This is a genomic window from Microbulbifer pacificus (genome assembly GCF_033723955.1).
GTDB lineage: Bacteria > Pseudomonadota > Gammaproteobacteria > Pseudomonadales > Cellvibrionaceae > Microbulbifer > Microbulbifer pacificus.
Genome location: NZ_CP137555.1, coordinates 975687 through 1091029 on the forward strand (window position 1 = coordinate 975687; position 115343 = coordinate 1091029).

General features: G+C 59.2%; 106 protein-coding genes and 1 other RNA gene (1 of these 107 only partly in view). 37 read left to right on the forward strand and 70 right to left on the reverse strand.

The window, feature by feature from the left end; genetic code table 11:
- Positions 1-381 precede the first annotated feature (381 nt).
- On the forward strand, positions 382-654 hold the full coding sequence (locus tag R5R33_RS04415) for a hypothetical protein (RefSeq protein WP_318954835.1): 273 nt from the start codon (positions 382-384) through the stop codon (positions 652-654).
- A gap of 42 nt (positions 655-696) precedes the next feature.
- Here the strand turns inward: R5R33_RS04415 and R5R33_RS04420 are convergent, their stop codons facing one another.
- Positions 697-960, reverse strand: a complete 264-nt coding sequence (locus tag R5R33_RS04420; RefSeq protein ID WP_404810382.1) for a DUF3820 family protein — start codon at positions 958-960, stop codon at positions 697-699.
- Between the two features lie 167 nt (positions 961-1127).
- Between R5R33_RS04420 and R5R33_RS04425 the strand changes: the two genes are divergently transcribed.
- Positions 1128-3428 (forward strand): S46 family peptidase, encoded by a 2301-nt coding sequence (locus R5R33_RS04425; protein WP_318954836.1) that lies wholly within the window; start codon positions 1128-1130, stop codon positions 3426-3428.
- 73 nt (positions 3429-3501) lie between these two features.
- Here the strand turns inward: R5R33_RS04425 and R5R33_RS04430 are convergent, their stop codons facing one another.
- From R5R33_RS04430 to dcd, 3 genes are read right to left on the reverse strand one after another with little or no spacing between them, the layout of a single operon-like run.
- On the reverse strand, positions 3502-3687 hold the full coding sequence (locus tag R5R33_RS04430) for a hypothetical protein (RefSeq protein ID WP_318954837.1): 186 nt from the start codon (positions 3685-3687) through the stop codon (positions 3502-3504).
- Positions 3688-3696: 9 nt separating this feature from the next.
- Positions 3697-4905: a BaiN/RdsA family NAD(P)/FAD-dependent oxidoreductase gene (locus R5R33_RS04435; RefSeq protein WP_318954838.1), complete on the reverse strand. Its 1209-nt coding sequence runs from the start codon at positions 4903-4905 to the stop codon at positions 3697-3699.
- Between the two features lie 13 nt (positions 4906-4918).
- Positions 4919-5488: a dCTP deaminase gene (gene dcd / locus R5R33_RS04440; RefSeq protein ID WP_318954839.1), complete on the reverse strand. Its 570-nt coding sequence runs from the start codon at positions 5486-5488 to the stop codon at positions 4919-4921.
- Positions 5489-5720: 232 nt separating this feature from the next.
- On the opposite strand from dcd, the gene imuA reads away from it, so the two are divergent.
- The 4 genes from imuA to R5R33_RS04460 all read left to right on the forward strand — a co-directional run bounded on the left by imuA (position 5721) and on the right by R5R33_RS04460 (position 11528).
- Positions 5721-6437 (forward strand): translesion DNA synthesis-associated protein ImuA, encoded by a 717-nt coding sequence (gene imuA / locus R5R33_RS04445; RefSeq protein ID WP_318954840.1) that lies wholly within the window; start codon positions 5721-5723, stop codon positions 6435-6437.
- A gap of 18 nt (positions 6438-6455) precedes the next feature.
- The gene (locus R5R33_RS04450) at positions 6456-7961 is read left to right on the forward strand and encodes a Y-family DNA polymerase (RefSeq protein WP_318954841.1); all 1506 of its coding nucleotides are present in this window, start codon (positions 6456-6458) and stop codon (positions 7959-7961) included.
- Positions 7945-8253 carry a GIY-YIG nuclease family protein gene (locus R5R33_RS04455; protein ID WP_318954842.1) on the forward strand — a complete coding sequence of 103 codons (309 nt, stop codon included), beginning with the start codon at positions 7945-7947 and terminating at the stop codon, positions 8251-8253. The genes R5R33_RS04450 and R5R33_RS04455 overlap by 17 nt, the downstream gene beginning before the upstream one ends.
- A gap of 125 nt (positions 8254-8378) precedes the next feature.
- Positions 8379-11528, forward strand: a complete 3150-nt coding sequence (locus R5R33_RS04460) for an error-prone DNA polymerase (RefSeq protein ID WP_318954843.1) — start codon at positions 8379-8381, stop codon at positions 11526-11528.
- 52 nt (positions 11529-11580) lie between these two features.
- On the opposite strand, the gene R5R33_RS04465 is transcribed toward R5R33_RS04460, so the two are convergent.
- The 6 genes from R5R33_RS04465 to R5R33_RS04490 all read right to left on the reverse strand — a co-directional run bounded on the left by R5R33_RS04465 (position 11581) and on the right by R5R33_RS04490 (position 17391).
- Positions 11581-13437: a cation:proton antiporter gene (locus R5R33_RS04465; protein ID WP_318954844.1), complete on the reverse strand. Its 1857-nt coding sequence runs from the start codon at positions 13435-13437 to the stop codon at positions 11581-11583.
- 97 nt (positions 13438-13534) lie between these two features.
- Positions 13535-13780 (reverse strand): YdcH family protein, encoded by a 246-nt coding sequence (locus tag R5R33_RS04470; protein WP_318954845.1) that lies wholly within the window; start codon positions 13778-13780, stop codon positions 13535-13537.
- A 172-nt stretch (positions 13781-13952) separates the two neighbouring features.
- Positions 13953-14417: a pilin gene (locus R5R33_RS04475; RefSeq protein ID WP_318954846.1), complete on the reverse strand. Its 465-nt coding sequence runs from the start codon at positions 14415-14417 to the stop codon at positions 13953-13955.
- A gap of 262 nt (positions 14418-14679) precedes the next feature.
- Positions 14680-14826 carry a hypothetical protein gene (locus R5R33_RS04480; protein WP_318954847.1) on the reverse strand — a complete coding sequence of 49 codons (147 nt, stop codon included), beginning with the start codon at positions 14824-14826 and terminating at the stop codon, positions 14680-14682.
- A 295-nt stretch (positions 14827-15121) separates the two neighbouring features.
- Positions 15122-16852 (reverse strand): PglL family O-oligosaccharyltransferase, encoded by a 1731-nt coding sequence (locus tag R5R33_RS04485; protein WP_318954848.1) that lies wholly within the window; start codon positions 16850-16852, stop codon positions 15122-15124.
- Between the two features lie 65 nt (positions 16853-16917).
- Entirely contained in the window at positions 16918-17391 is a 474-nt protein-coding gene (locus tag R5R33_RS04490) for a pilin (RefSeq protein WP_318954849.1), read from the reverse strand.
- A gap of 490 nt (positions 17392-17881) precedes the next feature.
- Here R5R33_RS04490 and pilB point away from each other — a divergent pair, with 490 nt between their 5' ends.
- The 5 genes from pilB to yacG all read left to right on the forward strand — a co-directional run bounded on the left by pilB (position 17882) and on the right by yacG (position 22635).
- Positions 17882-19591 (forward strand): type IV-A pilus assembly ATPase PilB, encoded by a 1710-nt coding sequence (gene pilB / locus R5R33_RS04495; RefSeq protein WP_318954850.1) that lies wholly within the window; start codon positions 17882-17884, stop codon positions 19589-19591.
- A 77-nt stretch (positions 19592-19668) separates the two neighbouring features.
- On the forward strand, positions 19669-20883 hold the full coding sequence (locus R5R33_RS04500; RefSeq protein WP_318954851.1) for a type II secretion system F family protein: 1215 nt from the start codon (positions 19669-19671) through the stop codon (positions 20881-20883).
- A 15-nt stretch (positions 20884-20898) separates the two neighbouring features.
- Positions 20899-21783 (forward strand): prepilin peptidase, encoded by an 885-nt coding sequence (locus R5R33_RS04505; RefSeq protein WP_318954852.1) that lies wholly within the window; start codon positions 20899-20901, stop codon positions 21781-21783.
- A 13-nt stretch (positions 21784-21796) separates the two neighbouring features.
- The gene (gene coaE, locus R5R33_RS04510; RefSeq protein ID WP_318954853.1) at positions 21797-22399 is read left to right on the forward strand and encodes a dephospho-CoA kinase; all 603 of its coding nucleotides are present in this window, start codon (positions 21797-21799) and stop codon (positions 22397-22399) included.
- Between the two features lie 14 nt (positions 22400-22413).
- A complete protein-coding gene (gene yacG, locus R5R33_RS04515; protein ID WP_318954854.1) occupies positions 22414-22635 on the forward strand; it encodes a DNA gyrase inhibitor YacG in 222 nt (73 codons plus the stop codon).
- Between the two features lie 78 nt (positions 22636-22713).
- On the opposite strand, the gene R5R33_RS04520 is transcribed toward yacG, so the two are convergent.
- From R5R33_RS04520 to trmJ, 21 genes are all read right to left on the reverse strand, one after another.
- Positions 22714-23202 (reverse strand): protein disulfide oxidoreductase, encoded by a 489-nt coding sequence (locus tag R5R33_RS04520; RefSeq protein WP_318954855.1) that lies wholly within the window; start codon positions 23200-23202, stop codon positions 22714-22716.
- A complete protein-coding gene (tsaA, locus tag R5R33_RS04525; RefSeq protein ID WP_318954856.1) occupies positions 23199-23906 on the reverse strand; it encodes a tRNA (N6-threonylcarbamoyladenosine(37)-N6)-methyltransferase TrmO in 708 nt (235 codons plus the stop codon). Before tsaA ends, R5R33_RS04520 begins: the two co-directional genes overlap by 4 nt.
- Before the next feature lie 103 nt (positions 23907-24009).
- Entirely contained in the window at positions 24010-25467 is a 1458-nt protein-coding gene (locus R5R33_RS04530) for an NAD-dependent succinate-semialdehyde dehydrogenase (protein ID WP_318954857.1), read from the reverse strand.
- A 260-nt stretch (positions 25468-25727) separates the two neighbouring features.
- Entirely contained in the window at positions 25728-27122 is a 1395-nt protein-coding gene (der, locus tag R5R33_RS04535) for a ribosome biogenesis GTPase Der (protein ID WP_318954858.1), read from the reverse strand.
- Between the two features lie 192 nt (positions 27123-27314).
- Positions 27315-28475 (reverse strand): outer membrane protein assembly factor BamB, encoded by a 1161-nt coding sequence (gene bamB, locus R5R33_RS04540; protein WP_318954859.1) that lies wholly within the window; start codon positions 28473-28475, stop codon positions 27315-27317.
- On the reverse strand, positions 28472-29233 hold the full coding sequence (locus R5R33_RS04545) for a YfgM family protein (RefSeq protein ID WP_318954860.1): 762 nt from the start codon (positions 29231-29233) through the stop codon (positions 28472-28474). The genes bamB and R5R33_RS04545 overlap by 4 nt, the downstream gene beginning before the upstream one ends.
- Positions 29234-29280: 47 nt before the next feature.
- Complete coding sequence (gene hisS / locus R5R33_RS04550) at positions 29281-30543, reverse strand: histidine--tRNA ligase (RefSeq protein WP_318954861.1); 1263 nt, start codon at positions 30541-30543, stop codon at positions 29281-29283.
- A 100-nt stretch (positions 30544-30643) separates the two neighbouring features.
- Positions 30644-31765: a flavodoxin-dependent (E)-4-hydroxy-3-methylbut-2-enyl-diphosphate synthase gene (gene ispG / locus R5R33_RS04555; RefSeq protein WP_318954862.1), complete on the reverse strand. Its 1122-nt coding sequence runs from the start codon at positions 31763-31765 to the stop codon at positions 30644-30646.
- A 124-nt stretch (positions 31766-31889) separates the two neighbouring features.
- A complete protein-coding gene (locus tag R5R33_RS04560) occupies positions 31890-33032 on the reverse strand; it encodes a RodZ domain-containing protein (RefSeq protein ID WP_318954863.1) in 1143 nt (380 codons plus the stop codon).
- Positions 33019-33804, reverse strand: coding sequence for a type IV pilus biogenesis/stability protein PilW (gene pilW / locus R5R33_RS04565; RefSeq protein ID WP_318954864.1), 786 nt, complete (start codon positions 33802-33804; stop codon positions 33019-33021). The genes R5R33_RS04560 and pilW overlap by 14 nt, the downstream gene beginning before the upstream one ends.
- A gap of 69 nt (positions 33805-33873) precedes the next feature.
- A complete protein-coding gene (gene rlmN, locus R5R33_RS04570) occupies positions 33874-35031 on the reverse strand; it encodes a 23S rRNA (adenine(2503)-C(2))-methyltransferase RlmN (RefSeq protein WP_318954865.1) in 1158 nt (385 codons plus the stop codon).
- Between the two features lie 102 nt (positions 35032-35133).
- A complete protein-coding gene (ndk, locus tag R5R33_RS04575) occupies positions 35134-35559 on the reverse strand; it encodes a nucleoside-diphosphate kinase (protein ID WP_318954866.1) in 426 nt (141 codons plus the stop codon).
- Between the two features lie 177 nt (positions 35560-35736).
- Entirely contained in the window at positions 35737-35931 is a 195-nt protein-coding gene (iscX, locus tag R5R33_RS04580) for a Fe-S cluster assembly protein IscX (RefSeq protein ID WP_404810383.1), read from the reverse strand.
- Positions 35932-35966: 35 nt separating this feature from the next.
- A complete protein-coding gene (gene fdx / locus R5R33_RS04585; protein ID WP_318954868.1) occupies positions 35967-36305 on the reverse strand; it encodes an ISC system 2Fe-2S type ferredoxin in 339 nt (112 codons plus the stop codon).
- Positions 36306-36356: 51 nt separating this feature from the next.
- Entirely contained in the window at positions 36357-38237 is a 1881-nt protein-coding gene (gene hscA / locus R5R33_RS04590; RefSeq protein ID WP_318954869.1) for a Fe-S protein assembly chaperone HscA, read from the reverse strand.
- Between the two features lie 55 nt (positions 38238-38292).
- Positions 38293-38817, reverse strand: coding sequence for a Fe-S protein assembly co-chaperone HscB (gene hscB / locus R5R33_RS04595; RefSeq protein ID WP_318954870.1), 525 nt, complete (start codon positions 38815-38817; stop codon positions 38293-38295).
- A 97-nt stretch (positions 38818-38914) separates the two neighbouring features.
- The gene (gene iscA, locus R5R33_RS04600) at positions 38915-39238 is read right to left on the reverse strand and encodes an iron-sulfur cluster assembly protein IscA (protein ID WP_318954871.1); all 324 of its coding nucleotides are present in this window, start codon (positions 39236-39238) and stop codon (positions 38915-38917) included.
- A 47-nt stretch (positions 39239-39285) separates the two neighbouring features.
- Entirely contained in the window at positions 39286-39690 is a 405-nt protein-coding gene (gene iscU, locus R5R33_RS04605) for a Fe-S cluster assembly scaffold IscU (protein WP_318954872.1), read from the reverse strand.
- A gap of 45 nt (positions 39691-39735) precedes the next feature.
- Complete coding sequence (locus R5R33_RS04610) at positions 39736-40950, reverse strand: IscS subfamily cysteine desulfurase (RefSeq protein ID WP_318954873.1); 1215 nt, start codon at positions 40948-40950, stop codon at positions 39736-39738.
- A gap of 114 nt (positions 40951-41064) precedes the next feature.
- The gene (gene iscR / locus R5R33_RS04615) at positions 41065-41556 is read right to left on the reverse strand and encodes a Fe-S cluster assembly transcriptional regulator IscR (protein WP_318954874.1); all 492 of its coding nucleotides are present in this window, start codon (positions 41554-41556) and stop codon (positions 41065-41067) included.
- A 239-nt stretch (positions 41557-41795) separates the two neighbouring features.
- Positions 41796-42608: a tRNA (cytosine(32)/uridine(32)-2'-O)-methyltransferase TrmJ gene (gene trmJ, locus R5R33_RS04620; protein WP_318954875.1), complete on the reverse strand. Its 813-nt coding sequence runs from the start codon at positions 42606-42608 to the stop codon at positions 41796-41798.
- 196 nt (positions 42609-42804) lie between these two features.
- Between trmJ and R5R33_RS04625 the strand changes: the two genes are divergently transcribed.
- The gene (locus R5R33_RS04625) at positions 42805-43608 is read left to right on the forward strand and encodes an inositol monophosphatase family protein (RefSeq protein WP_318954876.1); all 804 of its coding nucleotides are present in this window, start codon (positions 42805-42807) and stop codon (positions 43606-43608) included.
- A 45-nt stretch (positions 43609-43653) separates the two neighbouring features.
- On the opposite strand, the gene R5R33_RS04630 is transcribed toward R5R33_RS04625, so the two are convergent.
- The 3 genes from R5R33_RS04630 to R5R33_RS04640 form a co-directional block, all read right to left on the reverse strand.
- Positions 43654-47133: an EAL domain-containing protein gene (locus R5R33_RS04630; protein ID WP_318954877.1), complete on the reverse strand. Its 3480-nt coding sequence runs from the start codon at positions 47131-47133 to the stop codon at positions 43654-43656.
- A gap of 114 nt (positions 47134-47247) precedes the next feature.
- Positions 47248-49266 (reverse strand): hybrid sensor histidine kinase/response regulator, encoded by a 2019-nt coding sequence (locus R5R33_RS04635; RefSeq protein WP_318954878.1) that lies wholly within the window; start codon positions 49264-49266, stop codon positions 47248-47250.
- Between the two features lie 206 nt (positions 49267-49472).
- On the reverse strand, positions 49473-49649 hold the full coding sequence (locus tag R5R33_RS04640) for a hypothetical protein (protein ID WP_318954879.1): 177 nt from the start codon (positions 49647-49649) through the stop codon (positions 49473-49475).
- A 156-nt stretch (positions 49650-49805) separates the two neighbouring features.
- On the opposite strand from R5R33_RS04640, the gene R5R33_RS04645 reads away from it, so the two are divergent.
- From R5R33_RS04645 to nagX, 5 genes are all read left to right on the forward strand, one after another.
- Positions 49806-50948 (forward strand): fatty acid desaturase, encoded by a 1143-nt coding sequence (locus R5R33_RS04645; RefSeq protein WP_318954880.1) that lies wholly within the window; start codon positions 49806-49808, stop codon positions 50946-50948.
- A 244-nt stretch (positions 50949-51192) separates the two neighbouring features.
- Positions 51193-51651: a hypothetical protein gene (locus R5R33_RS04650; RefSeq protein WP_318954881.1), complete on the forward strand. Its 459-nt coding sequence runs from the start codon at positions 51193-51195 to the stop codon at positions 51649-51651.
- A 263-nt stretch (positions 51652-51914) separates the two neighbouring features.
- The gene (locus R5R33_RS04655; protein WP_318954882.1) at positions 51915-55031 is read left to right on the forward strand and encodes a chitinase C-terminal domain-containing protein; all 3117 of its coding nucleotides are present in this window, start codon (positions 51915-51917) and stop codon (positions 55029-55031) included.
- A gap of 208 nt (positions 55032-55239) precedes the next feature.
- Complete coding sequence (locus tag R5R33_RS04660) at positions 55240-56220, forward strand: glycoside hydrolase family 16 protein (RefSeq protein WP_318954883.1); 981 nt, start codon at positions 55240-55242, stop codon at positions 56218-56220.
- A 93-nt stretch (positions 56221-56313) separates the two neighbouring features.
- The gene (gene nagX, locus R5R33_RS04665) at positions 56314-57411 is read left to right on the forward strand and encodes a transmembrane glucosamine N-acetyltransferase NagX (protein WP_318954884.1); all 1098 of its coding nucleotides are present in this window, start codon (positions 56314-56316) and stop codon (positions 57409-57411) included.
- Positions 57412-57787: 376 nt separating this feature from the next.
- On the opposite strand, the gene mutT is transcribed toward nagX, so the two are convergent.
- The 19 genes from mutT to mraZ all read right to left on the reverse strand — a co-directional run bounded on the left by mutT (position 57788) and on the right by mraZ (position 81457).
- On the reverse strand, positions 57788-58216 hold the full coding sequence (mutT, locus tag R5R33_RS04670) for an 8-oxo-dGTP diphosphatase MutT (RefSeq protein ID WP_318954885.1): 429 nt from the start codon (positions 58214-58216) through the stop codon (positions 57788-57790).
- Positions 58216-59415, reverse strand: a complete 1200-nt coding sequence (gene argJ, locus R5R33_RS04675; RefSeq protein ID WP_318954886.1) for a bifunctional glutamate N-acetyltransferase/amino-acid acetyltransferase ArgJ — start codon at positions 59413-59415, stop codon at positions 58216-58218. Before argJ ends, mutT begins: the two co-directional genes overlap by 1 nt.
- A 232-nt stretch (positions 59416-59647) precedes the next feature.
- Complete coding sequence (gene secA, locus R5R33_RS04680; protein WP_318954887.1) at positions 59648-62383, reverse strand: preprotein translocase subunit SecA; 2736 nt, start codon at positions 62381-62383, stop codon at positions 59648-59650.
- A 170-nt stretch (positions 62384-62553) separates the two neighbouring features.
- Positions 62554-63492, reverse strand: coding sequence for a M23 family metallopeptidase (locus tag R5R33_RS04685; protein WP_318954888.1), 939 nt, complete (start codon positions 63490-63492; stop codon positions 62554-62556).
- A 278-nt stretch (positions 63493-63770) separates the two neighbouring features.
- On the reverse strand, positions 63771-64682 hold the full coding sequence (gene lpxC, locus R5R33_RS04690) for a UDP-3-O-acyl-N-acetylglucosamine deacetylase (protein ID WP_318954889.1): 912 nt from the start codon (positions 64680-64682) through the stop codon (positions 63771-63773).
- Positions 64683-65149: 467 nt separating this feature from the next.
- Positions 65150-66361 (reverse strand): cell division protein FtsZ, encoded by a 1212-nt coding sequence (gene ftsZ, locus R5R33_RS04695; protein ID WP_318954890.1) that lies wholly within the window; start codon positions 66359-66361, stop codon positions 65150-65152.
- Positions 66362-66424: 63 nt separating this feature from the next.
- The gene (gene ftsA, locus R5R33_RS04700) at positions 66425-67663 is read right to left on the reverse strand and encodes a cell division protein FtsA (protein WP_318954891.1); all 1239 of its coding nucleotides are present in this window, start codon (positions 67661-67663) and stop codon (positions 66425-66427) included.
- Positions 67664-67755: 92 nt separating this feature from the next.
- Positions 67756-68586, reverse strand: a complete 831-nt coding sequence (locus R5R33_RS04705; protein WP_318954892.1) for a cell division protein FtsQ/DivIB — start codon at positions 68584-68586, stop codon at positions 67756-67758.
- Between the two features lie 18 nt (positions 68587-68604).
- Positions 68605-70062, reverse strand: coding sequence for a UDP-N-acetylmuramate--L-alanine ligase (gene murC / locus R5R33_RS04710; protein WP_318954893.1), 1458 nt, complete (start codon positions 70060-70062; stop codon positions 68605-68607).
- Between the two features lie 43 nt (positions 70063-70105).
- Complete coding sequence (gene murG / locus R5R33_RS04715; protein ID WP_318954894.1) at positions 70106-71203, reverse strand: undecaprenyldiphospho-muramoylpentapeptide beta-N-acetylglucosaminyltransferase; 1098 nt, start codon at positions 71201-71203, stop codon at positions 70106-70108.
- Positions 71203-72432, reverse strand: coding sequence for a putative lipid II flippase FtsW (gene ftsW / locus R5R33_RS04720; RefSeq protein ID WP_318954895.1), 1230 nt, complete (start codon positions 72430-72432; stop codon positions 71203-71205). The genes murG and ftsW overlap by 1 nt, the downstream gene beginning before the upstream one ends.
- The gene (gene murD, locus R5R33_RS04725) at positions 72425-73831 is read right to left on the reverse strand and encodes a UDP-N-acetylmuramoyl-L-alanine--D-glutamate ligase (RefSeq protein WP_318954896.1); all 1407 of its coding nucleotides are present in this window, start codon (positions 73829-73831) and stop codon (positions 72425-72427) included. The genes ftsW and murD overlap by 8 nt, the downstream gene beginning before the upstream one ends.
- 41 nt (positions 73832-73872) lie before the next feature.
- Positions 73873-74958, reverse strand: a complete 1086-nt coding sequence (gene mraY, locus R5R33_RS04730) for a phospho-N-acetylmuramoyl-pentapeptide-transferase (RefSeq protein ID WP_318954897.1) — start codon at positions 74956-74958, stop codon at positions 73873-73875.
- Between the two features lie 11 nt (positions 74959-74969).
- Entirely contained in the window at positions 74970-76340 is a 1371-nt protein-coding gene (locus R5R33_RS04735; protein ID WP_318954898.1) for a UDP-N-acetylmuramoyl-tripeptide--D-alanyl-D-alanine ligase, read from the reverse strand.
- Positions 76337-77863 (reverse strand): UDP-N-acetylmuramoyl-L-alanyl-D-glutamate--2,6-diaminopimelate ligase, encoded by a 1527-nt coding sequence (locus R5R33_RS04740; RefSeq protein WP_318954899.1) that lies wholly within the window; start codon positions 77861-77863, stop codon positions 76337-76339. Before R5R33_RS04740 ends, R5R33_RS04735 begins: the two co-directional genes overlap by 4 nt.
- A gap of 14 nt (positions 77864-77877) precedes the next feature.
- The gene (locus R5R33_RS04745) at positions 77878-79638 is read right to left on the reverse strand and encodes a peptidoglycan D,D-transpeptidase FtsI family protein (protein WP_318954900.1); all 1761 of its coding nucleotides are present in this window, start codon (positions 79636-79638) and stop codon (positions 77878-77880) included.
- Between the two features lie 107 nt (positions 79639-79745).
- A complete protein-coding gene (gene ftsL, locus R5R33_RS04750) occupies positions 79746-80021 on the reverse strand; it encodes a cell division protein FtsL (protein ID WP_318954901.1) in 276 nt (91 codons plus the stop codon).
- Between the two features lie 6 nt (positions 80022-80027).
- On the reverse strand, positions 80028-80954 hold the full coding sequence (gene rsmH, locus R5R33_RS04755) for a 16S rRNA (cytosine(1402)-N(4))-methyltransferase RsmH (RefSeq protein WP_318954902.1): 927 nt from the start codon (positions 80952-80954) through the stop codon (positions 80028-80030).
- Positions 80955-81013: 59 nt separating this feature from the next.
- Positions 81014-81457, reverse strand: a complete 444-nt coding sequence (mraZ, locus tag R5R33_RS04760; protein ID WP_318954903.1) for a division/cell wall cluster transcriptional repressor MraZ — start codon at positions 81455-81457, stop codon at positions 81014-81016.
- 555 nt (positions 81458-82012) lie between these two features.
- On the opposite strand from mraZ, the gene R5R33_RS04765 reads away from it, so the two are divergent.
- Positions 82013-82690, forward strand: a complete 678-nt coding sequence (locus R5R33_RS04765) for a phosphoadenosine phosphosulfate reductase domain-containing protein (protein ID WP_318954904.1) — start codon at positions 82013-82015, stop codon at positions 82688-82690.
- Between the two features lie 73 nt (positions 82691-82763).
- Here the strand turns inward: R5R33_RS04765 and rnpB are convergent.
- Positions 82764-83126, reverse strand: an RNA gene (rnpB, locus tag R5R33_RS04770) — RNase P RNA component class A.
- A gap of 55 nt (positions 83127-83181) precedes the next feature.
- Complete coding sequence (rsmI, locus tag R5R33_RS04775; RefSeq protein ID WP_318954905.1) at positions 83182-84024, reverse strand: 16S rRNA (cytidine(1402)-2'-O)-methyltransferase; 843 nt, start codon at positions 84022-84024, stop codon at positions 83182-83184.
- Positions 84025-84059: 35 nt separating this feature from the next.
- Here rsmI and R5R33_RS04780 point away from each other — a divergent pair, with 35 nt between their 5' ends.
- The 4 genes from R5R33_RS04780 (at position 84060) to R5R33_RS04795 (ending at position 87625) form a co-directional block, all read left to right on the forward strand.
- A complete protein-coding gene (locus R5R33_RS04780; RefSeq protein ID WP_318954906.1) occupies positions 84060-85964 on the forward strand; it encodes a penicillin-binding protein activator in 1905 nt (634 codons plus the stop codon).
- 77 nt (positions 85965-86041) lie between these two features.
- The gene (locus tag R5R33_RS04785; protein WP_318954907.1) at positions 86042-86401 is read left to right on the forward strand and encodes a YraN family protein; all 360 of its coding nucleotides are present in this window, start codon (positions 86042-86044) and stop codon (positions 86399-86401) included.
- Between the two features lie 27 nt (positions 86402-86428).
- Positions 86429-87022 (forward strand): SIS domain-containing protein, encoded by a 594-nt coding sequence (locus R5R33_RS04790; RefSeq protein ID WP_105101674.1) that lies wholly within the window; start codon positions 86429-86431, stop codon positions 87020-87022.
- Between the two features lie 3 nt (positions 87023-87025).
- On the forward strand, positions 87026-87625 hold the full coding sequence (locus R5R33_RS04795; protein ID WP_318954908.1) for a BON domain-containing protein: 600 nt from the start codon (positions 87026-87028) through the stop codon (positions 87623-87625).
- Positions 87626-87696: 71 nt separating this feature from the next.
- Here R5R33_RS04795 and R5R33_RS04800 read toward each other — a convergent pair whose 3' ends face one another.
- Positions 87697-88887 carry an acetyl-CoA C-acyltransferase gene (locus R5R33_RS04800; RefSeq protein WP_318954909.1) on the reverse strand — a complete coding sequence of 397 codons (1191 nt, stop codon included), beginning with the start codon at positions 88885-88887 and terminating at the stop codon, positions 87697-87699.
- A gap of 310 nt (positions 88888-89197) precedes the next feature.
- Here R5R33_RS04800 and R5R33_RS04805 point away from each other — a divergent pair, with 310 nt between their 5' ends.
- Entirely contained in the window at positions 89198-89794 is a 597-nt protein-coding gene (locus R5R33_RS04805; RefSeq protein ID WP_318954910.1) for a LemA family protein, read from the forward strand.
- 9 nt (positions 89795-89803) lie between these two features.
- The gene (locus tag R5R33_RS04810) at positions 89804-91789 is read left to right on the forward strand and encodes a M48 family metallopeptidase (protein ID WP_318954911.1); all 1986 of its coding nucleotides are present in this window, start codon (positions 89804-89806) and stop codon (positions 91787-91789) included.
- 126 nt (positions 91790-91915) lie between these two features.
- On the opposite strand, the gene R5R33_RS04815 is transcribed toward R5R33_RS04810, so the two are convergent.
- The 8 genes from R5R33_RS04815 to zapE all read right to left on the reverse strand — a co-directional run bounded on the left by R5R33_RS04815 (position 91916) and on the right by zapE (position 99284).
- Positions 91916-92527, reverse strand: coding sequence for a Yip1 family protein (locus R5R33_RS04815; RefSeq protein ID WP_318954912.1), 612 nt, complete (start codon positions 92525-92527; stop codon positions 91916-91918).
- A gap of 192 nt (positions 92528-92719) precedes the next feature.
- Entirely contained in the window at positions 92720-93112 is a 393-nt protein-coding gene (locus R5R33_RS04820) for a ClpXP protease specificity-enhancing factor (protein WP_318954913.1), read from the reverse strand.
- A 23-nt stretch (positions 93113-93135) separates the two neighbouring features.
- Complete coding sequence (locus tag R5R33_RS04825) at positions 93136-93765, reverse strand: glutathione S-transferase N-terminal domain-containing protein (protein WP_318954914.1); 630 nt, start codon at positions 93763-93765, stop codon at positions 93136-93138.
- 122 nt (positions 93766-93887) lie between these two features.
- Positions 93888-96089: a ubiquinol-cytochrome c reductase gene (locus tag R5R33_RS04830; RefSeq protein WP_318954915.1), complete on the reverse strand. Its 2202-nt coding sequence runs from the start codon at positions 96087-96089 to the stop codon at positions 93888-93890.
- On the reverse strand, positions 96086-96685 hold the full coding sequence (gene petA / locus R5R33_RS04835; RefSeq protein ID WP_318954916.1) for a ubiquinol-cytochrome c reductase iron-sulfur subunit: 600 nt from the start codon (positions 96683-96685) through the stop codon (positions 96086-96088). Before petA ends, R5R33_RS04830 begins: the two co-directional genes overlap by 4 nt.
- A 488-nt stretch (positions 96686-97173) precedes the next feature.
- A complete protein-coding gene (rpsI, locus tag R5R33_RS04840) occupies positions 97174-97566 on the reverse strand; it encodes a 30S ribosomal protein S9 (protein WP_318954917.1) in 393 nt (130 codons plus the stop codon).
- A gap of 15 nt (positions 97567-97581) precedes the next feature.
- The gene (gene rplM, locus R5R33_RS04845) at positions 97582-98010 is read right to left on the reverse strand and encodes a 50S ribosomal protein L13 (protein ID WP_105101685.1); all 429 of its coding nucleotides are present in this window, start codon (positions 98008-98010) and stop codon (positions 97582-97584) included.
- A 134-nt stretch (positions 98011-98144) separates the two neighbouring features.
- On the reverse strand, positions 98145-99284 hold the full coding sequence (gene zapE, locus R5R33_RS04850) for a cell division protein ZapE (protein ID WP_318954918.1): 1140 nt from the start codon (positions 99282-99284) through the stop codon (positions 98145-98147).
- A 251-nt stretch (positions 99285-99535) separates the two neighbouring features.
- Between zapE and R5R33_RS04855 the strand changes: the two genes are divergently transcribed.
- Complete coding sequence (locus R5R33_RS04855) at positions 99536-99988, forward strand: YhcB family protein (protein ID WP_318954919.1); 453 nt, start codon at positions 99536-99538, stop codon at positions 99986-99988.
- Positions 99989-100095: 107 nt separating this feature from the next.
- Here the strand turns inward: R5R33_RS04855 and sat are convergent, their stop codons facing one another.
- Positions 100096-101286 carry a sulfate adenylyltransferase gene (gene sat, locus R5R33_RS04860; protein ID WP_318954920.1) on the reverse strand — a complete coding sequence of 397 codons (1191 nt, stop codon included), beginning with the start codon at positions 101284-101286 and terminating at the stop codon, positions 100096-100098.
- Positions 101287-101457: 171 nt separating this feature from the next.
- Here sat and R5R33_RS04865 point away from each other — a divergent pair, with 171 nt between their 5' ends.
- Positions 101458-102597, forward strand: coding sequence for a S1C family serine protease (locus R5R33_RS04865; RefSeq protein ID WP_318954921.1), 1140 nt, complete (start codon positions 101458-101460; stop codon positions 102595-102597).
- 88 nt (positions 102598-102685) lie between these two features.
- On the opposite strand, the gene hisD is transcribed toward R5R33_RS04865, so the two are convergent.
- The 5 genes from hisD to R5R33_RS04890 form a co-directional block, all read right to left on the reverse strand.
- Entirely contained in the window at positions 102686-104011 is a 1326-nt protein-coding gene (hisD, locus tag R5R33_RS04870) for a histidinol dehydrogenase (protein WP_318954922.1), read from the reverse strand.
- 73 nt (positions 104012-104084) lie between these two features.
- Complete coding sequence (hisG, locus tag R5R33_RS04875; protein ID WP_318954923.1) at positions 104085-104723, reverse strand: ATP phosphoribosyltransferase; 639 nt, start codon at positions 104721-104723, stop codon at positions 104085-104087.
- 135 nt (positions 104724-104858) lie between these two features.
- A complete protein-coding gene (gene murA / locus R5R33_RS04880; RefSeq protein WP_318954924.1) occupies positions 104859-106121 on the reverse strand; it encodes a UDP-N-acetylglucosamine 1-carboxyvinyltransferase in 1263 nt (420 codons plus the stop codon).
- 64 nt (positions 106122-106185) lie between these two features.
- Entirely contained in the window at positions 106186-106422 is a 237-nt protein-coding gene (locus R5R33_RS04885) for a BolA family protein (protein ID WP_318954925.1), read from the reverse strand.
- Between the two features lie 117 nt (positions 106423-106539).
- A complete protein-coding gene (locus R5R33_RS04890; RefSeq protein ID WP_318954926.1) occupies positions 106540-107211 on the reverse strand; it encodes an MlaC/ttg2D family ABC transporter substrate-binding protein in 672 nt (223 codons plus the stop codon).
- Between the two features lie 458 nt (positions 107212-107669).
- Here R5R33_RS04890 and R5R33_RS04895 point away from each other — a divergent pair, with 458 nt between their 5' ends.
- The 11 genes from R5R33_RS04895 to mgtE form a co-directional block, all read left to right on the forward strand.
- A complete protein-coding gene (locus R5R33_RS04895; protein ID WP_318954927.1) occupies positions 107670-108641 on the forward strand; it encodes a KpsF/GutQ family sugar-phosphate isomerase in 972 nt (323 codons plus the stop codon).
- A gap of 31 nt (positions 108642-108672) precedes the next feature.
- Positions 108673-109251: a KdsC family phosphatase gene (locus tag R5R33_RS04900; protein ID WP_404810384.1), complete on the forward strand. Its 579-nt coding sequence runs from the start codon at positions 108673-108675 to the stop codon at positions 109249-109251.
- 57 nt (positions 109252-109308) lie between these two features.
- Entirely contained in the window at positions 109309-109872 is a 564-nt protein-coding gene (gene lptC, locus R5R33_RS04905) for an LPS export ABC transporter periplasmic protein LptC (RefSeq protein WP_318954928.1), read from the forward strand.
- A complete protein-coding gene (gene lptA / locus R5R33_RS04910) occupies positions 109859-110422 on the forward strand; it encodes a lipopolysaccharide transport periplasmic protein LptA (protein WP_318954929.1) in 564 nt (187 codons plus the stop codon). Before lptC ends, lptA begins: the two co-directional genes overlap by 14 nt.
- A 71-nt stretch (positions 110423-110493) precedes the next feature.
- A complete protein-coding gene (gene lptB / locus R5R33_RS04915; RefSeq protein WP_318954930.1) occupies positions 110494-111219 on the forward strand; it encodes an LPS export ABC transporter ATP-binding protein in 726 nt (241 codons plus the stop codon).
- A 243-nt stretch (positions 111220-111462) separates the two neighbouring features.
- Positions 111463-112947 carry an RNA polymerase factor sigma-54 gene (locus R5R33_RS04920; protein ID WP_318954931.1) on the forward strand — a complete coding sequence of 495 codons (1485 nt, stop codon included), beginning with the start codon at positions 111463-111465 and terminating at the stop codon, positions 112945-112947.
- 180 nt (positions 112948-113127) lie between these two features.
- Complete coding sequence (gene hpf, locus R5R33_RS04925; protein WP_078085758.1) at positions 113128-113418, forward strand: ribosome hibernation-promoting factor, HPF/YfiA family; 291 nt, start codon at positions 113128-113130, stop codon at positions 113416-113418.
- Positions 113419-113469: 51 nt separating this feature from the next.
- Positions 113470-113931, forward strand: a complete 462-nt coding sequence (gene ptsN / locus R5R33_RS04930; RefSeq protein WP_318954932.1) for a PTS IIA-like nitrogen regulatory protein PtsN — start codon at positions 113470-113472, stop codon at positions 113929-113931.
- A gap of 123 nt (positions 113932-114054) precedes the next feature.
- The gene (gene rapZ / locus R5R33_RS04935; RefSeq protein ID WP_318954933.1) at positions 114055-114915 is read left to right on the forward strand and encodes an RNase adapter RapZ; all 861 of its coding nucleotides are present in this window, start codon (positions 114055-114057) and stop codon (positions 114913-114915) included.
- 68 nt (positions 114916-114983) lie between these two features.
- Positions 114984-115253 (forward strand): HPr family phosphocarrier protein, encoded by a 270-nt coding sequence (locus tag R5R33_RS04940; protein ID WP_318954934.1) that lies wholly within the window; start codon positions 114984-114986, stop codon positions 115251-115253.
- A 73-nt stretch (positions 115254-115326) separates the two neighbouring features.
- Positions 115327-115343, forward strand: the 5' portion of a protein-coding gene (gene mgtE, locus R5R33_RS04945) for a magnesium transporter (protein ID WP_318954935.1). The gene runs 1351 nt beyond the window's last position; 17 of the gene's 1368 nt are visible here — the first part of the coding sequence; it begins with the start codon at positions 115327-115329; its stop codon lies beyond the right edge, outside the window.

The following is a 115343-nucleotide window of genomic DNA, read 5'->3' on the forward strand; positions in this document are numbered from 1 at the left end:
GATAAATATCGACCGCTCGCCCCTTTTACCCAATCAAGCTGACTGAAACTTCCCGCTTTTTCACTCGCTGAAGTCAACACTCCGACCAGTGGTCACCCGCTGTGGGCCTATTTACGGGCATGTCCAGCCTCCGTTACGGACCGCTTCTTCTTGGCACTCCACCTCGTCCTGCGATGGGGGAGTCTTCCCGGGACACTACGAGTATAGGGTCGACAGGGTCCACTCCAAATATTTTGCACAGTTACCACAAAGAAAATGTGCTCGCTGAACGCTTGGGATGCTTGGGGATTGCGAATGGGAAACAGCGTCGTTGGGATGTAGCCAGGCCCACCATACACTCCTCTGGCAACGTCAGTGCAAACCTATTGGGATGGAGTTTTTATGCAGTTTCAGACTCTCAAACGTACCGGCATGACATCCATGCTGGTTCTGACCCTGGCGAGCGCCGGCTGCGCCAGCATGAGCGATACCGACCGCCGTGTGGGTACCGGCATCGGTGTCGGCGCGGTAACCGGAGCACTGATCTCCGGTGGTAGGCCTGGCGGTACCGCCGTGGGGGCCGTTCTCGGTGGTGTCGGCGGTTGGATCTACGACCGCGAGAAGAAAAAACGCTACTACTACGACAGTCGCGGCCGCCGCGTTTACGAGCGCTAACGGTCAGGAAATTTATTCGGCAGTGGGCCCGCTATCGCGGGCTCACTGTGCTTTAAGCGGTTTGATCAACCCGTCCAGCCCCTCAATCTTTATTTCCAGTGTCATTGCCATCAGATGACCCAGCCTGCCGTTGGGAAAGCCCTTTTTGGCAAACCACAACAGATATTCTTCCGGCAGGTCAATCAGAGGCTTGCCAGCATATTTTCCGAATGGCATGGGCGTGCGGGCGATATCCAGTAAATCCTGTTTTTCAAACATCACCGTCTCCCCGCTTTTCATCACAACATCAACTACTTGGTTCGCCACACATTCTACACTGTGGGCTGACTTATCCCGATGGATGCGCCAACGATCTCAGCAAGGATTCTTACTTCCCTGATTCTGTGGCAGCATCTGGGCCACGTGGCCGCAGATAGTGGCCGTATGATTTTTAAACTCTGCATTTAAATCCTGCGTACAGTCAAGGAATCACAGTGATCGACAACAAGTTCATACATAAAGCGGGGCTGGCGCTCACCATTGCCCTGCTGACCGCCTGCGGCAAGCCCGCAGATAACAGCAATACGCCCACCAGCAGTGCACCTGCCACGGCGACGGAAAGCACCACCGTCAGCATGTCGGACAATGTATCCACCGAGGGTATGTGGATGCCGCGCCAGTTGCCCGAGCTTGGCGACAAACTGAAAAGCCTGGGCCTGGAGCTGGACCCGAAGACCATGACGGATCTCACCCAGTTCCCGATGAATGCGGTGGTAAGCCTCGGCGGCTGCTCTGCGTCCTTCGTGTCACCACAGGGTCTGGTGGCCACCAACCACCACTGCGCCTACGGTTCTATCTCGTACAACTCCACCGAAGACAACGACCTGCTGACCAACGGCTTCCTCGCCAAAACCCTGGACGAAGAACTGCCTGCGGCCCCCGGCTCACGTATCTATGTCACCGTGGGCATGAACGAAGTCACCGACAAGATCAACAGCAAGCTCAGCGACGACATGGACGGCGCCACTCGCTTCAAGGCCATTGAAGATGCGGAGAAAGCACTGGTCGCAGACTGTGAATCCGATCCCGGCCACCGCTGTGAGGTGTACAGCTACTACGGCGGCGCCAGCTATTACCTGATCAAGCAGCTGGCAATCCGCGACGTGCGCCTGGTGCACGCACCGGCCGCCTCCATCGGCAAATTCGGTGGCGACATCGACAACTGGATGTGGCCCCGCCACACCGGCGACTACTCCTTCCTGCGCGCCTATGTGAGCCCGGAAGGCAAGCCCGCCGACTTTTCCAAAGACAACGTGCCCTACAAGCCCAAGCACTTCCTGAAGGTTGCCACCAAGGGACCGGAAGAAGGTGATTTTGTAATGGTCGCCGGCTACCCCGGCAGCACCAACCGCTACCGCACCGCGGAAGAAGTCAGCAACAACTTCAGCTGGTACTACCCCACCATGCAGAAGGTACTGGCGGAATGGTCCGAGGTAATTGGCAAGGCCACCGAAAACAACAAGGACGCCGCGCTCAAATACGCGAGCCTGGTTGCAGGCCTCAACAATTACTCGAAAAACTTTACCGGCATGATGGAGGGCTACAACCGCAGCGATCTGCTCGCCCGCAAACAGCAGCTGGAAAAGGACCTGCAGGCGTGGATTGAGGCCAATCCGGAAGCCAGCAAGAAATACGCTTCCGTGATCAGTGATCTGCAGAAACTGGTCAGTGAGCAACAGTCCACCCAGGAACGCGACCTGCTGCTCGGCTACATGAACCGCTCTGCCATGTTGAGCACCGCACAGCGCCTGTACCGCCTCAGCCTGGAAAAGCAGAAACCGAACATGGAGCGCGAGCCCGGCTATCAAGAGCGCGACATGACCCGCTTTACCGAGAGCCTGCAGCGCATCGAGCGCAACTTCGAGCCGACGGTGGACCAGTCCATCTGGACCTACTTTATCGAGCGCTACAACGCGCTGCCGCAGGATCAGCACCTGGAGAGTTTCGACAGTTATTTCGCTGGCGACCTGAGCGGTGATGCACTACAGCAGAAGCTCGCGGCCATGTATGAAAAAACCGGCCTCACCGATACCAAAACCCGCCTGGCGTGGATGGAAAAGTCACCGGAAGAATTCCGCGCGAGCGACGATCCGTTCATCAAACTGGCGGTAGCCACCTATGACGACCGCTTTGCGATCGAGCAGAAAGACAAGGCAATGGATGGCAAGTTCGCGGAAGTGCGGCCGAAATACATGGACCTGCTGATCGCGTACTACAACGAGCAGGGCAAACCGGTTTACCCGGATGCCAACAGCTCCCTGCGCCTCACTTACGGCCTGGTGAAAGGTTACACCCCACCCGCCGGCACCATCAAAGGCCCCGCCGATGGCAACGATGGTAAAGACAGCTTTGTGCCCTTCACCACGCTGCGCGGTATTGAAGCCAAATACACAGGTGAAGATCCCTTCGATGCACCCCAGGCCCTGCTGGATGCCATCAAGAACAAGGACTACGGCCGTTTCTACAAGGAGAGCCTGAGCTCGGTGCCGGTAAACTTCCTGAGTACCGTAGACATCACCGGCGGCAACTCCGGCTCCGCCACCATGAACGGCAAGGGTGAGCTGATCGGCCTGGTGTTCGATGGCACCTACGATAGCATCAATGCCGACTGGGACTTCAACGACAACACCCGCGCGATCCATGTGGATGTGGCCTACATGTTGTGGGTGATGGAGAAGGTGGACCACGCGGATAACCTGCTGGAAGAGATGGGAGTTGCGGCGCCGAAGCAATAATTCAGCGCACCGCTCAAATCACATCCTGAAATAAAAAAGCCGGCAATTCTGCCGGCTTTTTTACATCTGCTTTTTACAACAGTTCTGTCTTGGTTTTTCCACACCGCTGACAACAATACTCCGTTACCAGCCTTCCCTGCTTCACATCAAACTTGCGCTCGGTCACTACTTTCCATTTATGGAAACCGTCGCGACAAAGGCTGCTGCCCTTGTGTTTTTCCCAGGCCGTCTTGCGTTTGAAAGGCAGTATGTCACCCATGTTTTTTCCTCACACCTCGCCGCCGGCCGCATGGGCGGAAGCCCAGGCCCACTGAAAATTGAAACCGCCGAGCCAGCCGGTCACGTCGAGCACCTCGCCGACAAAATACAGTCCCGGCTGCTTCATACTTTCCATACTGCGCGATGAAACCTCATCGGTATTCACCCCGCCGAGTGTCACTTCCGCGGTGCGGTAGCCTTCGGTGCCCTCGGGAATCAGGCTCCAGGTCTGCAGTTTTTTGCCCACTTCACGCAGTTCGCTGTCACCGTACTGCTTCAGCGGTTTGCTCTGCAGGCCGTTTCTGTGCAGGAAAAACTGCACCAGTTTTTTGCTCCAGAACTCGGTCAACAGCGTGTGCAGGAAACTCTCCTGCTTTTTACCGCGCTGCTCCATAAGCCACTCGGGCAAATCCAGTCCAGGAACCAGATCGAACTCCACCGGCATGCCCTTTTTCCAGTGGCTGGAAATCTGTAGTACCGAAGGGCCGGAGAGCCCCTTGTGGGTAAACAGCATCTGCTCGTGGAAACTGCCTTCACCGCAACTGGCGGTGACCGCCAGTGAGGTTCCCGGCAATTCCTGCTGCCGCTCCAGCGCGCGCTGGTTCAGGGTAAAGGGCACCAGCGCGGCGCGGGTCGGCACGATACTGTGGCCGAACTGTCGCGCAACGTCGTAGCCAAAACCGGTCGCACCCATGGTGGGGATCGACAAGCCGCCGGTGGCGATCACCAGGGATTCGCACACTACCTTTCCCAACGACGTGTGCACTTCAAATCCCTTCGCCTTACTCTCATCAGCAACAGGCTCGATACGCTGGATCTCACAGCGGGTTCGGATCTGGGCTTTCGCCTCGCGGCACTCCGCCAGCAGCAGATCGACGATATCCCGGGACTTGTTGTCGCAGAACAGCTGGCCGAGGGTCTTCTCGTGGTAGGGGATCCCGTGCTTTTCCACCAGGGCGATGAAGTCCCACTGGGTATAGCGGGCCAGGGCGGATTTACAGAAGTGGGGATTTTCGCTGTAGAAGTTGTCCGGCGCCGTGTACAGATTGGTGAAATTGCAGCGGCCGCCGCCGGACATCAGGATTTTTTTGCCGACCTTGTTGGCGTGGTCCAGCACCAGCACACTGCGGCCGCGCTTCCCCGCCACCGAAGCACACATCAGGCCGGCGGCGCCGGCGCCGATGATGAGCACATCGGCCTGGGAGGGGAAGTCTGTCATAGGTTTTTTTGCATCAGGTCCGCGGCAGGGTCACGCCGCGCTGGCCCTGGTACTTGCCGCCGCGATCCTTGTAAGACACTTCACAGATCTCATCGGACTCGAAAAACAGCATCTGAGCCACACCTTCATTGGCGTAGATCTTCGCCGGCAGGTTGGTGGTGTTGGAAAATTCCAGGGTCACATGCCCTTCCCACTCCGGTTCCAGCGGGGTCACGTTCACGATGATGCCGCAGCGCGCGTAGGTGGACTTGCCCAGGCAGATGGTCAGCACCGAACGCGGGATACGGAAGTACTCCACGGTGCGGGCGAGCGCGAAGGAGTTCGGCGGAATAATGCAGTAGTCGCCTTCCACATCCACAAAGCTGTCCTGGTCGAACGCCTTGGGGTCAACGGTGGCGGAGTGCACGTTGGTGAAAATCTTGAACTCGTTGGCGCAGCGCACATCGTAGCCGTAGCTGGAGGTGCCGTAGGAGATCAATCGGTCACCGGACGCCCCGTGGCGTACCTGACCCGGCTCGAAGGGCTCGATCATGCCCTCATTTTCAGCCATGCGGCGAATCCACTTGTCGGATTTGATACTCACCCCTGCCCCCTCGGTTTACACAAAAGTCTGGTCATAAAAAAGAGGCGGAATCATAGCCGTTTTGCCCTGTGCAAAAAAGTGGCAGCCATTGCGACCGCCCCTATCACTTGCCTTCCCATATCACCCGACCCGCGCTTGCCGCCCCTGGATAAGTACTGTATAAATTACCAGTAGATACTGTATAGGTAACCAGTCAAACCCGTTTGAACAGCCCATGCGGAGCGAGCAGATCGTGAACAACGCCGAAAACTTCATGCAAAACAAGCAGTTAAGTGAACAGGCCGCCAATCAACCCGTGCAGCCGTTGCAACAGCTGCTGACCCGGCCGGATATCTGGCAACTGGCCAGCCGCCAGCAACAGCCTCGCACCGGTATCAGTACCGGCTATCGCGGTCTCGACGCGCTGCTCGCCAACCACGGCTGGCCCCGCGGCGCCAGTACCGAGCTGCTGGTCGACAAGGCCGGCATCGGCGAAATCACCCTGATCCTCCCGGCCCTCGCGGAGATGACCCGGCAGAACCGCATGGTGATCCTGATCAACCCACCGCATATTCCCTACGCGCCGGCACTGGCACAGGCCGGGGTACAGCTGGAGAAACTGCTGCTGCTCCACCCCCGCGGTCAGCGGGATCAGCTGTGGGCAGCAGAGCAGGCCCTGCAGTCCGGCGCCTGCGGCGCCCTGGTCAGCTGGCAGGGCAAGGACGTGCTGGCAGACAAGGACTTGCGGCGCCTGCAACTGGCCGCCCGCGAGGGCGACTGCCTGCACTTCCATTTCCGCCCGGGTTCCAGTGCCAACACCCCCTCCCCCGCTGCCCTGCGCCTGCAGTTGCACAGTGACGGCGAGCAACTGGCTCTGCAGCTGCTGAAGCAACTGAACGGCAAGTCTGGCCAGCGCCTGCACCTGGCCCGCAACCCGGATCTGACCCGCCGGGATCAGCCACTGCACTGAATCAGGAAGGAATCCACCATGCTCTGGCTCTGTATCCAACTGCCCAAGCTCTCACTGGAAGCCCTCACCCGCGCCCACCGCGCCGGTGATACGGCGCCCCTGGCGGTATCCCAGAGCAACCTGATCATCGAAGCCAATTCCGCCGCCAATAGTCACAACATCGAGCCCGGCATCAGTATCGCCACGGCCTGCGCTTACTGCCCGGGCCTGCAGCTACTGGAGCGCGATAGCGAGCGGGAAGCGCAGCTGCTGCAACAGCTGGCCCACTGGGCCTACGGCTTTACTCCGGTGGTCTCCCCCCGCGCCAGCAGCCCCGAGAACAAGGCCCTGAGCGAGGGCCCCGCCTGCCTGTTTCTCGAACTCGGCGGCAGCCTCAAGGCCCAGGGCGGTCTCGCCCCCTTGCTGCAACAGCTCGGCAAGGAGCTGCACAAGATGCGTATCAGCCACCAGATGGGCCTGGGCCACAGCCCCAGCGCCGCGCACCTGCTCTGCCAGCTACCGGAGCACCGCCAGTGGCTGGAGCAGACCAAAGTCCCGCCCAGCCCCCAGCAGTGGAAACAGTGGATCAGTTTCGCCCCCAGCAAACTGCTCGACTGCAACAACAAGGCCATCGCCAAACTCTATGCCTGCGGGATTAAACGAGTCAGCCAGCTGCTCGCCATTCCGCTGTCGGAAGTGGGCAGCCGCTTCGGGCGCGACTTCATCGACTACCTCGCCCGCCTCAACGGCTCGCGCCCGGACCCGGTACCCAGCTACCAGCCGCCACCGGAATTTCACAGCGAACTTTTTTTCCCGAGTCCACTGGATAACAGCGAACAACTGCTGTTCCCCGCCGGTCGCCTGGTGCGGGAGCTGTGCCGCCAGCTGCAGCGGCGCCAGCTGTACAGCCCGGCGCTGTACTGGGTGCTGGACTACGGCAGTCGCGGAACCGAGGAAGTCAAAGTGGAGCTGTCGCGCCCGCTGTTTGATCCCCAGCGGCTGATTGCACTGACAAAATTGCAGCTGGAGCGGGTGGAACTGAAAGAGCCGGTACAGGCGCTGGCACTCAAATGCAAACAGCTGCGCCCGCTGGAAACAAAAGCACTGCGCGAAGATTTTTTCGAAGAGGGCAGCGGCCAGCACGAGAGTTATCAACTGATCGACAAGCTCAAGGCCCGACTCGGCCACCAGGCACTCTCCGGAATCACCCTCAAGGAGAGCTACCTGCCGGAACAGGCCTGGTCCAGCGCCGACAGTCTCACACTGCAAAGCAAACCACGCGGGCACCAGCTACACCCGATCAACGCCCCCCGCCCCAGCTGGCTGTTGCCGCGGCCGGACAGAATCCAGCAGCGCGAGCACAAGCTGTTTTACGACGGCGAGCTGCAGTTACTGCAGGGCCCCGAGCGCGTCGACGGCTACTGGTGGCAACACCACCGCCACGCCCGCGACTACTACATCGCCCGCGGCTCCCAGGGCAGCCTCTACTGGGTGTTTCAGGATCTGACGTCGGAGGACTGGTTTCTGCATGGGGTTTATTCATAACCAAGCCAAGCAACCCTGTGTCTACCTCCTTGCTAGCCAGCGCAATGGCACGCTCTATACGGGTGTTACATCGAATTTGATACAGCGTATCTGGCAACACAAAGAAGGCTTTGTAGAGGGATTTACCCTGAAATATGGGATCAAGACTCTAGTCTGGTTTGAGCTGCACAGTTCTATGGAGCACGCCATTCGGAGAGAGAAGGCCATTAAGAATTGGCGCCGAAGCTGGAAGTTAAACCTGATAGAGAATCAAAACCCCGATTGGAAAGACCTCTACCACGACCTTATTTAATTACATTTCTCATTTCCGTCATCCCGGGCTCGACCCGGGATCCAGCAACGGAACCCAAAGTAACCACTGTGCCCTTTACTGGATACCGGCATTCGCCGGTATGACGATTCAGATATTCAACGGTAATGCTGTACGCCGAACTCTTTTGCCAAAGTAATTTCTCCTTTCTCCAGGGCGCTTCCCACCCGCAGGAGCTGATCAGTACCGCCCACCGACTCGGCTACCGCGCGCTCGCCATTACCGATGAGTGCTCCATGGCCGGCGTGGTGCGCGCCTACTCCGAGCTGGAAAAATTGAAGGCGGAAGGCAGCCAGCTCAAGCTCATCTGCGGTAGCTTCTTCCGTCTCGCGGACAGCACCCAACAGCTGGTCTTATTGGCCCCGAGCAAAGCGGCCTACAGTGAAATCTGCCGCTTGATTTCCACCGCGCGCCTGCGCACAGAGAAAGGCCTGTATCACGCAAGCCTCGAAGATATTCTCAACCACAGCCAGCACACGTTCTGCCTGTGGCTGCCTGCCGCCACACCCCTGGAAATTCCGCAGGCGCTAAAAGAGCATTTCCGCCAGCGGCTCTACATCGCCCTCAACAACCGTCTGCAACCGGCACAGAACCTGCGGCAGCAGCAGCTGATCGAATTCGCCCGCGCCCAGAATCTGCCACTGGTCGCCACCAATGCAGCGCTGATGCACAGCCGCAGTCGCAAGCCGCTGCAGGATGTGCTCAATGCCAGTTACCACAACTGCACGCTGGAAGAACTGGGTTATCGCCTGGAACAGAACGCCGAACGCTATCTCCGTTCAATCGGTGAGATCGCCAGCCTGTACCCGCGGGATGCCATCGAAAACACCCTCGCCATTGCCGAGCGCTGCAGTTTCTGCCTCTCCGAGCTGCGCTATCAATACCCCGCGGAGGTACTGCCGGCCGGCAAAAATGCCAGTGCATACCTGCGAGAACTGGTGGAACAAGGCATCCAGATTCGCTGGCCCAACGGGCCCGCACCACATATCCAGGAGCAGATAGTCACCGAGCTGGCACTGATTGCGGAGCTGGAATACGAGCACTACTTCCTCACCATTCACGACATCGTCCTGTACGCCCGCAGCCAGCACATTCTCTACCAGGGGCGCGGTTCCGCTGCCAACTCAGTGGTGTGCTACTGCCTGTTCATTACCGAAATCGACCCGCACAAGATCGGCCTGCTGTTCGAGCGCTTTATTTCCCGCGAGCGCAACGAACCGCCGGATATCGACGTGGATTTCGAACACGAGCGGCGCGAGGAAATCATCCAGTACATTTACCGGAAATACGGCCGCGAGCGCGCCGGCCTCGCCGCCACCAAAATCACCTACCGCTTCAAAAGCGCGCTGCGGGATATCGGCAAAGCGCTGGGGCTGAACGCTGCCACCATCGAGCGGCTGCAGGCGGAGCGCACCTGGTGGGACACACTGGAAGACTTCCCCGCGCAGATACAGAAAGCCGGCATCGACCCCAGCGGCACCGCGGGCAAGATGCTGCCGATCCTGCTGCAACAGATTTACGGATTTCCGCGGCACCTGTCCCAGCACGTGGGCGGCTTCGTCATCACCCAGCAGCCACTCAGCGAACTGGTGCCGCTGGAAAATGCCGCCATGGAAGACCGCACCATCATCCAGTGGGACAAGGAAGATATCGAAGACCTGAAATTGATGAAGGTGGATATCCTCGCCCTGGGCATGCTCACAGCCCTGCGCAAGTCACTCACCTATATGGCCCTGTACGGCAGGAAAATGCGCCTGCAGGACATACCCCCGGACTGCAAGGACACCTACGAAATGATGTGCCGCGCCGACACCGTCGGCGTATTCCAGATCGAGTCCCGCGCGCAGATGAGTATGTTGCCGCGCCTGCAGCCGCGCACCTTTTACGAACTCACCATCGAAATCGCCATCGTGCGCCCCGGCCCCATTCAGGGCGGCATGGTGCACCCCTACCTGCGACGCAAACAGAAACAGGAACCGGTGCGCTACCCGCACCAAAATCTGAAGCCGGTGCTGGAGCGCACCCTCGGGGTGCCAATTTTCCAGGAGCAGGTCATCAAGCTATCGATGGTGGCCGCGGGTTTCAGTGGCGGCGAAGCGGATGAACTGCGCCGCGCCATGGCCAGCTGGGGCAAGAACGGCAACCTGCTGGTGTTCCGCGAGAAGCTGGTCAACGGCATGCTCGCCAACGGCTACGAGCGCAGCCTGGCGGAACAGCTGTTCGAACAGATGAAAGGCTTCGGTGCCTACGGCTTCCCGGAATCCCACTCCGCCAGCTTCGCCCTGCTCGCCTACTTCTCCGCGTGGATCAAACAGCACCACCCGGCCGCCTTCTACTGCGGGCTGCTGAACAGCCAGCCCATGGGTTTCTACGCGCCCGCGCAGCTGGTGTACGACGCCCAGCGCCATCACGTCAAAGTGCTGCCCATCGACGTGCGCTACAGCCACTGGCACCACAACCTGGAGTTCTCGTCCTCGTCATCCCGGCGAACGCCGGGATCCAGTCTCCAAACCCCAGACCACCCTCTGGATACCGGCATGCGCCGGTATGACGAAAGAGGCACACCCAATCTGCGCCTCGGCATGCGCCTGATCCCCTCGCTACAGGAAGCCACCGTAGACAGCATCGTCGGCGCCCGCCAGCAGTCTCCTTTTATCCACATGCCGGACTTCCACCAGCGCGTGCCCATTTCCGCAGAACAGCGCAGCGCCCTCGCCAGCGCCAACAGTTTTCAGGGCCTATCACAAAGCCGCCAGCACACCACTTGGGACACTCTCAGCCAACAGCTGGACCGGCTGGCAAGCCACAGCCATCCCGCAGAAGGCAGCCTGGAGGACAACACCTACAACGACTACCAGAGCACCGGGCTGACCCTCAACGAACACCCCATCGCCCTGCTGCGCAAACAGCAGCGGTACCGCAATCTGTTGAGAGCCTGCGACCTGGCCAACTGCCGGGATGGCCAGCCGGTAAAAATCCTCGGCCTCACCACCTGCCGGCAGCGGCCGGGCAGCGCCGCCGGCGTGATGTTTTTAACCCTGGAGGATGAAACCGGCGTGGTGAATGTGGTGCTGTGGGAACAGGTGCAGAAACGCTACCGGGCGGAAATAAAGGGCGGAAATATCCTGCTGATCGAGGGGCTGCTGCAGATCAGCACCAGCCCCGGGGAACAACAGTATTCGGTAATCCATCTTGTGGGGCAGAGGTTACGCTGCCTGGAATGGGGAGAAATTCAGAGTGTCCGCAGTTTTCATTAACTTAAACGCACTCAAACACGCCCCACACTCCCCAACCGTAGTGCAACAAGTGTCACCCCGCCGAAGCCTCACCGAGCCCCTGTGGCTCGCGGCCTTCCACCGACTCTGGCGCTTCCTCCGGCGCGATCAGGCTGACAATCTGCCAGTCCGCCTTGAGTTCAAATTCCTGTGAGGTGGTACAGATATGGATCTTCCCCTGTGGGTCCACCGCATAAAGTCGCGTGGCGCGGCTGCCATAGGTTTGCCGGTAGTCCTCGATGGTGAAGGATTCCGTTAGGCCCGTGGTCCTGATACCTGCCCCTTTCGCCACCAGGCTGGCGAGGCGGCCGTAGGTCGCATTTTCCGAAAAAAGCTCGAGCTTTTTCGCGTATTCCTCCGATACCCGGTGGCTGGCCCGCCCCTCCTGTGCACCCTGGCTGAGCCCCAGTACCGAGCCATTGCCCAGTACATGCTCAAAATGGTAGGTCACCAGTGGGTTGAGCTGCTTGTAGGGAGACAGCACCAGAACCTTGCCCACGGTGGCGAGATCCATGGTCAGGCTAGCGTGTTCGGAGATCGGGTTACCGTAGTAGGTGGGGATATTTTCCATGCGCGCCTGGCGAATGGCGTCCCAGTTCGTATCAGCGATCCTGACCGAAACGCCCTTATCCAGCAGGTCTTTTGCCAGCATCCGCGCGAACGCACCACCACCAAAAATAAGGAAGCCACTGGGAAACGGAGCGCGAACACCCAGCAGCTTTGCGACCCCTTTGGAAGTCAGGCTTTGCAGGACCACTGTGGCGATAATCACCAGAAACACCATCGGCACCAGCAGTTCGGATTTAGCCAAACCGAGCGCATCGAGCTTCAGCGCAAACAGCGCTGATACCGCCGCAGCCACGATGCCCCGGGGTGCAATCCAGCTGAGCATCCCCAGCTCGCGCCAGCTCAAACCGGAACCGGGCGACGACAGGAAAACACCCACAGGCCGGGCAACAAACATGATCGCCGCCAGCACCAACAGCGCGCCCCAACCCAATTGCGCAAGCGCGGAAAACTCCACCCGTGCAGCCAGCAGGATAAACAGTGCTGAAATCAGCAGCACACTGAGGGTTTCCTTGAACTCCAGGATGTCGTCGACATCCAGGTTTTTCATGTTGGCCATCCAGATCCCCATCACGGTTACCGTGAGGAGGCCCGATTCGTGTGTCATCAGGTTGGAAACGGCGAAGGCGCCGAGCATCAGGGTCAGCACGGCCGTATTGCGCAGGTAGTGAGGTACCCAGTTCTTCCTGAGCAGCGAGCCCAGGAAATACCCCATCAGCGAGCCAACCCCAAAACCGATCGCCACCACCTTCAGGAAGGTGACCAGCGTATGCTCAAACGCGCCGTGGGAGGCAACAATGTACTCGTACACCAGCACCGCCAACAGCGCACCGACGGGGTCGATAACGATCCCCTCCCAGCGGAGGATATTGGAGATACGCGCATTGGGGCGCACCGACCGCAGCATCGGCACAATCACCGTAGGCCCGGTAACGGTGACAATGGCACCGAACAACGCGGCCAAATAGAATGGCATACCGAGCGCATAATGGGCCACCGGCGTGGCAATCAGCCAGGTCACCAACACACCCACGGAACACAAGTTGCGCACCATGGTGCCATGCCCGGCGATATCGGAAAGCTTGAGTGTCAGCGCCCCTTCAAAAAGGATGATCGCCACCGCCAGCGACACCAGCGGGAAAAGCAGATCCCCGAACAACACATCCGGGTCGAGCACGCCGGCAACCGGCCCAAGTACGAGACCGGTCAGCAATAGAGGAAGGATCGCCGGCAGCTTGAGCATATACGCCAGGTACTGACAGGCGATCGAAGCGAGACCCACCATCACCAGCAGTGCCATGGGGTCCGAGAAAATGTGTTCCATAGAGTCAGCTGGCCAGTTGCGGTAGAAAATGGCCTAGCAGGTTATAGACTGACAAGTCGCCCGGCAAGCCGCGCCAGACTCCGTCAACTAATGCCAATCAGTGCTTATGATGCTTGGCCTGCATATACAACTGATCTTTCAATCGCGCACGCTGGAATTTCAGTTCATTGAAATGATCATCATCGGTGGCAACACCCCGCTCCTCAAGGCCACGGATAACCTTGTCCAGCTTGTGGTAATTGTCGCGGTCATTCTTGAACTGGATACTGTCCTGAATCAGGTGGCGGATACTGTCGGCTAGATCGGGAAACTCGGTTTCCAGGGTACGGGAGGGAATGGCCATCAATTGCTACTCCTCGTGATTAGTATTCCATTCGACAAGATTAGTCTCAGTGTAATTCAATTCCGAGCCAACTAATCGCACTTGAAAGCCACCGACCAGCACCAAGTAGAATAATTGTCAGAAACCAACCACCCGCAACGAGATATCAATGAGTATCGGCGCATGAAAATAATTAACCACGACAAGAGTTGGGCAGGAAATTGCGGGCTATAGTGGTGCCATCGCCCTCACTACCGCAGCGCCAGCTATGAATAGAAACGCCAACATCGGAACTGGCAAGAGGCTGGCCATCGGACTTCACGGGCGCCATAGACAACCTGCCGGAAATCCCGGGAATATTTTGCACAGTGACCAGGACCGTCCCCTCGGCAGTGGTTTCGATTGCAGCGACGTATTTCGTCGTAGCGACTGAGGACTCGCATCCCCAGTTGCCCGCGGCCGGAAGACTGATTCCCGCCGGAGACTGCACCGCTTCGGTTATCGAATCTCGACAGACACTGGCCGCCAACACAACCTCAGACATTTTCGCACGCCTGGCGTAGTTCTCGTAAGCGGGAATGGCGATGGCCGCCAATATGGCGATTATAGCAACCACGATCATCAGCTCGATAAGAGTGAACCCCTGCCTAGACTTCATAAGCACATCCCTGTTTCCATGGCGAGAGACGCCTAAAAATAAATATCACGTCGCAAAGCAAATATCACGGCATGAAGAAGCCACATAAGCGTAGCTTATATTTTTAAACATTCACCAAAGCCAAGAATTTTGCGTGTCTTTAAACGCCGCAACGAAAGCACTCTAACCATTGCCTAATGCCGGTGATACTAGGCCAGAAGATACAGCTGATTTTTCAAGTACATTCGCTGGATTTTCAATGCTTTGAAAGGGTTCTACCCAGTTATCCCCTTAGACCGCGGAAAGCCTTTTTCAGCTTGTGGTAATTGTCGTCGTCATTCCTGAACAGGATAAAAGCTTGAATCTGGTGACGAACACTGCCGGCGAGATCGAAAAATTCGGCCTCCAGGGTCCGAGAGGTAATAGCCATTGACTGAAACTCCTAGTGATTGATACTTCATCTATGCGCTGCAATCTCCAAGCAACCAACAATCACAAGTACACATCCAAAGATAGAAACAGATTTCCCTCACTTCCATATCCGCACACCAAAAGCGTCGACGTGTTAATACGTCGAAGAATATCGAAAAAATGGCAAAAATGTTTCGCTAAAAAATTTCCCACCGGGATATGGGACTACCCCTTACGCTACGACCGGACCCTGAGCTTCCCTACCACACTGATCTGTCTTTACGATATAAATCAAGGATGTATGATTTCAAAATTTATGCGCCAACCGATTCAACTCGAACCATATTTTTATCACATATTTCAGACTCGAATTTTACTACCACCAACTCGGAAAATGCGGGTTCATTTTCAGCCTTACCGGCAAAAAAATCGACCACTTGGCAATATATATCGGACGACTGCGTCCGTTGGAGCACACGCAATTGTCGATTTGCCTCAGTGTAATTCCCCTGATAGACGAGAGCCTCGGCATAATTAACGATTACCCCGGGGTACGGATAACGCGCCGCAACGGCCGACATTCTCTCAACGGTTCTATCACTTACAGTACTGGGATTTTTTTGTCGCGAAAACCACAAAAAGGCGCCCAACTGGTCAAACAGTACCGAGCCTGAAACCACCTCTTGTGAGACAGGCAAAGCGATTTTTTTTCCTTCGAAACGAATTTGCCTGTAACCCATCTCAACGCGCTGATACTCCGTCCCTATCCAGCCCAGGAAAACAGCCATAACTACAATCAAAGGCACCGTCAGGATACGGGAAACGCGAACTGACCAACCGGACATCTGCGCCTCTACAAGTCCTGCAAAAACACAGACCGGCAGCAGCAAATAAGCGTACTCTGCTGGAAACTCTAACATGCTATGCACAAATAGACAGCCCACTGCAGCCATCCCCAGGAAACTCTCCGCATCCTGAACTTTATAGGCGCGACTCGCCCCCCAATAAATCACCAGGCCAATCGTCGCTGTACCGATGACCCACCCATTCCAGAGCAGCAGGTCTAGAAACAAATTATGCGCATGTAAAGTCATGGGGGCATGAAGCGTCTCCCCCCCAGCCACAACAGTTTGTGCGACCCCTACCTGCCCCCATCCATACCCCCACAAAGGCATTTCAAACAGCGCCAAAAACAGCTGCTGCCAGATATCCAGTCGGGCGTTAGAGTCTAGGGACATCACCCTAAACTCCCCACCTATCAACAACAGAGCAAGAATTTCCCGAAGCAAGACAAACAGTAAAAGGTAGCAGACAGGAATAAAAATAATAAATACAACGGCGCGCCACCGGGACGTAAAGCAGATCGGTCGAACCAATACCCAGAATGCGATGAGGCCATAAATGACCCATGCGGTTCTGGACTGTGTCAACACAATGCCCATAAGAAGAAATACGGTAACGCCAGTAAACCCAGCAACAGAAATTAGCTTCCTGTTCCACAAATAGAAGCTGCAAACAAAGGAAAGCGAAAGGAATGTCGACAAGTTATTGGGCTGACTCAGATTGGCAACAACTCGCCCCCCCTGCGTTCCAGGTAGAGCCCATATACCAAGTGTTTCCAGTCCCAACCACTGATGCAGTGATATACCCGCACTGAGAATACCACCCAAGATAAATAAACAGGACAGAGCTACCGCCACATTGAGCAAACGAACTTTTGCGATGGAAAACCCTATGCTTAGCGCGACAGCCCCCCCAATTAAATATAATGAAGCCAACCAAGCATCAGACAGAAAAAAGACTTGACCGAAAAGCCCCTGCATCAAGGGCACTATTGCCAGCAACAGGATAACCACAACTGGAGCCGGAGCCTCGAGGCTACCCTTTTCCCAGAACACTACCCCAAGGAAAAAAACCAATAAGGCACAAGCAATCAGATAATCATGGTAGAAGGAAGTCCATGGGTAATAATGATCGCTAATCAGCCAGCCACACAGCGCAATCAGAAAAGAAAGAGCAAAGGAATATCTGCTTACTAAAGCCATACCCGAATCCATAAATAAAAAAGGCGGCCCAAAGGGGCCGCCCTTAAAACTACTTCGCTACTTGATCAGGAGCGGCAAGATCCCGGCAGGTACTTCGAAGGAACTGGGTTAGTTACACCCGGGCCACACTTCCAGTTGAAAATCTGCTCAGGCATCATGCTAACAGTAATCGCGTTACCGGCGCTATTAACAGGGGTGAGCTCAACGGTCTTGCCGTCGATCGCAGTATCACCGAAGCCCTGTGTAGTAACGGTAACCTTGCCATCTGCAGAGGTTGTAACAGCTGCGACATACTTCGTAGGTGCAGTGCCCGACACTTCACAGCCCCAGTTATCGGCCCCAGGCGCAGCGCTGGCATCACCGGACTGATATACCTCAGTAATAGTGGTGCGACACTGGCTCGCAGCCAGTACGACCTCAGACATTTTTGCGCGAATTGTGTAATCCTGATACGCCGGCAGCGCAACCGCCGCCAGAATACCGATGATCGCAACCACGATCATCAATTCAATAAGAGTAAAGCCCTGTTGCTTTTTCATTGTAACCGTCTCCATACAGACTGTTGTTTTTGGATGAATCCCGTGAGGAAATCGGGATTTACGATACTCGTAATGAGGCAAATCGCGCAAGTGTGAAAAGTTTCCACTTGTTGCAGTTTGAGAGGAAAGTCATACCAGACGTGAACAATTTTAGATCATAGTGACCATTTATCGATCAAACCACCAGGTGACTGACACAAATTGTCAGAAAGTGCACACCTCAATCAAAATGACATCCTTATGTAGGGCAGCAGTCGGAGTAATTTGCCTCCAAGCCCCCTCTTTCTAGCCACCTAAACAATCTGTTAACCAGATTTCCCCCTGTTCACAGCATTACATCGCCTTTATTGGGAATATTGGCGGGTACAAATATATTCGCTATATTGACTACCTTGCTGGTGGCACCGATTTTTATAGTTCTGCCGGCTACTTAAGGTCGGGACTTAAACAAAAAAGTTAAATTCAACTGGGCACGGTAACAACGAACTCCATGAGCAGCTCCCCTCTCAGTGGCCTGGCCAAACGGCTGGTTCAAGATAAAGCCTTCGATGAGGCAACAGCCCAATCCGCCATCAAAGCTGCCAAGCGTGAGGGACACAGCTTTGCTCAACATGTAGTAGAAGCTAAGTTGATCAAAAGCCGTGAGCTCGCCAATATTGCCTCGGTGGCCTTTGGCACCCCCCTGTTTGATCTTTCTAGTTACAATTTTGACCTGCTACCCAAAGGTATAGTTGATGAAAAACTGATCACAAAGCATTTCGCTCTTCCGCTATATAGACGTGGCAATCGGCTGTTTGTAGCGGTAGCAGATCCCACCAATCTGGCGGGGCTGGATGAGATCAATTTCAATACCGGCCTCAATACCGACGCGGTGCTGGTGGAAGCGGACAAGCTGGCGAAGGCCATTGAAAACTACCTGAACAACAGCGATGTAGGTGGTGGCCTTGAAGGACTGGATGACGAAGATTTAGACAGCCTGGATGTAGAGTCTGGGGATACCCGCCGCGAGGACGACAATGAACCGGGCGGAGATGAAGCCCCGGTTGTCCGTTTTGTGAACAAGGTACTATTGGACGCCATCAGAACTGGCGCTTCGGATATTCACTTCGAACCCTACGAGAAAATTTATCGGGTGCGGTTGCGTACCGACGGCATTCTGCACGAGGTAGCCCGCCCGCCGATTCAGCTGGCCACCCGTATCTCCGCGCGCCTAAAAGTGATGTCCAAGATGGATATTTCCGAGCGCCGTGTGCCACAGGATGGCCGGATCAAGATGAAGCTGTCCAAGACAAAAGCCATCGACTTCCGGGTAAACAGCTTGCCTACTCTCTGGGGGGAGAAGATCGTACTGCGGATTCTGGACCCCTCCTCTGCCAAACTGGGCATCGACGCCTTGGGTTATGAGGAATTCCAGAAAAAGATCTATATGGATGCCCTGGCACAACCCCAGGGTATGATTCTGGTCACTGGGCCTACGGGTTCCGGTAAAACAGTATCCCTTTATACCGGCCTGAATATTCTCAATACTCCGGAGCGCAATATTTCCACTGCGGAAGATCCAGTGGAGATCAACCTAGAGGGTGTCAACCAGGTCAACGTTTCCAATAAGGTGGGGCTGAACTTTGCGGAGGCCCTGCGCTCCTTCCTGCGGCAAGACCCGGATATCGTTATGGTGGGGGAGATCCGGGACCTTGAAACCGCAGAAATCGCGATCAAGGCGGCGCAAACCGGGCACTTGGTGCTGTCTACGCTACACACAAACTCAGCGCCCGAAACGCTCACTCGCTTGATGAACATGGGGGTACCCACCTTCAATATCGCGACTTCTGTCAGTGTGATTATTGCCCAGCGTCTGGCCCGACGACTGTGCGGTGAATGTAAAAAGCCTGCAGATCTGCCGGAAGAAATATTGAAAGAGGAAGGTTTCGATACCGTCACCATCCCCAAATCTGAATGGAAGATATACCAGCCGGTGGGTTGTGAACATTGCTCCAAAGGCTACAAAGGCCGCGTTGGTGTGTATGAAGTGGTTCGCATCACTGACGGAATTTCGCGCATTATAATGGAGGGCGGTAATTCCATTCAGATTGCTGACCAAGCCAAGAAAGAAGGCTTCAATAACCTGCGTATATCGGCCCTTCGCAAGGTGGTGATGGGCGTTACCAGCTTGGAAGAAGCCAACCGGGTAACAAAAGACTAACGGAATTTTCCAGAAGTACCTGCTTTCAGGTACCAATGCAGCCATATTCAGACAGATAAGAATTCGGGAATAACACCATGGCAAATGCCGCCGTCGCAACTGCTTATGTATTCAAGGGTGTGGATGCCAAAGGCAACCGGGTAGAAGGTGAAGTCACCGGAACAAACCCTACTCTAATCAAGGCTCAATTGCGCCGCCAGGGCATAATTGCCAACAAGGTACAGAAAAAGCCCAAACCGCTTTTTGGTGGCAAGAAAAAAATCAAACCCGGCGATATCGCGGTTTTTACGCGGCAGATGGCCACTATGATGAGAGCAGGGGTGCCGCTGGTACAGAGCTTTGAGATCGTGGCCGACGGCCTGGACAACGCCGGATTGAAAGATCTGATTTTCAAGGTTCGCGATGATGTCGCATCAGGTACTGCTTTCGCCGATGCTCTGCGCAGGCACCCGCTCTACTTTGACGATCTATTCTGTAACTTGGTGGCATCCGGTGAACAATCCGGTGCATTGGAAACCATGTTGGATCGGATCGCTACTTACAAGGAAAAAACCGAGTCACTCAAGGCCAAGATCAAGAAGGCCATGACTTATCCAATTGCGGTAGTAGTAGTCGCTGTTGTTGTAACCGCTATCTTGTTGGTAAAAGTAGTGCCCCAATTTGCGGAAACCTTCTCGAGTTTCGGCGCAGATCTTCCCGCCTTTACCCTATTCGTATTGAGTATTTCCGAATGGATGCAGGCCAACTGGTTTTTCGCACTCCTCGCTTTAGTTGTTGGTATCGGCGGCACACTAGAAGTCAAAAAACGCAATAAAAAGGTAGCCAATTTTTTCGACAAATTGATGCTTAAGCTTCCGATTCTCGGGCAGATCACCTACAACTCCATCGCCGCGCGCTATGCACGCACCCTCTCTACAACTTTTGCTGCAGGTGTACCACTAATCGATGCACTCAAATCTGTCGCTGGCGCTACCGGCAATGTGGTTTATGAACAGGCCACATTGAGAATCCGCGACGCAGTAGCTACCGGTATCCCATTGAACGGCGCCATGCGCAGCTCCGGCCTCTACCCTTCCATGCTTGTACAGATGGCAGCTATCGGTGAGGAATCCGGTGCGCTGGACGAAATGCTCGCTAAAGCCGCAGACTTCTACGAGGAGGCTGTAGACAACATGGTCGATAACCTGACTACATTACTGGAACCCATGATTATGGCGGTTTTGGGGGTTCTCGTTGGCGGACTGATGATTGCCATGTACCTCCCCATCTTCCAGCTCGGCAACGTGGTATAAAAGCCAGACAATACAATGCTTGAACATTTTTCTTCTCACCCAGCGCTGCTTTTATGCAGCGCTTTTGTTTTAGGCCTGCTAATCGGCAGCTTCCTCAACGTGGTCATTCACCGCCTCCCTATCATGATGGAGCGGGAATACCAGCGGGATTTCTACAGCTATTTTGAAAAGACGCCCTCCTTGGAGGAGCAGAAGCAGCTTTCCGAAACTTACAATTTGGTGTTGCCCCACTCCCACTGCCCCAAGTGCGAAAAGGTGATCAAACCGTGGGAAAACATCCCCATCATCAGTTACCTGCTGTTGCGCGGCCAATGCGGCCACTGTGGTACGCCGATTTCCAAGCGCTACCCGCTTGTGGAGCTGGTTACGGGGATTCTGACGGCGGTAGTTGTGTGGCAGCTGGGCTTTACCTGGCAAGCGCTGGCGGGGGTGTTTTTTACCTGGGCACTGGTGGCGCTGACGGGGATTGATTTCGACAAGCAGCTGCTGCCAGACAATATCACCCTGCCGCTGTTGTGGGCGGGGCTATTGATCAATATCTGGGGTGTGTTTGTTCCACTGAAGGATGCGGTGATAGGGGCAATTGTCGGCTACCTGTCCCTGTGGGCGGTGTTCCACCTGTTCAAGCTGGTGACCGGCAAGGAAGGCATGGGCGCGGGGGATTTCAAGATTCTGGCGGCGATCGGCGCTTGGTTTGGCTGGCAGTCGGTGCTGCTGGTGATTCCGCTGTCTGCAGCCGTTGGTGCCTTGGTGGGTATTACGTGGACGTTAATCTCCGGGCGCGACAAGAACCTCCCGATCGCTTTTGGGCCCTATCTGGCCGGTGCGGCATGGATCTCCATGCTGTGGGGCGAGCAGATTGTGGGCTGGTACTTCCGCATCTCCGGCCTGGGTGCCTGATACCGTGTTTATCGTGGGGCTGACAGGCGGTATCGGCAGTGGCAAGTCTGCTGCTGCCGCGCGTTTTCGGTCTCACGGGGTGAACGTGGTGGATGCGGACCGGGCGGCACGGGTGGTGGTTGAGCCCGGGCGGCCGGCGTTGGCCGCCATTGCGGAGCACTTTGGCCCCACCGTGATCCAGGCGGATGGCTCGCTCGACCGCGCGGCGCTGCGCAAGCTGGTATTCGATGATCCCACGGAGCGGCGTTGGCTGGAGCAGCTGACGCACCCACTGATCCGTGAAGAAATCGTTACCTCGCTGGCGGCCAGCCCGAAGACACACCCTGCCCCCTATTCGATTCTCGAGTCTCCGCTGCTGATCGAGTCCGGCCAGTCAGAACTGGTTCAGCGAGTCTGTGTGGTCGATCTGCCGGAGGCGATGCAGCTGGCGCGGGCCAGTGCGCGGGATAGCAACACCCTGGAGCAGATCCGCAAGATCATGGCCGCGCAATTAGCGCGAGCGGCGCGGTGTGCAAAGGCGGACGATATTCTGGATAATAGCGGCTCGCTTGAATCCCTTAATGCAAAGGTGGATGTACTTCACGCGAAGTATGTTCAGCTGGCTACGCAAACCTGATTGTTGTTATCCCCATGTCCGACGAATCCAACTCCGACCTCCCGACCGTCAACTGCCCTACCTGCAAGAAACCCATCGAGTGGAGTGACAAATATCCGCACCGCCCGTTCTGCAGCGAGCGCTGCAAGTTGATTGACCTGGGGGAGTGGGCCAGTGAAGGGCACAAGATTCCGGGGCAGCCGGTGTATGACGATGTGTTGAGTGACGATCTGGATCCTTCCAAGACTCGGCATTGAGAATCCCGGATTGCGCATTGCTTCATCCGGGCTTCGATGCTGGATACCGGCGTTCGCCGGTATGACGGACTTAGGGAGTTAATTTGCCAGCCACAAGCGGGCCTTCAGCCCCCACTTTGACGTCATACCAGAGGTCACCGAGCTTATCCTGCCCTCGCGGTCCACAATGGCCATGGTCGGTGTTACCCGCAAACCCCAGCTATTACTAAGTGCGCCGGTGGGGTCGTTGATGGTGCGGAATTTCAGCTGGTGCTTTTGCTGGTAAGCGGCCACTTCCTCCGCACTGCCCGATTGCAGGGCGATGGTGATGATCAGGTGCTGTTCGGACAGCTCGGATACCGCGGGGGAAACCGCGCGGCAGTAGCCGCACCAGGTGGCCCAGAAGTAGATCAGTACCGGGCCGCCTGCGGCCATGGCCTGCAGGTTTAGCGGCTGGCCGCTGATATCCGTCGCCGCCAGTTCTGGAGCTGCTCCCTTCGGCATATTGCGGCTGTGGTACCAGGACACGGCACTGACGACCACGGCGGCGAGCAGCAAAAATTTCGCCAGCGACCACAGCCACTTCACCCTACCACCTCGCCATTCAGCAACTGCAGGCCCATCACCTCGATCTCGCCGTTTACATAGCGCCACTGCAGGTTGAAACCGCACAGTGCCATACCGTAAATCCGCTCCGGGTCCGGTTGCTGGTAGGCGGGCTTGGGGTCCTGGGCCAGTACCTGTTGGATAAGTGCCGGCAGGTCGGTGCCCCAGTCGTCGCGGTAGTTTTGCGCGCGCTGCAGGATTTCTCCTGGGATGTTTACCGCGATGGATTCCGGTGCAGCTTCGGCGAGTTCGCTGCGGGCCCCGGCCACCGCATCCGCGTAGGGAATGTAGGGTTTGATATCGAGGATCGGTGTGCCGTCGAGCAGGTCGGCGCCGGCGACGATCAGTTCCACCTTGGGGGTCGTGCGCACTTCGATCAGGCGCACCACCGACAGGCCGATATTGTTGGGACGAAACGGCGAGCGGGTGGCGAAGACGCCGAGTTTTTTATTGCCGCCAAGGCGTGGGGGACGCACTTTGGCGGACCACTGGCCGGCCACTTCGTGAAATACCCAGGTGAGCCACAGGTGGCTGTGTTGCTCCAGGCCCACCACCGCTTCCGGGTCATTGAACGGCGGCAGCAGCTCGATGGATGCGCGACTGGCATCCGCCAGCAAGGGCTGGCGGGGGATGCCGAATTTCTCCTTGAAGCAGGAGTGGGTGATGGCGATGGGAACTATGGTCATCTATGCGTCATCCCGGGCTTGACCCGGGATCCAGTTGCGGGGTTAACGGATGGCTCTGTGCCAGTTTACTGGATGCCGGCATACGCCGGCATGACGACTGCAGTTAGATGCCACCCATGCACAGATATTTGATTTCCAGGTAGTCGTCGATGCCGTACTTGGAACCCTCGCGGCCGCTGCCGGATTCCTTGATGCCGCCAAAGGGTGCCATCTCGTTGGAGATGATGCCCTCGTTGATACCTACCATGCCGTATTCCAGCCCTTCCGCCACCCGCCAGATACGGCCGATATCGCGGGCATAGAAATAGGAGGCGAGGCCGAATTCGGTATCGTTGGCCATGCGGATGGCTTCTTCCTCGGTGTCGAATTTGAACAGGGGTGCCACCGGACCAAAGATCTCTTCCTTGAACAGGCGCATAGTGTCGTTTACGTCTGCCAGTACCGTGGGGGTAAAGAAGCACTCACCAAGGTCGCTGGGGCCGCCCTCGCTCAATGCTTTGGCGCCCTTGCCCATCGCATCTTCCACCAGTGCTTTTACATCGGCGACTGCGCCGGTATTGATCATGGGGCCGACTTCGGTGCCCGCATCAAAACCGTTGCCGACTTTCAGCGCTTTTACCGCGGCGGTGAATTTTTGCGAGAACTCCTCAAAGACGCCCGCCTGCACCAGGATGCGGTTGGCACACACACAGGTCTGACCGGCATTGCGGTATTTGCAGATGATGGCACCTTTTACGGCCGCGTCGATGTCCGCATCGTCGAACACGATAAACGGCGCGTTGCCGCCGAGTTCCATGGAAGTTTTCTTTACCGTGCCGGCACACTGGGCCTGCAGCTGTTTGCCCACTGCGGTGGAGCCGGTGAAGGTGAATTTACGTACCAGCGGGTTGGTGGTCATCTCGGTGCCGATTTCCCGCGAGCTTTTGCCCACCACCACGTTGAATACGCCCTTGGGCACACCGGCCTTTTCCGCCAACACAGCCATGGCCAGAGCGGAGAGCGGGGTTTCCGACGCGGGTTTGGAGATGAAGGTGCAGCCGGCGGCCAGTGCCGGGGCGACCTTGCGCGCGATCATGGCGCTGGGGAAATTCCACGGCGTGATGGAGGCGGTGACGCCCACAGGCTGCTTGATGACCACAAGGCGTTTGTCTTTGGAAGGCGGTGCAATCACGTCGCCGTAGGCACGCTTGGCTTCTTCCGCAAACCACTCGAGATAGTTGGCGCCGTAGACGATTTCGGTTTTGGCCTCACTGAGGGGTTTGCCCTGTTCTGCAGTGAGGATGGCAGCAAGGTCGTCGACGTTGTCGATGATGAGGTTGTACCAGTCCCGCAGGATTTTCGCGCGTTCCTTTACGGTGCGATCGCGCCAGGCGGGCCAGGCTTTGTCTGCGGACTCAATGGCGCGGCGGGTCTCAGTGGCGCCGCAGCTTGCAATGGTGGCGATGACTTCGCCGGTGGCGGGGTTGGTAACGTCGAGGGTGTTGCCGTTGTCGGCATCCACCCACTCGCCGTCTATGTAGGACTGTTTGCGCAGCAGGTCGGGGCTATTGAGGTTCAGCATAGTTCTGTCCTTATCGTTACCAGCAATTTCCGTGGCGGTACCGCTAGCCGGTGGTCTCTTGCAAGACACGGGCTAGGCGCCCCCCCTTTACCCATCCATGGGGGCTCGGCTGCGGCCGTCCAGGCCGCAGACGGCCTCGCAAGAGACCACCGGCTATCGGCACCTTCGCTTCAAATTTCGCAGTGCAAGAAGTCTAGCCGTGCGTGATATTGATCGCCTTTACTTCACGGGTATTGCACCGCCCTGCGCAAATCCGTTGCCTACTTTTTCTTTTTCACAAACTTCATCAGGCGGCGCTTGCGGGCTTTCTGGCGCTCGGTGAGTTTGTTTTTCTTGCCCTCATAGGGGTTTTTACCGGTGCGAAATTCGATCTTCACCGGGGTACCGTGCAGCTCCAGTGCCTGGCGGAAGGTTTTTTCCAGGTAGCGCACATAGTGGCCCGGCACTTCGTCGGTCTGGTTGCCGTGGATGACGATGATCGGTGGGTTCTTGCCGCCGGCGTGGGCGTAGCGCAGTTTGATGCGGTTGCCGTTGACCAGCGGTGGTTGGTGCTCACTGACCGCCCACTGCAGAATCCGCGTGAGGTGGTTGGTGGAGAGCTTGTCTGTCGCCGACTGATACGCAGCCTCGATGGACTGGTACAGGTTGCCGACGCCGGTGCCGTGCAGTGCGGAGATAAAGTGGATATCCGCAAAGTCCACAAAGCGCAGGCGGCGCTCCAGTTCGATCTTGATGAAGTCGCGGTGGTCCTGGTCGAGCCCGTCCCATTTGTTCAGCGCAACCACCAGCGCGCGGCCGGCCTGGATCACGCTGCCCATCAGGTGCAGGTCCTGGTCGACGAGGCCTTCACTGGCGTCGATCACCAATACCACTACGTTGGAATCTTCCACCGCCTGCAGGGTTTTGACGATGGAGAATTTTTCCACCGATTCCTTGACGTTCTTGCGGCGGCGAATGCCCGCGGTATCGATGATGGTGTACGGCTTGTCGTCGCGGGTGTAGTTGATGTACACACTGTCGCGGGTGGTACCGGGCTGGTCGAAGACCACCACGCGGTCTTCACCGAGCAGGCGGTTCACCAGGGTGGACTTGCCCACGTTGGGGCGGCCGACGATACCGATCTTGATACCCTTGGCTTCTTCCTGTTCTTCCTCTTCCTCCGGTGCCGGCAGGCCTTCGATCAGGCGCTCCATCAGGGTACGCACGCCGCGACCGTGGGTGGCGGTGGTGGGGAAGAGTTCGCCGATGCCGAGTTCATAAAACGGCGACAGCGCAATATCCGGATTAACCCCATCCACCTTGTTGGCGACGAGGATGGTGGGCTTGGAGCGCACGCGCAGGCGCTCGGCGATCATTTGATCCGCCGGGGTAAGGCCCGCGCGACAGTCCACCATGAACAGGACATAGTCCGCCTCTTCGATGGCCTGCATGGATTGCTGGGCCATGGCTGCGTCGATGCCCTCTTCCCCGCCACTGATACCACCGGTATCGACGAGGATCATTTTGCGGCCTTCAAACTCCGCTTCGCCGTATTTGCGGTCGCGGGTGAGGCCCGCGTAGTTGGCCACCAGCGCGTCGCGGGTTTTGGTGAGGCGGTTAAACAGGGTGGATTTGCCCACATTGGGGCGCCCGACCAGGGCGATTACAGGCAACATACTCGAAAATACTCAAAAACTGGCCTTTCGCCAGAAATACAAACGCCCGCGGAATGCGGGCGATGGTTTAAAACCAGTTCGGTTTTAATTACGTCATCCCGGTACCGGATCTAGTCCGGCATGACACAGCGACCCGGGATCCAGCTTCGAAGCCGGACACTGGATACCGGCATGCGCCGGGATGACGTAGTGTTAGCGCTCCAGGCGCAGTGCGACCAGTTCGCCGTCGTCAGACAGCGCAAACAGCAGGTCGCCATCCGCCAGCAGCGGAATACGCACCGGGTCGCGGTCGATCCGGGTACGGCCCACAAAGTGACCGGTGTTCGGGTCCAGCGCGTGGAGGTAACCGTCCAGGTCGCCAACCACCACCACATCACCGAAGTAGGCCGGGCCACTCAGCTCGCGGCGCAACAGTTCATTGTTGCTCCACTGGATCTGCCCATTACCCACATTGTAGGCGTGGACGCTGCCGTCGGCGCCGCTCAGGAATACCTGGCCGGCGCCTACGGTCACGCTGTGGTTGGTTGACGCGTCGCGCGCCCACAGGCCGCGGCCATCTTCACGGGACAGCGCAACCACGCGGCCCTGATAGCTGGCAGCAAACACCAGTTCACCGCGCACCAGCGGCGCGCCGTCGATATCCACTACCCGCTCGAGTTCCGCGGAACCCTGGGGAATGGCTACACGCTGTTCCCAGCGCTCAAGGCCATCGCTGGCGCTGAGCGCAACCAGCTTGCCGTTGTCGAGGCCGGCGAAGACCACACCGGCGGAAATCACCGGGCTGGCAGTGCCGCGCAGGGTCAGTACCGGCAGCGCGGTGTTGTGACGCCAGCGCTGTTCACCGGTGCTGGCATCCAGTCCCAGCAGTTTGCCGTCGACGGTCTGCACCACCACTACACCGGAACCCACCGCAGGAGTGGAAACCACCTCGCCGCTCAGCTGGGTGGCCCAGCGCTGGCTGCCATCGTTCAGATCAAGCGCCACCACACGACCGCGGTAATCCGCGACTACCGCCAGGCCGATGCCGACCCCAACGCCGCCACTGATGGACTGGTCGATATCCGTGCGCCACACCCGTTTGCCGGTAGCGCGGTCAAACGCGTAGACGTCGCCGTCGCTGTTGGCGGCGATCACCTTGCCGTCGATGATGCCGGGTTTCAGCATCGCGTAACGCAGGGCGTCAATATCGCCGATATTGTTCGACCACACTTCACGCAGCCGGACGCTCTCGTGAATTTCCGTCAGTTCAACGGGATCTGTGTCTTCCTTCTCATCGTTGGAAGCACAGGCTCCGAGTACCGCGGCCATGGCCACGGCAATTATCCGGTTAAGCGCCTTGTGAGTGCCGATCATTGCGCATCCTTCTCCATGTCTGCTTCGGTTGCCTTATTTGTCTCAGAGTCTGAGTCAGACTCTGACACCGGCTGCTCTTCCTGAGTTTCATTGGTTACTTCAGCGGCGCCACCCAGACTCTCGATCTTCAGGTCGAGCAGACGGGTGCTTGCAGCCTGCTCCGGCAGCATTGCTGCGCGGGCCTGGATATACGCGGCACGAGCTGCGTCGTTATCGCCCTGCTGTACCAGGATGTCACCGCGGGTTTCCGCGAACAGTGCAGTGAAGGCGGCGGGCACATCGCCCTCCAGCAGTTTCAGCGCCTCATTGGTTTCACCGCGAGCGGCCTTCACCGCCGCCAGACGGCGCTTGGCCAAATACTTCAGTGCATCATCGCCAGTGTTATCCAGCGCCCACTGCAGTTGCTTGGACGCTTCTTCCAAGTCATTTTTCTCGACCGCCAGTGCCGCCAGCTGCAGGGCAGCCTGGGAGGCATAAATGCGATTGGCAAAATCGTCTTTCAGTTCGCGCGCCAGGGACTGGGCGGTGGTCAGCTGTTTGTTGTCAGGCTGGCCATTGTTTGCGCTCACCGCTTCCACAAAACCCTGGTAAACATCGGAGGCCGCTTCCGCTTCCGCGCGCTGCTTGCCCTGCCACCACTGATAGCCAAAGTAGGCTGCCAGCGCCAGCACCACACCGGTGACGATGCCGGTGCCGTTTTCTTTCCACCAGCGCTTGATCGATTCGATCTGTTCTTCTTCGGTTAAATGGTCAGCCATTTCTTATTCGCCTTATTTTGAACGTCTAAATAGGGTAATTATTTGCATCAGGCCTGCAGAAGCTTCGGCAGATCTGCCAGCGCGACGGTCTGCTGCTCGGCATCCGCGCGCAGGGATTTAACGGTGACCTGCCCCGCTGCCGCTTCGTCTTCGCCAATGATCAACGCGTACTCCGCATTGCTCTTGTCGGCCTTTTTCATCTGGCTCTTGAAGCTGCCACCACCGCAGTGGGTCTGCAGCCGCAGCCACGGCAACTCGGTGCGAAGCCTCTCCGCCGCCGCCAGGGCTGCGGATTGTACATCACCTACCGCCACCAGATAGGCGTCTATCTGCTGGTCCAGGGTGTCGGGAAGCACCTGGAGGGTTTCCAACAACAGCACCAGGCGCTCGACACCGAGGCCGAAGCCCACTGCCGGGGTGGGCTTGCCGCCCATCTGCTCAACAAGACCATCGTAACGGCCGCCGGCACACACGGTACCCTGGGCGCCGAGGCTGTCGGTAACCCACTCGAACACGGTCTTGCCGTAGTAATCGAGGCCGCGCACCAGGCGCGGATTGACCTCGTAGGCCACGCCGGCGGCGTCGAGGAAGGCGCGCAGCTGGTAGAAATGCGCACGGGATTCGTCGTCGAGGAAGTCCAGCAGGCAGGGGGCATCCGCCAGCAGCGCCTGGGTATCCTGGTTTTTACTGTCGAGAATCCGCAGCGGGTTCTTGTCGAGGCGACGCTGGCTGTCTTCGTCCAGTTGGTCCTTGCGCGCAGACAGGTATTCCACCAGCGCGTCGCGGAACGCGGCGCGGCTCTCGCTGTTGCCGAGGGAATTAAGCTGCAGGGAGACGTGACCCGCCACGCCCAGCTGCTTCCACAGGCGCGCGGTCATCATCAGGATCTCGGCGTCGATATCCGGACCTTCGATGCCGAACACTTCCACCCCAAACTGGTGGAACTGGCGCAGGCGGCCCTTCTGCGGGCGCTCGTAACGGAACATGGGGCCGAAGTACCACAGACGCTGGGGCTGGATCAGCAGGCCGTTCTGGATCGCGGCGCGCACGGTGCCGGCGGTGCCTTCCGGGCGCAGGGTAACGCTGTCGCCGCCCTTGTCATCGAAGGTGTACATTTCCTTCTCGACGATGTCGGTGGCCTCGCCCACGGCGCGGGCAAACAGCTGCGTCGCTTCCAGGATCGGGGTGCGGATCTCGCTGTAGCCGTAGCGGGCAAACAGCTCGCTCAGGGTACTTTCCACGTACTGCCACACCGGCGATTGGGTGGGCTGCAGGTCGTTCATGCCGCGGATGGCGCGAAGTTCTTTCAACGGTAGTCCTTAACGTTTTGCAATCGTCATACCGGCGCAGGCCGGTTTCCAGTTCCGAGGCTGGATCCCGGATCAAGTCCGGGATGACGGGATATCTAAATTACTCGGTGGTTTCGCGGGCGATGATGCTCGCTTCCTGGGCCGCCTTGGCCGCCGCCTTTTCGCGGATCAGTTTTTCCAGGTCATCCACCAGGTTGTCGTTCTTGAATTTGCGGTCCGGCTGGCCATCGACATAGATCGCGTGGCTCGGGGTGCCGCCGGCGAGGCCGATATCCGCCTCTTTCGCTTCACCCGGGCCGTTGACGATACAACCGATCACCGCAACATCCAGCGGCGTGGTGATATCTTCCAGGCGGGTCTCCAGCTCGTTCATGGTTTTCACCACGTCGAAGTTCTGGCGCGAGCAGCTGGGGCAGGCAATAAAGTTGATGCCCTTGGTGCGCAGGCGCAGGCTTTTCAGCAGATCCCAGCCGACCTTCACTTCTTCCACCGGATCGGCCGCCAGGGATACCCGCAGGGTATCGCCAATGCCGTCCAGCAGTAGCGCGCCGAGGCCGATGGCGGATTTCACCGTACCCGCGCGCAGGCCGCCGGCCTCGGTGATGCCGAGGTGCAGCGGCTGATCGATCTGGGCGGCGAGTTTGCGGTAAGCGGCAGTGGCCATGAAGATGTCGGAGGCCTTCACGCTTACCTTGAAGTTCTGGAAATCCAGGCTGTCGAGGATGTCCACGTGGCGCAGGGCGGATTCCACCAGCGCGTCCGGGGTGGGCTCGCCGTATTTCTTCTGCAGATCCTTTTCCAGGGAACCGGCGTTGACGCCGATACGGATCGGAATATTCAGATCCCGCGCCTTGTCCACCACCGCGCGGATGCGGTGTTCGCGGCCGATGTTGCCCGGATTGATACGCAGGCAGTCCACACCCAGGTCCGCGACCCGCAGCGCGATGCGGTAGTCAAAGTGGATGTCCGCCACCAGCGGCACGTTTACCAGCTTCTTGATCTCGCCGAAGGCCTCGGCGGCATCCATGGAGGGCACGGAAACCCGCACGATATCCGCACCGGCCTTCTCCAGCCGCTGGATCTGGTCCACGGTGGCGGCCACATCGCAGGTTTCGGTGTTGGTCATGCTCTGCACGGAGATGGGGGCACCGCCACCGACCGGCACATTGCCCACCATGATCTGGCGTGACACGCGGCGAACTATGGGTGACTCGAACTGCATAACAGAACCTGCGTTGGCTATTGAGCGGGTAATACGAATGACAAAAAACGGGGAGGATTATAGAGAGAATGGGCGCAAACCTACAGAGGCTGCGCCCTTACAGGCAGATCACGGCAAATTGCGATCAACCACCCACGCTGAGCTTGCGGGTGCGGCGATTGCCCTGGGGGGCGCTGTCGACCACCTCACCATTGAATGTAACCGTCGCGGCCGCAGCGTTACCCAGCATCAGACTGAACGGTCCGCGACCATCCAGCTCCACCCGGGAGCCCGCAGGCTGCAGCTTGGAGATCATCTTGTAACCGGTGGCATCGGACACCTCGAGCCAGGATTCCTCGTCAAAGGAAATTACCAGCTGCGGCGCCGCAACGGCGCTTGCAGTCGGATTGCCGGCTGACTGGCCTTGTGGCTGAGTTTCTGGCTGAGCAGGGCGAGCCTGAACAGCTGCCGCGGGCGCTGCCACCGACGGCGCCGCAACCTGCTCCTCAACGGGAGTTTCTTCAGTAACGGCAACAGCGGCGCTCGCGACTGAAGAGTCCGCACCAGAGCCCTCACCGAGGTCATCCCCATAGCCAGCGACCAGGTCACCGGTTTCGGCAATTTCGGCATCGGTTTCCAGCGCATCATTTAAGCCCGCATCTTCACCGGTCAAAACTGAGCCCGCATCGCCCGCCTCTAAGGAAGCCGCGTCGGACGCTGCCAGGGAAACATCGGCTTCAGCGGTATCGGCCTGCGCACCGTAACTCGACGTTGCCCCCTGTAATTCACTGGTGTCAGCGCCCTGCGTGTCGATACGCACCAACTGGCTGGCACCACCGGACTGCTGATCCATCCACCAGTAACCGCCGGCGGCGGCAACGGCGAGCATCAGCACCATCGGCATGAACAATGAACCGCCCTGCTTTTCCCCGCGACTGGCCATCACGGTACCCACGGGGGCGCGATCGAAAACCTTGGAGGCCTCTGCCGGCACCTGCTGCACGAAGGCTTCCATCACTGCCGCGTTATCCAGCCCCAGCTCCTTGCACAGGTTGCGGATATAACCGCGCACGTAAGTGACGCCGGCAAAGCGCTCGAAGGCATCCTGCTCCAGGGCCTCGAGTTTGTCCGGGGTCATGCACAGGCGGCGCGCCAGTTCGTCACTGGTGAGACCCGCTTTTTCGCGGGCCGCCCTGAGGATGGCACCAACGGTGTTCGCGGACGCTTCGGGAGAAATGGAAACCACTTGGTCTGAAACCTGGTGTGAGATCTGGTTACTGCTGCTCATTTTCGGCCGTCATCTGCTGGTATTTCAGCGTTTCCGCTGAATAGGGAAAGAGATTTTTCAGCGCCAGGGCGTAGCTCCTTTCCTTGTCCCGATTGCCGAAGATTTTTTCAATGCGAATCCCCAACCATAGGGATTGCGGGATCTGCCGGTTCTTTTCATTGAAACGGTCGAGATACTGTTTTGCCTGGGCGTACTCGCCCTTCTCGAATTTGAGTTCCGCCAGCTCCAGCTGGGCCATGGGCATATTCGGGCTGAGCGCGAGCGCCTTCTTGAAGGCCTCCTCGGCGGCGTCGTTCTCGTGCAACCGCAGCTCGGCGCGGCCGAGGTTGGCGAGCGCGTAGGAACGGCGGTTGTAGGTCAGGTCCTCGGATGCCACCAGGAACTGCTCCTTCGCCTCGCGGTAGCGTTCCTGCTGATACAGGAAGGCCCCGTAATTCACCCGTGCCATGGAAAACTTGCTGTCGTAGCGCAGCGCTTTTTTGAAATGGGACTCCGCCACCGCCTTTTCATTGTCGGCCTGATACAGCAGTGCCAGACCATGGTGGGCTTGCGGATCCTTCGGCCCCAGCTTCAGCGCTTCCTGGAAATGATGCCGGGCCAATTCCCGGTTATCACTGCCGCTCTGCAGATAGCGCAGACCGAGCTGGATATGGGTTTCCCGCGCCTTGTCGAGATCCACCGACTTGCTGGGCCCGGAGGAAACACAGCCGCCCAACAGCAGAGTCAGGAAGAGACCGGCGAACACCGCCGGACTGGAAATTCTTGCAAACACGAGCTTCACCTTGTCGTTATCGGGGTGCGTTTGTACAGCCAGTTGCACCAACCGAGACGTCGGTGAGGATCAGGCCTGTCCGACGATCCGCACCGGGCGTTCCGCGTTGCGGTAGCGCTCCGAGCGACGGGTGCGATCGTTTACCTGACCGGCCAGCTGACCACAGGCCGCGGCGATATCATCGCCCCGGGTGGTACGCACGGTTACGGTATAGCCTTTGTCCAACAAAATCTGCTGAAAACGTCGCAAAGCGTTATTGCTGACCCGCTGATAGTCGGACAGTTCGAACGGATTGAAGGGTATCAGATTTATCTTTACCGGCACATCACGCAACAGCTCGCCCAATTGTTCGGCGTGCTCCGGGCGATCGTTCACGTCCCGGATCATGGTGTACTCGATGGTCATCTTGCGATGATTGTCCGGCATGCTCTCGATATAGCGCTTGGCGCTGTCGAGCAACATGGCGATGGGGTACTTCTTGTTGATCGGCACCAGCTCGTTGCGCAGCTCATCGTTGGGCGCGTGCAGCGAAATGGCCAGGCTGACATCGGTCACTTCTGCCAGACGATCCAGTGCCGGCACTACACCGGAGGTGCTCAGGGTTACCCGACGCTTGGAGATGCCATAGGCATTGTCTTCCATCATCAGGTTCATCGCGTCGACCACGTTGTCGAAGTTGAGCAGGGGCTCGCCCATACCCATCATCACCACGTTGGTCACCTTGCGCGGCCCTTTCGGCTGCAACTGGCCGAAGGACTTACACGCGATCCACACCTGGCCGATGATCTCGGCCGCGGTCAGGTCGCGGTTGAACCCCTGTTTGCCGGTGGCGCAGAAGCTGCAGTCGAGGGAACAACCCACCTGGGAGGACACGCACAGGGTGCCGCGCTCGCCATCGGGGATAAATACGGTCTCGATCACATTGCCGCCGGTGACTTCGATCAGCCACTTGCGGGTGCCGTCGGCGGAGTCCATCTGTTTCAGGACTTTGGGGGCACGGATCTCGGCCACTTCCGCCAGCTTCGCGCGCAGCGCCTTGCTGACGTTGGTCATCTGCTCGAAATCGTCCGCGCCGTTCTGGTGAATCCACTTCAGCACCTGTACCGCGCGAAAACGCTTCTCGCCGAGACCGTCAAAGAAATCCGCGAGCTTGTCCACGGACAGCCCCAGCAGGTTCACTTTTTCGGTTTGTTCGGTAGCAGCTTGCACTACTTGTACGTCGCTCATGGATTCACCTTGCATCGACATCGATGCGGAATAAGTGGGGTTTCACCGCGCAGGCACCCTTAGCCAGGGCCTGCGCGGTGAGCACGCAGCTAAATCGGGGGATTAGCGCGCGCAGATTTCTTCTGCAGAGAAGAAGTAGCTCACTTCGCGCTCGGCGGAAGTGGTGGAGTCGGAACCATGTACCGCGTTGGCGTCGATGCTGTCAGCAAAGTCCGCGCGGATGGTGCCGGCTTCGGCTTCTTTCGGGTTGGTTGCGCCCATCAGGTCGCGGTTAGCCTTAACAGCGTTCTCACCTTCCAGAACCTGTACAACAACCGGGCCGGAAGTCATGAAATCTACCAGATCCTTGAAGAAAGGACGCTCTTTGTGCTCGGCGTAGAAGCCTTCGGCTTTCTCGCGGGACAGCTGAACCATTTTCATGGCAACAATGCTCAGACCGGCTTTCTCAAAGCGGCTCTCGATTTCGCCGATTACGTTCTTGGCTACTGCATCTGGCTTGATGATGGACAGAGTACGTTCCAGGGCCATGGTTTTCTCCAATTTCAGGTTTTATGACAATTGCGTTTGCTATAGATACGAAAAGAGCAACCGGAGTTGCTCTTCCCTGAATTCTCTTCGCGGCGAATTGATGATTATTTAACCAATCTCGATTCGCGGAGCGCGGATTATACGCGTAGTGGGGTGAAGTTTGTACTGCAGATGTGACTATTCGTTTTCTTCGATCCAGGCCGCCTGAATGGCCTCCAGGATCTTCTCGCCACAGCGCTCGGGGTCGTCGTTGAAGTCCGGCAGGTCCATCACCCATTTGCGCAGGTCGACGAAGTTGACCGCAAGCGGGTCTACGTCCGGGTAGTTGTCGGCAAGTTCGATGGCAATATCGTGAATATCCGTCCACTTCATGGTCAAACCCTCGTGCTAATTCCGTTTAGTGGCGCTTAATGGCGCTCGGAAACCTGGTTGATGGTGTATTTGGGAATCTCCACCACCAGATCCTCGTCCTCCACCACCGCCTGACAGGACAGACGGGACTCCGGCTCCAGGCCCCAGGCCTTGTCCAGCAGGTCCTCTTCCAGCTCGTCCGGCTCAGCCAGCGAGTCAAAGCCCTCGCGCACGATCACGTGACAGGTAGTGCAGGCACAGGACTTCTCGCAGGCGTGCTCGATTTCGACACCGTTTTGCAGCGCCGCGTCACACACCGTGATGCCCGGCTCCACTTCAATGACCTTGCCTTCCGGGCACAGCTCCGGATGCGGCAGGAAAACAATCTTCGGCATAACTCAAACTCTCACTCAGTGACCGCCCTCAGGGCTTGTCGAATGGCCCTCTCAGGGCTTATCAAATTCATCCAGGCTGTGGCCCTGCATGGCGCGCTTGATGGACTTGTCCATACGGCGGGCGGCATAGGGCTCGGACAGCGTATTCAGTTCTTCGATACGGCTGCGGATCTCTTCCGGGGTACCGCCGTTGTGCGCCAGGCGCAGCGCCTCCATGGCCCGCTCCAGCTCGCCGAGCTCGCTCTCGTCCAGCAGTTCCGCGCCGTCCTCCCGCAGTGCCACCAGCATTGCCTCCAGGGTGCGCTCCGCCTCCACCTGGGCCTCGCGCAGGGCGCGCGCGGCAATGTCTTCCGCGGCGTTGGCGTAGGAGTCCTGCAACATGCGGGTGATATCGGTATCCTCAAGGCCGTAGGACGGCTTGACGGTGATTTCCGCAGCGACACCGCTGCTTTTCTCCACTGCACTGACCGCCAGCAGGCCATCCGCATCCACCTGGAAGGTCACGCGGATATGCGCCGCACCCGCCACCATCGGCGGGATACCGCGCAGCTCAAAGCGCGCCAGCGAACGGCAGTCTTTTACCAGCTCCCGCTCGCCCTGCACCACGTGGATCGCCATGGCGGTCTGGCCGTCCTTGAAGGTAGTGAATTCCTGGGCCTTGGCCACGGGAATGGTGGTATTGCGGTGGATCAGTTTTTCCGTGAGCCCACCCATGGTTTCGATACCGAGGGACAGGGGTATCACGTCCAGCAACAGCAGGTCCTCGCGGGACTTGTTGCCCACCAGCACGTCCGCCTGGATCGCGGCACCGATGGCGACCACCTGGTCGGGATCGATATCCGCGTGGGGCTCGCGCCCGAAAAACTCCTGCACCGTCTCGCGCACCCGCAGGGTTCTGGTAGAGCCACCCACCAGCACCACCTCTTCAACGTGTTGCGCGTCGAGGTCGGCATCCCGCAGTGCGCGCTTGCACGCGCGCAGGGTTTTGCTGATCAGCGGATCGATCAGCTCGGCGAGCTTATCGCGGGTCAGCGTGCCGGACCAGTTGCCAAAGGCCAGCGGCACCGAAGTCTCGCCAGCCAGCGCCTCTTTTGCCGCGCAGGCAAGGTTCAGCAGCTGGCGCTGGGTAGCCGCATCCAGATCGGTTCCGAGGCCAGCTTCCAAAGCCACCCACTCCGCCACCGCGCGGTCGAAGTCATCGCCTCCGAGGGCGCTGTCACCACCGGTAGAGAGAACCTCAAACACACCCTTGGACAGGCGCAGGATGGAAATATCGAAGGTACCGCCACCGAGGTCGTACACCGCGATGGTCTTGTCCGCCACATCGCCACCCTGGTCAGACTTGTCGAGGCCGTAGGCCACCGCCGCGGCGGTGGGCTCGTTCAGCAGGCGCAGCACCTTGAGACCCGCCAGCCTGGCGGCGTCCTTGGTGGCCTGGCGTTGGGCTTCGTCGAAATAGGCGGGCACGGTGATCACCGCGCCGTCGAGCGGTCCGCCGAGGGAGTCCGCCCCGCGCTCGGCCAGCACCTTGAGAATCTCCGCGGAAACCTGCACCGGGTTGACCGCACCGGCCACGGTCTCGATCGCCGGCATGCCCCCATTGTCAGTGGCGAATTTGTAGGGCAACTGGTCGCCGAAATTTTTGATATCGGCGAGACCGCGCCCCATAAAGCGCTTGATGGAAATCAGGGTGTTGTAGGGGTCGTCACCGGCAGCGGCGCGCGCGCCGTAGCCCACTTCCACGCCGCCTTCGCTGTAGCGAACCGCGGAGGGCAGGATCACGCGACCGTCTGCAGCCGGCAGGGCTTCCGCGGTGCCACTGCGCACCGTGGCCACCAGGGAGTTGGTGGTGCCGAGGTCGATACCTACTGCGCGCTTGCGCTGGTGCGGTTCGGGGGTCTGGCCGGGTTCGGAAATCTGCAGTAGTGCCATAGTTCTATAAAAATGTTTTCGATAACTTGAGTGCGTTCAGTCGCGAGGAATTCGTTCAGTCCAGAAGCTCTTCTTCGAGCACGTCGATCTGCCGGCGCAGCTTGGCGAGAAACTGCATCTTGAGTAGCGCGGACTTCGCGTGCTCCAACTCCTGGCTTTTCAGGCCTGTGGAAAACGCCTGCTCCTGAATGCGGAACAGGTCTGCAGCATCGCTGCCCAGCTCATCCAGCTCCAGTTCCGGGTTGGCGGCATCGCGCACTTCTTCCAAACGCTCGCGCAGAATCATCTGCTGCATCAGGAATTCGCCGTCGGCAGTGGTCTGCTCGGGATGGATCTCGACACCGGCCAACTGCAGCAGGTATTGCGCGCGGGCCACCGGGTCCTTGAGGGTATTGTTGGCCTCGTTGATCTGCGCCGCGTACTGCATGGACAGCATCTGCTCGCGATCGGATTTGGCGGCGAAGCGGTCCGGGTGAAACTCCTGCTGCAACTCGCGGTAGCGCCTGGTCAGCAACTGTCGGTCCACCTCGTAGGCCACCGGCAGACCGAAAATTTCAAAGTGGTTCTGCTGCAGTTTCATAAAGAAAGCTTCATGTGAGTTCGCCGAAGGCTTTATAACAAAAAGGCCGGCATGCACTCGGGCATCCGGCCTTCTGCTGCCAGAAAAATCTCCCCGTTTACACGTGGAAACTTTCGCCGCAGCCGCACTCGTTCTTCACGTTCGGGTTTTTGAAGGCAAAGCCCTCGTTCAACCCTTCCTTGACGAAATCCAGCTCGGTGCCGTCGAGGTAAGCGAGGCTTTTCGGGTCTACCACCAGCTTTACACCGCCGGCTTCAAACACTTCATCTTCCGCCTCGGCGTGGTCGACAAACTCCAGTACATAAGCCATACCGGAGCAGCCGGCGGTCTTCACACCGACGCGAATTCCGATGCCCTTGCCGCGACTGGCCAGTTGTTTGGCAACGTGTGCCTGGGCCGCTTCGGTCATGGTAATGGCCATGTGCTCTGCTACTCCTTACCGCCTGATAACTTTGGATGGGTCCGCGCTTAACCCGCGGACTCTTCCACCTGCTCACCGCGTTTTTCGCGGATATTGCGCACCGCCGCCTTGATGGCGTCTTCCGCCAGAACGGAACAGTGGATTTTCACCGGCGGAAGCGCCAGTTCTTCGGCGATCTGGGTGTTCTTGATCTGCACCGCCTCGTCCAGGGTCTTGCCCTTCACCCACTCGGTAAGCAGGGAGCTGGAGGCGATGGCGGAACCGCAGCCGTAGGTTTTGAACTTGGCATCTTCGATGATGCCGGCATCGTTCACCTGGATCTGCAGACGCATCACGTCACCACAAGCCGGTGCACCGACCATGCCGGTACCCACGTTATCCGCTTTGTCGTCCATGCGGCCGACATTGCGGGGGTGTTCATAGTGGTCAATTACTTTATCGCTATAGGCCATGACTGTACCCTCTCAATTCGTTTCCAATGCCGCCCCGGGCAGCGATTAGTGTGCTGCCCATTCGATGGTGCTGAGATCAACACCATCCTTGTACATGTCCCAGAGCGGGGACAGCTCGCGCAGTTTTTCCACCGCCTTCCTTACTTCTTGGGCCGCAGTATCCACGTCCTGTTCCGTGGTAAAACGACCAAAACTGAAGCGCAGGGAGCTGTGAGCCAGCTCGTCGTTCACACCCAGCGCGCGCAGCACATAGCTGGGCTCGAGGCTGGCGGAAGTACAGGCGGAACCGGAGGAGATCGCGAGATCCTTCAGGGACATGATCAGGCTCTCACCCTCAACAAACGCGAAGCTCACGTTCAGGTTGCCCGGTACACGATGCTCCATCGAGCCGTTGATGTGCACCTCTTCCATATCGCTGATCTGACTCCAGAAGCGCTCGCGCAGGGCGATCAGGCGCTTGGCCTCTTCCGCCATCTCTTCCTTGGCGATACGGAAGGCTTCGCCCATGCCCACAATCTGGTGGGTGGGCAGGGTACCGGAACGCATGCCGCGCTCGTGACCACCGCCGTGCATCTGGGCTTCAATACGTACGCGCGGCTTGCGGCGCACATACAGGGCACCAATACCCTTGGGGCCGTAAATCTTGTGCGCGGAGAAGGACATCAGGTCGACCTTGGTGTTTTCCAGGTCAATGTCGATCTTGCCGGCGCTCTGGGCCGCGTCCACATGGAAAATGACTTTGTTCGCGCGGCACAGCTCGCCGATCGCTGCGATGTCATTGATCACGCCAATCTCGTTGTTGACGTGCATCAGGCTGACCAGGATGGTGTCTTCACGCAGCGCTTCCGCCACCTGCTCCGGGTAGACGATGCCGTCTTCCTTCGGGTTCAGGTAGGTGACCTCAAAGCCTTCACGCTCCAGCTGGCGGCAGGTGTCGAGCACCGCTTTGTGCTCGATCTTGGAGGTGATGATGTGCTTGCCCTTGCCCTGGTAGAAGTGGGCGGCACCCTTGATGGCGAGGTTGTCGGACTCGGTGGCACCGCTGGTCCACACGATTTCACGCGGATCGGCGTTGACCAGTTCCGCTACCTGGCGGCGCGCATCTTCCACCGCTTCCTCGGCCTTCCAGCCGAACAGGTGAGAGCGGGATGCCGGGTTGCCGAAGTTGCCGTCCATGGTCAACTGCTCCGCCATTTTACTGGCGACGCGCGGGTCTACCGGGCAGGTTGCCGAATAATCCAGGTAAATGGGAAGCTTCATAGTCTCTGGTCTCCACTCGCCGGTTACTGCCGGCGCCATACTGCTGTCACTTGCTGCTTTTACTGTCTGAAAAGCGCCTATCAGTGCCCAAGGCCTGATCGGGCGGCCGGCACATTACTGCAAGCCACCAATAATCGCTACTTTCTGTTCAATCATTCCGTCCGCGCCGCTGCGGCAATCCTGACGGCGGGCTACCTCCTGCACCTCGGAACGCTCAACCAGGTCTGCTAGGCTGATGCCGTTCAGGAAGCTGTGAATCTGGCGACTGAGATCCGTCCACAAATAATGGGTGAGGCACTGTTCGCCCCCGGAACAGTCGCTGTTGCCGCCACAGCTGGTGGCGTCGACGGATTCGTTGACCGCATCGATGATTTCCGCCACACAGATTTCAGCACCGGGCCGCGCCAGGCGGTAACCACCACCGGGGCCGCGCACACTGGAAACCAGGCCGGACTGGCGCAAACGGGAGAACAGCTGCTCTAGATAAGACAGGGAAATATCCTGGCGCTTGGAAATATCCGCCAGGCTGATGGGGCCGCGCTCCGCGTGCAACGCCAGGTCGAGCATGGCTGTGACCGCATACCGCCCTTTAGTTGTCAAACGCATATCCCCTCCTGTCGCTCCGGCTCGCGGGTCGTTTAACGACCTCTCGCGGACTATAGACCCGAGCCAGCACCACTGAATCGGGGCGCGAGTATGAAATAACCCACTACCGTGGTCAAGTATATAGCCGAGCAAACTGGTCGGGTATTTGACGGGAGGTTATACCGATTGGTTATCCAAGCCCTGTTCGAGGGCATATAACCCTCGAACGCCGCCCCTACCCGTGAAACTTGCCCCGGATATCAGTCCGGGCGCCCCTGGCCGCCGGAGCGGTGAATATGGTTCTGGATCGCGGTCAGCATGCCGCGCAGGATCCCCAGTTCCATATCGTCCGGACGCACTCGACTGAACAGTCGACGCAGGCGGGTCATGGTCTGACGGGGATTATCGGGGTCGATAAAGCCGAGCTCGCCCAGCGCTACCTGCAGATGCTCGTAGTAGAGCTCCATATCTGACGCTTTGGCCGGCGGGCGGTCCCAGTCGGAGTAGCTGAGCGGCTCACCGCGCTCTGCATCCAGCGCGGCCATGCGCGCCTCGTACACCAGCACCTGCACCGCGGTGGCGAGGTTCAGCGAGCTGTACTCGGGGTTCGACGGGATATGCACATGGAAATTGCACGCCTGCAGCTCTTCATTGGTAAGCCCGCGGTCCTCGCGGCCGAACACCAGCGCCACCGGATGGGTTTTCGCCTCCGCCACCGCGCGCACGCCACACTCCCGCGGGGTCAGCAGTGGCCAGGGGATACGGCGCTCGCGGGCGCTGGTGGCCACCACCAGGCCGCAATCCGCCACCGCCTCTTCCAGGGTCTCCACGACCACCGCGCTGTCGAGCAACTCGGCGGCACCGGCGGCCCGCCACACCGCATTGGCGGCGGGGAACTCCCGCGGCTGCACCAGATAGAGCTGGCTCAGGCCCATATTCTTGAGTGCGCGCGCAGCGCCGCCGATATTGCCCGGGTGGGCGCTGTTCACCAGCACCACGCGGATATTGCCCAGCGCGTCGAGCGCAGACTGGGAGGCGGTGGAAGTTGCGGTTTCTGAGGGAGAGGTCGCCATGGAGATCACCGGGTACTGGGTAGGACTATCGAATGTCGGGATTTGATACAGGAAGTGCCGAACACCGAGCCTACACTTGCGTGTTACAAAACGGGCGCGGAGTGTAGCAAAATTGCACAGGAATCCCTACAATCGCGCCCGCCCGGCCAGCCCGGTGCTGCTTTTTTAGAATCCACTAACTGATCGCGGAATTCCTATGGAACCCATGCTGAATATTGCCCTGCGCGCGGCGCGCAAGGCCGGTGAACTGATTGAACGTGCCTGGGAGCGCGGCGACCTGATGAAGTTTGAAGAGAAGGGTCGCAACGATTACGTGACAGAAGTGGATCGCGCCAGCGAGCAGGAGATCATCTATCACCTGCGCAAGGCATTCCCCAAACACAGTATTCGCGGTGAGGAGAGCGGCCTGCAGGAAGGCGCCGAGCCGGAATACGAGTGGATCATCGACCCGCTGGACGGCACCACCAACTTTATCCACGGCTGCCCGCATTTCGCCATTTCCATCGCCTGCCGCTACCGCGGCCAGATCGAACACGCGGTCGTACTCGACCCGATCAAACGCGAGGAATTCACCGCGAGCCGCGGCCGCGGCGCCGCGCTCAATGGCCGTCGCATCCGCGTATCCAACCGCCAGGGCCTCAATGGCGCACTGATCGGTACCGGCATCCCGTTTAACGGTCACTCGTTGGAAAACATCGACCCCTATCTCGCGGCGCTGAAAGAAATCGCCGGCCAGACCGCCGGTATCCGCCGCCCCGGCGCCGCTGCGCTGGACCTGGCCTATGTGGCCGCAGGCCGCTTCGACGGTTTCTGGGAAATGTATCTGAACACCTGGGACATCGCCGCGGGATCCCTGCTGGTGAAGGAAGCCGGCGGCCTGATCAGCGACTTCCGCGGTGGCAACGACTATCTGGACACCGGCAACCTGGTGTGCGCCACACCGAAGACCTTCAAGCCGCTGCTGCAGATCGTGGGCAAGCACCTCGGCAAGATCCGCTGAGCCATACGCTCCGCTTGCTCGCAGTGAACCGGCCGCAGGGCCGGTTCAGCTCTCCAGTTCAAGCTGGGACAGTTCAGACCTATTGAGGTCCCGACGCGCCAGCCCGGCCTTTTCCGCCAACCGCTCTCTTCTTTTTTCACCGGCTTCTGCCAACAAATCCTCAAGCGGTTGCGGCCGCCCAATGTAGTACCCCTGCACCAGATCCACACCGATTCTGTTCAGCCTGTCCGCGGTGGCTGCGTCCTCCACGTATTCGGCAATGGTGCGCGCCTTCAGGCGATGGGCCACCTGGTTGATGGACTCTACGATCATCAGGTCGACAAAGTTCGACTCCACCTGCCGCACAAAACTGCCATCGATCTTGATGTAGTCGATGGCAAACGCCTTCAGGTAATTGAAGGAACTGAGGCCGTTGCCGAAATCGTCCAGCGCCACCTTGCAGCCCATTTCCCGCAGCGTCTCCACGAACTGGCTGGCGCTCTCCATCTGGTTGACCATGGCAGTTTCGGTAATTTCGATACCCAGGCGATCGACAGGCAGCGCCGAATTTTCCAGTAATGCGAACAGTCGCTGCTGGAAGGCACTGTCACCAATGGCTTCCGCAGACAGGTTCATGGCAAAGCTCAGGCCACTCTGCGCCACCGCCCGCACCTGCTCGCGCAGGAATTCATTCATCACCCAGTTGTCCACCTGCAGCATCAATCCGTAGCGCTCGGCGGCGGGAATAAAGGCACCGGGTGGAATCAGGGTGCCGTCCGCATCCACCATGCGCACCAGCAACTCGTAATGGCTGATATTTTTCGGAGCATCGGCACTGGCGATGGGCTGTGCGAACAGGCGCAGACGGTTTTCATCCAGCGCCTCGCGAATGCGCGATGCCATATGGATTTCCCGATGCTGCTCGGCGGCGGCACTACTGTCGGCCTCGTAAAGCATCACCACACCGCGCCCGGCGTGCTTCGCGGAATAACAGGCCACGTCCGCCTGGCTCATCAGGTCCGCAATCTGGTTGTTGTCACGGCGGACCTCCGTCACCCCCACACTGGCCCCTACATCGAAAATACGTCCGCCCCAGGGAAAACGCAGCGCGGCAATTTTCCGCACCAGTTGCTCGCAGCGTCGCCGCCCCTGCTCCTTGTTACAATCCCGCAGCAGAATGCCGAATTCGTCGCCACCGAGGCGCGCCACGCTGTCGCTCTCGCGCAGCTCGCCGCGCAGAAACCGCGCCACATTGCGCAGCAGCGCGTCGCCGGCCTGGTGCCCGGCGCTGTCGTTGATGACCTTGAAGCGATCGAGGTCCATATAGGCGAGCACGTGCACGGTGTCGTTGTTGCGCACACTGGCGACGGCGTCCAGCAGATCCCGCTTGAACGACTCGCGATTGGGAAGATGGGTGAGGTCGTCGTGGCTCGCCTTGTAGCGCAACTGCCGGATCAGTTCACGGGTTTCGGTAACGTCCTGGAATACCAGCACCGCACCGAGCAATTGGCCACTACCGGTACGCAGCGGCGACGCGGAACACTTCACGTCGTAACTGTTGCCGTGGCGGTTGTGTAGCACCGTACCCTCGGCGGAAAACACCGGTTTCCCACTACTGAGGCACTCGTTCACAGGACAGGTAATGAGGTCGCCTTCGCGGCCGCTGGCCATCTGCAGAACCGTTCTCACCACCCTGCCTTTTACCTCCTCCAGAGTCCAGCCGGTGAGCTGTTCGGCCACCGGATTCATGAACGTTATCCGCTGCAACAGATCGGTGGCGATCACCGCGTCGGCGATGGCATTCAGGGTGACCTGGAGATGTTCCTTTTCCTCCTCCAGTGAGCGCGCCATGTTTTTGTTTTCGGTGATATCCCGCAACACACCGATCAGGCGCAGTGGCTCGCCGCGATCACCAGATTCCATCACCCTGGCGACCTCGTGAATCCAGCGCGTGGCCCCGGAATCGGTGCGCACGCGGTACTGGCGGTCAATATTCGGCGCGAGTCCGGAAAAATGCCTGCGCTGCGCCAACAGCAGGCGCTGGCGGTCTTCAAGACAGACGCGGTCGAGCCAATCCTGGCGGCTGGCAAGGTACGCGGCATCGATGCCCACACCGCTGTTGAGCCACTCGGAAAAAAAGGTTTTTCCGGTAATGAGATCCCAGTCGTACACCACCTGGCCAGTTACCGTGAGAGAAAACTTCCAGCGTTCCTCGGCTCTCGCCAGCTGGGTCTCGCTGCGCTTTCGCCAGTCGATATCCTCCACCTGTACCACCGCGTACAGCGGCTCGTTGCGCATGCCGCGTGCGAGGCTGCAGGACCAGTGGCCCCACACCTGCTCGCCACTTTTGCGCAGGAAGCGCCACTCCGCGTCCTGGACAAAACCCAGCTCAAAGTCAATCTGCGGTGTCGGTGAACCAGCCCCATTCAGGCTTCCAGCACAATCGGAAAGGCACACCACTTCGCGAATATTGAGCCCGCGCAGTTCCACTTCGGAATACCCGATAAAACGGCAGAAACTGGGGTTGGCCTGGATAATGCGATTGTCCAGCGATACCAGCAGCATGCCGATACGGGAAGACCCCATGGCGGTGCGGAAGCTGCTCTCCACCTCGATGATTCGCTGGCTGCGCTTGCGCTCGATACCGGAGGTAACTGCCATTACGTAGGCCGGCACCATGCCCACATACAGTGGCAGAACATCCAGGATGTTGCGCGCGTTCTGCAAGTCTTCCGGTAACCACTGACCGCCATGGACCAGCAGCATCGCCAACATCAGTACCGCGGAGAAAATCACCAACAGCGCCTGTGGCAACTCCAGCCGGGATGCTGCCCAGATCAACGGCAAGGTGATGAATACGAACGGATCAGGAAACACCTCCAGCAGCAACAGACTGCTGACCAGCGCCGCCACCCCCACGGACAACAGGCGCAGATAGGAGCGCACAAACAGTATCCGCGGCGCGGTTTCGCTGGTAAGCAGGTGAATCAGCGGCAGAAACATGCAGATGCCGATGGCATCCGCCAGATACCAGAGCAGGAATACTTCGCCGAATGGGATGCCGCGAAAATAGGCTGCAATGCCGGCGCCGACACTGGCCCCCGCCAGGGTCGAAAGAAAAGCACCGAAGAAAATGAACCTGATCCAGCGCCACATGCTGCCAAAGAAATCGCCGTCGGCGCAGAACAGTCGCAGCATGCCGGCAGCGACGATGACTTCCACTACGCCGGCAAGGGAATAGAGTGGCGCGATGAACAGCTCCAGTCCACTGGCCAGCGCAGCCAGCAAGTTGCCGACAAAGGAACCGCCGAGCAGCAACGGCCAGGCGCGCAGTTTATGGCGATAGAGCACGGCGATGGCGAGGGCATCCGGTAGCCAGATGATGGCGACACCGTTGCTGAGAGCGAGGAAATTCTTACAGAAGTACGCCAGGCAAAAGCTGCCCACCAGCAGTATCAGGGCATCGTGCAGCGGGCGTTCCCGCTGTATCTGCGCCGCGGCTGCCGGGCCGGCCTTGGAATATCCACCTGTGTCGTGAACGGGCATCGAGCACAACTTCCTGTTGCAATCTTGTTGTTATCGTCTGGCGGACGCAGCCAAATACCTCCAGCTTTGGTCGCTGGCGCCGCGTATGTTTTTATTCCCGACAGATATTCAGGATCACCTGTCCGCCTGCTTGACCGCACCACTGAAGTCCACGGAGGTCAGGCTGTTACGCAAGCCCTCCGCCAGCGACGCGAGATCATAGGAGGTGGGCACACACACATCCACATGCGGACTGCGCTGGTCGACAATTCCCAGCAGCGGTATATGTGCGGTGGCGCTGTCACCGCGGACGATGGCCGCAAAGTCCTGCAGGGACACCCCCGGCAACTCACCATCCAGCAAAATCACATCCGGTCGCCCGGTACGTGCGGCAAAGATCCCACGCATGGCATCCGTGGCGATCTGGATTTCCACTTGCGGCACGGCCGCCAATACTGACTTCATGCGGCTGGCGGAGGACGTCCTGCCGGTGACATACAGTACCCGACAACCCGGCAGCATGCGCGTGTAATCCGGGCGCGCCGCCATCTGCAGGACTTCGTCCGGGGCGTCGTTCATCATGAATTCAATCCAGAAGACCGAGCCCTGCCCCTCTTCGCTATCAAAGCCAATACGGCCACCCATGGCTTCCGTCAACTGCCTGGCGATAGCGAGCCCCACCCCGGTGCCTTCGATTTTTCCGCGCTCGGCGCCGAGGCGATTGAAGGGTTCGAACACGTGGGCCTGTTTGCCGGCGGCGATACCGCAACCGGTATCCAGCACACTGAGCCGCAACCACCCCTCAGCCTGGGGGGCAAAGGTGATCACCACCCGGCCACCCTCGCGATTGTACTTGATGGCATTACCCACCAGATTCAGAACCACCTGTTTGAAGCGCACCCGGTCCGCGAGGATGTAGGCACGCTCCCAGCCCAGCGGTTCAAAAGTGAGACTGACCTTGCGGGTTTCCGCCAGCGGCTCCAGCAGCTGGCGGCAATCCGCCACCAGTGCAGCGGGCTGTATCGGCTCGATGGTCGGTGCCAGGCGATTGCTGTCGATACGCGCCAGATCGAGCACATCCCCCACCAGGTGCAGCAGGTGCTGACCGGCCTTGCGGATTTCCGCCAGGCGCAGGCGCTGGTCCGGGTTCAGGCTCTGATCCAGCTCCACCATCTGGCTGTATCCGAGAATGGCGTTCAGCGGTGTACGCAGTTCGTGGCTGAGGCTGGAGATGAGTGCACTGCGATCCTGGCTCTCCTGCTTCAGCCGCCGCAGTTCCTCCTCCATGCGCAGCTGCTTTTTCTTGCTCGCGGTGATGTCCTGCAACGTGCCCAGCACCCGTATCGGCTGCCCGGCACTGCTGCACTGTACATTGCCGCGACAGCGTACCCAGATGATGCCGCCCTCACGATGGCGCAGGCGGAACTCCACATCCAGCGGCAGTTGCTCACGCACATTGTCTTCCATCGCCTGCTTTACATCCGGGTAGTCATCCGCCTGCATATGGGTCTTCCAGCGCGCCAGCGCCGCGCGGGCATCCGAGTCGCCGGGGCCGCGGGTGTAGCCCAGTATCCGCCAGCAGGTGGCATCGAGCACCACTTCGTCCACACGCAGGTCCCACTCCCACAGACCATCGCCCACCGCGTCCAGCGCGTAGTGAAAGCGCTCGCCGGAGAAATACGAGAGGGAGCGGGGAGAAATGGATTCGCTGTAATCGGTACAGCCGCCGAGGAAAAAACGCTCGCCGCTGGGATCGCTGAAGGCGCGCGCCCACAGCCGCAACCACACCGGTTGGCCGTCGCGAGCGTAAGCGCGAATGGTGGTATCCATGAATTTGCCCTGCTGGCACAGGCGATTGCGCAGTGACAGCAGACTGTCGCGATCGTCCGAGTGCACCAGCGCCAGGTCCCCGGTCCAGACACCAGCGAGCGCAGTTTCCGGGTCCCGGTGCAGCTGCCCCCACAGATTTCCGGTAGCCCGCTGCACACCGCTGGCCGGGTGCCATTCCCACAGGCCGCGGTTAGCGCTCAACAGCAGGCTGTGCAGATACTGCACCTGTGTCAGCGCCTGGGCGGGGGGCAACCCTTCAAGCTCGCCGGGAGTGGCGAGATTCAGGCCGACCACTGTAGATGAGGGGGATGCAGAGTTCGACACCGTCTTGCCGTCGGGCTCGTCCAGGCATTTGCCGGAGGCCTCACAATTTGCGGGATAATCTCGGGCTAGTGAATCACTTATCGGTGGATAAAAAAAGGCCCCGCAATGCGGGGCCCAAAATAGCGATGATGAGAGAAAACGGGAAGTCACGCATTATTTCAATTGCCATAACCCGTGAAGGATTCCCGGAGCGCAGGCCATGTGGCCTACACACTAGGTATAGCAATCGCTGTGCCAACTTTTAAAAAACCACTAAAAACTTGTTCTTCCAGTTGTTTCCGAACAAAATTCATCCAATCGAGAACGGAGCGAATCACCTGCATTCCGCCGAGGAGCGCCACATTAAGCAAAAATGACAGCGCTTGACCCAATTCGGAACGCAAAATTCCTCTTCCGCACCAAAATGGCGCACCCAACCATTCGTTTCAGGATTAACTGACTAACCGTTCTCAAAATTACCGTGCAGGTCCTCCCTGGAAGATGTTCGCCGGGGGTATCTGGGTTAGCATCTGCCTGTTGGCTCTAACAAGGTTGTAAATATGAAAGCTGTTCCCGAAGCTCCCCGTATCTGGCTGACCACCATCCTGTTTGCCAGTACCGCACTGGCTGCCCTGGTGCTGGTTCCGCTGTATGGCGTGATGGTGGGCTATCACTGGTACCAGTGGCTGGCATTTGCCGTGCTCGGTGCCTTCTGCGGATTCTCCATTACCGCGGGCTATCACCGCCTGTGGTCCCACCGCACCTATGAAGCGCACTGGTCGCTGCGCCTGTTCTTCGCCCTGTTCGGCGCCGCCGCGCTGCAGAACAGTGCGCTGATCTGGTGTTCCGGTCACCGCCGCCATCACCGCCACTGCGACGACAACGACCAGGACCCCTACTCCGCCAAGCGTGGATTCTGGTTTTCCCATATTGGCTGGATGCTGCATGAATATCCCAGCGGCGCGGTGGATTTCGACAACGCCAAGGACCTGCAGCGCGACAAGATCGTGATGTGGCAACACAACCACTATATCGCCATCACCGTGGCGATGAACGTAGGCGTGCCTCTGGTTCTGGGCCTGTTGACCGGTGATGTACTCGGTATGCTGCTGCTCGCCGGCGTGCTGCGCATCGTGGTCAATCACCACACCACGTTCTTCATCAACTCCCTGGCGCATATCTGGGGCCGCCGCCCCTACACCGATGAAAACACCGCGCGCGACAACGACCTGTTGGCGTTTTTCACCTTTGGTGAGGGTTACCACAACTACCACCATATTTTTCAGACCGACTACCGCAACGGCATCCGCTGGTATCAGTGGGATCCGACCAAGTGGCTGATCAAGACCGCCAGCTGGCTGGGCCTCGCGCACAACCTGAAGACGGTGCCGGCGATGCGCATCCAGCGCGCCATGCTGTCCATGCAGTTCAAACGTGCCGAGCAGAAACTGGCAAGCTCCAAACACAAGGAGAGCTGGAAAGAACTGCTGGAGCGCGAGGCGCAGGACTTTTCCGCGGCCCTCGCCGAGTGGAAGGAGCTGCAGCAGCAGCGCTACGAAAACGCCCGCGAGCGCCTGGTGAGCAAATGGGAAAACGCCACCATCCGCACCCGCGTAAAAGAACTGGAATACAGCCTCAAGATGCAGCGCAAGCGCCTGCAGATCATGATGGAGCAGTTCCATCTGGCACCGGTGGCGGCGTAAGCGTTACCAGCCATGAAAAAGCGGCCCTCGGGTCGCTTTTTTTATGCGTGAAAGAATGTCGGGGCCGTGGAAGCGGGTCCATTGCGCGGGTAAAACTGTGGTGACCAAATAGTACTCACGGGCCGGTGAAGAGTTGAACGCCGCGGGAAATGCACTATAACCATAGAAGAGGCATCGCACTTGCTTCCGCCGGTGCCTCTCCCGCTAAAACCATAATGAAATCAATCATCGAGAAGGCGCAGAGATGAAGACGTTCAAACAGGCCCACGAGATTCTCAAGAACGCCCAGAAGTTTCATCTGGATATGGCCGGCGTTTACCAGCAGCTGCTGGAGAGCGCCCAAGACAAGCGCACAGAGCTTCTGCTGAAACACCTGCACGAGCACGAGCTGCGCATGGCCAATAACCTCAAGAACTACGGCGCGGTGGCACAGCAGAAGGTGATGCAGACCTGGCTCCAGTACACCCACGAAGAGAGTGCCGGCGATCTGGTGAAAAATCAGTACCTGAGCGACAAGCCCAGCATTGAGGAAATAAACCAGCTCGGACAAGAGGTAGATCGCTATTTTTCCGAGCTGTACCTCGCCGTATACGGCGCCATCGAGTCCGCGGAAGTGAAGGAAGTGTTTGAAAACCTCAAACATATCCAGGACAAAGAGCGGATCACCCTGTCCATGGCCACCAATTCACTGTGGGATATGTAATCCCCGCCAATTTACCTCTGTCTTCCCACCTGTGGCGCCCGCTCCCCCCGCCTGCGGGGGAGCGGGCGATGTGACTGAACTCCCAATGTCAGATTGAATTTGGCGAAACTGGCGCGCAAAGTCTCAAATATGACCGATTTGTGAAAAGCCGGTATTGCCTTCCGACAGCTGCCATTGCTATTTTGACAGCGATGTCATTTCGTGGCGCCGAGGTTCTAGCGTCGAATTCCTATAAAAATAATCTGCCGCAAGGTGAACATTTCATGAACAATTACAAGCTCAGCCTCGGTCTGATGACCGCGGCCATGCTGACGGCAGGGCACGGCTACGCCGCCGTCGACTGCACATCGCTTCCAATATGGAGCACCAACCAGTCCTATTCCGGAGGCGCCCAGGTCCAGCACAATGGCAATGCCTACCAGGCGAACTGGTGGACCAGCAATCACAACCCGGAACAGTTTTCTGGCCAGTATCAGGAGTGGAGCCTGCTCGGTGCCTGCGAGGGCGACGTGGATCCCCTGCTGCCTCCCGAGGGCGCCATCACCGCCCCCACCGCGGGTTCTTCATTCAGCAAAAATGACAACGTTGTCATATCGGTTTCCGCCAGCGATGCGGATGGTCAGGTCGCCGCGGTTGAGTTTTTCGTCGACGATACATTGATCGCGACCGACACCGCGGCTCCCTGGCAGGCCACCTGGACTGCAGCCACTGTGGGCAGTCCGTCGCTTACCGCGCGCATCGTCGACAACGACGATCTGTCAGTGACCACCGCTCCGGTGTCGATCACCGTGGAAGACGTGGTCGTGGGTCCGGTGCCACCGTCCGTCAGCCTCAGCGCACCGGCAGACGGTTCCAGCCATGTTACCGGTGCCAGCCTGACCATTACTGCCAGCGCCTCCGACAGCGATGGCAGCGTCAGCCAGGTGGCGTTCGTCGTCGACGGCAACCTGATCGCCACCGATACCAGTGCACCCTATAGCACCTCCTGGACCGCCACTCTCGGCAGCCATACCATCTCCGCCATCGCCACCGACAATGACGACCTCAGCGCCAGTGCCGAGGCGACCATCAGTGTTGCCGACGAGCAGGTCGTCGTCGGCGATCATCCCTGCCGCCCGGACGGCCTCTACACCACCCCGGGTACCGCGCCCAACTACTGCGACATCTACGACGCAGAGGGCCGCGAGGATATGGGGACCGATCACCCGCGCCGCATCATCGGCTATTTCACCAGCTGGCGTAATGGCGCCAACGGCCAGCCCAGCTACCTGGTGAAGGACATTCCCTGGGGCAAGATCACCCATATCAACTACGCCTTCGCCCATGTCGGCAGCGACTACTCCGTATCCGTCGGCAACACCGACAATCCAGACAACCCCGCCACCGGCATGGAATGGCCCGGTATCACCGGCGCGGAAACCGATCCGGATTACGCCTACAAGGGCCACTTCAACCAGCTGTCCAAATTCAAGGAACAGTACCCGGAGGTAAAAACCCTGGTGTCCGTAGGCGGCTGGGCCGAGACCGGCGGGCATTTCAATGACAACGGCGACCGCGTGGCCGACGGCGGCTTCTACAGCATGACCACCAATGCGGACGGCAGTATCAACCACAACGGGATCGAGACCTTTGCCGATTCCGCGGTGAGCTTTATCCGCAAGTACGGCTTCGAAGGGGTGGATATCGATTACGAATACCCCACCTCCATGAACGACGCCGGCAACCCGCTGGACTTCGGCATCTCCAACCCGCTGCGCGGCGGTTTGATGGACTCCTACGTAGAGCTGATGCGGGTGCTTCGGGAAAAACTGGACCAGGCGGGACAGGCGGACGGCACCCACTACATGCTGACCATTGCCTCGCCGTCCTCCGGCTACCTGCTGCGCGGTATGGAAACCATGCAGATCACCCAGTACCTGGATTACGTCAACATCATGACCTACGACCTGCACGGGGCGTGGAATGAATACGTTGGCCACAATTCTGCGCTGTTCGACAACGGCAACGACCCGGAACTGGCGGCGGCGAGTGTGTACACCACCTCCCAGTACGGCGGCATCGGCTACCTGAACATCGACTGGGCAGTGAAATACTTCCGCGGCTCCATGCCCGCGGGCCGTATCAACGTGGGTATTCCCTACTACACCCGCGGCTGGCAGGGCGTGACCGGCGGCAACAGTGGTCTCGGTGGCTCCGCGGCACTGCCGGCACAGTCCCAGTGCCCCGAGGGTACCGGCGGCGCGTCCGACTGCGGCAACGGCGCCATCGGTATCGACAACATGTGGCACGACCTGGACTCGGCCGGCAACGAGATGGGCGCCGGCTCCAACCCCATGTGGCACGCCAAGAACCTGGAAAATGGCATCCTCGGCAGCTACGTGACCGACTACGGCCTGGATCCCGCCAACGACGCGGCCGACGCGCTGACCGGCACCTATGTGCGCAACTACGACAGTGTCTCTGAGGCACCGTGGCTGTGGAATGCGCAGAAGAACGTGTTCATCTCCACCGAAGATGAAGAGTCCATGGACGCCAAGGTCCAGTACGTCATCGACCAGGGCGTGGGCGGCATCATGTTCTGGGAGCTGGCCGGCGACTACGACTGGAATGCAACGAAGGGCGAGTACTACATGGGTGACACTCTCACCACCCTCGCCTACGACAAGTTCGCCAGCGCCGCCAAGTACCGCCATCTGCGTAGCGACCGTGTCATTCCGCAGGAGGCGCTGGACATCGGCATCGAGATCACCGGCTTCAAACTGGGCGACCAGAACTATCCGCTGAACCCGAAGCTGTACATCACCAACAACACCGGCGGCACCCTGCCCGGTGGCACCGTGTTCGAGTTCGACATGCCGACCTCCACCTCCAACATCATCACCGACCAGAGCGGTGCCGGTCTGGAAGTGATTGAAGACGGCGCCAATGCCGGCGGCGGTAACGTGGGCGGCCTGGAAAACGAATTCCACCGCGTGCGCTTCAGTCTCCCCGCCTGGCAGAACCTGGCAGACGGTGAAACCTGGGATATGACCCTGAACTACTACCTGCCCGTCTCCGGCCCACAGGCCTACACCGCTACCGTAAACGGCAGCACCTACGCCCTGGCCTTCGAGTATCCCGACCTGCCGCTCGGTGAGCTCAGCAGCAGTGGCGGCGGCAGTTCCAGTGGCGGTAGCTCCAGCGGCAGTGGCGGCCAAACCTGCGCCAGTGCCGGTGTCAGCACTGCGGGCCTCGTGACCTATCCCGAGTGGCCGCATGGCAGCTACGCCGTCGGCGGTGAGCAGATGATCCACGACGGCAGCGTGCTCAAGGCCAACTGGTGGACCAATTCGGTACCGGGCACCGCCGATGGCAGCTGGTCTTTCGTCTGCTCAATCTGACACCAGAAAATGGAATTCATCGGCCGGCGACGCAGCGCCGGCCCCCTCTCACAGGATGGGTAGCAGTAACGTGTAAATCTCTCTCTGCGTTGTGACCAATAGGAAACTCCTGTACAGGAAATACTCCTATCTTCGCCCCGGTTTCGGCCGGGGCTTTTTTCGTTTAGTGATGTGGCAAAAAAACGTAAAAAAACATAAGGAAATCTCCATGAAATATTTTTCTTCCCTTCGCACCCGGCACCTCGCCACAGCGATCGGTGCACTCGTACTCGCCAGTTGCGGCGCCAGCGACGACGGCAGCGAACAGATCACTGCCGTACCCTCGGCGGCAATGACGGTCGCAGAAAAAGGCAGCAAGATATTTTTTGACGATTTCTCTTATCAATCGCTGGAGGAGATGGGGAAAAACCAGTGGAAGGCCCGCAGTGAAACCGGTCACCCAGGTGTCACCGGTGCGCGCTGGTCGGGCGATGGCATCAGCTTTCTGGCGGATACGGAAAACCCGCACAACACCCTGCTGCGCATGACCTCATCTACCGATGGCAGTGGTGAGAACTCCCAGCACACCCAGTTCTGCCACCAGCGTAAATATCTCGCCGGCACCTACGCCGCGCGGGTTTTCTTCCGCGACGAACCGACCTCCGGTCCGGATGGTGACCAGATTATCGAGACTTTCTACACCATCAGTCCGCTGAAAGCCGACATGGACCCGGGCTACAGCGAGATGGATTTTGAATATCTCGCCAACGGCGGTTGGGGCGAACCGGACAACGCCCTGTTTGCCACCAGTTGGGAAACCTTCAAACTCAATCCGTTTGAAAAAGACAATGAGTACACCACCAAGCCCGGCAGCTTCGCCGGCTGGCACACCCTGGTTCTGCAGGCGGCGGACAATCAACTCCGCTATTTTGTTGACGGGGTACAGTTCGCCGAGCACAGTGAACATGTATTTCCGGAGGAACCCATGTCGATCAACTTCAACCTTTGGTTTACCCAGGAGGGGCTGATCGACTCTGAGGAACCCCGTACCTATCAGCAGGAGGTGGACTGGGTTTACCACATCGCCGACCGGGTACTGAGCACGGAGCAGGTTGAGCAGGAAGTGCAGCGCCTGCGCGCGGCGCAGATTACCTTCACCGACACCGTGCCGGACTGGAGCCCGAAACTGGAGTCTCCCTGCGGCCTCTGATCAATCGCGATCAATACCCCTGTATGCGGGAGCGGTCTACAACCATCCCGCATTTTTATAAATACAAAATTGACTCATTTATAAGTAGTAATCATGGTCAGTAAAAAACAACGACTCGCGTCAGTAGACGCCCTGCGCGGCTTCGACATGTTCTGGATCATCGGTGGTGAGGCACTGTTCCTGCCATTGTTCGCACTCACCGGCTGGTCCATCTTCCACTTCGGCCACGGGCAGATGCAGCACACCCAGTGGCACGGCTTCAGTTTTTACGACCTGATTTTTCCGCTGTTTATTTTCCTCTCCGGCGTCACCCTTGGGCTCGCCAACAAATCCTTGCGCGGCCTGCCACTCGCACAGCGAAGTCCGGTTTATCGCAAGGCAATAAAGCGTCTGTTGTTGCTGATTTTGCTGGGGATTGTCTACAACCACGGCTGGGGCACCGGTATTCCGGCAGATCTCGGTGAAATACGCTACGCAAGTGTGCTGGCGCGTATCGGTTTTGCCTGGTTCTTTGCGGCGATGATCGTGTGGCATTTTGGCGTGCGCACCCAGTACGGCATCGCCGCGGGTATTCTCGCGGCTTACTGGCTTCTTCAGGCCAGCGCCGGCGATTTCACACCGAACGGCTCGGTCAACGCTTGGGTAGACCAGCACTTTTTGCCGGGCATTACCTACCAGAACCGCGCCTACGACCCGGAAGGCCTGCTCTCCACCATCCCTGCCGTCGTTAACGCGCTGTTCGGTGTGTTTGCCGGCCGCTGGCTGGCCAAACACGCGGGCAATCATGTAGCAATTCTCAAGGGCCTGTTTATCGGTGCGGCGATCTGTCTGGTGGCGGGCTTCTTGTGGCACTGGGTGTATCCGGTAAACAAGGAGCTGTGGACAAGTTCGTTTGTACTGATTACCTGCGGCTGCTGTCTGTTGCTGCTAGGTATTTTTTACCTGGTGGTGGATATGTGGCACTGGAAAACCTTCACCTATTTTTTCTCGGTGATCGGCTGCAATGCGATTCTGGTGTACCTCGGCACCAGCCTGGTGAACTGGCAGTACAGCAGTAAGAGTCTGTTTGGCGGGATTGCGGCTGCCCTTTCTGAGCCGGCAGGCGCTCTGGTAATTGCTGTCGGAGTAATTCTGCTTCAGTGGCTGGTGTTGAGGTTTCTATACAAGCGCGGGATTTTTATCAGTCCCTGAAAGTTTTGGAGGTCCTGTGGACCCACTTAGCGGGCTGGTGGCGGCGGAGCACCGAGTAAACGTTTTCGAAACCGCTGTGAATACGTCCCTGTACGCTGCGTCGGCAACATCCCTGTTGCCGACGCTTTCGAAAACGTTTACCCGCCACTCCGCCTTAGCTTCACGTTCAGAGCTTTGATCAAACGATACATTCAAGCTGCAGCTTTTCTTACGAAGCGCAAATTTTTACGCGAAAGCAAAGTACTGGGTACGGGTTTTCAGGAGCGTCGCAAACAGGAAGTTTGCGCCGCAGCGCCCAGGGATGGGTTCACAGCGGTCCTGAAAACCCGTACCCAGTGCTTTGCCGCCACCGAACCAGCTTAAGAAAGATTAATACCTACGAAGTGCAGGAGTTTCCAAGCCAACGTTGCACCGCGACAACGATCGGCTGATTCGCATCCGGAAATTCATAGTCGGTGAGATCAGAAACGGAAACCCAGGCTAATGCCTGCCCTTCAATACCCCGCGCCTCACCAGAAAACTCCGTCACGCACCAGGTATCAAGAAACACCTGCTTTTCACCGTAGTCATGGCGCACCTCGATGAGTTTCTCCATCGCCAGCACGCCAATATCCAGCTCCTCGTGCAACTCCCGCGCCATCGCCTGCTGGATCGACTCACCGTCTTCCACCTTGCCACCGGGAAACTCCCAGCGCCCGCCCATATGCAAATGATCCGGGCGTTTGGCCAGCAGGATACGCCCGTCGCCGCCGATGATCACACCCACCGCGACGTGCACACACTTCTTCGGCCCCGACTCCGCCATCAGGTGCGGTACTCCGCATTGATGGTGACGTAATCGTGGGAGAAATCGCAGGTCCAGATGTGCTCGGATACATCACCGCGCTGCAGGTCCACAGTAATGGTGAAGTCAGACTGCTGGAACACCTTCTTGCCCTGCTCCTCGGTGTAGCCTTCCGCACGGCCGCCGGCGTCCACAATCTGCACATCGTCCAGGAACACGTTGACCTTGCCGGTATCCAGGTTATCCACACCCGCATTGCCGATCGCCATGATCAGGCGGCCCCAGTTGGGGTCGGAGGCGTACATGGCGGTTTTCACCAGCGGTGACTCGCCGATTTCAAACGCCACCCGCAGCGCCTCCTCGGAGCTTGCGGCGTTGTTCACCTGCACGGTGACAAACTTGGTTGCGCCCTCACCGTCGCGGACGATGGCCTGGGCCAGTTCGATGTGCACCTCCACGATGGCCGCCTTCAGGTGCGCGTAGGCATCGCTGTGGGTATCTGCGATCACTTCGCCGGTGGCGCCACTGGCGATCAGTACGCAGGCATCGTTGGTGGAGGTATCGCCATCGATACTGATGCGGTTGAAGGATTGTCCGACCGCGTCTTTCACCAGCTGATCCAGCATCGGCTGCGGAATGGCCGCATCGGTGGCCACATAGGCCAGCATCGTGGCCATGTTCGGCTGGATCATGCCGGCGCCCTTGGCAATGCCCACGACGGAAATCGTTGCGCCGGCAATTTCCACGGTGCGGCTCGCGGTTTTCGGGCGGGTGTCGGTGGTCATGATGGCGCGCGAGGCCATCTCCCAGCCGTCGGCGCGCAGACCGCTGGCGGCCGCCGGCAGCGCGTCGAGAATTTTCTGTACCGGCAAATGCTCGCCGATCACACCTGTACTGAACGGCAGCACCTGCGCGGCGTCGATACCTAGCACCGCGGCCAAACCTTCACAGCACTGCTGCGCGTTCTGCAGGCCGCGCTCGCCGGTGGCGGCGTTGGCATTGCCGGCGTTGATCAGCAGCGCGCGGATATTGCCGCGGCGGATATGCTCTTTCGCCACCAGTACCGGCGCCGCACAGAAGGCGTTCTTGGTGAAGGTCGCGGAGACGCTGGCGCCCTCGGCAATTTCGATCAACAGAACGTCGTCGCGCTGCCAGTTTTTGATTTTGGCGGGGACGGCGGAAAGACGGACACCGGGAATCTGCGGAAGTGGCTGCGCCATGGTCATTGGCCTTATGAATTGAACAATCGGGGCGGAATTATATAAACGGGATACGCCAAACAAAAAGGCCCGCGGAATTCTCCGCGGGCCTTTTTGGATGAAAAAGAACTTCTGAAAACGCTACGAGCGGGTGGCTGGTGGTGGCCGCCGGCGCGCAGCAACCGGAGCGTACTTGTAGTACGTGAGGATTGTGAGCACCGCCGGACGCCGCCAGGCGCCCGCGCAGTAGTTTTCAGGTAGTGGAAGAAGTCAGCTTGCCGTGGCACTGCTTGTACTTCTTGCCGGAACCGCAGGGACAAGGGTCATTGCGTCCCACGCGCGGGCCGCGACGCGCCGGCTCGGCTTCGGTGGATTCCTCTGCCTGCGGCATGGCCGAGGCCTGGGCGTGTTGCAGCTCCAGCTGCTGGCGGTGTTGGGACTCCAGGCGGCGCTGCTCCATCTCTTCCATCTGCTCGCGGGTCATTGGCTCCACATGGGCCAGTACCCGCACCACTTCGTGCTTGAGACTGTCGAGCAGCCCCTGGAACAGGTGGAAGGACTCGCGCTTGAACTCCTGCTTGGGGTTCTTGTTGGCATAGGCGCGCAGGCCGATACCGGCACGCAGGTGATCCATGCTGGCGAGGTGATCCTTCCACAGCTGGTCCAGTACCTGCAGCATGACCTGGCGCTCGATGGTGGGCATCAGGTTGGCATCGCCGGTGCTTTCCGCAATGCGCGCCAGCTTCCGCTGGTACGCCTGCTCGGCCTCGGCGACGATTTTCTCACGCAGACTCTCTTCGTGCAGGGTGCGGTCTTCGTCCAGCCACTGCTTCACCGGCAGTTGCAGGCCCAATTCGGATGCCAGCTGCTGTTCCAGCGCGGGAATATCCCACTGCTCTTCCACACTCTGCGGCGGCATGTGCGTAGTGATCAGGTCGTTTACCACATCCTCACGGATGGCGGTGATGGTATCGCTGATGGTGTCCGCTTCCAGCAGCTCGTTGCGCTGCGAGTAGATGACCTGGCGCTGATCGTTGGCGACATCGTCGTATTCCAGCAGCTGTTTGCGGATATCGAAGTTGCGGCCTTCTACCCTACGCTGCGCCTTTTCAATGGCATTGGAAACCATGCGATGCTCGATGGCTTCGCCGCGCTCCATACCCAGCATCTGCATGAAGTTCTTCACCCGGTCGGAGGCGAAGATGCGCATCAGGTTGTCTTCAAGCGACAGGTAGAAACGGGTCATACCCGGGTCGCCCTGGCGACCGGCGCGCCCGCGCAGCTGGTTGTCGATACGGCGGGATTCGTGGCGCTCGGTACCGATGATGTGCAGGCCGCCGGCTTCAATGACCATCTCGTGGCGCTTCTGCCAATCGGCCTTGATCGCGGTAATCTCTTCCGCGGTGGCCTCGCGACCTTCACGCTGCTGGAGGTCTTCCACATCCGCTTCCCAGTTGCCGCCGAGCACGATGTCGGTACCACGGCCGGCCATGTTGGTGGCGATGGTGACGGTGCCCGGACGCCCGGCCTGGGCAATGATATGGGCCTCGCGCTCGTGGTACTTGGCGTTCAGAACCTGGTGCTCGATCTTGGCCTTTTGCAGCAAGCGCGACATTTCCTCGGACGTTTCAATGGACGCGGTGCCCACCAGGATCGGCGCGTTTTTCTCGCGGCAGTACTTGATGTCCTCGATGATCGCTTCGAGCTTTTCTTCCTTGGTCAGATACACCAGGTCGTTGAGGTCCTGGCGCTGTTTTTCGCGGTTGGTGGGAATAACCACCACGTCGAGGCCGTAGATCTGGTGGAATTCGAAGGCCTCGGTATCCGCGGTACCGGTCATACCGGACAGCTTCGGATAGAAACGGAACAGGTTCTGGAATGTGGTGGAAGCCAGGGTCTGGCTTTCGCTCTGGATCTGTACGCTTTCCTTCGCCTCCAGCGCCTGGTGCAGGCCCTCGGAGAGACGGCGGCCGGGCATGGTGCGGCCGGTGTGTTCGTCGATCAGCACCACCTGGCCGTTCTGGACGATGTAATCCACATCCTTGTTGAACAGCACATGGGCGCGCAGTGCAGCGTTGACGTGGTGCATCAAACCCAGATTGCCCGGTGCGTAGAGGGACTCGCCCTCCCGCAGCAGGCCATTGCGCACCAGCAGGTCTTCGATCAGCTGGTGGCCGTCTTCAGACATTTCTACCTGGCGGGTCTTCTCGTCCACGGTGTAGTGGCCTTCGCCACCCTCTTCCGCGCGCTGCAGCTGCGGGACCAGCTTGTTCATCGCCATGTAAAGGTGGGAGGAATCTTCCGCCTGACCAGAAATGATGAGGGGCGTGCGCGCTTCGTCGATCAGGATTGAGTCCACCTCGTCGACGATGGCGAAATTCTGCGGGCGCTGCACCCGGTCTTCCTTGCGCAGCACCATGTTGTCGCGCAGGTAGTCGAAACCGAACTCGTTGTTGGTGCCGTAGGTGATGTCCGATTCGTAGGCCGCTCGCTTCTCCAGCGGGTGCTGCTGGGACACCACGATACCCACACTGAGGCCGAGGAACTCGTACACCGGACGCATCCAGTTGGCGTCGCGGCTGGCGAGGTAATCGTTCACGGTAACGATGTGGACACCCTTGCCTTCCAGCGCATTCAGGTAGGCCGGCAGGGTCGCAACCAGGGTTTTACCCTCACCGGTTCGCATCTCCGCAATGCGGCCCTCGTGCAGGGTCATGCCGCCAATAAACTGCACATCAAAGTGGCGCATTCCCAGGGTACGGGAGCTGGCCTCGCGCACAGCGGCAAAGGCCTCTGGCAGTATCTGATCCAGCGTTTCGCCCTGTTGCAGGCGCTGCTTGAACTCGTCGGTCTTGGCTTTCAGCGCGGCATCATCGAGTGCCTTGTATTCTTCTTCCAGCGCGTTGATTTTCGCCACTGCCTTGCGCATGCGCTTGAGTTCGCGGTCATTTTTTGAGCCAAAGACCGTCTTTATCAGTTTGCCAATCATTATTCAGAAACCACATTAAAGCTGAGTGTGCCCGCGTTCCCAGCGCTTTGGGGCCCGCGTGAAAGGGTGCAAGTAAACAGGAAGGCGCCAGGCGCCGCAACCGAATAGGGAACTGCGGGCGCCAATGCAGGATTACAAGTCTCCTGCCGCGCAATCATAGAGGATAGTTGTTATCTACCGGTGCGGCGGATATAGGTGGCGGGGTCTACCGGGCGGTTGTCTTTGTAGACTTCGAAGTGGACGTGCGGGCCGGTGGAGCGGCCACTGGAGCCCATCTGGGCAATTATCTGGCCTTTTTTGACCACATCGCCCAGTTTGACCTTGATTTCGCTGTTGTGACCGTAGCGGGTTTTATAGCCATTGCCGTGGTTGATTTCCACCAGCTGGCCGTAGCCACTGCGGTCTTCTGCCCAGGTCACTACACCGGCCGCGACCGAGACCACATCCGAGCCGCTCTTGCCGGCGAAGTCCACACCCTTGTGCCAGGAACGGCGACCACTGAAGGGATCTGTGCGATAGCCGTAGCGGGAAGACATCCAGCCACGGGAAATTGGGCGGCCGGCGATGAACTGCTCGTCCTGCAGCTGGCGGCTGGCCAGCAGGGTGTCGAGGGTGGAGAGCTGCATCTGGCGGTCTTCGATCTGATCCGACAGCTCGCTGATCGCCGCGATAAATTCCGGCGGCTGATAGGGCATGTCACTAGCACCGGCGATACCCGGATCTTCCGGTCCGCCAACCGCAGGTGTACTACCGAACTGGAATTCACCCTCGTCCAGCTTGGCCAGGGTGGTAAGACGCTCACCGAGCGCATCGAGACGGGTAAGGCGCGCCTGCATTTCCGCCAGTTTGACGGTCAGCGCGGTAAGCTGTTCGCGGGCCTGACGGTCCGCTTCAGTGATCTCTTCCTGCTGTTTGCGCAGGGCCTTGTTCCAGGCCTTTACCGCGCGGGAATCGAAAACATCGGACTCCGCCGCGGGCAGATTTGCACCAACCCAAAGCGCTCCGACAGGCAGGCCAAGCAGGCAGAGGCTGAGCAGGGCTTTGCTCAGTCCACCAAAATTGAAGCTGCGGGAGATGCCTCCGCGCTCACTGACCAGAATTACTTTCATATCAGGCGTGCTAGATCTGCGACATTTTGTTGTTGTATTGCTTGCTCACCGGAGGCAGACACGGACTTGCCCTGCACGGTGTCGGGACTGTCGCATCCTGCTGCGCCCCAGGCCATCCCACTGGCCGGATGCCGCCAATGTAACAGCAATTGGCAACACAAAAAGTTTACAAACGCACAAATCCACACAGGGTCCAAACTGCGCGGCAGGTACGCAAAGCGGTTACGTAAGTTGATTACGTAAAAAAGCCGGTATTTGGGTACCGGCTTTACGAGTAGTTACACTGCCAGGATCGGCTTGACGTAAGAGATCGGCGCCTCTTGTTCGTCTTCGAAAGTCACCATTTCCCAGGCATCTTCCTGCGCCATCAGGGTGCGCAGGGACTTGTTGTTCAGTGCGTGGCCGGACTTGAAGGCCTTGAACTCGCCAATGACGCTGGTACCCAGCAGGTACAGGTCGCCGATGGCGTCGAGAATCTTGTGTTTGACGAACTCGTCTTCGTAACGCAGACCGCCCTCGTTGAGAATACGGTACTGATCGATCACGATCGCGTTGTCCACGCTGCCACCCTGCACCAAGCCCTTGGAGCGCAGGTACTCGATTTCATGCATGAAACCGAAGGTGCGCGCGCGGCTCACTTCCTTCACGAAGGAGGTGCTGGAAAAATCCACCGAGGACGTCAGATTGCGACCCTGGAATACCGGGTGGTCGAAATCGATGGTGAAGGACACCTTGAAGCCATTGAACGGCAGGAAGCTGGCAACCTTGTCGCCCTCTTCCACGGTCACCGGCTTCTTGATCCGCAGGAATTTCTTCGGAGCCGCTTGCTCCTGAATGCCTGCAGACTGAATAAGGAACACGAATGGGCCGGCACTGCCGTCCATGATTGGAACTTCCTGGGCGGACAGTTCGACAATCGCATTGTCGATACCCAGACCCGCCATGGCGGACAGCAGGTGCTCAACGGTGGCGATGCGCACGTCGCCCTTCACCAGGGTGGTGGAAAGCAGAGTGTCGCCCACGTTTTCGGCACGCGCTTCAATCTCAACTACCGGGTCGAGGTCAACCCGACGGAAGACGATACCGCTGTTGACCGGCGCCGGCTTCAGGGTCAGAACGACCTTCTTACCGGTGTGCAGACCAACGCCAGTGGCTCGAATGGCATTTTTGAGAGTGCGCTGTTTGATCATCTATATCCAGGTTCCCAAGTCGGTAGGCTGCGCACGTGTCGCAGCGAGCCGGCGATAATAACAGAAAATAAACGCCAAAACTACAGATACCGCTTTAGTCATATCCGGGTTTCAGGCAAGGCCCATCGTTCAATGAATAGGCCTCTGACTTTTCAAGCATAGCCTAGCGCGAAGACTGCAACGCCAAACCAGCGCACAGGACCGTCACATATTGTACGCTCTTACCAGTTCCACGACGGTAAACAAGTGTTAACCCCCGCCGAAAAACCTCCCAGTCACCGAATATTTTCCACAATTTCCCTGAATTAAGCCTGAACACTGAGCGTCCCTGCCCGCATAACCTCTTCCTGACCCTGCGGCACCGATCACCTCGGCGAACGGTACCGCACCCGAAAAGGGGGCGGAGGCCCGGCCTCACGGCCGGGCGAAGACATGAGCAGATGTTCCGCCCCGCTCCCCGGGGCGGATCAGTCGGCCTGACGGCGCAGGAATGCAGGAATATCCAGGTATTCCATATCCTGATCCGGGTTCAGCGGCGGCATGGAGCGCGGCTTGCGCTCGCTGTCCATACGGCCTCCACGCAGATCCTGCTGAACCTCGCGGGTCGGTTCCGCGCTGGCCACCGGGCGTACGCTTTCACGGGGCTCCGGACGGCGAGCACTGGTGTTATCCACAACCTTGGTCGGGCGTGCCACCTGTGCGGTTGCCTCACCGAGACCGGCGGCCACGACGGTTACACGCATCTCGTCGCCCAGCTTGTCGTCCACTGCAGTACCGATAACCACGGTAGCATCGTCAGAGGCAATCTCCTGTACGATCTGGCCAACTTCGGAGTATTCACCCAAGGTCAGTTCCTGACACCCGCCCTCTTCACTGCCGGTGATGATATTTACCAGGATGCCGCGGGCGCCCTGCAGGTTGACGTTGTCCAGCAGCGGGCTGCGCACGGCTTTCTCTGCGGCTTCGCGCGCGCGGTTCTCACCCACGGCGGCGCCGGAGCCCATCATCGCCATACCCATCTCGGACATGACTGTGCGCACATCGGCGAAGTCCACGTTCATGATTCCGGGGCGAATCATCAGGTCGGCGATACCCTGTACCGCCCCCAACAGCACGTTGTCCGCTTCCTTGTAAGCGGCCTTCATGGTGATCTTGTTGCCGAGTACTTCCAGCAGGCGATCGTTGGGGATGGTGATCAGGGAATCCACCTTGTCGCGCAGCTCGAGGATCCCCTCTTCCGCCACGGTCGCACGCTTGCGGCCCTCAATCATGAACGGACGGGTAACCACCGCAACAGTGAGGATACCCAGATCCTTGGCGATTTCCGCCACGATCGGTGCACCGCCGGTTCCGGTACCACCACCCATACCGGCGGTGATAAACACCATATCCGCACCGGTCAGCACCTCAGCGATGCGCTCGCGGTCTTCCAGCGCGGACTGGCGACCCACTTCCGGATTGGCGCCGGCACCCAGGCCGCGGGTAATGGTGTTACCCAACTGCAGAATGGTGTGAGCCTGCACATCTTTCAGCGCCTGCGCATCGGTGTTGGCACAGATGAAATCCACACCGTCGACATCGCACGCGATCATGTGCTTGACGGCATTACCGCCACCGCCACCAACACCGATCACTTTAATGACAGGCTTGTCCTGTACGCTATCTACGAGTTCGAACATTGCTGTTCCCCTTTTTTGCTCATGTCTAAATTTAATTATCGATCCCGGTAATTATTTTCCGGCTCAGAGATTGCCTCTGAACCAGTGTTTGACCTTGTCCCACCACTGGTTTTCGTTGCGCTGCACGCTGCGCGGGCGACTGCGTTTGTTTTCTTCCGATTTCAGCGCGTACATCAGCAGACCGACGCCGGTGGAATAAATCGGATTGCTAACGATATCCGTCAGGCCTGCAATGCCCTGGGGTACCGCGAGGCGCACCGGCATGTGGAAAATTTCCTCCGCCAGTTCCACCGCCCCTTCCATTTTTGAAGAGCCGCCAGTGAGCACGATGCCCGCCGCGCACAGATCTTCAAAACCACTGCGGCGCAGTTCCGCCTGGACCAGTGTAAACAGTTCGTCGTAGCGGGGTTCCACCACTTCTGCCAGCGCCTGACGGGAGAGATCCCGCGGTGCACGGTCGCCCACGCTCGGCACCTTGATGGTTTCCCCTTCGCGCGCCAGCTTTGCCAACGCACACGCGTATTTGATTTTCAGCTCTTCTGCATGCGGCGTCGGTGTACGCAGCGCCATGGCAATGTCGTTGGTGACCTGGTCGCCGGCGATAGGGATGACGCCGGTATGGCGGATCGAACCGCCGGTAAACACCGCGATATCAGTGGTGCCGCCACCGATATCCACCATGCACACACCCAGCTCTTTTTCATCGTCGGTCAACACCGCATAACTGGAAGCCAGCTGCTCGAGGATGATGTCTTCTACTTCCAGCCCACAGCGTCGGATGCACTTCTCGATGTTCTGTGCCGCGTTCACCGCACCACTAACCAGATGCACTTTGGCTTCCAGGCGCACGCCGGACATACCCAGCGGCTCCTTCACACCCTCCTGACTGTCAATCAGGTACTCCTGCGGCAGGGTGTGCAGGATTTTCTGGTCAGCGGGAATCGCCACCGCGCGCGCCGCATCGATTACCCGGTCCAGATCCTGCTGGGTCACTTCGCGATCCTTGATCGCCACAATTCCGTGACTGTTCAAACTGCGGATATGACTGCCGGCGATGCCCGCATACACAGAGTGAATCTCACAGCCCGCCATCAGCTCCGCTTCCTCGACCGCGCGCTGGATCGACTGCACCGTGGATTCGATATTCACCACCACGCCCCGTTTCATACCGGTGGAGCGATGAGAGCCGATACCGACGATATTCAGATCGCCATTTGCGGCCAACTCACCGACAATCGCCACGACCTTGGATGTACCGATATCCAGACCGACGATCATGCGTGGTTCAGTTGATTGTGTCATTGAATTTTCAACCTCGCTGGGCAGTCACGCCGACCCACATGTGACATGTCGGATCAGGGGAGCACCCACCTTTTTATCTGCCTGTTTTGTTGTCAGTTATCTGTTTTGTCTTTTTCTTTCCACTGCACCGCAACTGCATTGTTATAGCGGGTATCCACCCCCGCGATTTTCTGCAGATGCGGCGCCAGTACGCCGCGGGTCAGACGCAGGAAACGGCCCACCCGCTCCAGCAGTTCGTCATGTCCCAGTTGCAAGCGGATACCGCTTACCAACTCCAGTTGCCAGCCCGACAGGTCGTCAAATGACAGGCGGCGTACTTCCATATCCTTGGTGGTCAACAGCCCGGCCAGCGCTTGGTACTGGGCCATGATCCGCTCCACCAGCTCCGCGTCGCCGGCGAGTTCCGGCAAGCGCAGATCCGTTAAATTTTCCGGTCGCGGCAACAGTTCACCGTTCGCGATCAACAAGCGGTCGCCGCCCCAGATGGCGAGAGGCTCCGCCTCATCCACCACCACATCCACACCGTTCGGCCAACGGCGGCTCACCGAGGCATTAACGATCCACGGATTGCTCATCAGTGCCGCACGCATACCGTCGATATCCAGGGAGAAGAAACCGCGCCTCAGATAAGGCAGCAGAATTTCTTCCACCTCCCGTTCGGTCACCGCGCGAAACGGCGCTTTGACCCGCACATCTTCCAGCGCATCCACCCGGCTCAATTCCGCCGTCGGCACCTGTTGCCAGAGCCAGCGCGCGCCGTAACCGATACCCGCGGCCACTGCCAGTAACAACACACTCAACAGCACCACACGCAGCGGTCGCACAGGCGGCTCCGCATTCGGGTCCGGCAGTGCACGGGCACCACGCAGTGCCCGTTTACCCTTTGCCTGTTTCTGTCGCTGCGTCGAGGTCTCTCTGGCCACAATCTTATTTCTGTGCAGTTACTGTCCGGAGCCGGCTTTATCGCCCAGCTGTGCTTCCGCCAGTTGTTGCGCCAGCCCTCCAACATTGCCGGCACCCTGGGTCAGCACGATGTCACCAGGCTCCAGCAGGTCCGTGAGAATCGGCGGAACCTCTTCCACTTTTTCCACAAAAATCGGATCAATCTGACCGCGATTGCGAATACTGCGTGCCAGCGTACGGCCATCCGCACCGGGGATTACCGCTTCGCCCGCGCTATATACATCCAGCAATACCAGTTTGTCGACCTGCGAAAGCACCTGGACAAAATCCTCGAACAGATCGCGTGTGCGCGTGTAGCGATGGGGCTGGTATACCATCACCAGGCGACGCTCCGGCCAACCGTCGCGCACGGTTTTGATGGTTGCAGCCACTTCCCGCGGGTGATGGCCGTAGTCGTCCACCAGCATGACCTTTTCCGCGGCGGCATCCTCGCTTACCGGATACTCTCCGTAAATCTGGAAACGGCGACCGACGCCCTGGAAACCTTTCAATCCCTCGCAGATTGCCGCATCGCTGATCCCTTCTTCCGTGGCCACCGCAATCGCCGCGGTGGCATTCAGCACATTGTGAGTGCCAGGCACGTTGACGCAAACATCCAGGGTGCTGCCATCTGGACGGTGCACAGTAAAGAAACTGCGCAGGGGTTCCTGGCGCACTCCGCTGATGCGGAAGTCGTTGCCTTCGTCAAAACCGTATGTGGTCACCGGGCGCGCCAGTTTCGGGATGACCGACTGCACATTGGCATCGTCGCCACAGACCACCGCCAGACCGTAAAACGGCAGGTTCTGGATAAAGTCGATAAAGATCTGCTTTACCTTTTCAAAATCGCCACCGTAGGTTTCCATGTGGTCGGCGTCGATATTGGTCACAACCGTGACCATCGGTTGCAGATGCAGGAAAGAGGCATCGCTCTCGTCCGCTTCCGCGATAAGGTAACGCCCCGCGCCCAGCGCAGCATTGGCGCCCGCACTGTTCACCAGACCACCGATCACGAATGTCGGATCCTTGTCATCGGCGGCAAAAATTGACGCGATGAGGCTGGTGGTCGTGGTCTTGCCGTGGGTGCCCGCTACCGCAATGCCATAGCGGTAGCGCATCAGCTCGCCGAGCATTTCCGCGCGGCGCACGACCGGAATACGTTTTTCCCGCGCTGCGGTCAGCTCCGGGTTATCGCCATAAATCGCGGAGGAGTTCACCACCACATCCACATCATTGATGTTCTCGGCACTGTGACCGATCAGCACCTTGATACCGAGGCCGCGCAGGCGCTCGGTGACCTTGCTCTCGCGCAGGTCTGAGCCGGAAACCTCATACCCCTGATTCTGCAGGACTTCGGCAATACCACTCATACCCGCGCCGCCGACGCCGATAAAGTGTATCCGGCGGATGCGGCGCATGGCCGGTACCTGATAATTGCTCGCGCCGCCGTCACTCATACTTTTTCCAACACTCGTTTGATTCTGATTTTCGCGAGACATTTCAACACCCCATCTCTTCGCGACATACCGCCAACACGCGGTCGGTGGCATCAGGCCGGGCGACGCCGCGCGCGGCCTCCGCCATGGCCAATAATTTTTCCGGAGCGGCGAACAGCTCCTCGAGCAATGCCGCCAGCTGATCCGCGTCCAGCGCGTCCTGCTGGATTACGGTTGCCGCGCCGGCCTGCTGCAGCCATTCGCCATTTTTTGTCTGGTGATCGTCGATGGCGAACGGGAACGGCACCATGATGGCCCCCACACCCGCCGCCGCAATTTCCGAGACCGTGAGGGCGCCGGAGCGGCAGATCACCAAATCCGCCTGGCCGTAGGCCGCGGCCATATCCGCAATAAACGGCACAACTTCGGCGTCCACCCCTGCGCGCTCATAGGCTTCCTTCGCCACATCCAAGTGGCGCTGGCCCGCCTGGTGCAACACCTGCGGTCTCCTGGACTCATCCATTTTCGCCAGCGCCTGCGGCACCAGCTCGTTGATGGCCACGGCGCCGAGGCTGCCACCCAGTACCAGCAGCCGCAGCGGCCGCTGTTTGCCGACCCGTTCAACGGGCGCAGGCAGCGCGGCAATTTCCGCACGCACCGGATTTCCCACCAGCTGTGCAGAAGGCAATCCACTGGGGAAAGCCTCCAGCACCCGGCTGGCAATCTTCGCCAGCAGACGATTGGTAGTACCAGCCACCGCATTCTGTTCGTGAATAATCAGCGGAACGCCGCTGAGTCGTGCCGCCACGCCACCGGGACCTGTGGCAAAGCCACCGAAACCCAGTACTGCATCCGGCTGTACTGCCTTCACCACACTGCGCGCCTGCCAGATAGCGCGGCTGATCTGCAGCGGCGCCTTCAACAGGGCTGCTGAACCCTTGCCACGCACACCTTCCACGGTAATGAAGTGCAGTGGAATATCAGCCGCTGGAATCAGCTGTGATTCGATACCGCGCATGGTACCCAGCCATTCCACGGCGGCGCCCTGCGCCTGCAGCGCTTTCGCCACCGCGAGCGCCGGGAATACGTGACCACCGGTACCGCCGGCCATCACCAGAAATTTCTTGCCCGCGAAAGGCGTGGCGTTTGTGGATTGCTCCATCACGCAGCCTCCCCGGTTTTTCTGTCGCCCAGTTGCAGCGGATTGAAAATCGGCAACTGGCGGATTTTGGCGAGGCTGTCTTCCCCCGACTCCGCCTCGCTGTTCAGTTCATTCTGTGCACGCCAGGCGAGCGCGAACAGCGCAAAACACACCACCAGACTGGAGCCGCCGGAACTGACGAACGGCAGGGTCAGTCCCTTGGTGGGCAGCAGACCAGATGCCACACCCATGTTCACAAACGCCTGACCGGCGAACAGCACGGCAATGCCGAACACCAGCAGTGCAGTAAAAAATGCCTGTTTTGCCAGGGCCTTGCGCACCAGTCGCAGCAGCGACCAGGTCAGCGCAGCGTACAGGCCGATCACCACCACTCCGCCGAACATACCCCACTCTTCGGCCAGGATCGCAAACACGAAATCGGTGTGCGCCTCCGGCAGGTAAAACAACTTCTGCACACTATTGCCGAGACCAACCCCAAACCACTCACCACGCCCAAAGGCAATCAGCGACTGGGTCAGCTGGTACCCGCCGGCAAACTGCTCGCCCCAGGGGTCGAGAAATGTGGTCAAACGCTGCAGTCGGTAGGGACTGACCAGCGCCATCGCCACCAGGCCGCAGGCGGCGACGCCCACCAGCATAAACGTGTGCGGCAGACGCGCGCCGGCGAGAAAAACCATCGCCAGAGCGGTACCGGAAATCACAACCACCGAACCGAAATCCGGCTCCAGCAACAACAGCAGCGCCACAATGCCCAGTACGGAAATGGGGATCATGAAACTGCTCCAGTGCCGCAGTTTTTCATTGCGCCGGGTCAGGAAGCTCGCGAAAAACACCAGACAGCAGAACTTGGCGATCTCCGCCGGCTGAATGGTGATCGACCCCAGCGCAATCCAGCGCATACTGCCATTCACCGAGCGCCCGACACCGGGAATCAGTACCGCCAGCAACATACCCAACGCAAAAAACAGCAGCGTCCAGGACAGGTTGGACCAGGTGGCGAGCGAAATACGACTCACCAGCAGCGCACCGAATACGCCAGCGGCGAGAAACACCAGGTGGCGCTTGAGAAAATACCAGGGGTCGTTATACACATCCGCGGCAAACGCGATCGATGCGGATGCCACCATCACCACACCAATACTCGCCAGCGCCAGTACACAGAACGGGAGTACCCAGGCAAATTCATCTATCGGCTCGTTAGCCGCCTGCTTCAGTTCCGCTTTACTCATTCATCCCTCCCGCGCACTGCGCGCCGCTGGAGGACTGCACCAGTTCAGCGACTTCGCGCCGAAACACTTCACCGCGGTGCTCGAAGTTGCGGAACATATCAAAGCTGGCACAGGCGGGAGACAGCAGTACATAGTCGCCGTCACAGGCCAGCGCCTTTGCCTTGGCGATGGCATCACGCATATCAGTAGCCCCCTCCTGCGCCACCAGTGCGCCAAACGCCGCGGCGATTTTGGGGCCGTCGACACCGATGGTGACCAGACCGCGCAACACGCCGGCGGCCTCCGCCAGAGGTGAAAAATCCGCGCCCTTGCCGTCGCCACCTGCGATCAGCACGATCTTGCGTTCACCATCCGCCAGGCCATCCAGTGCCGCGCGGGTAGCGCCCACATTGGTGCCCTTGGAGTCATTTACAAAAGTAACCCCATCGAGATCTGCCACCCGCTCGCAGCGGTGCGCGAGACCGGCGAAGCTGCGCAGCACCTGCAGCATCGGCGCCATGGGCAGCCCCACCGCATTGCCGAGCGCCAGCGCCGCCAGCGCGTTGGCCACGTTATGGCTGCCCACCATAGCCATTTCGCTCGCGGGCATCAGCTTCTCGTGCCCCTGGGCCAACCACTGCTGGCCGTTTTCGGTGATCACCCCAAACTGTTTCAGATCCGGGCGATCCAGACCGAAACTCCACTCGCGACGGTCGCGGGACAGCGGGCCGCGGGTGAGCGAATCCGCACGGTTGATCACCATCTGGTGCGCGTGGCGGTAGACCCGCTGCTTGGCGCGGTGATATGCACCCAGATCCGGGTAGCGGTCCATATGGTCCGCGCTGATATTCAGGATCGTGGCCACTTCCGGTGCCAGCGAGTAGGTGGTTTCAAGCTGGAAGCTGGAAAGTTCCAACACGAACAGTTGCGGCAGCTCTGCACCCGGCGCGACAAAATCCAGTACCGGCACACCGATATTGCCGCCCACCCTGACGCTTACACCGGCAGCCTCAGCCATCAGCCCCACCACGGTGGTGACGGTGGTCTTACCGTTGGAGCCGGTAATGGCGATGACCTTGGGCGCGGGCTCAGCGTTTACCAGCGCGCGCGCGAACAGTTCGATATCACCCACTACCGGGATACCTGCGGCCACCGCCGCAGCAATCGCGGGCTCTGCCACACCGATACCGGGACTCGCGATGATCTCGCTCGCTGCCAGCAGGGTTTCCGGATTCAGCGGGCCGCACTCTACGGATACTTGCGGGAATTCCTTGCGGAAGGCCTCCAGTGCCGGCGGCGTATCGCGGCTGTCCACCACAACCGGAGAGAAACCCTGGCTCAGCAGAAAGCGCACCACCGACTGCCCGGTAGCGCCCATTCCGATCACCACTTTTTTCTCTGAGGTTGCGATGAGGTTCATTCGTTCTTTTCTGTTCTTTAACTATCTATTTCTATTTCTTCTTAGCGAATCTTCAGGGTCGCCAGGCCAGCCAGCACCAGGACCACGGTAATGATCCAGAAGCGCACAATCACCCGCGGCTCCGGCCAGCCTTTCAGTTCAAAATGGTGGTGCAGTGGCGCCATACGGAAAATACGTTTGCCCGTCAGTTTGAATGATGCCACTTGCAGGATTACGGACACGGTTTCCATCACGAACACCCCGCCCATGATGAACAGCACGATTTCGTGACGGGTGATCACCGCGATAATGCCCAGTGCCGCACCCAGCGCCAGTGCACCCACATCCCCCATAAATACCTGCGCGGGATAGGTGTTGAACCACAGGAACCCGAGCCCGGCCCCACCCAGGGCGGCACAGAACACCGCCAGCTCGCCGGCACCGGAAATGGACGGAATATGCAAGTAGGTAGCGAACTCCACATGTCCCACCAGATAGGCGATCACGCCGAGCGCACCGCCGACCATGACAGACGGCATGATGGCGAGACCGTCTAGGCCATCAGTAAGGTTGACGGCGTTACTGGAGCCCACCACCACGAAATAAGTCAGCAGAATGAAGGAAACCGGTCCCAGATTGATCGCCACATCCTTGAAGAAAGGCACGAACAATTGGGTCTCTGCCGGCGAAGTGGCCGTCATAAAGAGGTAAATCGCCGCACCAAGGCCGGCGACCGACTGCCAGAAATATTTCCAGCGTGCGATCAGGCCACGAGAGTTTTTCTCCACCACTTTCTTGTAGTCGTCCACGAAACCCACGGCGCCGAACACGAAAGTTACCAGCAGAGTCACCCACACCAGCCGGTTACTGAGATCGGACCACAGCAGCGACGAGGAAAAGATCGCGGCGAGAATCAGCGTACCACCCATAGTGGGTGTACCTGATTTACTCAGATGGGATTGGGGGCCATCGTCGCGCACCGCCTGTCCCACCTGCAGCCGATTGAGCCAGGTGATCATGCGCGGGCCTACCAGCAGGGAAATACCCAGCGCCGTCAGCGCGCTCAGAATCGCGCGTACGGTAAGGTAGTTGAACAGCGAAAAGCCCTTCACATAGTTCTGTAAGAGTTCAGCCAGCCAAAGCAGCATTTTTTTACCTTTTAATGATTCCCGTTGGTGAGTGCCTGCACTACCAGTTCCATGCGCGCACTGCGGGAACCTTTCACCAGCACAGTGGTGTTTCCATCCAGTTCCGGCGCCAGCGCCTGTATCAGGGCTTCGCGCTCGGAAAAATTCCGTTGTACATGTTGCCGACCAGCGGCAAATTCGATACTCGCGGCGGCACTCAGGGTGCCGAGGGTAAACAGCTGATCAATACCGCGCTCCCGCGCCAGCTTGCCCATATCGCGGTGGGCCTTATCCGCCTCCGGACCCAGCTCCGCCATATCTCCCAACACCAGAATTTTCTTGCCAGTGCGCTGCGCCAGCAGCTCTATGGCGGCGCTGACAGAACCCGGATTGGCGTTGTAGCTGTCGTCGATCACCACCGCGCCGTCTTTTCCGCTGAGCGACTGCATACGACCGCCGACACCGGCCAGCGCACTGAGGCCCGTGGCAATTTCGACAACCGGCAGACCGGCGGCGTAGGCGCAACCGGCGGCAACCAACGCGTTGTGAACATTGTGTTCACCAAGCAGTTGCAGCTGCACCGGATGGGTCACACCTTCCACCACCAGATCGAAGGACGCACAACCGCGCGCATCGAGTTCAATATTGTCCGCGTGCACCGCGCACTGGTGACCAAAGCCAACTTCCAGCGTGCGCACACCTTCCGGCATTTCGCCGCGCCAGTAGTCCGCGTAGTTGTCGTCCGCGTTCAGTACCGCCACCGCGCCCGGTTCGAGACTGGTGTAGATCTGGCCCTTGGCGGTGGCGATGCCATCGACGGAGCCAAACCCTTCCACATGCGCGGGCATTACGTTGTTGACCGCGGTAATCCCCGGTTTGGCAATGCCACACAGATAACCGATTTCATTCGGACCGCTCGCGCCCATTTCCACGATCAGCACCTGGTGCTGCGGCGCGAGGGAAAACAGGGTCATGGGTACGCCGAAGTGATTGTTCAGGTTGCCGCGGGTGACGCACACGCGGTGATGCTGACCAAAGATCGACGCCAGCATTTCCTTTACCGTGGTTTTGCCACAGGAACCGGTGATGCCGATCACCGGGCCATCAAACTGTTCGCGACACAGACGCCCGATCTGCCCCAGGGCAATCGTGGTGTCCGCCACCAGCCACTGCGGCAGTGATGAATCCACGATGGCCTTTTCGGTAACCACGCCCAGCACCTTGCCGTCGATGTCCGCGAGAAAATCGTGCGCGTCGAAGGTCTCTCCCCGCAGTGCAACAAACAGCGCACCCGCGCCCAGCTTGCGGGTATCGGTACATACGGCATCAAAGGTTACCGAGCCGTTGATCAGCTCGCCGCCGAAACGCTGTTGCAGTTGTTGCAGGGAAATGGGGGCGATCATTGGCGACTGGCCTCCACTTCTCCGGTGGCCCGCCGTGCGAGCGCGGCTGCAGCCTGTTCACGATCGCAGAAATGCAGTTTCTGGCCGGCGATCAGCTGGTAGTCCTCGTGGCCCTTGCCGGCGATCAGCACGGTGTCGCCAGCGGCAGCATGGGTAATCGCATGGCGGATGGCCTCGGCGCGATCCACTTTTACCGTGCAGCCCTCGCCGCTGGCACCGCCGTCGATACCTTCGAGAATGCCGTCGATGATCGACTGCGGATCCTCACTGCGCGGATTGTCGCTGGTGACGACGGTGAAATCTGCAAGTTCCGAAGCAATCCGCCCCATGGGAGCGCGCTTGCCGGTATCGCGATCGCCGCCGCAGCCGAACACACACCAGAGCTTGCCGCGGCAGTAGGGACGCGCCGCTTCCAGAGCCGCGCGCAGTGCATCCGGCGTGTGGGCGTAGTCCACCAGCACGCTGACATCTTCGGCGCCATCTTCACGGATAGAGACCCGCTCCATGCGACCGGGCACCGGCAGGATGTGCGGAAACGCCGCGAGAATATCCGCAAGCGGCATACCCGCAGCGGCCGCCGCAGCGACAACCGCCAGTGCATTGTGAATATTGAAGTCGCCGATCAATGGCGCGTGCAGCTCGCCCTCGCCCCAGGGGGTAATCAGGTGTACCGAGAAGCCGCTGTCGAGGCGCTTCAGGTTGCGTACCTGCACGTCGCCCGCCTGCAGGCCATAGGTAATGACCTTCACTCCGCGCAACTTGCAGCGCTCCACCATCTGCGCGCCAAAGGGATCGTCGATATTGATGATGCCGCGCTTCAGTTTCGGCAGTCCGAAGAGCTTTTCCTTGGCAGCACCGTAGGCGGCCATGTTGCCGTGGTAATCCAGATGATCGCGGGTGAGGTTGGTAAATACTGCGGTATCGAATACCAGTCCGTGCACCCGTCCCTGCGACAGGGAATGGGACGAAACCTCCATCGCCGCCGCGCGTGCGCCCTGCGCGTAGAACGCGGCGTAATCCGCCTGCAGGCGCACGGGATCGGGCGTGGTCAGCCCGGTTTCTTCCAGGCTGATTGTTCCGTCTTTCCACACCCCATTGCCGATGGTGCCCATCACCGCGGCGCTGCCGAAATGGCGCGCCAGCAGTTGCGAGGTCAGGAAAGCACAGGTGGACTTACCATTGGTACCGGTCACACCCACCAGATACATGGACTCGGTCGGGTGGCCGTAAAAACGCGCGGCGATTTCGCCCACCCGCGCGGCGAGACCAGGCACGGTAATTACCTGAACGCCGTTGCGTTCTTCGCTGCCGAGAGTTTCCCCATCGGCCAGCACTGCGGCGGCGCCCCGTGCGATGGCGGCATCGATGTACTGGCGGCCGTCCACCTGGGTGCCGCGCAGCGCCATAAATACGTCGCCGGTTTTGACCTGGCGGCTGTCCAGGGCCACACCGGTGACCTGAATATCGGGTATGCCCGCGTACCCCGGTACCAGGGCGGACAGGGTGGCGGTGCGATCTTGCATTGGGTTGCGCTGGGTCACGACGCTGTACCTCTCTCGTCGAGCTGCTTCGCCAGCTGTTGCTCAGCGGGCGCAATTTCTTCCGGCGGCACCTGCAAAAGTCGCATGGCGCCGGTCATGACTTTTCCAAATACCGGTGCGGCGACTTCGCCACCGGAGTATTTGACCGTGCTGGGCTCTTCGATTACGACCACAGCCGCAAGCCGCGGGTTCTCTGCAGGCGCAAAACCGGCAAATACCGAGCGATAGCGACTATCGGCATAGCCTTCACTGCCCACCTTGTGCACAGTGCCGGTCTTGCCGGCCACACGGTATCCCTCCACCGCGGCGCGCTTGCCGGTGCCGACGGAGCTGATCACTGTTTCCAGCATCGCGGTTACTTCCCGCGCCAGTTTCGGCTCGACAACCCGCTCCGCCTCGGCCGCCTGTTTACCCGGTTCCATAATGAGGGAAACCGGGCGCTTGAGCCCGGCGTTGGCGACCACACTGTAGGCCTGGGCCAACTGCACGGCGTTCACTGTTAAACCGTAGCCGAAGGCAAAGTTGGCCAGCTCAATGGGGTGCCAGCGTGTGCGGCTGGGTAGTATCCCCGGAGCCTCCCCCGGGAACCCGGTGCCGACCGCTTCTCCGAGCCCCATCCGGTAAAAAAGTTCACGCAGGGTTTCCGGCTCCAGATCCATCGCCACCTTGGTGATTCCCACCTGACTGGACTTGGTAATCACCTTGGTCAGGTCGATCAGGCCGTAGTTCACCGGGTCCAGCAGGGTTTTCCCCGGCAGGCGGATATAGCCCGGGCTGGTGTTGATCGGTGTATGCGGCTGGTAGCGGCCACTCTCCAGTGCCGCCAGTGCGGTCAGCGGTTTAACCGTGGAGCCCGGTTCGAACTGGTCGATCAGCGCGCGATTGCGCATTGCCGCAGCCTTCACGCCCTGGCGATTGTTCGGGTTGAACGAGGGCTGATTGGCCATCGCCAACACATCGCCGCTGCGAGTATCCAGAATGACCATATAGCCAGCAGCGGCGCCGTTGTCCGCCACTGCCTTCTTTAATTCCCGATAGGCGAGGTATTGCAGGCGCATATCGATGGTGAGCTGCATGTCGCGCCCCGGACGCGCCTCCTGCTTCACCGCCAGATCCTGCACCGTACGCCCTTTCAGATCCTTTACTACCTGGCGCTTGCCGGGCTCGCCGGCAAGGGACTGCTCATAGGCGAGCTCAAGCCCTTCCTGACCGCGATCGTCAATATTAGTAAAGCCCAGCAACTGGGCGGTGACCTCACCGGCGGGGTAAAAACGGCGGTATTCCTTCTTGCTGTATACCCCGGCCAGATCCAGAGCCAGCACCTTTTGCGCCTGCTCCGGCGTCATATGGCGCTGCAGGTACATGAACCCCTTGTTGCGGTACTTTTCCAGACGCTTGGCAAATTGCGCTGCGGGCGTTCCCAAGGCGGACGCCAGTGCGCGCAGCTCCTGCTCGGAAGCTTCTTTCAGCAGTTGCGGGTTGGCCCAGATGGTCTGAACCGGTGTGCTGACCGCCAGCAGTTCACCGTTGCGGTCGACGATGGAGCCGCGATAGGCGGCAATTTCTTCGGTGCGGATGGTGCGGGCGCGCCCCTGATCCTGCAGGAAGCGGTAACCCTTATCCTGCTCCGGCAGCACCTGCAGACCAGCGAGGTGCACCACCAGAGCCACGGCGAGCAGGCACAGCATGCCGGCCACCAGCGCGAAGCGCCAGCGGGCAATACCCGGCTGTGGTTGCTGTTTTTTCACTGCGCCCATGGCAGATCCCTGTCCCTACCCTGTTTTTATCGATTCGGCACCCCTTCCTGCGGCCGTGCCTTTTTGCTTTTTTCGTATTCCGGTTGCCTAACGGAGCTAAAGCGGCGTCAACGCCCGGAGGGCACCAGCACCCGCTCCGCCGGTGTCGGAGCACGCATATCCAGCTCCTCCCGGGCCACCTGCTCGATACGGCTGTAGGCCGACCAGGCCCCGCGCTCCAGCAGCAGTCGCTCCTGCTCGTAGCGCAGCTCATCGCGATGACGCTGCGCCTGCCCCAGCTGCGCGGTTAACGCCCGGCTCTGCTGGGTGGTGTGCACTACCCCGAGGGCCGACATCATCACCAACCCCCACAGGCACACCAGCAATAATCTGTTTCCGCTCACCGTGCGCTATCCCAGGCGCTCGGCAATGCGCATTACCGCGCTGCGTGAGCGCACGTTTTCACCTACTTCCTGCGCCTCGGCCTTGACCGCCTTGCCCACGGAACGCAGGGTCTTGTGAATCTGGCTGTCCATCACCGGCAGCCCGCGAGGCAGCTGTGGCCCCTTCTCCTGTTCGCGAATAAACCGCTTTACCATGCGGTCTTCCAGTGAGTGGAAGCTGATCACCACCAGGCGACCACCCGGCTTCAGCAGTGCCAGCGACTTTTCCAGCGCCTGCTGCAGATCGTCCAGCTCGCCGTTCACATGAATACGGATCGCCTGGAACACACGAGTGGACGGGTGCTTGCCCTTCTCCCAGGCGGGATTGGCCGCCTTGACCACTTCCGCCAGATCCAGGGTGCGCTCAAATGGCCTCTCCACCCGGCGGCGCACGATGGCGGCAGCCATGCGGCGCGCAAAACGCTCTTCGCCGTACTCCTTGAAGACCCGCGCCAGCTCGGCCTCGGATTCACTGTTGACCCAGTCGGCCGCACTGATACCGCGACTGGTGTCCATGCGCATATCCAGCGGGCCGTCCTGCATAAAGCTGAAGCCGCGTTCGGGCTGGTCCAGCTGCGGCGAGGACACTCCCAGGTCCAGAAGGATTCCGGTTACCTGACCAGCCATGCCTGCGGCGGCCTGATCCATATCCGCGAAAGACCCGTGCCAGATCTCGAAGCGCGGCTCGCCGCCAAAGCGGCTGTGGGCAAATTCGATGGCTTGTGGGTCCTTGTCCACCGCCAGCAGCCGACCGGCTTCGCCGAGCCGCTCCAGCACCAGCGCACTGTGACCACCGCGACCGAAAGTCCCATCGATATAAAAGCCGTCCGGGTCCACCACCAGGGCGTCCACAGCCTCGCGCAACAACACACTGCGATGCAGTTCCTGGGACACCCGATGCTCTCCTGTGATTGTCAAAAATTCGTTTGTGCGGCCACTTGTTCACCCGCCACTTACAGGGAAAGGGAGGCCATTTCCTCCGGCATGTCGCCGTCCCCCTCGCTGTCGTCGAGCCACGACATCCAGCGATCCTCACTCCAGAGTTCCAGCTTCTTGCCCTGCCCCACCAGCATCAGCTTCTTCTCCAGCCCCGCGTACTCGCGCAGGGTCGGCGGAATCAGCACGCGGCCGTTGGCATCCACCTGCAATTCACAGGCGTAGCCGATCAGCAGCCGCTGAGCGCGACGCGCCACCTTGTTGAAACTGGACAGCGCCTCAATCTTAGGCAAAATTTCGCGCCACTGTGGTTCAGGATAGACGAGCAGGCAGCGCTCTTCCGTATGCGCAGTAACGACCAGGCGTCCACCACAATCTTCCAGCAGCGAGTCCCTAACTCGCGCCGGAATTGCCAGACGCCCTTTGGCGTCCATGTTGATTGCGTGACTTCCCAGATACATGGATCGGGTTCTTTGTTTGCTCTGGCTGCGTGTTATTTGTGCAAAGTGAAATCCGTGTGATTTGCCCCGATGAAGCGTGATTAACCACTCACAACCACTTCAACCCCACCGAGACCCACAATTTTCCACTTTTCTCCACTTGGGACACTATAAATCTGGGTGGCGTAAAGTCAAGGAAATACACAGCACGTAAAGGTAAAAAACCCAGTAATTTCGCGGCCTACAGGCGAAGTGTTCACATTTCACCCAGAGGCGCCGGCGAGCAAATGCACAACAGAGCAAGTACTTACTTTGGCAAGCTGACAAGTTACTTTAACTTTGTACGGGAGCTCGCTGATGGGCAAAGAATTGGCATAAAGTGAGCGGGCGCTTACGGACTGCCGCCACCCTGGCACACCCCGTGGGAGCCGGAATGGAATGCAGCGGCAACACGAAACCAGCCGTCAGGCGGGCTGCATAGAACGAGGAAGCATATAAAAATCAGCTTTTATTATTTTTAATGGAATTCAAGTCCCTGTAGCTTTGCGCTATCCGACAACCAGCAGGAATCCGGCCATGGGCTTTTCAGCAGGACTGAGCACACAGACATCCCCCTCCCGCACCTTTCATCACGGTGCGGATCTGGACGCGCTCAACCAGCGTTTCAAATCCAGCAAGCCCAGCGAAATCATGGCATTCACCATCGCCGAGGCGGAAAACCCGGTGGTATTCACCAACTTCCGCCCGCTGGCCATTGCCTTCCTGCATCTGGTCACGCGCGCCAAACCGGACATCCCGGTGATCTGGGTGGACCACGGCTACAACACCCCGGAAACCTACCGTCACATCGAGAAGGTCATCAAGCTGCTGAATCTGAACCTGCACACCTTTTCGCCAAAAATGTCGGCCGCTCACTACAACGCGGTTTACGGCGGCATCCCTCCGCTGGATACCCCGGAACACGACTTCTTTTCGCGCACCGTCAAACTGGAACCCTTCAACCGCGCCATGCAGGAGCTGAAGCCCGATGTGTGGCTGAACGGCATCCGCCACGACCAGAATGCCCATCGCCAGGGACTGGATATTTTCACCAAAGGCAACCACGGCACCATCCGCGTAGCACCGATGTTTCACCTCAAGGAAATTGACGTCGAAGAGTATGTGTACGACAACGACCTGCCGGACAACGACGTGTACTTTGATCCAACCAAAGGGGAAGAGCACAGAGAATGCGGGCTACTGCTGCAGAAATAATCCGCAAGCCCGCTGCGACACTGAAACCAGCCAACCAGCGGCGTGAGCGCCGCGGTTGCCAGGCATCTGGAATTAGGTGAGTCAACCGATAAGCCGGGTTCTGTCGAGGACAATCATTCATCTGGGATGTGTGTCACCACACACCTCAAGCGACCTACCCGCCCTCAGTGCGGGTCACACCTATAGAGGGCCTATTTGGTCTTGCTCCGAACGGGGTTTACCGTGCCACGAACTGTTACCAGTCGCGCGGTGCGCTCTTACCGCACCCTTTCACCCTTACCTGTGCCTCGAAAGGCCATCGGCGGTCTACTCTCTGCTGCACTTTCCGTAGGCTCGCGCCCCCCAGGCGTTACCTGGCGTCCCACCCTATGGAGCCCGGACTTTCCTCCACCGCACCACCCGAAAGCGGCGCAACAGCGATTGTCTGGCTGACTCGGCGCGAAGGTTAATAACCACTGACGCCAGATGCAAGCGCTAAACGGTGCCCGCAGCTACTTCTGCTCCAGCGACCAGTTGTACAGCAGCTTTTTGTTCACCCCGGTGATCTCCGCCGCTACCGCCGCCGCGCGCTTGGGCGGCAGCTCGGCCAACAACAGATTCATCACCCGCTCCGACTCCGCGTCCAGCTCGGAGGCCCTGGCCTCGTCCGCCCCCCGCACCAACAGCACTATCTCACCCCGCTGCTGGTTGCTGTCGGCGCGCACCCACTCCACCAGCTCCGCCAGCGGCAGCAGATGGATGGTTTCGAATGCCTTGGTGAGTTCGCGGGCGATCACCGCTTCGCGGGTATCACCAAAGCTCTGGCGCATGGCCTCCAGGGTGTCCAGCACCCGGTGCGGCGCCTCGTAAAACACCATGGTGCGGGTTTCCCCCACCAGCGCCTGCAGGGCTTTCTCCCGAGCCAGCGATTTGGCGGGCAGAAAACCCTCGAAGGTAAAGCGGTCGCTGGGCAGACCGGCGGCGGACAGCGCCGCGACAAATGCACAGGGGCCGGGAATAGGTACCACCGCAAAGCCGCGCTCGCGAGCTTCCCGCACCAGCCGGTAGCCGGGATCGGAAATCAACGGGGTACCCGCATCGGAGATAAGTGCCACGGTCTGTCCCTGCTGTAAGCGCTCGAGAATCTTCTCGGTGCGCTGGTCGTCCGAATGGTCGTGGTAGGCCACCAGCGGTGAATCGATGGAAAAGTGCGAAAAAAGTCTCTGACTGTGACGAGTGTCCTCCGCAGCCACCAGATCCGCGGATTGTAGAACTTCGACGGCTCGCGGTACCATATCCGCCAAATTGCCAATGGGCGTCGCGACGATATAAAGCACCGCTTTATCCAGCCCCATAGTTCACTCCAGAATAAGTTTTGTGGGAGAAGAATATGTCCGCCCTGTACCGGCGCATCCCCTTCATCATTCATAGTCTCGCTGCCGGCGCCCTGGCGCTGTCCGTGGCCGGATGCCAGACCCCGAGCAGCGAGCCAAACGCGCAGATCCCTGCAGATAGCGGCAATTTCGCTACTGCTAGCCGGCAAAATGCTATCCGCCTGCTCAACAGTGCACGCCAACTGCCATCGCCGGCAAAGGATCAGGCACAGCTGCAGGCGGCCGCCATTCTATACACTCTGGGCGATAACGCGACGGCCCGGCAAGCGGCCAGCACTATCGACGCCGAGCAGCTGACGGACCCCGAGTACGCCCGCTACGCCCAGGTCTACGGTGGTGCACTGGCCGCGGAGGATGACTTTTTCACCGCCCTCGATCTGGTCAGCGCCCCGCGACTGGAACAGGCCTGGTACCAGATTCCCGCCGAAACCGCACTGCCGCTGCGTGTGCTGCGCGCGGATCTGTGGAACCTGATGGGCGACATCGACAGCGGTATCGCCGAGCGCCAGCGCATCGCCACCCTGGCGCGGGAAGATGACGCCATCTCCCGCAACAACGACGGCCTGTGGCAACTGCTTACCCAGCTGCCCTCCAGCGAGCTGCGTCAGCGCGCGGAAGAAACCCTGGATCCGAAAATGCGTGCCTGGTACCAACTGGCGCTGCTCGGTCGCGATACCCAGGCGGACATAAGCACCCAGCTCACCGCACTGAGCCGCTGGCGCCAGCAGTGGCCGGGCCACACCGCGGTCAGCCATCCGCCCCAGGCACTGCAATTGCTGGAGCGCGTGGCATCCCAACGCGCGCAGAATGTCGCTCTACTGCTGCCGCTATCCGGCCCCCTGGGCTCCGCTGGTCGCGCCATCCGCGACGGATTCATGGCGGCCTACTACAGCGCGTTGGATGCGGGCGTCCCCACACCGCAGGTACAGGTGTACGACACCGGCACAGCACAGGCGTTTGACGAAATCTACCAGACCGCTGTCAACAACGGCGCCCAGGCCATTGTCGGCCCGCTGGATAAGGACAAAGTGGCCAACCTGCTGGCCACAGAAAAACTGCCCGTCCCTACCCTGGCGCTGAATTATGGCGATGAGGGCCGCCTTACCGACGACCTGGTACAGTTCGGCCTCGCGATTGAGGATGAAGCCCGCCAGGTCGCCCAGCAGGCCTATCGCCAGGGCCACCGCCAGGCGATGATCCTGGCCCCGGAGTCCAGCTGGGGACAACGCGGCCTTGAGGCCTTTACCGCAGAGTGGAACAATCTCGGCGGTACCATCAGTATCAGCCGCAATTACACCGACAGCAGCAATTTCTCCCAGCTGGTAAGCGAAGCGCTGCTGATTTCCGAAAGCAAGAGCCGTGAGGCGGAGCTGCGCCGCAAACTGGCATCCCCGCTCAAGTTCACCCCGCGTCGCCGCGGCGACGTGGATATGCTGTTCGTGCTGGCCCAGCCGCAGCAGGCGCGCCAGATCAAACCGATGCTGTCGTACTTCTACGCCGGTGAACTGCCGGTGTTCTCCACGTCGCAGGTATTTGCCGGCAACGTCGATCCGCAACGCGACCGCGACCTTAACGGCGTGCGCTTCACCGCGCTGCCGTGGTTGTTTGAGGACGACAATCAGACCAAACGCAATATCGTTAAACAGGCGGACCCGGCACCGGCTTTCGCGCGCCTCTACGCGCTCGGCGCCGATGCGTTCCGCCTGTACCCGCGCCTGCCAATGCTGCGCCAGTTCCCCAACCAACGAGTGTACGGACTCACCGGCTCGCTCAGCCTGACAGCCGATGGCCGTATTGTACGCGAGCAGATTTGGGCAAAGATCGACCAGGGCAAACCAGTGCCCATCACCACCTCTGCGAGCGAAACGCCGCTCACCGATGACAGCGTGCGCGCAGATTGATCCAGGCAGGCAGCAACAAGAATTAGATCGCGTCGAAAATTAACCGACGCACTGAAAATCCATAGAAAGGGAATTCCATGGATACCACGAGTATTGGCAACCAGATGGAAGCACTGGCGGAGCGGCACCTCACCGGTGCCGGCCTGCGCATTGTCGAGCGGAATTTCCGCGGTCGCTTTGGCGAAATAGACCTGATTGCCCGCGATGGCGCCACGCTGGTGTTTATCGAAGTGCGCTTCCGGCGCAACCGCAATTTTGGCGGCGCCGGTGTATCCGTTGACTATCGCAAGCAGAAAAAACTGCTCGCCACCGCCAACGGCTACCTGCAATATCGCCGGCTCGACTGTCCCTGCCGGTTTGATGTGATCTGCATCGAACAGGATAAAATCGCCGGCTCACTGAAAGTCGACTGGATAAAAAATGCCTTCGGGCAATAGGCTCACCCAAAGGAAACCTCAGAACAGATGGAACAGCGCGTTGTAACCCTGTTTCACCGCAGCATTGAAGCAACCATGAATGCCGGTGAACTTTTGGCACCTTTGATTGCCGAAGCCAGCGAAATGATCGTGCACACGCTGCTCGCAGAAAACAAATTGCTGATCTGTGGCAACGGGCTCAGCGGCGCGCTCGCGCAGAGTTTCTCCGCACAGCTGATGGGCGGGTTCGAACGCGAGCGCCCCGGGCTGCCGGCACTGGCTCTGAATGGCGACGCCATCACCACCGGCACCGTGGCCCGCAATCACGGCCGCGCCGAATCTTACGCCCGCCAGGTCCGCGCCCTCGGTCACCCCGGTGATCTGCTGGTGATCATCAGCACCGATGGCCGCGACTCCAATCTGGTACAAGCGATTCGCGCAGCCCACGACCGCGACATGGGTGTGCTGGCACTGACCGGTGGCGAGGGCGAAGGCGACTGCACCGCGCTGCTGGATGTGCACGATATCGAGCTGCATGTACCCTCCGAGGTTCCCTCCGAGGTACACCAGGTACACATGCTCACCCTTTTCTGCCTGTGCGACCTGATCGACAGCAGCCTGTTTGGTGGATACGAGGACTGAACCATGCAATCAAATACAGGAACCGGGATTTTCAAGCCGCTCAAACTCGCGATTGCCGCCAGCACGCTCACCGTGCTCGCCGGCTGCTCCACGGTACTCGATGCCACTCACGACGGTCCGATACAGCCGGATCCGGGCGAGCGGACCTTTGGTACCTTTATCGACGACCAGCAGCTGGAAACCATCACCAATGTGAACATTGGCAAGGCGCACCCAGACCTGAAAGCGGCAAATATCGACGTGGTTGCCTTCAACGGTGTGGTGCTGCTCACCGGTCAGGTACAGAGCCCTGAACTGCGTGATCTCGCCGGGCGCACTGCACAGCAGGTGCACACGGTGCGCCAGGTTTACAATGAGGTTCAGGTACGCGGTACCTCCTCCCTGCTCGCGCGCACCAATGACACCTGGCTGACTACCAAGGTCAAAAGTGTGCTGATGGCGGACAAGGAAATCGACAGCGGCCGCATCAAGGTGGTGACAGAATACGGCGTGGTCTATCTGATGGGACTGCTCACCCGGCAGGAAGCGGAGAATGCCGCGGAAGTCGCGCGCACCGTCGGTGGTGTGCAGAAGGTGGTAAAAGCAGTGGAATATATCGACTAGGTTTCCTCACACCACCCCATAAAAAACGGAGGCCGAGGCCTCCGTTTTTTATGGGGTGGTGCCTGAATTATTTACGGGCGCTCGATCGCAATCGCCGTTGCCTCACCACCACCGATACACAGGCTCGCCACACCTTTTTTCAGGTCGCGGTTTTCCAGCGCCGCCAGCAGGGTGACAATGACGCGCGCACCACTGGCGCCCAGGGGATGACCGAGGGCACAGGCACCACCGTTGACGTTTACCTTGTCGCGGGGCAAATCCAGCTCTTTCATCGCCGCCATGGTAACCACGGCAAAGGCTTCGTTGATTTCAAACAGATCCACATCGCCTGCCTGCCAGCCGATCTTTTTCAGCAGGTTGGCTATCGCGGTTACCGGTGCGGTGGTGAACCACTCCGGCGCATGGGCAAACTGGCTCTGGCCGCGCAGCACTGCCAGCACCTTCAAGCCTCGTGCCTTTGCCTCACTCTCGCGCATCAATACCAGCGCTGCAGCACCGTCAGAAATGGAGCTGGCGTTGGCCGCGGTCACGGTGCCGTCCTTGCGGAAGGCCGGACGCAGTTGCGGGATTTTTTCCGGGCGGGCGTTGCCGGGGCCTTCATCCACCGCGACTTCCACTTCTCCGCCGCGACTGTTAATGGTCACCGGAGTAATCTCGCGCTTGAACGCGCCGGCTTCGATGGCCGCATTGGCACGCGCCAGAGATTCCAACGCAAAATTGTCCTGCTCTTCGCGGCTGAAACTGTACTTGTCCGCGGTGCACTCGGCGAAATTACCCATCAGCTGACCGTCGTAGGCATTTTCCAGACCGTCGGTGAACATGTGGTCCAACACCTCGCCGTGGCCCAGGCGCATGCCGCCGCGGGCTTTCGGCAGCAGGTAAGGCGCGTTACTCATGCTCTCCATGCCGCCGGCCACGACGACTTTGGCGTCACCGCAGAGCAGCGCGTCCCGCGCCATCATCACGGTTTTCATGCCAGAGCCACACACCTTGTTGACCGTGGTGGTGGGTGTACCCTCCGGAATACCGGCACCCAGTGCTGCCTGGCGCGCAGGCGCCTGGCCAAGACCTGCCGGGAGCACGCAACCCATCAGCACTTCGTCCACATCCGCCGCCGCCACGCCGGCATCGGCCAGGGCGCCGCGGATGGCAGCAGCGCCAAGCTCCGGCGCGCTTAACCCGGACAGGGCACCCTGCATGGCCCCCATGGGGGTACGGGAAAGACCGACAATGACCACAGGGTCTGTAAGTTGCTCGCTCATGCTGAATTTTCTCCAGTTGTAACGGACATCGCCGTCTCAGGCTGACCGGGATCGCGATGAATGGTTATTTTGCGGCGGATTATACCCCACACTCCGGCGCTCGATACCATCCGCCCTTCGTTGTATTCGCCGTTGTATTCGCCATAGCCGTTGGCTGTATTCGCCATGGCACCCGGCAGCGGCGGCCATGTTAGTATCTTGCGCAATCGCGCGGATAAACCCATTCGCCTCAATTGCTGTGACCGATAACAACAGGTTCATCCCAGGAACGCACAACCCAAGAACACACAACGATAGGAATGCGCACGTTATGGATATTTCGACCATTGTCTGGCTGGTAGTTCTCGCCGCCCTGGCGTTTTACCTCATCAGCATTTACAACCGCCTTGTCTCTCTCAAGAACCGATACGAAAACGCGTTTGCACAGATCGAAGTCCAGCTGAAGCGCCGCTACGACCTGATCCCCAATCTGGTGGAGTCCGCCAAAAGCTATCTCAAGCACGAGCGGGAAACCCTCGAAGCGGTAATCAGTGCACGCAATTCGGCACTGGCTGGCCTGAAAGCCGCTGCAAACAACCCCGGCTCCGCCGCTGCCATCGCCGATCTTGGCAATGCGGAAGGCGCGCTTGCCAGCGCCCTCGGCCGCCTCAGCGTGGTGATGGAAGCCTACCCCGACCTGAAAGCCAACCAGACCATTCAACAGGTGATGGAAGAACTGACCAGTACAGAAAACAAGGTCTCCTTCGCGCGCCAGGCGTTCAACGACGGCGTCACCACCTACAACATCTTCCGCCAGAGCTTCCCGCCGGTGTTTTTTGCCAGTTTCTTCGGCCACCGGGAAAACGGCAAACTGCTGGAGTTCGCAGACTCGGAAGCGTTCCAGGTCGCACCCCGGGTACAGTTCTGACGCAATCCTATGAATTTTTTTGAATATCAGGACAAGGCCCGTCGCAATACCACCCTGCTGGTGCTGTTATTTGCGGCGGCAGTAATCGGGCTAATTGCCATCACCACCGTGTTTTTTGCCTTTGCCAGCCGAGCTTCCGGTGCACCGGGAGCGGAAGCGGGCCTTGGAGAAATGCTTGCGGCACTGGGCTGGGATACCGTCGCCGGCATCGCCATTACCATCACCGCGGTGATTGCCCTTGCGAGCTTTTACCGCCTGCAGCAGCTTGCAGCGGGCGGGCGCGCGGTGGCGGAATCCCTCGGCGGGCGCAAGATCAATATTGCACCGCGAGATCTGGCAGAGCAGCGCGCACTGAATGTGGTAGAGGAAATGGCACTCGCCTCGGGTACTCCGGTACCGGATGTCTACGTGCTGGATGACGATGCCATCAACGCCTTTGCCGCCGGTTACCAGCCTGCGGATGCCGTGATCGGCCTTACCCGCGGCTGTATCGAACAGCTGAACCGCGACGAACTGCAGGGCGTAGTGGCCCATGAATTCAGCCATATCTTTAATGGCGACATGCGCCTCAACATCCGCATTGTCGGATTGCTGCACGGCATTCTGTTCATCGGCCTGGTGGGCAGCTGGCTGCTGCGCGGCAGCTACTGGGGAAGCGGTCGCGACAGCCGTGGCCGCGCGGCGCTCTTTGGCATTGGCGCCGGACTCGTCGCGATCGGCTACACCGGCACCTTTTTCGGCAACCTGATCAAGTCCGCGGTGAGCCGCCAGCGGGAATACCTGGCGGACGCTTCAGCGGTGCAGTTCACCCGCAACCATCAGGGCATCGCAGGCGCGCTGATGAAAATCGGTCACCACCAGCAGGGCTCAAACCTGCGCGCCGCCAACGCTGGTGAATTCAGTCATATGTACTTCGCCAGCGGGCTGAAACACTCACTGCTTGGACTGTTCGCGACCCACCCACCACTTGCCGCGCGAATAGGCCGCCTGGATCCACAGTGGAAAGGCTGGGGGGGCGCCGCGGCACCCGCTGCCGCAGCGCCACACAGCGACCAGGTCTCTGGCATCTACTCCGCGGAGGTTTATTCCCCTTCGCCGTCAGCAGATCACAGTCAATACCGCTCCCGTCTGGATGAGGTACTGGAGGCTGTGGATAACAATATCGCGCAGCCATCCGCCAACCAGCTTGCACTGGGTGGCGCGTTGCTGGCGCAAATCCCCGGTGACCTCAAGGCTGCGGCTCACGAACCCTTTGCCGCCCGCGCTGTGGTTTATGCGCTGATGATGTGCCCTTCGCAGTTCGAGCTACAGCGCACACTGCTGGAGAAATCCGCCCATCCAGCGGCGCTGCGGGAGTTCGATCGACTGCAGCCCGCGGTGGCAAAGCTGCCCGTCATCTGCCGCCTGCCCCTGCTGGACCTGTGTGTGCCCGCGCTCAAGGCCCTGGCCCCGCAGCAGTACCAGATCTTCAAGCGCAACCTGATCAAGTTACTGCGTGCAGACGGCAAAGTGGAGATATGGGAATGGGCGCTATATCGGGTGCTGATACACGGCCTGGAGACCAACCCGGATGTTCAGCGCAAGGTGCCTGTGGGCGGCGGCTCAGGAAGTGCGCAGGCGGACGCACAGCGCTTTTTACTTGCAGCTATGGCCCATGCCGGCAACACAGACTATCTGAATGCGAAACGCGCGTACGAGGCGGGTCTGGCAACACTCGGACAGACACCCGTCCCCCTGCCCGCTGCGCGGGATATCAACCTGCAACGACTGGACAAGGCGCTGGCCATATCCCGGGATACCGCCCCACTGAAAAAGCCCGCTCTGCTCAAGGCTCTCGCCACCACTCTGGCGCACGACGGGCTGGTGTGCGGAACAGAAGTCGAGCTGCTGCGCGCGGTGGCAGACTGTCTTGACTGCCCCATGCCACCACTGCAGGGTGTTTCGCACTCACCACTGCGACAGGATGAGCGCGCCATTGCGACCACTGCTAACTGATCGGCAAAGGCCGCGAAGGGCGCTCTGCCTGATACAACAAAGCCGGCAAAATGCCGGCTTTGTTGTTGGTAACAAGTAAAAATAGGTGACGATCGGAATCGATAGGCGATGTTCGCGTAGCGTTTATTACTGATAAACCGGTCCCACGCCCATGCTCCAGATAATCACTGAACAGATCATCATGGTAACGATTCCGACCAAGCCGATGGTGAGCACTGCACCCGCATACATAAACGCACGCTCTTTGCTCATGTTCATTAGAATGGGAATACCTTCATACAACAGGTATACCGAGTAGAGACCAGCCAGCCCCATCACCCCAACCACCAACCATAGGTGTGGGTACAGAAGCACAATACCGGCCAGAAGCACTGGCGTGGTGACAAACACAGCAAGCGCCGTCCCCTCGTAGTGGCGGGTGGGTTCGTCACCCTCGACGCCATAGGCCTTGGCCATCCAGTTGATAAATTCACCCACCAGATAGATGCCGACCAGCAACGAAATATAGGTGATCACTGCCAGTGCGCCCGCGCTGGCGGGCGTCAATTTGGCAACGTGGCCACCGAGATTAAAACCCACCTGGGTAACGCCAATGTATCCGGCAATCGCGGGGATGAGGGCCAGAAACGGCACGTGACTGATAAACACCTGCAGGAAGGAATGCTTGTCGGCGCGAATGGCCTGCCACTCCTTGTCCGGATTGGTGAATATACCGATGGTATGGCTGAGTAATTTCACTAGGGTCCCTCCTGTACACAGCTTGTTTGCAGTATCGGAAGGGCGCAGCGAATTCACCAATCAATAACAGGAATATGGCGTCACTTTTTTTGCCAAATACGGGATCAGGATACCTTGTCGGCAATTGCTACCGGGGGCTCCCCAAAAACAAAAGGGGCCCGTAAAAACGGGCCCCTTTGCCGCTCGCGGGGGTTACTTGACCACCCGCAGGGAAGGCTTTTTCGCCGGCTTTTTGAACGTCGCCGGTGGCGTCGGCTCCGGTGGTTCCGGGGTTTCCTCCGGTTCAAACACCATGCCCTGACCATTCTCCCGTGCGTAGATACCCACAATTGCGCCTACCGGCACCTGGATATCCGTCGGTACACCGCCGAAACGGGCGTTGAAACGGATCGCGTAGTTGTCCATGGTGAGCCCCATCACGGCAGTTTCAGAGACATTCAGGACAATCTGCCCGTCCTCGTTGACATGCTGCTGGGGCACCAGCACCCCCTTCAGGTGGGTATCCACCAGAAGATACGGCGTGCATTTGTTATCGGTGATCCATTCGTAAAACGCCCGCAACAGATACGGGCGGTTGGATGTCATCGGCGGCTTGTTCAATCAGCACCTCAAGAGCGCATTTCGCGCTCGTACTCGGTCAGACTCTGCTGGAAAGCTTCGCGGGCGAACAGGCGATCCATGTAATCCTGAAGCGGCTTGGCCTGTTTGGTTTTCGGCAGTGCGATTTCCAGCTGGTCCAAACGCCACAGCAGCGGGGCCATGCAGCAGTCCACCAGGGAGAACTCTTCGTTAAAGAAGTACGGCAGATCGGTAAACATCGGCGCGATACCAACCAGACTGTCACGCAACTCTTTACGCGCAGCCGCCACATCCTTGCCACCAGCCAGGATTTTGTCTACCAGCGGGACCCAGTCGCGCTCGATACGGTACATGATCTGACGGCTCTGGGCGCGAGCCACCGGGTAGACCGGCAACAGCGGCGGATGCGGGAAACGCTCGTCCAGATACTCCATCATCACTTTGGTTTCGAACAGTACCAGCTCGCGATCAACCAGGGTCGGCAGGGAGTTGTAAGGGTTGAGTTCAGCTAATTCCGCCGGTTTGTCTTCGGGATCGACATCGACGATATCAACGGTCACACCCTTTTCAGCGAGAACGATACGTACTCGATGGCTAAAGTGACAACGACCATCGGAAAAGAAGGTCATGGAGGAGCGCTTGTTGGTCGGCACACCCATTGTGGAACTACCTCGATCTACTGGTCGGCTTTGCGACCGTCATTCTTAAACGGAAAACGGGTGGTAGGGCTAATGCCGGAAACCGGCGGCCCACCACCCGGAAAAATCAGTCTGGCAATCGCTTAGTGATGAATGTCTTTCCAGTACTCGCGATTCAGCAGCCAGGCAAAGATGAAGAATACAAGGATGAACGCCAGCACATAGAAACCGATGCGCTTGCGGCTTTCCGCCATGGGCTCGGCCACGTACTCCATAAAGTTGACCAGGTCATAGACCGCCTGGTCATATTCTTCGCCGCTTATGGAACCCTTGACCTTGCTGACCTGCAGGCTGCCACAGTTGGCGTCCATGATCGGGTTGCCCATCTCGTCGCGCACGACTTTACCGTGGTCGCGTTTCGGGCCGGGAGCACACTCCGGCAGACCCTGAAGTTCCATCAGAACGTGGGGCATACCCACGTTCGGGAACACCTTGTTGTTCACACCGGTGGGGCGGCTCTCATCCTTGTAAAAGCTACGCAGATAAGTGTAAAGCCATTCCGGGGAGCGCGCGCGGGCCACCAAGGTGAGATCCGGCGGAGTGGCACCGAACCATACCTTCGAGTCATCGGGCTGCATGGCGATCTGCATCAGGTCGCCGATTTTGTCGTCGCCCAGTACCAGGTTCTGCATCATCAGCTCGTTGGGGATATCCAGATCGGTGGCAACGCGTTCCCAGCGGGAAAAGTTGGCACTGTGACAACCCATGCAGTAGTTGACGAAGTACTTGGCGCCGCGCTGCAGCGAGGGCTTGTCGCCCAGATCGATATTTATGTGATCCAGTTCGACGGAACTCTCTGCACCCACGGCTTTGATCGGCACGAATGCCATCAGTACCACGGCGATGATGCCGCCGAACAGCAGGATGAACGACTTGCTACCGGACGGGCTGGTAACACGGGTCGGCTCCGGATGCACTACATCGCGGTCGGTCAGCCACGGCAGTGCCGCGAAAAATACCGCAAACACCAGCGCCAACACACCCACGAACAGGCTCGCGTTCCAGTTCACCACGGCCATCCACAGGAACAGGAAGCCAAAGGCACCACTGACAATCCAGGAGGCCAGGCCCTTGCGGGTGGTCGGATTGGTCCAGATTGGCATGGTCACAAAGAAGGCGAAGTAGAACAGGGTTGCCACCTGCGCCAGGAAGTTACGGCCCGGGGTCGGAGACTTCACACCCAGGTAACCCAGGATGATGAAGACCGCAGCGAATACCAGCAGCAGCACCTTCGGCAGCACACCCTTGTAGCGGATGGACTTCACCGGGCTCTTGTCGAGCCAGGGCAGCACAAACAGGATCGCAATCGCCGCACCCATGGCCACCAGGCCGAGGAACTTCGCAGTCAGCGGGCCGATATCCATGGTCACTGCGCGCAGTACCGCGTAGAACGGTGTGAAGTACCAGACCGGCGCAATGTGTTCAGGGGTCTTCAGCGGGTTGGCTTCTTCAAAGTTGGCGTGCTCGAGGAAGAAACCGCCCATTTCCGGGAAAAAGAACACCACCACACAGAAGGCGAACAAGAACACTGCCACACCCACCAGGTCGTGCACGGTGTAGTAGGGATGGAAGGGAACGCCGTCCAGCGGGACGCCATTTGCATCCTTGTTCTTTTTGATTTCGATACCGTCGGGGTTGTTGGAGCCCACTTCGTGCAGCGCCAGAATGTGCAGTACCACCAACAGCACCAGCACCAGCGGCAATGCGATGACGTGGAGCGAGAAGAAACGCGTGAGGGTAATACCGGAAATCAGGTAGTCACCGCGAATCCACTGCACCAGATCTTCACCGATAGCCGGGATGGCGCCAAACAGGGATACGATTACCTGCGCACCCCAGTAGGACATTTGCCCCCAGGGCAGCACATAGCCCATGAAGGCTTCTGCCATCAGTACCAGATAGATACACATGCCGAAAATCCACACCAGCTCGCGCGGCGGCTTGTAGGAGCCGTACATCAGGCCGCGGAACATGTGCAGGTAAACCACCACGAAGAAAGCGGAGGCACCGGTGGAATGCAGGTAGCGGATGATCCACCCCATATCCACATCACGCATGATGTATTCAACGGAAGCGAATGCGCCCTCGGCGGACGGGTTGAAACTCATGACCAGCCAGATACCGGTCACCAGCTGGTTCACCAGAACCAACATGGAGAGCACGCCGAAGAAATACCAGAGGTTGAAATTCTTGGGCGCGTAGTACTTGCCCATGTGGGTATCCCACGCGCGGTAGATCGGCAGACGCTGATCAACCCAGTCGCCCAAAGCGGTTAACCAGTTCATACGGCGCCCTCCTGATCCACACCGATTACGATGACATCGTCACTTTCATAGGAGTACGGCGGCACATCCAGGTTGGTTGGCGCAGGTACACCCTTGTAAACGCGGCCGGCCATATCGTATTTGGAGCCGTGGCAAGGACAGAAGAAACCGCCCATCCACTCGCTGCCACCGAGATCGGCGGCGCCCACTTCGGGACGGAACATCGGCGCACAGCCGAGGTGGGTACACAGCCCCACCAGCACCAGCGTCTGGGGCTTGATGGCGCGGTTTTCAGGATTCACGTAAGCAGGCTGGTTGGACTCGGTGGACTCCGGGTCGCGCAGCAGCGGAGCGACTTTGGCCAGATTATCCAGCGTTTCCTGGGTGCGACGCACCACGTACACCGGCTTGCCGCGCCACTCGACGGTAACCATCTGGCCCGGCTCAAGCTTGCTGATGTTGTATTTGACTGGCGCGCCGGCGGCCTTGGCCTTGGCACTCGGATTCCAGGAAGCGACAAAAGGTACTGCGATTCCAACCGCACCTGCACCACCCACAACAGAGGTAGCAGCGGTCAGAAATCGACGACGCCCCACATTTACACCGCCATCACTCATGACGTAGTTCTCCCATCACAGCGCCCCGGGGCAAACCGGAGCTGACTGGCCCAAACCCAAAAAAAAACCAGAAAACTTCTGCAATAAATCTACACGACCAGAACTACGGCGATTCAGGGTAATCCGCAATTGGCAGCGACGGTGCATCCCAATGGCTCGAGACCAGATAGAACAGAGCACCCGCACAGCAGCAAACAGCTCACTACTGCAAAAATCAGAGACTTACGACAGAAACTCCCCTACAACTGGCCCGCTCGCTTGACCTTAGAACAAAATGGCCAAACCCCAAGTGCAAGCGGATAGAAATTCGCGCAATGTTAAAGAAAATGCCAAACCGATACAAGGCGAAACCCGGTGCGAACATCCTCGACCAAGCGGCGAACTGGCGGTATTTTAAACAGAAAACATATTTACGCAGCGGCGGCGCATAAAGCACACACAAAAAAAAGCCCGGCAATTGCCGGGCAATAAAATACAGAAAATTCTGCTTAACGCTTGGAGAACTGCGGCTTCTTGCGCGCTTTGCGCAGACCGACTTTCTTACGTTCAACGGCACGCGCATCGCGAGTCACGAAGCCGGCTGCACGCAGCGGCTGACGCAGAGACTCGTCGTACTGCATCAGAGCGCGGGTCAGGCCGTGACGGATAGCACCCGCCTGACCGAAGGAACCGCCGCCAGCTACAGTGACGTTGATGTCGAATTTTTCGACCATATCGACCAGTTCCAGCGGCTGACGCACGATCATGCGCGCCACTTCGCGACCGAAGTATTGGTCCAGAGTGCGGCCGTTGATGCTGATATTGCCCTCACCCTGCTTGATGAATACACGAGCAGTGGAGGTCTTGCGGCGGCCGGTACCGTAGTATTGAGTAGTTGCCATGAGAATGCTTTCCGTTTAGATCGACAGTTCAATCGGCTGCTGGGCCGCATGAGGATGTTCGCTACCCTTGTACACCTTCAGTTTCTTGAACATGGCGCGACCCAGTGGGCCTTTCGGGAGCATGCCTTTCACTGCACTTTGGATAGTGCGCTCAGGCGCCTTGTCGATCAGCTTCTCAAAGCTGATGGATTTCAGACCACCCGGGTAACCGGAATGGTGATGGTAGATCTTGTCTTTGGCCTTGTTGCCGGTCACGCGAACCTTTTCGGCATTGATAACTACGATGTAGTCGCCGGTGTCCACGTGGGGCGTGTATTCAGGCTTGTGCTTGCCGCGCAGGCGGTGGGCGATCTCGGCGGAAATACGTCCGAGAGTCTTGTCCGCAGCGTCAACAATGTACCAGTCGCGAGTTACCGCTTCCGGCTTAGCACTGTAAGTCTTCATGTTATAAAACACCTGTATGTGGCCTCCGAAATGGGGGCCGTCCCACGAAAGAGCGCGAATACTACATAAGCGCCCAAGGCTTTTCAAGTACAAAGCTGAACAACTTGTGACCAGTCCGCCCCCCTCCCAGCGCCCTATTCCGGGCGGTGCGCACGCGCCAGATATTCCCTCGACTGCATCTCCTGCAGGCGACTCACGGTGCGCGCGAATTCGAACCGCAAGTGGCGGCCGCCGTACAGGGACCCTACCGGCGCTTCGGCGGAGATCACCAGCTTGACGCAGCGGTCGTAAAATTCGTCGATCAGATTGATAAAGCGCCGCGCCTGACTCTCCATCCATTCATCGAAGCGGGGCACATCCGCCAATAGCACCGTGTGAAACTCCCGCGCCAGCTCGATGTAGTCATTCTGTGAGCGCGGGCCATCACACAGCTCACTGAACCCGAACCAGGCCACGTCATCGGCAATCCTTACAGCCACAATCGGGCGCCCTTCAATATCCAGAGTTACTTTTTCACGCACTTCGCAACCCTCAACGATCAGGCTGCGAAAAGAGTTCGCAAGACTGGCATCCGCCTCATCCCCCAGCGGACAGTGGTACAGCTCGGCCATTTCCAGTGCCCGCAGCCGGTAATCTACGCCGTTGTCGACGTTGACCACCTTGGTATGCTCCAGCAGAAGGTCGATCGCCGGCAGGAAGCGCGCCCGCTGAAGCCCTTCTTTATATAGGCCCTGCGGCACAATGTTCGATGTGGCCACCAGGGCGACCCCGCGCTCGAACAGTGCCTGCAACAGGTTCGCCAGAATCATGGCATCGGTGATATCCGATACAAAAAACTCATCGAAACACAGCACCCGAGCGCGACTTGCGATGCGGTCAGCCACTTTTTCCAGCGGATTTTTCTCGCCGGCCAGGGATTTCAGCTGCCGGTGCACATCGCGCATGAAACGGTGAAAATGGGTGCGCTGCTTTTGCTCGAACGGCAGCGCCTCATAAAAAGCGTCCATCAGATAGGTTTTGCCGCGGCCGACACCCCCCCAGAAATACAGGCCTTTTTCCGGACGGTTCTCGCGCTTCCACATCCGACGCAGCCCGCCGAGCAGACTGCCACCCCGCTCCCCAGCCGCCATGAGTCGCTCATAGAGATCCTGCAGCTCGACAACCGCGGCCTTTTGCGCAGGATCTTCCATGAAGTCCGGCCGCTGTAGATCCCGCTGGTAGCGCTCCATCGGCGCCAGACGTACTTGGGCGGACAGGTTCTGTTCCGTGACCATCAACTTGAAACCATTCAAAATTTATCGGGGCGACATTGCCAGACAGGACGGGCGCAATGCGCTTTTGCGAGCTAACCTGAAGAATTCGCGCAGGCGAACCCCCACGCCCGCGTAGAAGCGGGCGGCGCGCACTTTACCAAATCCGTCACGACTTGGCACAAACCTGAGCGCGGCGCGGCGATGGGATTTGCGTATAATAGGGTGACTGTCACGGATGGCCGGTGCCACTTTTAATTTGAGGAGGAAGTAACGTGCACTCAACTTCGGTTTTAATTCTGGTCGGCCTAATCGGCCTGGGTCTGGGAGCGCTGCTGGCCTTTTTCGCCACCCGCGGCCGCCAGAACCTCGACCGCACCCAGGAGCTGGAGCTGCGCTTGAAGGAAGCCAACACCAGACTGGAAGATTTCCAGCTGCAGGTAAACGAACACTTTGATCAGACCGCGCAATTAGTCAACAACCTGACCCAGAGCTATAAGGAAGTACACGAGCATCTCGCCACCAGCGCCATGCGCCTGTCCAACCAGGATATCGGTCGCCAGATGCTGGAGGCCGGCAGCGGCAACCTGAGAGACAGCGATGAGTACCTCAATGTGCTGCCACCCCGCGACTGGGCACCCACTAAAGGGGCGCTTTCCGAGGATTACGGGATCGAAAAAGAAGCCCAGGCGCCATCGCCGGCACCGGTAAACGCCATCCATCGCTGATTTCACGGCGGCAGAGGCGCTGCAGTGCAGCAACCAGCAACTCAAGAAACAAAAAAGGCGGGGTAACCCCGCCTTTTTTGTTTGTGCCACTTGCCGCCTGCGAGCTCTTATAAGCTCTGGTAATAGTCCATCAGGATCTGTGCCACTTCCGGACGCGAGAACTCCGGGGGCGGCGCGATACCATTACCCAGCAGCTCACGCACCTTGGTTCCGGACAGCAGGATGAAGTCATCCTTGGTGTGATCGGGCACATCACGCATCATGACCACTCGGTTCAGCTTTTTGGAGAAGGCGGTGTGGTCCGCACGAAAGATCTCGATCTCCAGCGCGCCTTCCGGCACTTTCTCGTCAAAAATGGTCTGCGCATCGAAAGCGCCGTAGTAGTCGCCCACACCTGCGTGGTCACGGCCGACGATCAGATGGCTGCAGCCACAATTCTGGCGGAACACCGCATGCAGAACCGCTTCGCGCGGACCGGCGTACAGCATGTCGAAACCGTAACCGGTGACCATTACGGTGTTTTTCGGGAAGTATTCTTCCACCATTTTACGGATGGCCGCATCGCGCACATGTGCAGGGATATCGCCAGCCTTTAGCTTGCCCAGCAGCATGTGAATCAGCACACCGTCGGCGCCTACGGCGTCCAGCGCCATTTTGCACAGTTCTTCGTGCGCACGGTGCATAGGATTGCGGGTCTGGAAGGCAACGACCTTGCTCCAGCCGTGCTCGATGAATTCATTGCGGATTTCAACCGCGGTGCGGAAGGTATCCGGGAAGTCGGACTGGAAATAGCTGAAGTTCAGCACTTCGATCGGGCCAGAAATCAGCTGCCGACCGGCGGCCTTGAACGTGGCCACACCGGGGTGGGCATCGTCCAGGGTACCGAAAACATGCTCAGCGATGGTGTTGACCTGCTCATCGCTCACGGTTTCGATGGCTTCCACATCCATCACCGCGATCACCGGGTTGCCCTCGACGTTAGGGTCACGCAGGGCAATGCGCTTGGCGCCGGCAACCGCAGAGGCATCTTCCACCATGTTCACTACCGGCACCGGCCAGAACAGGCCATCCACCGTGCGCAGGGTTGCCGCCACACTCAGGGTGTCCGCCAGGTTCATATAGCCGTGCAGGGGGTTGAAGTAACCGGCACCCAGCATCACCGCATTCGCCGCAGCCGCAGAGCTGATGACAATGGACGGCAGGGACTCCGCCTCGTGGATCAGCTGATGATGGCGCTCACTGTCGTAAACAAAACGGGGCTGCAGCTCGACACTGCCGTGTGGACGAACCAGGGACATAGTTACTCCTGAGGGATATGGATTCAGACCAGAATTTCGAGCGCCACATTATACGGATTCCCACAGCAGCACCAAGCGCTGTTCGCGGCCAGTCCTAGAGCGTCTGATGCTGATGCCAGAACGCAAAGGAAGCTAAAGCACGTATAATGGCCGCAAATCAAGGAGCTGCCGGTGTCACTACAACGTTTTCTGCATGAATGGGCCATTCCCGCCGTTATCGGCCTCGGTGTCGCTGCGGCACTGTTACTGATGTTTCCCCATCTGCGCGGAAAACCGGAGCAGGCGCCAGTCGTCGCAGACTTTCAGGGTCCAGTATCCTATGCCAGCGCGGTCAATCTGGCGGGCCCGGCGGTGGTCAACATATACAGCAGACGATTACCTCGCCAGCACCCCCTGGCCAATCACCCGCTGTTCCGGCACCTGTTTGAAAATATGACTCAGCTGCAGCGCGAGCGTATGAATTCCAACCTGGGGTCCGGGGTAATCGTCGACCGCGCCGGCTACATCCTTACCAACTACCACGTCATTTTTGGCGCAGATGAAATCGCCGTGGTGCTGTCAGACGGGCGCGAGGCACGAGCCGCCGTGGTGGGGTCGGCTGACAAATTCGATCTGGCAGTCCTGAAAATTAATCTGCCCAACCTCACCGCGATCGAAGCAGGAGACTCGGACAAGGCCCAGGTGGGGGATGTGGTGTTGGCCATTGGCAACCCGTGGGGGGTCGGCCAGTCGGTAACCCAGGGTATTATCAGCGCCACTGGCCGCGACCTGAGCAAAAACGGTGCCGCTACTTTCTTCCTGCAGAATTTTATCCAGACCGATGCGGCGATAAACCCCGGTAACTCCGGCGGCGCACTGGTGGATGCCCGCGGCAAGCTGGTGGGTATCAACACCGAAATCCTGAAACAGAGCAGTCCAGCCATTGGTATCAGTTTTGCAATCCCCGCCAATATTGCCCTCAAGATCATGCAGGACATTATCGAGTTCGGGCGGGTGGTGCCGGGTTGGCTGGGGATTGGGGCTGACCCTCTGCTTCCAGAGGTGGCGCGGTCCTACAAACTCCCATCCACCAATGGCGTCATTATCACCTTTGTCAACAAATCGGGGCCGGCATACCAGGCGGGGCTCAAGCCCGGCGATGTGATTACCCACATCAACGACATCCCGATCAACGATGGCGAGCACGGGCTCGCCGCCATGGCCACCCTGCGGCCGGGAGAAGTGATCACCATCACTTATATCCGCAATGGTGAAGTCCGTTACACGCGGGCTACGGTTGCGGAAGATCCCCAGTCGCAAAACAGAAACTGATAGTCGATTAGCGAAGTAGAGAAACCGCTGAAGCGGGACTCAGGGCTTGGCCCATAGCAAGCCTCAATTGTCAGTCGGGAGCAGGCGATCAGTCCTGCCCCTCCACCTCACTAGCCACACGGTACTCCGCGGAGCGGGCGTGTGCATCCAGGCCTTCGCCCTTTGCCAGAGTTGCGGCCACCCGACCGAGGGTGTCTGCACCCCGGGGCGAGCAGTAGATGATTGAGCTGCGCTTCTGGAAGTCGTAAACCCCCAGCGGCGAGGAAAAGCGTGCGGTACCACTGGTGGGCAGTACGTGGTTGGGGCCTGCACAGTAATCACCCAACGCCTCCGCGGTGTAACGGCCGAGAAAGATGGCGCCGGCGTGGCGGATAAGCGGCAGATACTGCTCCGGCTCATCGACGGACACCTCGAGGTGCTCCGGGGCGATGCGATTCGCCACCTCAATCGCCTGCTCGATATCCCTCACCAGAATCAGCGCACCGCGGTCGGAGATGGAGCGGCTGGCAATGGCTTCCCGGGGTAGCGTCTTCAGCAATTTTTGCAGGGAACTCGCCACCGCATCGAGAAACTGCTCATCGGGGCACAGCAGAATCGACTGCGCCTGTTCATCGTGTTCCGCCTGGGAAAGAAGATCCATGGCAATCCAGTCGGGATCCGTTCTGCCATCGCAGATCACCAGAATCTCGGAGGGCCCGGCGATCATGTCGATGGCCACCTGGCCGAATACCGCGCGCTTGGCCGAGGCGACAAAGATATTGCCGGGTCCGACAATCTTGTCCACCCGGGTAACGGTCTCAGTGCCATACGCCAGTGCTGCCACGGCCTGGGCGCCGCCAATGGTAAAAACCCTGTCCACCCCGGCGATGGCCGCCGCGGCGAGCACCAGATCGTTGAGCTGGTTGTCCGGAGCCGGCACTACCATCAACACCTCGTCCACCCCCGCTACCCGCGCAGGGATCGCATTCATCAGCACCGAGGACGGATAACTTGCCTTGCCGCCGGGTACATAAATACCCACCCGCTCCATAGGGGTGATCTGCTGGCCGAGCACGGTGCCATCGGCTTCCCGATACTGCCAGGATGACTGCAGCTGGCGCTCATGGTAATCGCGCACCCGCCTGGCGGCAGTTTCCAGTGCCACGTGCTTTTCCGCCGGAATTCGCTCCAGTGCCGCGGCAAGTTCAGCGCGATCGAGACAGAAATCCCCGGCATTTTTGAGGTCGCGACGATCAAACCGGTTGGTGTATTCAATTACCGCGGCATCGCCGTGTGCTTTCACTTCCCGCAGTATTTCCGCCACCGCGGACTCCACCTGCTGATCCGCTACCGACTCCCAGGCCAGCAGGCGCTCGAGGTCCTGCGGAAATTCGGAATTGCCGGCGTCCAGCCGACGGATGGAAAAGTCACTCATGATTTTCTGTCGAAATTGCATCGCGGTTGCTAGCCGCATTAAAGATCGCGCGCGGAAGTCGTCAAACGAAAGCTCAGACGGCTTCCCGCGCCCGCACTGCTTGAGCCAACCGCTCGATCAGCGAATTGATCGGGCCGTATTTCATTTTCATGGATGCCTTGTTCACAATCAGGCGACTACTGATGTCGGCGATATGCTCACGCGCTTCCAGCCCGTTGGCCTTCAGGGTATTACCGGTATCGACAATGTCCACAATCTCATCGGCAAGATCCATCAGCGGTGCCAGTTCCATGGCGCCATAGAGTTTGATGATATCTGCCTGGCGGCCCTGAGCGGCGTAATAGCGCTTGGCGGACTGCACAAATTTGGTCGCCACCTTGATACGCCCTTTCGGCAGCGGCGCACCCTTGATACCCGCCGTCATCAGGCGACAGCGGGCAATATTCAAGTCCAGCGGTTCGTAGATATTACTGGTATCGTGCTCCAGCAGGTTATCCTTGCCGGCGACCCCCAGATCCGCAGCCCCATGTTGCACATAGGTCGGCACATCGGATCCACGCAGGATCAGTAGACGGACATTGTCCTGATTGGTGGGAAAAATCAGCTTGCGGCTCTGGGTGATATCTTCCAGAGGCTCGAGACCGGCGGCAGCCAGCAGCGGCAGCGTTTCCTTGAGAATGCGCCCCTTGGTCAGGGCAATGGTGATCTGCATAACAATTATGATTATCTGATCGCCCGGCACCAGACCGGACAGAAGGCGATGACGGGAGCTTACTCGAATCCAAGCTTCCCGCGCCAATACAAATCTAGAATAGCCCTAGATGGTTAACATCTAGTGAAGCGAGCATCAACCGGGAACGCGGCGGATGTTTGCACCGATCTGACGCAGTTTTTCCTCGATACACTCGTAGCCGCGGTCGATATGGTAGATACGGTCCACCGTGGTAGTGCCCTCGGCCACCATACCGGCAATCACCAGGCCCGCTGATGCGCGCAGGTCCGAAGCCATTACCGGCGCCCCCTTGAGCTTCTCCACCCCCGTAACGATGGCGGTATTGCCCTCGAGCACGATGTTTGCGCCCATGCGGTTGAGTTCGTGCGCCTGGATCAGTCGGTTCTCGAAGATGGTTTCCACCACTGTACCTTTGCCTTCCGCCACCGCATTCATCGCCATGAACTGGGATTGCATGTCTGTGGGAAATGCCGGGTAAGGTGCGGTGCGGAAGCTAACGGCTTTCGGGCGATTGCCCTTCATATCCAGCTCGATCCAGTCGTCGCCGATACTGATGTGGGCGCCGGCCTCCTCAAACTTGGCCAGTACCGCGTCAAGAATATCCGCGCGGGTATGAGTCAGGCGCACACGTCCGCGGGCTGCGGCAGCCGCCGCCAGGAAGGTACCGGTTTCAATACGATCCGGCATTACGCTGAAGGAGCAGGGATGCAGTTTCGGCACACCGTGCACACGGATGGTATCGGTACCGGCACCTTCGATCTGAGCGCCCATGGCGGTCAGGAAGTCCGCCAGATCGACAATTTCCGGCTCCCGCGCCGAGTTGTGCAGCACAGTGGTGCCTTCCGCCAGCGCCGCAGCCATCAGCAGGTTTTCAGTACCGCCCACGGTGACTTTTTCCATCACAATGTTGGCGCCCTTCAGGCGGCCATTACTGCGCGCGCGAATAAAGCCCTCGTCGATGGTGATTTGCGCGCCCATGGCCTCAAGGCCCTTGAGGTGGATATCCACCGGGCGGCTGCCGATCGCGCAACCACCGGGAAACGATACGTTGGCCACACCGTGTCGTGCCAGCAGCGGGCCCAACACCAGGATCGACGCGCGCATGGTTTTTACCAGTTCGTAGGGCGCGGTCAGCTCGTTCACCGAACGTGGATCAATCTCCACACCCAGTTTTTCGTCAATGGTGATTTCGGTACCCATGCAGCGCAGCAGGGTAATCATGGTGGTGATATCGTTGAGGTGCGGGAGGTTGTGAATCTGCACCGGGCCGTCCGCCAACAGCGTGGCGGCCAAAATCGGCAGTGCTGAATTCTTGGCCCCGGAAATTTTCAAGGTTCCGGAGACGGGGCAGCCCCCTTCGATAATCAGTTTGTCCATTCGAACTGGTGTCCCATTGCGAAGCAAAAATCCCTGGCAAGCTCAAAGCCCGGCAGAGTAGAGGTTACTGACCGGCCTCTTCCGGGGTAAGGGTTTTCATCTGCACCGCGTGCAGGGTGCCATCGGCAATCTTGTCGGACAGCGCACCGTAAACCAGCTGCTGTTTCTTTAGCCGCGAGAGGCCGCCAAAGGCCTCACTGACCACGGTCAAATGCAGGTGGCTGCCCTCGAAAGACACGTCGGTAACCTGACTGCCGGGAATCTGCCCTTCAATCAGGGCTTTGATCTGATCTGGTTGCATAAAAAATAAATACAGGTGGGAATTCGGTCGGGGTTAAAGCAGGCGCGAAGTGTACTGGAAAGCGTCCACTGGCGCAGCCGCGATTCTGCGGACTGCGCCTCAATATCATCGATGCGTTTACTGCATCTCATCCGCGACTTTGTCCGCCGCGGACCAGTTGGCAATCACCTTGTCGAGGTCACCCTTGTTGGTCTGCATGGCCTGGGAGAACTGGCCGCGGAACGTTTTACCAAGGTTGACGCCGTTCAGGACAACGTTGATCAGTTTCCACTGACCATTTTTTTTGCGCGCCATGGTATATGCCACCTTGGTCAGCCCTTCCGAGCTGCGCACTTCTTGTAGCACATTAACCTTGCCACCCTTGGGGACGGAGCCAGGATTCACCACCTTGACATCCATACTGCCGAAGCTGGCAACACCGCGGGCGAAGGTCGCCACCAGATCGCGACGGAAGGCGCTGGTGAATTTTGCACGCTGCGCGGGCGTCGCCTGCTTGGCGTAGTCTGCCATAACACCCATGGCAATAAAGTCGAAATCCACCACCGGGGCCAGCACCCGATCTATGGACGCGTAGTAGCGCTGCGGGTTCGAACTGACCAGTTGCCCCTCCGAGCGGACCACATCCAATAGCTCTGTGGATACACTCTCAATCATGGTGTAGGGGTTTTCGGCAGCGCCGGCAAACGGTGCCAGGCTGCACAGCAGGACAGTGGATAGCAGCGCCCTGGCTTTGCGTGCGATTGCGGATTGGAAAGCTCCGGTCTTGATGGTCATGGTGAGTGCGCTCACTGAAAATCTCCCATTGGCAATTCGTCCCTTGGATGCACACAACACGAAAAAGTGTCATGGCGATGCCGAAATATCTTGCTGGCGGCTACAGATGAGACTGAAATCGGACCCAGTCCAACGCCACAGCTGACAATAGCGGCGGCAAACTATACCATGGCGCCGCCGCGGACAAGCGGCACGGAGTCACTTTCGCTCCGCCGCCCGGCCACAACCGCCCGAGGGAAACATCAGCGACAGGTGACGCACAGCCCGGCCCGCAGACATTCCGTGACGCAAACCTCAACCTCCGCTGATAGTAAAAGGTTAGCACGTCAGTCCGAGGCACAGCGGAACAAAAGCGGATCGCGACAGGTCGCATCTGGCAGGGTTGCACCCCGCCCGCGTTTTCTAGAATGAACGCAGTGGCACCGGTATATATAGCCCACCTGCCACCTTGGAAATTCCACACGAGAGATGTCATGGGAAAAGATCTGATCATCCAGGCCGGACGCCGCACCATATCCATGGAAGCCGCCGCGGTAGCCGCACTGGAAGGACGCATCGGTGACGACTTCCACCGTGCCTGCGAACTGATTCTGAACTGCCCCGGGCGCGTCATCGTTTCCGGCATGGGTAAATCCGGGCATATCGGGCGCAAGATCGCCGCGACCCTGGCAAGCACCGGCACACCCAGCTTTTTCGTGCACCCCGGCGAAGCCAGTCACGGCGACCTCGGCATGATCACCCGCCAGGACCTGGTTATCGCCATTTCCAATTCCGGCACCTCCGCCGAAGTCCTGACCCTGCTGCCGCTGCTGAAACGTCTGGGCATTCCCATGATCAGTATGACCGGCAAGGCGGATTCCCCCCTGGCGCAGTCTGCCGACGTGAATCTGGACATTGCCGTCGACACCGAAGCCTGCCCGCTGAATCTGGCCCCTACCTCTTCCACCACCGTTACCCTGGTAATGGGCGATGCGCTGGCAGTGGCACTGCTGGAGGCTCGCGGATTTACCGCAGAAGACTTCGCCTTCTCCCACCCCGGCGGTGCGCTTGGGCGCCAACTGCTGCTCAAGGTGGAAGACGTGATGCACGCGGGACAGGAACTGCCGCAGGTATCCCCCGACACACCGCTCTCCCAGGCGCTGCTGGAAATGACCAGCAAGGGCTTCGGCATGACGACCGTGGTGGACGACAAGGGGCAACTGCAGGGCGTGTTTACCGATGGCGACCTGCGCCGGGTCATCGACCAGAAGATCGAGCTCGACAGCGCCACCATGGACAAGGTGATGAGCCGTCGACCGAAAACCGTGAGCGCCCACATTCTGGCGGCGGAAGCCCTGCGCATTATGGAAGACAACAAGATTACCGCGCTGGTGGTAGAAGATCCGGAACACCATCCGGTAGGCCTGCTGCACATGCACGACATACTGCGCGCCGGTGTCATCTGACGCCACGCCCTATAAATAGAAGGATCCCCTCTTGAGCCAGCAAAGCCCAGTGCAACCGCTCAGCGACCAAGACCTCGATCAGGGTATCGAGCAAAAACTGAGCAAGGTGCGCCACCTGATACTCGACGTGGACGGCGTCCTCACCGACGGCCGGCTGTACTTTGACAACCACGGCAACGAGCTGAAAACCTTCCACACCCTGGATGGGCACGGTATCAAAATGCTGCAGAAATCAGGGGTGGCAGTGGCCATCATTACCGGTCGCCGCAGCGCTCTGGTGGAAAAACGTGCGCACGACCTCGGCATCACCCGCCTGATCCAGGGCCGGGAAGACAAGTACAGCGCCTTTCTGGAACTTTTCGCCAACGAGCCCTATGACCTGGCCCAGATTGCCTACATCGGTGACGACTATCCTGACCTGCAGCTGATGACCCGGGTGGGCTGCCCGATTGCAGTCCCCAGCGCCGCGACACCGGTAAAACAGCGCGCACTTTTCGTGACCGAGCGCGAGGGCGGCCTTGGCGCCGTACGCGAAGTCTGCGACCGCATCATGCAGGCGCAGGGGACCTTTGACGCCGCGCTGGCGCCCTATCTCGCCAGCCATCACTGAACAGAAGTCTAAACGGACGGCCAAAATAGCCGCCGATAGCGAGGAAACGGATACAGCATGCGCACCTGGTTACCACTTGTCATCGTGGTCGCACTCATCTCCCTGGGACTGTGGTTTACCGAGAGCCCACCCAAGCAACTGCTGGGCAAGCAGCCAACACAGCAGGAGCACAACAGGGCAGCGGATCTCATCATCCGCGATGCCCGCACGCGCCACTACAGCGCCGAGGGCTCCCTCGCCTACGAAGTGGACGCCGAGCGCGTCACTTTCTTCCAGTTCGCACGCCGGGACCGCGCAGACCTCACCGAACCCCGCATGGTGTTCTACCAGGGTGAGGACACCACATGGCGCACCGAATCCCGCACCGGGATCGCCTTTGACAACGGTCAGAAAGTGGTGCTGCAGGGCAAGGTTTCCATCCGCGAACTGCCACAACCCGGCATAAGCCTGTCCACCCAGAGAATTACCATCAAACCCCGCGAAGAATTCGCTGAAACCGACAAAGTTGTTACCATTACCGACGGCCCCAACCGCACCACCGGCAAGGGCCTGCGCGCCGATCTAAAGCAGGACAAGGTAGAAATTCTGTCAAATGTGGAAAGCAGCTATGAACCCCGTTGATTTACGCCGCGCGCCCCTGTCGGCGACTGCTCGCATCCTGCGCGCCGCGGTGGCCGCGACCTTTTTGCTGGCAAGCCAGGCCCACGCCCTGCCCAACGATCGTGAACAGCCGGTGAAGGTATCCGCCGATAAACTGGAGGCCAACCGCAGCCAGAATCTTTCCGTATACAGCGGTAACGTGGTCATCAGTCAGGGCTCACTGCAGATCCGCGCCGATCGAGTGGAAGTGCACGGCAATACCAAGGGGGAGATCAACAAGGTGATCGCCACCGGCTCCCCGGCCCACTTCCAGCAGCAGGTCGAAGAGAGCACCAACCCGGTCAAGGCCCGCGCGAAACGCATCGAGTTTCTGGTGAGTAGCGACGCCCTGCAACTCAGCGGCGAAGCGTTCGTGGACCGCGACGGCAACACACTGTCGGCAGAGCGCATCAACTACGACCTCAAAAGCGAGCAGATGCAAGCCCAGGGTCAGTCGGAAAAGAAACGGGTGGAAATGATCTGGAAGCCCGAATCCAAAACCGAGCCCACCCCCGCGGAAGACGGCCAGTAATCTACGCGCCCCATACAAACCGAACAGTCAAAAGAGGCGGCAAAACAGCCGCGCAGTTACCGGAATTCACTATGCCGACGCTCAAAGCGCTACATCTCGCCAAGCAGTATAAAAAGCGCAAAGTTGTTCAAGATGTATCCGTGAGCGTCTCCAGCGGCCAGGTTGTCGGCCTGCTCGGCCCCAACGGCGCCGGCAAAACCACCTGTTTTTACATGATTGCCGGCCTGGTACAGGCCGACGCCGGTCAGGTGATGATTGACGAGGAAGATATTACCGGTCTGTCCATGCACGGTCGCGCGCGCAAGGGTATCGGCTACCTGCCCCAGGAAGCATCGGTGTTCCGCCGCCTGTCGGTGGAGGACAACATCCTCGCTATTCTCGAGATCCGCAAAGACCTCGACCGCAACCAGCGCCTGGAGCAACTGGAATCACTCCTCGAGGAATTCCACATCACCCACATTCGCGAGAGCCTCGGCATGGCGCTGTCCGGCGGCGAGCGACGTCGGGTAGAGATCGCCCGCGCGCTGGCCACCAATCCGGCGTTTGTATTGCTGGATGAACCGTTTGCCGGGGTGGATCCCATCTCCGTGAACGACATCAAGCAGATCATCCGCCACCTGCGAGACCGCGGTATTGGCGTGCTCATTACCGACCACAATGTGCGTGAAACCCTGGATATCTGTGAGACCGCGTACATCGTCAGCGAGGGCCACATCATCGCCTCCGGCGACCCCAAAGACGTAGCCGAGAACAAACAGGTGAAAGACGTCTATCTGGGACACGAGTTCACCATCTGACCCTATATGGGTGAAATCATCAGCATTTCACCCTTCAATTACCGATTCCTGTCACAATTCTGACCGCGACAATCGCGACGGATATTTTTTTCGGCACGCTTATTGCTTATTCCTGCGCCCCTTGCCACTTGTGTTCCGAATTACCCCGGGGTAGTCTGCAGGCGATGAGCAATCTGCCGCCGACACAAGCATCAAATGTGTCGCAGCGGTGCAACGCCAGAATTTTATGCCGACACTCCCCCTATGAAGCAGTCACTCCAGTTAAAACTCGGCACTTCGCTGACGATGACGCCACAACTGCAACAGGCCATCCGCCTGCTGCAATTGTCGACGCTGGAGCTGCAACAGGAGATTCAGTCTGCCCTCGACAGTAACCCGCTGCTGGAATCGGACTTTGACGAGCACGCCGGCGAACATCTGCAGGAACAGAACACCCCCGCCACCATTGAGCGCCAGACTCTGGACAGTGCCGACAGCGGCCGCGAAGGCCTCGGCGGCGAGGGCGAGAGCGAGTCCACCGCCGATGGCGACTGGAACAGCGACATCCCCGAAGACCTGCCGGTAGACACCCGCTGGGACGATATTTACACCAACAGCAGTCACTCTGGTGGCGACGGCGAAGAGTACGCGCTGGAACAGCGCAACGCCGCCGCGGAGAGCCTGCAGGACCACCTGCTGTGGCAGCTGAATCTCACTCCACTGACGGCAGAAGACAAGTTGATCGGCGAGGCGCTGATCGACGCAATCGCCCCCAATGGTTTTCTCGATACCGATCTGGAGGATCTGGCGGAATCGTTTGCGATCGAAGTGGCAGAAATACTGGCGGTACTGAAAACCATCCAGCAGTTTGAGCCGGTGGGCTGCGGCGCCCGCGATCTGCGCGAGAGCCTGCTGCTACAGCTGCGCCAGCTGCCGGAGAGCACCCCCTGGCTGGCACAGGCCTTGACCGTGGTCGGCCAGCACCTGGACCTGCTGGGCAAACGCGACTTTCGCCAGCTGAGTCGCCGTACCCGACTGAGCGAGGCACAGCTCGGCGAGGTAATGCGCCTGATCCAGACCCTCACCCCCTACCCCGGCGAGGCCTTTGGCGGCGAGGAGCCCCAGTATGTGGTGCCGGACGTAATCGTCAGCCGCCGCGAGCAGCGCTGGGTAGTGGAACTGAACCCGGAAACCACGCCCAAGCTGCGCATCAACGATGCCTACGCCGCGCTTATCCGCCGCGCGGACAACTCCACTGAGAACAATTATCTGCGCGACAACCTGCAGGAGGCCCGCTGGTTTCTGAAAAGCTTGCAGAGCCGCCACGAGACGCTGCTCAAGGTGGCGAGCTGCATCGTCGAAAAACAGCAGGGTTTCTTCGAGCTGGGACCGGAGGCGATGAAGCCGATGGTACTGGCCAATATTGCCGAGACCATTGGCATGCACGAATCCACCATCTCCCGGGTGACCACGCAAAAGTACATGCTCACTCCCCGCGGCGTATTCGAACTCAAGTACTTTTTCTCCAGCCATGTGAGCACAGACTCCGGTGAGGACGCCTCCTCCACGGCCATCCGCGCGCTGATTCGCAAGCTGGTGGACGCAGAGCAACCGCGCAAGCCGCTGTCGGACAACAAGATCACCCAGGAGCTGGACAAACAGGGCATTCAGGTCGCGCGCCGCACCGTCGCCAAGTACCGCGAGTCCATGGGCATTCCCTCTTCCAGCGAGCGCAAGCGACTGGTGTAAATAGACCGAAGCGGATCAGCCGGTCACACTCCCTCTGTGCAAGCGCCGTTTTCGATCAATTTCTGCCCGACCAATGCCCAGGAATCGAGTGTATCCTTCCATTCTGGTGAACTTCCTAGTAGGGTTGCCGCCCTGTGCGGGGGGCAGCCAAATTGTGTTGTACCCGATGAGGAGAAATCCATGCAGATCAACATCAGTGGCCACCATGTAGACGTAACCCCGGCCATTCGCGATTACTGCCTGACCAAGCTGGACAAGCTCTCCCGCCACCACGACCTGATCACCAATACCCAGGTCATCCTTTCCGTCGACAAACTGATCCAGAAAGCGGAAGCGCGGGTTCACGTTAACGGCAAGGACGTATTTGCGGATTCAGAATCGGAAGATATGTACGCGGCGATCGACTCGCTCGCTGACAAACTCGACCGGCAGCTGCTGAAACACAAAGAGAAATTACGCAGTCACCGCTAGACGTTGCCCCAGGGAAACGGCTGGCCTGCACTGTCAGATCACCAGTAAGTTATGACATTGGAAGCATTACTCTCTCCCCGCCTGAGCCTGTGCCACCTGGCGGGGAGCAGCAAGAAAAAGCTGTTACTCAATATCGCGCAGGCGATCTCAGAACAATACCCCGATCTGGATTCTGATACCGTCTTCAACCAGCTGGTGGCACGGGAGCGCCTGGGCTCAACCGGTATCGGTGAAGGTGTCGCTATCCCCCACTGTCGCCTGCCCGGCTGCGAGCGTCCCATCGGGGTGCTCTGCACCACGTCGCCAGCGGTAGATTTTGATGCCATCGACCGCCAACCGGTGGATCTGCTGTTTGCCCTGTTGGTCCCGGAAGACGCGGACCAGGAACACCTGGATACCCTCGCGGAAATCGCTGCCCTGTTCAGCGACAGCCGCGTGCGCGAAAAACTGCGCGAAGCCACCACCAGTGATGAGCTCTACGCACTGGCCATCAACAGTGCGGCGGCGGCATAATAGCCACCGCATTTGTCCGGCGCCCGGTGCACAACCGTATGGCTGCCAGATGACCGGCTCCGGCAGCCTCCCACCACAGGTCTGCCGCCCGGCCAACCCGAATCAGCAAGGAGCGCTTGTTCTATGCGACTGGTGATCATCAGCGGCCGCTCTGGCTCAGGAAAAAGTTCCGCCCTCGAGCTGCTCGAAGATGTCGGCTTCAACTGCATCGACAACCTCCCCGCCAGCCTGTTGCCCGAGCTGATCCGCCGGGTTACCGAACACCCCCCCGAAAAAAATACCCATCTCGCGCTCGGTATCGACGCCCGCAACCTGTGGCACGACGTGCGCCAGGCCCCGCGGGTGATCAGCGAACTGCGCGAAAGCGGCGTAGAATGCGACGTCATCTACCTGGATGCCCGCTCGCCGGTGCTGGTGCAACGTTTTAGCGAAACCCGCCGCAAGCACCCCTTGAGCGACAGTCGCACCCATCTGCTGGAAGCTCTCAATCACGAAAAGGAACTGCTCGCACCGCTGGCGGCCATGGCCGACCTGGTGATCGACACCAGCAGCCTCAGCCTGCACCAGCTGCGCGACCAGATTAAAACCCGTGTGGTGGGCAAAGACTCCCCGGGCATGGCAATCCTGTTCCAGTCCTTCGGCTTCAAGCACGGTGTGCCAGTGGACGCAGACCTGGTGTTTGACCTGCGCTGCCTGCCAAACCCGTATTGGGTGACGGAGCTGCGCAACAAGACCGGGCTAGATCCGGAAGTGGTGGAGTTCCTGCGCGCCCATAGCGAGACCGAGGAAATGCAGCGGGATATAACAGCGTTTCTCGAGCGCTGGCTGCCCTCTTACCAGCAGAGCAATCGCAGTTACACTTGCGTCGCCATCGGCTGCACCGGGGGCCGCCACCGCTCCGTGTACATGGTGGAGCAGCTGGCGAAATACTTTTCGAGAGAATTCCAGAACATCCAGATTCGCCACCGCGAGCAGCAGAAATAAACCAGCCCCATACTCAGGGCGACCGCCACCACAGCGCAAAACCAGAGCAATCGCACCAGAACAGTCATATGCAGAAAACCCGTATCACCATCATCAACAAACTCGGGCTCCACGCCCGCGCCGCCAGCAAATTCGCGCAGACCAGTGCGCGCTTCTCCTCGGAAGTAAAAGTGCACTGCCAGGGCAAAGCGGTAGACGGCAAGAGTGTGATGGCACTGATGCTGCTGGCGGCGGGCAAAGGGGTTGAGCTGGAACTGGAAATCTGCGGCCGCGACGAAGATGCAGCCCACGAAGCCATCTGTGCACTGATCAACGATCGCTTTGGCGAGGGCGAATAACGCCCTGATCTCATTTCGTTCCACCGCCGGTATAATGCCGGCACTCGCTGCCCGCCCCTGACCAGGTATCCCTGTGCCCAATCCCGTCTC

What these genes read in the sequence shown, in the direction of transcription:
- trmJ (WP_318954875.1), bottom strand. Translation starts at nt 42,608, where the DNA reads ATGGCGACCTCTCCCTCAGAAACCGCAACTTCCACCGCCTCCCAGTCT.
- zapE (WP_318954918.1), bottom strand. Translation starts at nt 99,284, where the DNA reads ATGGTCACGGAACAGAACCTGTCCGCCCAAGTACGTCTGGCGCCGATG.
- secA (WP_318954887.1), bottom strand. Translation starts at nt 62,383, where the DNA reads ATGATTGGCAAACTGATAAAGACGGTCTTTGGCTCAAAAAATGACCGC.
- rapZ (WP_318954933.1), top strand. Translation starts at nt 114,055, where the DNA reads ATGCGACTGGTGATCATCAGCGGCCGCTCTGGCTCAGGAAAAAGTTCC.
- R5R33_RS04885 (WP_318954925.1), bottom strand. Translation starts at nt 106,422, where the DNA reads ATGCAACCAGATCAGATCAAAGCCCTGATTGAAGGGCAGATTCCCGGC.
- R5R33_RS04785 (WP_318954907.1), top strand. Translation starts at nt 86,042, where the DNA reads ATGGATACCACGAGTATTGGCAACCAGATGGAAGCACTGGCGGAGCGG.
- R5R33_RS04455 (WP_318954842.1), top strand. Translation starts at nt 7,945, where the DNA reads ATGGGGTTTATTCATAACCAAGCCAAGCAACCCTGTGTCTACCTCCTT.
- mutT (WP_318954885.1), bottom strand. Translation starts at nt 58,216, where the DNA reads ATGGCGGAGTCGGGGCCGAAGAAGTGTGTGCACGTCGCGGTGGGTGTG.
- R5R33_RS04825 (WP_318954914.1), bottom strand. Translation starts at nt 93,765, where the DNA reads ATGGGTGTGCCGACCAACAAGCGCTCCTCCATGACCTTCTTTTCCGAT.
- R5R33_RS04745 (WP_318954900.1), bottom strand. Translation starts at nt 79,638, where the DNA reads ATGGGCGCAGTGAAAAAACAGCAACCACAGCCGGGTATTGCCCGCTGG.
- R5R33_RS04435 (WP_318954838.1), bottom strand. Translation starts at nt 4,905, where the DNA reads ATGACAGACTTCCCCTCCCAGGCCGATGTGCTCATCATCGGCGCCGGC.
- R5R33_RS04545 (WP_318954860.1), bottom strand. Translation starts at nt 29,233, where the DNA reads ATGGCTGACCATTTAACCGAAGAAGAACAGATCGAATCGATCAAGCGC.
- R5R33_RS04465 (WP_318954844.1), bottom strand. Translation starts at nt 13,437, where the DNA reads ATGGAACACATTTTCTCGGACCCCATGGCACTGCTGGTGATGGTGGGT.
- lptC (WP_318954928.1), top strand. Translation starts at nt 109,309, where the DNA reads ATGCGCACCTGGTTACCACTTGTCATCGTGGTCGCACTCATCTCCCTG.
- hisD (WP_318954922.1), bottom strand. Translation starts at nt 104,011, where the DNA reads ATGAGTGACTTTTCCATCCGTCGGCTGGACGCCGGCAATTCCGAATTT.
- R5R33_RS04630 (WP_318954877.1), bottom strand. Translation starts at nt 47,133, where the DNA reads ATGCCCGTTCACGACACAGGTGGATATTCCAAGGCCGGCCCGGCAGCC.
- lptB (WP_318954930.1), top strand. Translation starts at nt 110,494, where the DNA reads ATGCCGACGCTCAAAGCGCTACATCTCGCCAAGCAGTATAAAAAGCGC.
- iscR (WP_318954874.1), bottom strand. Translation starts at nt 41,556, where the DNA reads ATGCGTTTGACAACTAAAGGGCGGTATGCGGTCACAGCCATGCTCGAC.
- ftsZ (WP_318954890.1), bottom strand. Translation starts at nt 66,361, where the DNA reads ATGTTCGAACTCGTAGATAGCGTACAGGACAAGCCTGTCATTAAAGTG.
- rpsI (WP_318954917.1), bottom strand. Translation starts at nt 97,566, where the DNA reads ATGGCAACTACTCAATACTACGGTACCGGCCGCCGCAAGACCTCCACT.
- R5R33_RS04820 (WP_318954913.1), bottom strand. Translation starts at nt 93,112, where the DNA reads ATGACATCCAACCGCCCGTATCTGTTGCGGGCGTTTTACGAATGGATC.
- R5R33_RS04500 (WP_318954851.1), top strand. Translation starts at nt 19,669, where the DNA reads ATGGCAAATGCCGCCGTCGCAACTGCTTATGTATTCAAGGGTGTGGAT.
- R5R33_RS04560 (WP_318954863.1), bottom strand. Translation starts at nt 33,032, where the DNA reads ATGAGCAGCAGTAACCAGATCTCACACCAGGTTTCAGACCAAGTGGTT.
- hscB (WP_318954870.1), bottom strand. Translation starts at nt 38,817, where the DNA reads ATGAAACTGCAGCAGAACCACTTTGAAATTTTCGGTCTGCCGGTGGCC.
- ndk (WP_318954866.1), bottom strand. Translation starts at nt 35,559, where the DNA reads ATGGCCCTGGAACGTACTCTGTCCATCATCAAGCCAGATGCAGTAGCC.
- murC (WP_318954893.1), bottom strand. Translation starts at nt 70,062, where the DNA reads ATGAGTGACGGCGGCGCGAGCAATTATCAGGTACCGGCCATGCGCCGC.
- iscX (WP_404810383.1), bottom strand. Translation starts at nt 35,931, where the DNA reads ATGAAGTGGACGGATATTCACGATATTGCCATCGAACTTGCCGACAAC.
- R5R33_RS04650 (WP_318954881.1), top strand. Translation starts at nt 51,193, where the DNA reads ATGAAGACGTTCAAACAGGCCCACGAGATTCTCAAGAACGCCCAGAAG.
- sat (WP_318954920.1), bottom strand. Translation starts at nt 101,286, where the DNA reads ATGTCCCTGGTTCGTCCACACGGCAGTGTCGAGCTGCAGCCCCGTTTT.
- R5R33_RS04470 (WP_318954845.1), bottom strand. Translation starts at nt 13,780, where the DNA reads ATGGCCATTCCCTCCCGTACCCTGGAAACCGAGTTTCCCGATCTAGCC.
- R5R33_RS04805 (WP_318954910.1), top strand. Translation starts at nt 89,198, where the DNA reads ATGGATATTTCGACCATTGTCTGGCTGGTAGTTCTCGCCGCCCTGGCG.
- fdx (WP_318954868.1), bottom strand. Translation starts at nt 36,305, where the DNA reads ATGCCGAAGATTGTTTTCCTGCCGCATCCGGAGCTGTGCCCGGAAGGC.
- R5R33_RS04460 (WP_318954843.1), top strand. Translation starts at nt 8,379, where the DNA reads ATGCTGTACGCCGAACTCTTTTGCCAAAGTAATTTCTCCTTTCTCCAG.
- lptA (WP_318954929.1), top strand. Translation starts at nt 109,859, where the DNA reads ATGAACCCCGTTGATTTACGCCGCGCGCCCCTGTCGGCGACTGCTCGC.
- rsmI (WP_318954905.1), bottom strand. Translation starts at nt 84,024, where the DNA reads ATGGGGCTGGATAAAGCGGTGCTTTATATCGTCGCGACGCCCATTGGC.
- R5R33_RS04685 (WP_318954888.1), bottom strand. Translation starts at nt 63,492, where the DNA reads ATGAAAGTAATTCTGGTCAGTGAGCGCGGAGGCATCTCCCGCAGCTTC.
- der (WP_318954858.1), bottom strand. Translation starts at nt 27,122, where the DNA reads ATGTTGCCTGTAATCGCCCTGGTCGGGCGCCCCAATGTGGGCAAATCC.
- R5R33_RS04625 (WP_318954876.1), top strand. Translation starts at nt 42,805, where the DNA reads ATGGAACCCATGCTGAATATTGCCCTGCGCGCGGCGCGCAAGGCCGGT.
- lpxC (WP_318954889.1), bottom strand. Translation starts at nt 64,682, where the DNA reads ATGATCAAACAGCGCACTCTCAAAAATGCCATTCGAGCCACTGGCGTT.
- R5R33_RS04940 (WP_318954934.1), top strand. Translation starts at nt 114,984, where the DNA reads ATGCAGAAAACCCGTATCACCATCATCAACAAACTCGGGCTCCACGCC.
- petA (WP_318954916.1), bottom strand. Translation starts at nt 96,685, where the DNA reads ATGAGTGATGGCGGTGTAAATGTGGGGCGTCGTCGATTTCTGACCGCT.
- R5R33_RS04920 (WP_318954931.1), top strand. Translation starts at nt 111,463, where the DNA reads ATGAAGCAGTCACTCCAGTTAAAACTCGGCACTTCGCTGACGATGACG.
- R5R33_RS04800 (WP_318954909.1), bottom strand. Translation starts at nt 88,887, where the DNA reads ATGAGCGAGCAACTTACAGACCCTGTGGTCATTGTCGGTCTTTCCCGT.
- R5R33_RS04490 (WP_318954849.1), bottom strand. Translation starts at nt 17,391, where the DNA reads ATGAAAAAGCAACAGGGCTTTACTCTTATTGAATTGATGATCGTGGTT.
- ftsW (WP_318954895.1), bottom strand. Translation starts at nt 72,432, where the DNA reads ATGAGTAAAGCGGAACTGAAGCAGGCGGCTAACGAGCCGATAGATGAA.
- rlmN (WP_318954865.1), bottom strand. Translation starts at nt 35,031, where the DNA reads ATGAGCGACGTACAAGTAGTGCAAGCTGCTACCGAACAAACCGAAAAA.
- mraY (WP_318954897.1), bottom strand. Translation starts at nt 74,958, where the DNA reads ATGCTGCTTTGGCTGGCTGAACTCTTACAGAACTATGTGAAGGGCTTT.
- bamB (WP_318954859.1), bottom strand. Translation starts at nt 28,475, where the DNA reads ATGATCGGCACTCACAAGGCGCTTAACCGGATAATTGCCGTGGCCATG.
- nagX (WP_318954884.1), top strand. Translation starts at nt 56,314, where the DNA reads ATGGTCAGTAAAAAACAACGACTCGCGTCAGTAGACGCCCTGCGCGGC.
- R5R33_RS04430 (WP_318954837.1), bottom strand. Translation starts at nt 3,687, where the DNA reads ATGGGTGACATACTGCCTTTCAAACGCAAGACGGCCTGGGAAAAACAC.
- R5R33_RS04610 (WP_318954873.1), bottom strand. Translation starts at nt 40,950, where the DNA reads ATGAAGCTTCCCATTTACCTGGATTATTCGGCAACCTGCCCGGTAGAC.
- hpf (WP_078085758.1), top strand. Translation starts at nt 113,128, where the DNA reads ATGCAGATCAACATCAGTGGCCACCATGTAGACGTAACCCCGGCCATT.
- murG (WP_318954894.1), bottom strand. Translation starts at nt 71,203, where the DNA reads ATGGAGCAATCCACAAACGCCACGCCTTTCGCGGGCAAGAAATTTCTG.
- R5R33_RS04530 (WP_318954857.1), bottom strand. Translation starts at nt 25,467, where the DNA reads ATGCTGAACCTCAATAGCCCCGACCTGCTGCGCAAACAGTCCTACATA.
- R5R33_RS04505 (WP_318954852.1), top strand. Translation starts at nt 20,899, where the DNA reads ATGCTTGAACATTTTTCTTCTCACCCAGCGCTGCTTTTATGCAGCGCT.
- murA (WP_318954924.1), bottom strand. Translation starts at nt 106,121, where the DNA reads ATGGACAAACTGATTATCGAAGGGGGCTGCCCCGTCTCCGGAACCTTG.
- R5R33_RS04830 (WP_318954915.1), bottom strand. Translation starts at nt 96,089, where the DNA reads ATGAACTGGTTAACCGCTTTGGGCGACTGGGTTGATCAGCGTCTGCCG.
- R5R33_RS04780 (WP_318954906.1), top strand. Translation starts at nt 84,060, where the DNA reads ATGTCCGCCCTGTACCGGCGCATCCCCTTCATCATTCATAGTCTCGCT.
- R5R33_RS04790 (WP_105101674.1), top strand. Translation starts at nt 86,429, where the DNA reads ATGGAACAGCGCGTTGTAACCCTGTTTCACCGCAGCATTGAAGCAACC.
- ftsA (WP_318954891.1), bottom strand. Translation starts at nt 67,663, where the DNA reads ATGACACAATCAACTGAACCACGCATGATCGTCGGTCTGGATATCGGT.
- murD (WP_318954896.1), bottom strand. Translation starts at nt 73,831, where the DNA reads ATGAACCTCATCGCAACCTCAGAGAAAAAAGTGGTGATCGGAATGGGC.
- R5R33_RS04450 (WP_318954841.1), top strand. Translation starts at nt 6,456, where the DNA reads ATGCTCTGGCTCTGTATCCAACTGCCCAAGCTCTCACTGGAAGCCCTC.
- mraZ (WP_318954903.1), bottom strand. Translation starts at nt 81,457, where the DNA reads ATGTATCTGGGAAGTCACGCAATCAACATGGACGCCAAAGGGCGTCTG.
- R5R33_RS04660 (WP_318954883.1), top strand. Translation starts at nt 55,240, where the DNA reads ATGAAATATTTTTCTTCCCTTCGCACCCGGCACCTCGCCACAGCGATC.
- R5R33_RS04735 (WP_318954898.1), bottom strand. Translation starts at nt 76,340, where the DNA reads ATGATCGCCCCCATTTCCCTGCAACAACTGCAACAGCGTTTCGGCGGC.
- R5R33_RS04810 (WP_318954911.1), top strand. Translation starts at nt 89,804, where the DNA reads ATGAATTTTTTTGAATATCAGGACAAGGCCCGTCGCAATACCACCCTG.
- hisG (WP_318954923.1), bottom strand. Translation starts at nt 104,723, where the DNA reads ATGCAGATCACCATTGCCCTGACCAAGGGGCGCATTCTCAAGGAAACG.
- tsaA (WP_318954856.1), bottom strand. Translation starts at nt 23,906, where the DNA reads ATGACCATAGTTCCCATCGCCATCACCCACTCCTGCTTCAAGGAGAAA.
- argJ (WP_318954886.1), bottom strand. Translation starts at nt 59,415, where the DNA reads ATGGCGCAGCCACTTCCGCAGATTCCCGGTGTCCGTCTTTCCGCCGTC.
- R5R33_RS04655 (WP_318954882.1), top strand. Translation starts at nt 51,915, where the DNA reads ATGAACAATTACAAGCTCAGCCTCGGTCTGATGACCGCGGCCATGCTG.
- R5R33_RS04645 (WP_318954880.1), top strand. Translation starts at nt 49,806, where the DNA reads ATGAAAGCTGTTCCCGAAGCTCCCCGTATCTGGCTGACCACCATCCTG.
- R5R33_RS04740 (WP_318954899.1), bottom strand. Translation starts at nt 77,863, where the DNA reads ATGCAAGATCGCACCGCCACCCTGTCCGCCCTGGTACCGGGGTACGCG.
- R5R33_RS04480 (WP_318954847.1), bottom strand. Translation starts at nt 14,826, where the DNA reads ATGGCTATTACCTCTCGGACCCTGGAGGCCGAATTTTTCGATCTCGCC.
- hscA (WP_318954869.1), bottom strand. Translation starts at nt 38,237, where the DNA reads ATGGCACTACTGCAGATTTCCGAACCCGGCCAGACCCCCGAACCGCAC.
- R5R33_RS04765 (WP_318954904.1), top strand. Translation starts at nt 82,013, where the DNA reads ATGGGCTTTTCAGCAGGACTGAGCACACAGACATCCCCCTCCCGCACC.
- R5R33_RS04475 (WP_318954846.1), bottom strand. Translation starts at nt 14,417, where the DNA reads ATGAAGTCTAGGCAGGGGTTCACTCTTATCGAGCTGATGATCGTGGTT.
- pilB (WP_318954850.1), top strand. Translation starts at nt 17,882, where the DNA reads ATGAGCAGCTCCCCTCTCAGTGGCCTGGCCAAACGGCTGGTTCAAGAT.
- R5R33_RS04485 (WP_318954848.1), bottom strand. Translation starts at nt 16,852, where the DNA reads ATGGCTTTAGTAAGCAGATATTCCTTTGCTCTTTCTTTTCTGATTGCG.
- iscA (WP_318954871.1), bottom strand. Translation starts at nt 39,238, where the DNA reads ATGGCCATTACCATGACCGAAGCGGCCCAGGCACACGTTGCCAAACAA.
- rplM (WP_105101685.1), bottom strand. Translation starts at nt 98,010, where the DNA reads ATGAAGACTTACAGTGCTAAGCCGGAAGCGGTAACTCGCGACTGGTAC.
- R5R33_RS04415 (WP_318954835.1), top strand. Translation starts at nt 382, where the DNA reads ATGCAGTTTCAGACTCTCAAACGTACCGGCATGACATCCATGCTGGTT.
- R5R33_RS04795 (WP_318954908.1), top strand. Translation starts at nt 87,026, where the DNA reads ATGCAATCAAATACAGGAACCGGGATTTTCAAGCCGCTCAAACTCGCG.
- yacG (WP_318954854.1), top strand. Translation starts at nt 22,414, where the DNA reads ATGTCCGACGAATCCAACTCCGACCTCCCGACCGTCAACTGCCCTACC.
- iscU (WP_318954872.1), bottom strand. Translation starts at nt 39,690, where the DNA reads ATGGCCTATAGCGATAAAGTAATTGACCACTATGAACACCCCCGCAAT.
- ispG (WP_318954862.1), bottom strand. Translation starts at nt 31,765, where the DNA reads ATGCAGTTCGAGTCACCCATAGTTCGCCGCGTGTCACGCCAGATCATG.
- ptsN (WP_318954932.1), top strand. Translation starts at nt 113,470, where the DNA reads ATGACATTGGAAGCATTACTCTCTCCCCGCCTGAGCCTGTGCCACCTG.
- R5R33_RS04895 (WP_318954927.1), top strand. Translation starts at nt 107,670, where the DNA reads ATGGGAAAAGATCTGATCATCCAGGCCGGACGCCGCACCATATCCATG.